We start from the raw sequence: 114,373 nt of genomic DNA, 5'->3' as shown, positions 1-114,373 counted from the left end.
ACTGCCCTGATGGCAAACTCAGCATCTGCTGCGGATAGCACCCTAGACAAAGTGTTGTCACAAGGTTTTCTGACTTGTGGCGTGAGTACTGGTCTACCGGGCTTCTCGAACCCGAACGCAAAAGGCGAATGGGAAGGGATTGATGTGGAATATTGCCAAGCGCTCGCGGCTGCAGTTCTTGGTGACAAAACTAAAGTGAAATACGTACCTCTCACCGCGAAAGAACGCTTTACTGCCCTGCAGTCAGGCGAAATTGATGTGTTGTCTCGTAACACCACTTGGACACTGCACCGCGACAGCGCGCTGGGTCTGAACTTCGTTGGTGTGAACTACTACGACGGCCAGGGCTTCATGGTTAAGAAAGATCTTGGTATTTCAAGTGCGAAAGAACTGGATGGCGCATCCGTGTGTGTTCAATCGGGCACCACCACTGAGCTCAACCTTGCAGACTACTTCCGTAACAACGGCATGAGCTACAAGCCGGTCGTATTCGATACAGCGGCGCAAACATCAAAAGGTTTCGATGCAGGTCGTTGTGACGTGCTGACCACGGACCAATCGGGTCTTTACGCACTGCGTCTGAACTTGGAAAAACCAGATTCAGCAGTCGTACTACCAGAAATCATCTCAAAAGAACCGCTTGGCCCGGTTGTTCGTCAGGACGACGACAAGTGGTTTAACGTCGCGAAATGGACCCTATTTGCGATGGTCAACGCAGAAGAGTATGGCATCACGTCGAAGAATGCTGACGAAATGCTGAAATCGGACAACCCAGAAGTGAAGCGTATCCTTGGTGTTGACGGTCCAAAGGGCAAAGGCCTTGGCATTCGTGACGATTGGGGCTACCAAATCGTGAAACAAGTGGGTAACTACGGTGAAAGCTTTGAGCGTACCGTTGGTAAAGGCTCGCCTCTGCAAATTTCTCGTGGCGTGAACGCGCTGTGGAATGCGGGCGGCTTTATGTACGCTCCACCTATCCGTTAATAAAGACTGATAAAAATGGGCGGTTTCGGCCGCCCTTTGTCAAAAATGGATAAGAGGTTATCGCTGTATGAAACCTACGAATACTGCTGTGCAAAAGACCGCGAGCGCTGCTCCGTCGAAAGGCACAAGTTTATTTTACAATCCCACCTTTCGTTCAGTTGTGTTTCAGCTGATCGCTATTGCCGCTCTGGTTTTTTTCTTCTACACCATCATTAATAATGCCCTGACAAATCTGGAATCGCGAGGTATCGCGACCGGTTTTGATTTCCTCGATCAACCTGCCGGTTTTGGGATTGGCCTGACCTTGATCGACTACAACGAAACGTACTCTTACGGGCGAACGTTCGTTGTCGGCTTACTGAACACTGCTTTGGTGTCAGTCTTGGGCATTATTTTGGCGACGATGATTGGCTTCGTGCTGGGCATTGCACGCCTATCATCTAACTGGCTAGTTAGCCGTCTCGCGGCGGTGTATATCGAAACTTTCCGCAATATCCCACTTCTGCTTCAGATCTTCTTCTGGTACTTCGCCGTGCTACAAGCGCTGCCGTCACCACGTGAGAGTATGAGCTTAGGCGAAGCGGTCTTCTTGAACGTTCGTGGTTTGTTCTTCCCGGCGCCGGTCTTCGAACCTGGATCCAGTGTGGTTCTGATTGCCTTCGTGGCAGGCGTTATCGCCTCGATTGTGATCAATATCTGGGCCAATAACAAGCAACGCCTCACCGGTCAACAAACACCGATGGGACGTATTGTTCTGGTGCTGTGTGTGGGTCTACCGCTGATTGTCTATTTCATCATGGGGATGCCGATTTCGGCGCAATACCCCGAGTTGAAAGGTTTCAACTTCCGCGGTGGTATCAGCATCATTCCTGAACTGGCGGCGCTGCTGCTCGCGTTGAGTGTCTACACGGCCGCGTTTATTGCAGAGATTGTTCGTTCCGGGATCAATGCTGTAAGCCATGGTCAGACAGAAGCGGCGATGTCGCTTGGCCTGCCGCGCTCGAAAACATTGAAGCTGGTGGTCATTCCTCAAGCGCTGCGCATCATCATTCCGCCATTGACCAGTCAATACCTGAACCTGACCAAAAACTCGTCGCTTGCGATGGCAATTGGTTATCCGGATCTGGTGTCGGTCTTTGCAGGAACCACGCTAAACCAAACAGGTCAGGCAATCGAGATCATTGCTATGACCATGGGTGTTTATCTGGCTCTGAGTTTGATTACCTCAGCATTGATGAACCTGTATAACCGTAAAGTTGCATTGGTGGAGAGATAAGATGAAAACGCATCAGTTTCAACCCAGTCTGCCGCCACCAGCAAACACAACCGGCGTGGTCGGCTGGCTCCGTAAAAATCTGTTTAACAGCCCTTTAAACTCTGTCGTAACATTGATCTTGGCCTACATTGCCTTTTCAGCCATCTGGCATGTGCTGGACTGGGCCATCATCAAAGCAGACTGGGTGGGTGCCACTCGTGATGCCTGTACCCGTGATGGTGCTTGTTGGGTCTTTATCAGCGTGCGTTGGGAACAGTTCATGTACGGCTTCTACCCACAAGCTGAGTTATGGCGCCCTCGCATCTTCTTTGCCACATTGGCGATTTTCATTGCGCTCTTGGCGTATGAACGCACGCCAAAACGCACGTGGATCTGGCTGTTCTTTGTCAACATCTATCCGTTCCTGATGGCAGGCCTGCTGTATGGCGGCGTGTTTGGACTGGAGGTGGTGTCTACCCATAAATGGGGTGGCTTGTTGGTGACATTGATCATCGCGCTGGTCGGTATTGTGGTCTCGCTACCGATTGGGGTCGCACTGGCATTGGGTCGTCGTTCAGACATGCCTGTCATTCGCAGCCTCTGTACCGTGTACATTGAAGTGTGGCGTGGCGTGCCTTTGATTACCGTGCTGTTCATGGCGTCGGTGATGTTGCCGCTGTTTCTCTCCGAAGGTTCAGAAACCGATAAGCTACTGCGCGCCCTGATTGGTGTGGTGATGTTCAGTGCCGCTTATATGGCGGAGGTGATTCGTGGTGGTTTGCAAGCCATTCCGAAAGGTCAGTACGAAGCCGCCGATGCGCTTGGCCTGAGCTATTGGAAGAAAATGGGGCTGATTATTCTGCCTCAAGCGCTAAAAATCACGATTCCGTCTATCGTGAACACCTTCATTGGTCTGTTTAAAGACACCAGCTTGGTGCTCATCATCGGTATGTTTGATGTGTTGGGTATCGGCCAGGCTGCAAACACCGACCCTGAATGGTTAGGGTTTGCAACCGAGAGTTATGTATTTGTCGCGTTAGTGTTCTGGGTGTTCTGTTTCGGCATGTCGAGATATTCGATCTGGCTTGAACGCAAACTCCACACCGGCCACAAACGATAAGCAATCTTTCAAGGAACGTATTATGACGCAACAAAATTCAAGCGAACTCATGATTCAGATTAAGGACATGAACAAGTGGTACGGTGAGTTTCACGTACTAAAAAACATCAATCTAGACGTCAAAAAAGGTGAGCGAATCGTTATCTGTGGCCCATCCGGTTCGGGTAAATCCACCATGATTCGCTGCATCAACCGTCTGGAAGAGCATCAAAAAGGCCAGATCGTCGTGTCAGGCAATGAACTGACGGAAGATCTGAAAAACATCGAAGCCGTTCGCCGTGAAGTGGGGATGTGTTTTCAGCACTTTAACCTCTTCCCTCACCTAACGGTTTTGGAAAACTGCACACTGGCACCGATTTGGGTGAAAAAGATGCCGAAAGAGGAAGCCGAAGCGATTGCCATGAAGTACCTGCAACGCGTGAAGATTCCTGATCAGGCAGACAAATACCCAGGTCAGTTGTCCGGTGGTCAGCAACAACGTGTGGCGATTGCGCGTTCATTGTGCATGAACCCGCAGGTCATGTTGTTTGATGAACCGACTTCAGCGCTCGACCCAGAAATGGTGCGTGAAGTGCTTGATGTAATGGTCGAGTTGGCGGAAGAAGGCATGACCATGTTGTGTGTGACGCACGAAATGGGCTTTGCCAAAGAGGTGGCTGACCGGGTGATCTTCATGGATGCCGGGGAAATTATCGAGGAGAACAATCCAAAAGATTTCTTCGAAAACCCGCAGTCTGACCGCACTCAGGCCTTTTTGGCGCAGATTCTGCACCACTAATGCAGGCCAATTCAGTCATCAAAGAGGCGATTTATCGCCTCTTTTCTTTTGCAGAACGCTTGAAAAGCGCCCAATCGCTTGTGCATTCATCACCTTTATGCACATGGATTTAAACAAATATTTCCGCTTAACTTCAAAAAGCTTAGAATATTCATACAATTAGTGTGTTAGCATTCACCAAAACGGAAATATTGTGTTACAACTTGCTCACACATGAGCGACCATTTTTTGATTATTATTTCCAGTAATTGGTACTGGAAGAGGCTTGAAATAAGGAACTTTTGGCCTCATAAATGTCCATATAACTATCAACACCTTTCTATGAGGAAGAGTATGAACAGTCCTATGTATTCACGCACCTCGTCTTATGACAGTGCTCTACAAACAAACAAAGTGCTGCGTAACACGTATGCACTGCTTTCAATGACACTGCTTTGGTCTGCGGTTGTGGCTGGTATCTCGATGGCGATGAACCTTCCTCGTCCGGGCCTGATCATCATGCTGGTGGGTTTCTACGGTCTGCTATTTTTGACTGAAAAGAACCGTAACAACAGCATGGGCCTTGTCTTTACGTTCCTGTTTACCGGTTTCTTGGGTTACACCATTGGTCCAATCCTCAACATGTACATCGGTGCAGGGATGGGCGATGTGGTACTAACCGCGCTTGGCGGTACGGCTCTGGCGTTCATGGGTGCATCCGCATACGCGCTGACCACAAAACGTGACCTGTCATTCCTGGGCGGTCTGCTGATGGCAGGCTTTGTGGTTCTGCTGATCGGTATGGTGGCGAACATCTTCCTGCAAATGCCAATGCTGTACTTGGCAATGAGCGGTATGTTCGTGCTGTTCTCAACTGGTGCAATCTTGCTGACTACTCAGCAAATTGTTCGCGGTGGTGAAACCAACTACATCTCGGCAACCATCACACTGTACGTGTCTATCTACAACCTGTTCATCAGCCTGCTGAGCATTCTCGGCGTGATGCGCGACGATTAATTCGCTCGCTTCAGGTGACGATTCTAAGCCCGAAAGCCTCGCTTTCGGGCTTTTTCGTTATTGCGACACACGCAATACTCCTTGAGCAAACGCCAGAGCTTCGCTACCCTTAGCGCAAACTGACGATTGGACAATAAAGATGTTTGAATACAACGGCAAATCGATTGAAACCGACGCACAAGGCTACTTGTTGGACTACACCTTGTGGGAAGAAGGAATGATTGACATACTTGCCAAGGAAGAAGGCCTGACTCTAACGGATGCTCACTTGGAAGTGGTGCTTTTCGTGCGTAACTTCTACGAAGAATTTAAAACGTCACCGGCGATTCGCATGCTTGTGAAAGCCATGGAAAAAGAGCACGGTCCAGAAAAAGGCAACAGCAAATACCTGTTTAAACTGTTCCCGAAAGGCCCAGCGAAACAAGCCACCAAGCTGGCAGGCCTGCCTAAACCGGCCAAGTGCCTATAACGCTTTGCTCGTCATCCTGTAAGCGCCCAGCTTACAGGATTTCAAACCCGCGATAATGCTTGTTGGTGATACATTCCAAACGTTCCACGTGATTGACCGATGCCGTTCTTGGCCCCTCTTTGAGCCATTCATGCAGCGCGTCGACTTGGTCGGGTTCCCCGCATGCAATTACTTCCACATCGCCGCTAGACAAGTTTTTTGCATACCCCGTTAAGCTCAGCGTTAATCCCTGATGCGCCGTGTGATAGCGAAACCCCACCCCTTGCACCACGCCCGACACAATAAACTTATCGCATTTGATCGACATCTCATTCCCTTCCTGTTCCGATGTTGAAGCCTCATGGTGATTCGACAACAACCATTTCCTGAGTTTCCTAAACATATGCGCACCACTTGCTCGCCTTGACCCTAAATCACCTTTACCAAGGATAGACAATTTTCACATCAAGCACTGTGAGCGCAAGACCAAGACTATTTTCCCGCGGCGTTTGCTTTTCTGGCTGAGTTCCATGAAAATACCCGCCCATTTCTATTAATCATTTGAGTAACGCAATGACTCCTGCAATCTATCTGGTCAAAGGTCGTGAGAAATCTTTACGCCGCAAACATCCTTGGGTGTTTTCTCGTGGTATCGGCAAAATCGAAGGCGAACCCAACTTAGGTGACACCGTTGATGTATATACCCACGATGGCCAATGGCTTGCGAAAGCGGCATACTCACCACACTCTCAAATTCGCGCGCGAGTATGGAGCTTTGAAAAAGAAGCCATCGACACCGCGTTCTTCGTGAAACGTATTCAACAAGCACAACTACTCCGTGACGATCTGATTGTACGTGACGGGCTAACGGGTTACCGCTTGATCGCCGCAGAATCTGACGGCCTGCCGGGCATTACGATCGACAAATACCAAGATTTTCTGGTGTGTCAATTGCTGAGCGCAGGTGCTGAATGCCAAAAAGACGTGCTGGTTGAAGCGCTGAAACAATGTTTCCCAACATGCAGCATCTACGAACGCTCTGATGTTGCCGTCCGTAAAAAAGAAGGGTTGGAAGAGCGCGTTGGCGTTCTGCATGGCGAAGCGCCACCAAAATCGGTCGTGATTGAAGAAAATGGCGTAAAAATCAGTGTCGATATCGTGGGCGGCCACAAAACCGGTTTCTACCTCGACCAACGCGACAGCCGTTTCCAGTCGATGAAATACGTGAAAGATAAAGACGTATTGAACTGCTTCTCATACACCGGCGGTTTTGGTCTGTACGCCCTCAAAGGCGGCGCAAAACGAGTCATCAACGCAGATGTCTCACAACCCGCGCTGGATACTGCGAAGTTCAACGCAGAACTGAACGAATTCGATATTTCGAAAAAACGCGCCGTGTTTCTCAATGCAGACGTATTCAAACTGCTGCGTGAATACCGCGACCAAGGCACCAAGTTTGATGTGGTGATCATGGATCCACCCAAGTTCGCAGAGTCGAAAGCGCAGCTTAATGGTGCATGCCGAGGCTACAAAGACATCAACATGCTGGCGATGCAAATCCTCAATCCCGGTGGCACGCTGCTGACCTATTCATGTTCAGGTTTGATGGATCAAGTGTTGTTCCAGAAAATCATTGCCGATGCAGCGCTGGACGCGGGACGCGATGTGAAATTCGTGGAACGTTTTGAACAAGCAGCCGATCACCCGACAGACACGGCATACCCAGAAGGGTTTTACCTCAAAGGTTTCGCTTGTAAAGTGCTGTAATCATTTTTCAAAAGGCTTCCCCAAGGGAAGCCTTTTTTCTTTCACGAATGCATGTAACCGCATGTGCAATCAAGCGCATTTTTAGTGCAGTAACTCCAAAATAGTGCATTGAAAACAAACATTTTTGTGCAGCCAGTCCCCGACTTTCGCTTTCCATGACACTTTAATGACAGCTCTGTTCACGTGCCAGACCAGATGTAACAAGGTGTGACCTTGAGAGCACACACAAAATTAGTATCTGCTGATAAATATGGCATAAAGCTTGCGATTTGAATGATGATTTCTTACAACGAAAAGGATCATTCAATGAGAAAAACAGTACTAGGCGCGTTATTTATCAGCGGCTTAATCTTCCTTCCAACCACAAACGCAGCCACACAATTTAAACCCGAACACGTTTCCGTCGAGAAAGAAATTAAACCGGGACCGAACGTTTTTGTGATCGATCAAAGCTGGGCGGGCTCCAGCACCATCACCGTGCTCGGCGCCGACAATTTTGGCGTCAAAGGGAACATCTCCACCGGTTTGATTGCCCAGTTTGGCCTGTCAAAGGACAAAAAATCGCTCTATACCGCGTCGGTCTATCCCAAACGAATCGTATGGGGCGATATCGACGCAGTGGTGCAAAAATTCACGGTCAACTCGCTGAGTTTGGAAAAAGAGCTCACCTCCTCTCCGAAAATGGCGCAATCCGCCGCATACGTGAACTCATTCCAAACCTCAGCCAGCGACAAATACGCCTTTGTCCAAAACGCAACGCCCGCGGCTTCAGTGTCTATCGTTGATATCGCCAGTGGGAAAGAACTCCTAGAAATTCCGACACCGGGTTGCTGGGGGATCTACGCCTCGCAAGAGGACAACAAGTTCAGCGCCGCTTGTGGCGACGGCACTTTTTCCACGTACGTCATTGCCAAAGATGGCAAGAACTACACCGCGCATAAAAGTGAAAAGATTTTCGATACCGATGACGATGCGCTATTCATCACCGCACAGCGCGACGGCGGCAAGCTGATGTTCACCTCGTTCAAAGGCAACATGTACGTGCTCAGCGACAGCGGCAACACAGTGAAACTTGAAGATAAGTTCAGCTTTACCAAAGACATCGACGGCGGCTGGCTACCTGGCGGCTACGAAGTGATGGGCTACAACCAACCCAACAAATTGATGTTCGTGGCCATGCATCCTAACGGTAAAGAAGGCAGCCACAAAGACGGCGCGCAAGAGATTTGGGGCGTCAACATGGACACACACCAAGTGGTGACGCGTATTGAAGCGGAAGAGCCGATTTCGTTGGCAGTCTCTCAAACCCAAGCGCCAGACGTATTTGCACTGACCGATTTCGGCACCGTGGTCAAATACACCTTCAACGGCAGCACGTTTGAAGGCAGCAAAGTCGATGAAGTCGAAGAGATGGGCAGTTTCACACAAATGCTGATGGTGGATTACTGAGATGAGCACATCCTGGATAACCCAATATCACCTGACCCTCATGACCTTCTTCGTGTTGGTGTTTATTCAGGCCGCACTGCACAAAGGATCGGATTTGCGTCGTTTCTCGGGGTACATCAGCCAGTATTCACGCCACTTTGAGCCACGCGCTTACCCGCTTGCCGTACTGCTGTTGGTGTGTGAAATCGCGGCCGTCGCCCTAAGCATAACGCCGGCAACCAATGCCCTAGGCGAAGGGTTGATGTTACTGCTGCTCGTCGGTTATACGCTCGCCATGAGCCTTCAGCTTAGAAGTGGTCAACGAGAAATCGACTGCGGCTGCGGCGGCACACCGATTGTGGTGTCGCGCCGGACATTGATGCGCAACACCACCCTCATTGTGCTGGCCGGTTCGATGTTGTTGACGGCCAATCAACCGATCACCAGCTTGAGTCTGGCCTTGGCGATTGGCGGCGGCATGTTGCTCTGGTTTGGGTATTACCTGCTGGAACAACTGATGCACAACCATGATTTGATTCTGAAGATTGCTCAACACGATCAGGAAAAGGACGTCTAATGAATACTGTATTACTGTTTGCAGTCGGCTTTCTCGCTGTACTTGTCGCACTGCTGTTTATCGCGTTTATCGCGCTCTCTCGCCAAGTTGGGATTCTGTTTGAGCGAATTTCACCGGTCGGGGCCATGATCAACAACAACGGGCCGCAACTGGGTGAAACGCCCAAACCCATGACACTTATGTCGCTCAACCAAGGCGAAATCACCTTGGGCGGCGCACAGGCAAAAAGTACGCTGGTGCTGTTTGTCTCGCCCTCCTGCCCGATTTGTAAAGTGCTGCTACCCCTCATCAACAGCCTACAAAAAGCCGAAACGCGCTGGCTCAATGTGGTGCTGGCCAGTGATGGCGATGAAGCGGCGCAACGCGCACTGATTGCCCAACACAAATTGGATGCGATTCCATACGTGCTCTCCCAAGAGTTGGGTGTGGCGTATCGCGTCGCCAAACTGCCCTTCTCTGTTCTCATGGATGAACAAGGACAGATCGTGTCAAAAGGCCTGATCAACAGCCGAGAACAGTTGGAAAGCCTGTTCAACGCCAAAGAGAGCGGCTTTGAATCACTACAAGATTTTTCACAAAAACAGACCATGACGGTTAATCACTAAGCAGGAGACAGTGACAATGAAAAAATTCAGCGACATGTTATTGAATGCCATGGACAGGCTCTCAGAGAAAACCGTCCGTCATTCCGCACGCCAAATTGGCCGCCGTAACTTCCTCGCCAAAGCGGGTGTATTTATCGTCGGGACCGGCATGATGCCATTGCTGCCCTTCGACCGCTCAGCGGGCAAAGTGTTTGCAGCCGAAGGCCCCGGCGATGACGTGAACAGTTGTGACTACTGGCGCCATTGTGCGCTTGATGGCAACTTGTGTTCCTCATCCGGGGGGAGCGAAACCACCTGTCCTCCGGGTTCTGAAGCGTCCAAAGTGGCGTGGGTAGGCACCTGTCTCAACCCGAACGACAACAAAAACTATCTGGTCTCGTACAACGACTGCTGTGGTAAAGCCACGGTGAACAGTTCGGTGGCGTGTCTAAATAGCGAACGAGAGCGCCCGGGGTATCGCATGGGTCTGCACAATGACATCAACTGGTGCATGGCCAACACCAACAAAGGCTATCACTGCACCGTGGCCGCACTGGTGGGGTTGGCGAATGAATAAACGCGCCGCTTCTCTGTTATTTGCATGTATGGCGCTTGGCACTCACTATTCGGTGAGTGCCGAATCGGGTCAGGATAAGTTTGTCACCAACTGTTCTGGCTGCCATGGAATGGACGCCAAAGGCATCATCGGCCTCGCTCCGCCACTGGAAAATCCGGAACTCTGGAATCGTTTGGGCGACAAACGCGATCAATACATCGCGGGCGTCGTCACCGGTGGAATGAGCGGCAAGGTTGAGTCTTTAGGCAACAGCTATCAAGGATTTGCTATGCCTCCACAAAGTTTTCTCGATACTGCGGATCTCGTCGACATCACACACTACGTGCTGAATGACATCAACCACCTGACTGGCGGTCCGAATGCCACCCTGATCGACCAATACAAAGAGAATCCACTCTCGCATCAGGATCTGCATCAACTGCGTGACGGAGATTAAGGAATGAAGACTACGCTTGACCGTCGTTGGGTACGAAGCGTTTTCCTAACCTTCGCCCTGTTGAACGGAGCGGCGTATGCCGCGCCTAATACGCCTCAACAGAACTACATCCTCAAATGTTCCGGCTGCCATGACATGGATGGCTCTGGCTCCGAACCTGGAGGCATCCCGCCACTGCCCGGCTACCTCGGTGCATTTATGGATGATGAACAAGGCCGAGTCTATTTAATGAACGTCCCTGGCGTGATTGCTTCCGGACTCAACAATCACGACCTTGCGGTATTGATGAATTACCTCAATGACAAATGGGGCGATAAAGCCAATGCCAAACCGTACTCTGCTGAAGAGATTGCGCAGATTCGCGCTGCGCCGCTGGAAGATGTGGTGAAATATCGCCGAGAAATCGTCAAGCGCTTCAATGAGCAAGGCATCGCCACAGGGTCGTATCCTTGGCCATAAAACACAAAGCCCGCTTTATGCGGGCTTTGATTTTAAATGGATGGAGAAAAAACGCCGCCAAACGTGCCCTCACCTGATGACCACTCCTATCGCATCGGCTCAATAAAAAAATCCCCCGGGCTAGCCGAGGGATTGGGTCATATCATCCTATGGACTTAGATAAGGTCAAAACGGTCTGCGTTCATCACTTTGGTCCAAGCAGCCACGAAGTCTTTCACAAACTTCTCTTGGTTGTCGTCCTGTGCGTACACTTCCGCGTATGAGCGCAGGATGGAGTTCGAACCGAACACCAAGTCAACACGAGTGGCTGTCCACTTGGTCGCACCGCTGTGGCGGTCAACAATATCGTACTTGTTGCGACCCGTTGGCTTCCAGCTGTACGCCATGTCCGTCAGGTTAACGAAGAAATCATTAGTCAGCGCGCCAACGCGGTCGGTAAAGACGCCGTGTGCACTGTCGCCATAGTTGGTACCAAGGACACGCAAACCACCCACCAATACCGTCATTTCAGGTGCAGTCAGGCCCATCAGTTGAGCGCGATCCAGCATCATCTCTTCCGGCTTCACCACGTAGTCTTTTTTCTGCCAGTTGCGGAAGCCGTCAGCCAGAGGTTCCAGCACCTCGAACGACTCTACATCCGTCATCGCTGCCGTTGCATCACCGCGACCTGCGCTAAATGGAACTGCCACGTTGAAACCAGCCGCTTGAATGGCTTGTTCAACACCGACGTTACCAGCCAGTACAATAGTGTCGGCGACGCTGATGCCCGCGTCAGCGGCAATCTTCTCAAGCACAGCAAGCACTTTCGCAAGTTTCGCAGGCTCGTTCCCTTCCCAATCTTTTTGCGGCGCCAAACGAATACGAGCACCGTTTGCACCACCACGATTGTCAGAACCACGGAATGTCCGCGCGCTGTCCCATGCCGTTGACACCATCTCACTGATGCTCAGGCCGCTGGCTGCGATTGCCGCTTTCACTGCATCCACATCGTAATCACTGCGACCCGCAGGAATTGGATCTTGCCAAATCAAATCTTCAGCTGGCACATCTGGGCCCACGTAACGTGCTTTCGGACCTAAGTCACGGTGAGTCAGTTTGAACCATGCACGGGCGAAGACTTCTTCGAAGTAAGCTTGGTCTTTGTAGAAACGCTCGGAGATCTTGCGGTATTCAGGATCCACTTTCAGCGCCATATCCGCATCAGTCATCATTGGGTTGTAACGGGTTTTACCGTCTTCAACGTCAACCGGTTTGTCTTCTTCTGCGATATCGACCGGTTCCCACTGCCATGCGCCTGCTGGGCTCTTGGTCAGTGCCCATTCGTGCTCAAGCAGCATCTTGAAGAAACCGTTATCCCACTGTGTTGGATGCGTGGTCCACGCACCTTCCAAGCCACTGGTCACGGTATTACGACCAATGCCACGTGATTTGTGGTTAATCCAACCTAGGCCTTGCTCTTCAACGTCTGCGCCTTCTGGATCAGGACCAAGCTCTGCCGCGTTGCCGTTACCGTGCGTTTTACCCACCGTGTGGCCACCAGCAGTCAGTGCAACCGTTTCTTCATCATTCATCGCCATACGAGCGAACGTCACGCGCATATCGTGTGCCGTTTTCAGTGGATCTGGGTTGCCATCCACACCTTCTGGGTTCACGTAAATCAAGCCCATCATCACGGCTGCAAGCGGGTTTTCCAAGTCACGTTCACCGGAGTAACGTGTGCCTGCGCTGCCACTTGGTGCCAACCACTCTTTTTCAGAACCCCAGTACGTGTCTTTCTCTGGGTGCCAAATATCTTCGCGGCCAAAGCCGAAACCGAAGGTTTTCAGGCCCATGGATTCATACGCCATGTTACCGGCCAGCAGGATCAAATCCGCCCAGCTAATTTTGTTACCGTATTTTTTCTTAAGTGGCCAAAGCAGACGACGCGCTTTGTCGAGGTTGGCGTTATCTGGCCAAGAGTTGAGTGGTGCGAAACGCTGGTTACCCGTTGCGCCGCCCCCGCGACCGTCAGTGGTACGGTAGCTACCTGCAGAGTGCCACGCCATACGAATCATCAGACCGCCGTAGTGACCCCAGTCTGCTGGCCACCATTCTTGGCTGTCGGTCATCAGTGCTTTCAGGTCTTTTTTCAGTGCGTCAACGTCGAGCGTCTTCAGCGCTTCACGGTAATTGAAGTCGGCACCGTAGGGATTGGTCTTGGTGTCATGTTGGTGCAGGATGTCGAGGTTCAGTGCGTTCGGCCACCAATCCATGTTGGAGGTACCCGCGGAAGTCATGCCGCCATGCATCACTGGGCATTTGCCTGAAGCGCTACTATCATGATTTGCCATAAAATGTCCCTTTACCTATTTTTGGTTCGAGTTGAATGAATTCGTTGATCCAAATTTGCTAATACGATGAGTTGCTTAGCAAAATATAGTGTGAATTAATGTCTACGAAAGTGAGTCTAGTCGCGAAGTAACAAATGTTCACATTATTTGTAACGATTATTTCAATAGAAAAAACCTATTAAACAAACTTTCGATGTTTCAGTCTGACCCATTGAATGATTAAATAAGTATTTAGCTTTATTAATAGTCCGTTTTACTGAACCACCTTAAAATAAAACCTCAACGCAATGCATCCCTTTCAAAACATACCAAGACAAATTGGATCAATTACTTACATTAAATAAGCTTGAAGGATGGCAATCCTGTTTGTGTCATAAAGTTGTCACCATTTAATTATACTTTCAACAAAATCATTTTTTAAATATATCCAAAATAACAATTATTAGAATGATATTTGCAACATATTTAAAACCAAAGAGCAACCCAGAAATAATACCTAAATACAACCCAACGGCGTGCCCCATCGCGAAAAATAATAACCTGCTCATGCGCACAGGATTGAAATACATGCCTTGCGTGCAGCAAGAACACGCCATGTCCAGCATCAATGAATGTCACAAGCAGTTAAGCTTCTGAACACATCAACTGAGAGCCTGATTTAAGGCACAAAAAAGCCAGCATATCGCTGGCTTTAGATGGATAGTTTCTCGCGCTATCAGGCGGCGTGAGGTGTTTCGCCTTGTCCCTTAGGAAGGGTAACACTGACCGTTAATTCCAGCGGCTGAGGCTGGTGAAACGCCAACGTGTAACCGTGTTGCTTACAGATGTTGCTGATGATCGAAAGACCGAGCCCAAACCGCTCATCGCTGGTCCGCGAGGCATCAATCTGAAACAGAGGTAACGTGAGTTTCGCCAGCTGCTCTTGCGTGATCGGGTGCAACAACGCATTGCTGATGGTGAGTTGAAACGCCGACGGCGACTCAGTCCACCCAACCGCCACAACGCTCTCTTGCGGGCTGTAAAACATCGCGTTATCGAGCAAGTTCTTCAAAATGGTTTCGATGCTAAACCGGTCGGCGACGAAACACTCCTCGCCGTCACAATGCACCGATAGACGTGCATCAATTTGCGGGTATTTGAACGTCAAGTCATGCTTCACTTGACCAAACACCCCTCGAATCGACAACGCCTGTTGCTCGGTATTGATCGATAATGACGACGTTTTTTGCAGCAGCAGCAAATTTTCCACAATCGCTTTCATGCGTTTGGCAATCGCCAGCATGTCATGTTGATAGGTTTTGCTAATGCGCTCATCTTGCGGATAACGAATATAGACTTCGCTGAGGGTAATCATCTCCGCCAGCGGCGTTTTTAATTCATGCGCAATGTCGGCGGTAATGCGCTTCTCATTGTTGATCAAGGTACGATTGCTGCGGATGTAGCGGTTCAGCTCTTTGCGAATCGGCTCAATCTCTTCCACAGTGCGCTCAGGAATGGCCAACTCTTCCGCCAAATGTTCACTGCTGTGCAACGTTTTCAAATCTTGGTTGAGCTTTTCCAGCGGCTCCAAGCCTCGGCGAATAATGGTTTTGGTGACATAACGAATGATCATCATCGCCAAAATAAAACTGCCCACCAGCAGGCCATCAACCACCCACACCAAGCGTTCCAAGCCGCCAGACGACTCATAAATGGTGAGCGTGACCGGCAAAATTTCATGATCGTCACTCTCGGGCACAAAGTGAGATAACGTCGCTCGGCCAAACTTACCGTTGGGCATCACGGTATCAATAATGCGGTCACGGCCCAGTTTGACATCCGGCTTAATCAAATCCACGCCCGGATAGGCTTCGAGCGATTTCGAGCGTTTAAGCACCGTATCACCACGCCACACCTGAAAGAAATGCGCATCTTCATGGATGTCGTACTCTGGCATAAACCCTTCATCTGCCAGAAATTCCACGTGGTGATCCGTCGCTCGAATCTGCGACTTCAGGTAGTTTGCTTTGTTGAGCATCGCTTGATCAAACTGCTCTTCAACCCACCCATCCAGCCCAAGGTCGACCGACAAAAACACCACAAACAAGAATGCCCCGAACACAAAGGTCACGGAGTTAATCAGGTTGCGTTCCATGGACGCAAACTGGTTGTCTTTACACAATGAACGCACCCAAGATTTCATCGTCTTCCTCCTACTGTGGCCGCTATTTTTGCGCCACATAACCAAATCCGCGCTTATTCTTCACCGGCAGTGTGCCGCCCGCGTCACGCACTTTTTTACGAATCGCAGACAGGTGCGCTTCGATGGTATTTTTCGCCACATAATCAAAGTGCCCCACCACGGCTTCGCTGATCTGCTCGACGCTCATCACACGATTGGGCGCGGCAAATAAACACTGCAATATTTTGAATTCATTGGGGGTCAAGTCGACCGTCTGCTGCTCAAAATGAAAGGTCTTGTCGACCAGATTCAAGCTGTATTCGTCCACCGTCAAAGTTTGATCGACCTGTTCCAAACTCCCGCGGCGCATAATGGTTAAGATACGCGCGTGCAGCTCTTCAAACGAAAACGGTTTGGTGAGGTAATCATCCGCCCCTTGCAACAAGCCTTCGACCCGGTCTTGCGTCTCGGTTTTGGCCGACAGAATCAGCACACGTGTCTGCTTTTTATGTTTTCGCAGCGCCTTCAGAATTTCCAACCCACTCAGGCCAGGCAGCATCAAATCAAGAATGATCACATCATATGTATTGTTGAGCGCCATGCTGAGAGCTTCCTGCCCATCGCCGGTATCGTCCGTCGCAAATCCAAGGTGATTCAAGCCAACAATTAAGCTGCGGCGCAGGGTTTCGGAGTCTTCGATAATGAGTAATTTCACGGCAGGTTCTGATTTTCAGGAAAGTATGGTGACAAGCATACGTGAAATCCGCGCCAATGTGCACCCAAACGGCGCGAGCGATGCTGCGGTGGCGTGTTTCGCGCGCATAAAAAACGCCCACCGAAGTGAGCGTTTTTTCGCGATTTCGTGTGCACCGATTCGGTGGTATTAACCAATCATACGTTCGCTGTTTTCAGCCAACTCATTGAACACCACTGTCTGCGCACGTTTGAAGAAGTTGAAGTCGGTCGCTGTTGCGCTGGTATACGCGCCCATCATGCGGCCAACAATCAAATCACCGTTGTCCAGTTTTGGCAGCAGAATGTCTTCTGCAATCACGTCAATGCTGTCACACGTCGGGCCCGCCAGAACACTCGGGACGCGTTCGCCTTCTTGTTTCAACGTCACCAATGGGTATTGCGCGTCATCAAAGATCAAACCGCTGAATGAACCGTACACGCCATCATCCAAGTAGTACCACATTTGGCCGTCACGCTCAGCTTGGCCCATCACCGACGCCACACTCATCATGCACTGCGCCACAATAAAGCGGCCCGGTTCAGCAATCACTTGTACGGTTTCTGGCAATTCCGCCAACGCTTCGTTGATAGGCAGGCAGAACTGATCAATTGGCATCACTTGTTTAGTGTAGTTCACTGGGAAACCGCCACCGATGTCGAGTGTGCTCAACGCAGGCAAGCCACGCGCCACCACCTCTTCCATCACGCCTTTGCAGGTGCGAATCGCTTCCACGTATTTCTGTGGATTGGTGGTTTGAGAGCCCACGTGGAATGACAACCCTTTGATACGGATATTCCACTCTTTTGCCATTTCGATGATGTTCACCGCTTGCTCAGGTGAGCAGCCGAATTTTTTCGACAGATCAGCAAACGCTTCAGAGTTACGGAAACTCAAGCGAACCAACAATTCAACCTCATCGCGGTAGGCTTTGAACTTCGCCAATTCATTCAGGTTGTCCACCACAAACACGTTGCAACCGTACGCCAGCGCGTCACGAATATCGGCATCGCGTTTGATTGGGTGAGTATGAATCGTGCGCTCTGCTGGAACACCTTCTTGTGCCACCAATTCCACTTCGCCAGTGGTTGCCAAGTCAAAGCTTGCGCCTTCTTGCAGCAACGTTCTGACCACCACTGGGTGTGGCAGCGGTTTCAAAGCAAAGTGCAGTGTCACGTTTGGCAGCGCTGCGCTCAACGCACGGTATTGCTGGCGAACGATGTCGCAATCGAGCAGCAACAAAGGCGCGCCAAACTGTTCAACGGATGATTCGATCAAATGAACGTCATCAGCAGACAGTGCTTGAGAAGTGAAAGATTGAAAATTCAGAACTGAACGAGCAGCAGCCATGGCAAACCTCCAAATATAGTGTGCACTTTTCATTGGCGTGATTTCATTCGCTGGAGATGAAAAGTGGAGCGTCAATAAAAGCGCAAACGCGCTGTCAAAGTCACTCTTGGATAGTTGCTCTATCGCCTTGCCACAAGACCTGCTGTGATGTACTCGGATTGGCTATCATCAAGAAGCGAGGCGATAGTAAGGTCATCGTTTCACGAGCGCAATAAAAAATGTGGCACTTAAAAGCAAAAGATTTTTGTGGTGAAGATTGCATTTGATGATGGATTTTTGAGGCGTTGCGACACAAGCGATCTCACTGTCGGCAAAGGAAAAACAGGCGATTTTCGACCCGCTTTTCCATCTGATTCAGACGTCGTTCTAGCGCCCTTCCGACCACACGGCGAACTCATTGCCGCTGGGCTCTTTAAAGTGAAAACGGCAGCCGCCCGGAAACTCAAAAATGGGTCGCACAATCTCACCGCCGTGTTGCGTCACTTTCGCCTGCGTCGCTTCAATCTCGCTGCTGTAAAACACTAACAACGCGCCGCCGGTTTCGGTTTGGCTGCACATTGGCGCGGCAAAAAAGCCACCATCCAATCCTTGCCCGGAAAATGCGGTGTACCCTTCCCCGTAATCGACAAATGTCCAGCCAAATGCGCCGCTGAAAAATGCCTTGGTGGCCGCTAAATCGCGCGCCGCAAATTCAACGTAATTGAGTTTTTCATGTTGATTCATTGTCTGCTCCTACTTGGCATATTTTCCTGATGGCCGATCAATGGAGAACCGATCGGCGCAACGTCATCCGCGCGACTGAAACGAGGCGGCGTTGACGAGAGGATTGTAGCGACGCGTGATGCATATTGCCGTGATAAGGCGCTAATCATCCAATCCCATACGGTGATTCAGCTTCCAAAGCGCGACTTTTCCATACAACCATGGGCGACATGAAGGCGATTTGAGTTACATGGCCGCGTCAATGACCACAACTGACTGGTTGCGACTTACTGACTACGACGTGGCATATTGCCCGCCATCGGAGTACAGTCAATGTATTCGTGACTTAGCTCGCTAACCCACACGGCATGCGAGCCTGCATTACAAGAGAGAATTCGTATGTTAGTGACCTTTCGCTGTAAAGCGTCCGCCAACGTCACCATGTTTGGCGACATTGCTGTACGCCTATTGAACATGATGGGACACAGCGGCACGGTGCCCGGTGCCGTTGTTGCCAAAGATGTGCCGCATGCACTGGCGTTATTAACCACCGCGATTGAGGCGGAAAAGAAAAAAGCACAACCACAGGTTGAAGAAGACGATGATGAAACCGTGGCCGAGGTTCCGGTCAGCATTGCAAATCGCGCAATTCCGCTGATTGCATTGCTAACTGCGGCGGCCAAAGAGGCGTGTGACGTGATGTGGGAAGAAGGCTGCTAACCCAGCCGGGCTGATACCAGCTCATACCCCATTAGCTCGCTGCCCGCCAGCTCATCACCCACGATGAAACTGACACAAAAAAGCCCCGTCAATGCGGGGCTGATAAATAGTGTCGTTCGAAATCAAGCTGCGTGACGAAACCGCCAGCGCGCTTTATTTTTGGATAGCTTGAGACACCGAAATTTGCTCTTGCTGAGACATGGTGATGTGCAAATCGCGTTGCGGGAATGGAATTGACAGGCCCGCCTCTTCAATCTTGCCTTTCAACTGACGCTGAATGCTCCAGTACGTTTCCCAGTACTTGTCACTCGGACACCACGCACGCAGCTGCAGATTCACCGAGCTATCAGCCAGCATCTGCACCATCACTTGCGGCTGCGGATCGCGCATGATCGCCTCATGGCTGAGCGCCAATGCTTTCAACACTTCCAAACCGACGTCCACCGAATCGTTGTACGAAATGCCCACGGTCACTTCCATACGACGGCGATTATTGCGGCTGAAGTTCTTGATGGTCGCGCCCCACACCGTGCGGTTCGGGCTGGAGATGTACAAGCCATCGGACGTTTCGAAGACCGAGGTAAACAGGCCGATATCTCTCACGCTACCGGTGTACCCCGCAAACTCAACAAACTCGCCTTTTTTGATCGGTTTGAGGAACAAAATCATGATACCCGCGGCAATGTTGCTGAGCGTATCTTTCAATGCCAAACCAATCGCTAAGCCCGCCGCACCGACCAAAGCGACTAAGCTGGCCGTATTCACCCCAAACAAGTCAAGAATGATCACCAAGGCCAACAAATACACCGAGTACGCCGCCACTTTCGACAGCAAACGTGCGACGATTTCATCGCTGCTGCCGACTTTCATCACGCCTTTGAACACGGCTTTACGCACAATTTTCGAGGCAATCGACGCCACCACGACGATAAAAATCGTCAGCAAGGTGTTTTTGGCAATGTCTACAAGCAACGTCTGATGCGTATTGTAGAAATCGACTAATGAATCCATGAAGGTCTCCGTAATTATTTTTATAGTGAATCGTTGAGCATTTGAGCCTGTGGGAATTAACCCAAGCTGCCCATGATTAAATACAGGTTATAAGCCAGATAGAACAATACAAAAACCGCCCCTTCTTTGCGTGTGATGGTTCTTGCTTTGCCAAACTTCAGCGCCATGATCAACAACATCGCGGTGATCACCAACATCGCTGTCCAATCACGCCAGAAGATTTCAGCGCCGATATTGTTGATCGGCTCAATCACGCCAGCAATACCAATCACCGCCAACGAGTTAAACATGTTCGACCCGACCACGTTACCCACGGCGATGTCATGCTCACCTTTACGTGCCGCAGAAATCGAGGCCGCCAACTCAGGCAACGATGTTCCCAGCGCCACAATGGTCAAGCCAATTAACAGATCACTCACGCCCAGTTGCTGCGCAATCTCGACTGCGCCCCACACCAAAATGCGCGAACTCGCCACCAGTAGCAGCAAACCGACGATCAACCAGAACGCCGCTTTGCCTTTAGTCAAGGCTGGCATTTGCACGGCTTGCTCACACTCGGATTGCAGCGCATCGCGTTTGGCTTTTAACGCACTCCAAATCGACCAGCCAATCAACCCCATGAAACCCACTAACAAAATGCTCGCTTCGACGAAGCTGACATCGTGGTTCCATAGCATGCCGCCAAGCACCAAGGTGATGATCAGAAGAATGGGTAATTCTTTACGAATGATATTGGAATGCACCGCAATCGGCGCAATCAACGCCGTAACACCCAAGATCAAGCTGATATTGACGATGTTGGAGCCCAGAGCGTTCCCTAGCGCCAACGCCGGATTGCCATCCAGCGCCGCCATGGCAGACACCACCATTTCAGGTGCGGAGGTACCAAAACCGACCACCAACATCCCAATCAGTAATGGCGGCATCCCTGCATAATTTGCACTGGCTGCAGCCCCATCAACAAACCTATCTGCACTCCAGACTAACAGACCAAAACCGACAATAATTGCCACAATCGCTAACAACATAGCTCGTTTCCTACTTTCAAACACGCTTAAAAAAGGAGTCGCAACCAAGCGGCGCTATAAAAAGCCTTTGTGTTTGTTGGAAAGTGTTGCCTGTTGTGTGGTGAGGCTTGTGGATTCAGTATAACGCTCAATCACGCACACCATGCGCTCGTGACCTATTTCTTCATAAACGAATTGCTTCACAAACGAAGCACAATGAGATTGAATGTTCTGAAAGGCAGACATTTAAGATTGGTTAGCAGCGCATAAAAACTCCTGTGGTCGACAGGCAAATACACGTAAGCAAAGATCGAGGCCTGTCGTACCCAAACTTTGCTTAAGTCTTGCCAGAACACAGGAACGTGAATACCACAAGCATGAGGCTTGGAGACTGTTGATATTCACTCTTCATCACGATGAAGAAGGCTACTCCCTTAAACGCGCGCATTTAACTACGTCACCGGGGATAATGCAAGTGCTTGTTGATGGCAGCCGATAAAGCTCGGGGGGCATCACACATTGCGCAGCCAAATCAACATAGGCTGATCGGGCAAAGTAAACAGGGAACACCGACGACGATGTTCCCTGCCAAATGTTCGCAATGCTTACTTACAGTTTTTGGTTAAACTGACTGATCGCATCGACCACTTTTTGTGCACCGCGCTGAATATCGCCCATCACCTGACCCGCTTCCGTCGACAGTTCCAACGCATCCCCCGCTTGGCTCTGACACGCGGCAATCAAATCCACCGCATCTTTGGTGCGTTTCAGGTTTTCACTCACCACCGCCACAATCTCTTCCGTGGTTTTGTTGGTGCGTGATGCCAGTTGGCGCACTTCATCGGCGACCACCGCAAAGCCGCGCCCTTGCTCACCGGCTCGCGCCGCTTCAATGGCCGCATTCAATGCCAACAAGTTGGTTTGATCCGCAATGCCGCTGATGCTGTTCACCAACTCACTGATTTTCTTCGAATGCTCACTCAATGCTTCAATACCCACACTGGCCTGCTGCATTTGTTTAGCCAACCGTTCCATGGTCTCAATCGTGGTGCTCACCACTTGCTGACCTTGCGAGGTTTGTTGCCCCGTCACTTCCGACACATCAAACGCAATCTTGGCGGCATCGGCCACGGCCAATTCCTGATTCACTTGATCGGTAATCACTGTCGCGAACTTAACCACTTTATACAGCTCTCCCAAATCGTTATGAATCGGGTTGTAAGAAGCTTCCAGCCACACAATTTGGCCATAACTGTCAACACGCTTAAATCGTTCAGAAACGAACTGACCGCTGGCCAGTTTTCGCCAAAATGCTTTGTAATCCGGTGAATTCACCTCTTCCGCTTCACAAAAAATTCGGTGATGCTTGCCCGCAATTTGTTCGTTATTCGAATATCCCATGGTGCTCAGAAAGTTTTTGTTCGCACGTAAAATCGTGCCATCGAGGCTAAACTCGATCACCGCCGTCGAACGGTTCAGCGCTTTGAGCATGTCTTCATGCTCACGTGATGTGGTGATGGTGCGTGTCAACTCTGTCGCGTAAACGCTGATGCGCAGCAGCTCATTTTTGCTGTTTTTGACCGGTTGAATAATGGTGCGCAACCACGCTTCTTTATTGCCACCTTTCTTGATTTGCAGCGCGCCATTCCAGTGTTCTGCACGCGCCAGCGCTTCTTTCATGCGATGAAAATGCTCGGTATCGCGCGCTTTCTCCGGCACCAGCTCCGTGAGGTGCTTCCCCTCAACCGACTCTTTGACCAAGCCCAGTTCCTTGTGGAAACGCGCATTGACTGACTGCACCACGCCTTTCGCATTAAGCGTGATTCTCAACATGTCTTGTTCAAGACTTTCCCGAACCTGAACCAGAGAATAAAGCTCTTCTTTAAGCTGCTGATTTTCTTTTTGAAGTGACTGATTAAAAAACATAGCTGCCCTGTGTTTATTATTGTGTGTTTAGCAAACGGAGGTGTAACGTGCCCTCACCGCTTTCGCCACGCCCTTTACCCATTATCGACCAATGAGCCTATTGTTTGAATTTTTATTGACGCATGCGTTCGGTATATGCACGCATGACCTTATTATTGCTGAGATCCGCTCCCTTGGCTGACACAAGTTTGTGAGCGTCGATCAAAATCCGGCAGTCAGATACATGGATTCATCGCATGATGAACCGAGCTGGATGACAAACACATGTCAACCGGCATTGTGCGTCTATCGAACAATGCGTTAGAGTTAATCATCACGCGGCGTGCGACAATCGCCTCCCTATCAATTTTCTAGGTCAATTTCCTAGATCAATTGCCTAGATCAATTGTTCGAACGGCCCTTGGCGTGAGTTTCTGAAGGAAAAACAAATGCAATTTGAAGTGACTGAAACAATTTTTACCTATCCCAATGCTCTACTCGAAGCGTGGAAAAATGGTGATAAGCATTGGATTCCCCAATCTTTGTTAGTCCCGCAAGATGTGTATAACCAACCCAATTATCATTTCGGGGAATATTTCGCACTGAAACAGTATCTCGAACAGGGCTGGCAAGGCACGGCATTTTACGCACTGGGGGATTGGGAACCGAACAACGAAAAATATGACCACGGCCGAGCAATGGTTGCAAAGTACATCGACCCAATACGGCTAGCGATGTTTAAAGCGCTGAGACACGGTTTAACCGCGGGAGAACCCGACCTATTCCTCTACAAAGACGACGGTTCAGTTCTATTTGTTGAAGTGAAAAAACAATCCGATCGTCTATCTCCATCACAACTGGTCTGTTTGGCACAAATTAAGTCTATCTTGAATTGTGACGTCGGCGTGGCTTACCTAGCGGAAGAGAAGCAAGTCTATCAACCCAAGACCTACGAACTGAATGTCATCGACGTTCCGCAAGCATGGATCGACCGCAACTAATACAATGCCTTCGCGAATACAGTTTTTAGCAAATATAGTTTTTAGCGAATACGGTGTTTTAGCGAATAGAACGCCTTAGCAAAATTGGATGTTGCGAAGTCTGTTTGAATGAGCGCTGGAATTGGTGTTCACAGTCTATGGACACCGCTTTTATCCCCAAGGCAGGTTGTCGTCTAGTTGGGCATCGTCGGACACGTGAAACGAAATAAACACTGATCGGATCGAAATCTGATATCGCAGGTTGGGAGACAACGCAATTCACTGCCGTAGTAGTGACAACAGCTACCGGTGTTCAGTTCATTAGAATGACGTCGAACCCAAGGCTGGATGAATTCTGTACTCTTCTTTGGCACGTTCGTGACGCTGAGCCTGAGTTTACTGATTAGTCACCTGTTCCAATTGCCAAAAGAACTGGGCGAATACAAACTCTATGTGACTGAAACCTACGCGCTGAAGGATGATACCAAAGAACTCGGAGATTAGATTGAACACAGCACGGTGAACGAGTTCGATAGACCTCATTATCTATTACAAGGACGAGAGTTCGAATAATAAATTTTAGTGCAGTTATAATTGTGGACTTTGGTGGTATTGAGTAACCATTAATATAAAAAACACCGCCAAAGTTATTTTATGAAATTTCAAAAATTAATTATTATTCAATTCACCCATTGGTATAATTACACTAAATATGATCTTGTCATGTAAAAACTCAACATTAATTCTGCCTTTTAACGCATGAACTGCTTCGTGAGTAATAGCCAACCCCAGGCCATAATGATTTCTATCATTCCGACTTTTATCACTTTTCCAAAACGGTAAAAAAATACTTTCTAGTTCACTTTCATCAAAATTATCAACATAATTACTTACAAACAAGTAAATACCATCATTAACAGAAACATGAATGTCAATTACACTATTAGGAGAACTATATTCAACAGCATTACTAACGATATTACTCAAAATTGTTTCAAATAATGTAAAATCAGAAACTACACTCCCAGGATAGTAATTGCTAAAAACACTGATCCCTCGCAAAGAAATTTTACTTTTAAGTGCCGATAGAATATTATCTAGCACTTTATTTATCTTAAACTCACTGTAATTAGGCTCTAATTGACCTGACTCTAATCTAACCAAAGAAAGCATAGTGTTGACCAAATTAGACATAGAGATGGAAATATCATGCGCTTGTTTTGTAGCAAACAATAACCTCTCTGGTTTTAGTATATTTTTTTCATCTGAACTGAGACTACTTCTTAGAGCAACATCAGTCGCCAACCTAATTTCAGAAATTGGAGTCCTGAGCTCATGCGCAATATTTGAGTTGTAACGCTGCTCTCTTTTGACAATCGAGTCCAAGCGTTCAATTAATAAATTAATTACATTAGCAATAGCATTTAACTCTTCAGGCCGTTTCTCTATTTTTAATTTATGACAACTTAGTTCTATTTCCCCAACGTCAACAACAAGAGCATCAAGTGGCTTTAGACCTCTATTTATTGAGTACACTATAGCTATGGACACTGCAGTAAGACTAAAAAAAAGAAGGATTAATGAATAAATAGTAATTCGTGTTAGAGTAACTTCTAATGGTTCCAAATCTCTTGCCACAAGTAATTTGATTTCTAAATTTTCATTATTTAATTCATTGCTTTTAGGTGCTTCTTGTACCAATTGTGCATCAATAGTTTTAATAAGTCCTCTTAGATGCTTGCCATTTTTTAATGTAAAGTCATAGAAATAGTTGGATTTATCACCAATTCCCAAAGGATAACTGATATACTCACCGGAAGATTCTATAACAGGGGCTTGGTCTAATATTTCAACATTTCTCTTATCCCATACTTGAAATAACCTAGACCCACCGAGACTATATTGAGTAGCCATATCAAAATCAAGATCTACAAAGAACTCACCATTAGGAAAAACTCGAGCAACGCTCGCAAGGCTATTGAACTCATTTTTCAAGTCATTGTTAAACTGCATTTCTAATTCATTCTTAAACGTAAAGTAACCGAATAAAGAGAAGGCAATCATTACTAGTGATACACTAATTGCAGAAATGTAAATAGTCACTGCTTTTATTGAACGCATTAAGAACCCATATTAAAACAATTTCTAAATTTATAACCAATCCCACGCTTCGTTATAATAAATGATTCACTCTCGCCTAGATCAATGTATTTTCTTAAGCTAGATATAGCTGAATCAACGACATTACTTGTTGGTGAAACATATTCATCATATATTTTTTGCTCAATTTCAAAACGACTAACAACACGATTTGAGTTGAGCATAAGATATTCAAGCAAAGCGTACTCTCGAGGTGGTAGATATAATCTTTCTCCACTTTTATAGACTTCTTTAACATGAAACAAAAGGGTTAATTCACCAACCTCAATTGAATTAGTTGATATTCCTCCTCGCCTTCTCAAAAGCACTTCTATTCTCGCGAGCAACTCATCAAAGTCGAAAGGCTTTGCCAAATAATCATCAGCTCCATCACGTAGTCCCTTAATTTTATAATCAACTTCAAATTTTGCGGAGAGTATAATAATTAAGGTATTATTTCCTTTTTTTCGAAGATTTCTTAGAACAGATAACCCATCCATATCAGGTAACATAATATCCAGTATAATTAAATCATATGGTACATCATCATTTGAATTGTCAGCCAACCATAGAGCTTCTTTCCCATTATCAGTAGAATCTACTACATAATGATGATCGGAGAGTCCCATAACTAGAGACTCTCGTAAAACAGGTGAATCTTCAACAACCAATAGTCGCATCTAAAATAATTTCCTCTATTGACACGATTTGACCCTCATACCATCCAATTGATAACCTTCTTTCCAAAGTGATGAAATGCCAACGCTTTTATAATATGCGCATGCAGAATACATAAATGTCGTTTCATCGATTTCTCCAGCTTGACCATCAGTATAGTACTCTTGGTTGAAAACAGCCTTATCTTGGGCGAGAAAAGTGCTTTCGTAATCAGCACATTCTATTCCGTAAGCATAACATTGTTCGCTAACTGCAAAATCGTAATCACTGACTAACTGTGCCAATTGTTGGAAATCATTTTTTAAACCGATAGAAAGCCCTCGTTGATGAGCGGCCATACTCAGCCAGCGATTATATTGGAGTTGAACTTCTGGACTAATAAGACCATGCGTTTCTTCTATATTATTGAAGGCATCTACATTGTCTGGTTCAACACCATCGCAACCGCTATCCACTGCTAATTCAAGTCTTCGGATCATAATAGGTTTAATATTCTGTTCAAGCTCATCCGTATTAGATATATCCAGCCATACCTCGCCAGGCCAATCTTTCATTCCACCATCATATATAACTGACTTTTCACTAAAATCGCCCGCATCGTCTCTCCAGCTCTCTCTTGTGCCAGCGCTGAAATAGCAGATGACTTTTTTATTTTTGGCTTTAAGTTTCCTAATTACACTTTGTTGACCACCTATACTTGCCTCAAACAAATCAACATCATAGACATCAACGTCTGGGCGGATTTCCAAGTTGTCGTAATTCTGAAGTTGCCACATCCAATTAAGACCAACTGGAACATTCCAACTAGCATCATTTGTTTCCGCAGTCGTTGTAGATTCAGTATCTGCGTTACAAGCAGTGATTCCAAAAATTAACGAAGCTGATAAGATCAATAACTCTACATTTTTAGGGATTACTTTTTTCACATTCTATTCTCAATGTTGTCAGTAGCGGAAATCTTAGCCAATCTAACATTATGAAAACATTATGGTATGTATACTCCTTACTTCTACGAGTACAAACATCGCTCACGGTAGCTCAACCATTCTGATCTTAGTTGAACTAAAGACCGAGGAATTGGATTAGCCAACATCATACAACTTACAATACGGTCAACTCGAAAGCTTCTGAACTGATTTCGTAACTCACACCATGCAACAACCAAACAATGCCTATCATCGTAACCCACAAAAATCGGCCATATCACACGTTCGGAATGCGTTTCAATATGATCTAAATATGTGATGTGTAACTTCCGTTTTGCCCGTATGGCTTCCCGATACACTCGAGTATTAAATTTTAGATTTTCTGTCAACTTAGGTTTAATACGAACATTTTCACTTTCAATTGCATCAACAAGCTCTTTCGTAACTACCAGTTTAACCTTAGACAAAACATCTTCGGCAGCTGTAGAAATTGCAGTATCAGGTAACATTTTAGCAAAAGACATTCCTAAAATTAGAGCTTCTAATTCTTCATGATTAAACATTAAAGGCGGCATATCATAATCATTGTGTAAGATATACCCCATCCCTGCTTCACCCTCAATAGGGACACGTTGTCCTATTAAATCAGCAATATCTCTGTATACCGTCCGTTTTGAAACTTCTAATTCTTCAGCAATTCTGCTCGCTGTTTGGGGATATTTAGATCGCCTTAATATCTGGATAATTTGAAACAATCGATCAGCTTTACGCATTTTTTACTCCTGTTGCCACTACGTTGTCAGCATACCTAGTTGATACTAATCGATACCAACAAACATGACAGTAAACAAAGGAAAAATCATGCAGTTTATTTCAAGTAGGCTCATCGTATCTGATATCAAACAAATGACAGCGTTTTATGAGTATGTCACTGCTATTAAAGCCAAGTGGTTAGCGCCTGTTTATGCAGAAATACAGACTCCTACAGGAAATCTTGCACTTGGAGATGTCAGTACAGTGGTGCTATTCCGCAATGGTTGCGCCATACCTAAAAGCAATAGAAGTACTATATTTGAGTTTATGGTCAAAGATATTGACTCTGAATTCGAACGCCTCAAGCACTATGTTGACATCGTTCATGAGGTAAAAGATATGCCTTGGGGTAACAGAACATTCGGTTTTCGAGATCCTGAGGGTAACCTAGTTTCATTCTTTACCCCAGAAACCCTACAAGCGAAACAGCGTTTTGGCGAGCAAGTCTATTTACGGTAACGTATTGATCTATAATCATCGACATTTATTATCTCCTCATTTCTGTTAATAAATGAGGGGATACTCTCGCGACAGATGCTCATCAATTCGATCCGTACTCGATGCAGCGCCAGCACGTCGTTCATGGTTTGGTTCTTCACATCTTGGAACGAATTGCTTCTACTTGACCAATGGGTTTGAGTTCTAGCGCTTTGATATCTTTGCCCTTGGCATTCAAAACCAGAACACCACACTGGGAATTGTGGCCAATGAAACCCGCAACCAAGCAGACCAATACCTATATTGACTATCAGAGCTGCGGCCTGTCGGTTCACAAACTTAACAATCCATATTCATCAATCAAGAGGGAACATGTGGACACCAATAAAAACAAATCTGTAGTTTTTAATTAGCGCAGAAACGACAAAACCCGCTAAAAAGCGGGTTTTGTGTGAATTTATGGTGCGTCCGAGTGGACTCGAACCACCGACCCCCGCCATGTCAAGGCGATACTCTAACCAGCTGAGCTACGGACGCACACTGCAACTTTAGACACTTGCTAAGTGTTTTCTCATGGTGCGTCCGAGTGGACTCGAACCACCGACCCCCGCCATGTCAAGGCGATACTCTAACCAGCTGAGCTACGGACGCTTTCCTTGAGAACGGGGAGGATATTAACGACAGAATTTCACGCGTGCAAGTCAAATTTCTTTGTTTTTGAATCAATTGGCTTTTCTATCGACAGTTTGCTGCTTTTTTATGCCATGTCACGTCAATTAACTGAGTTACATCACAATTAATCATCCGCCACTAATTAGAACTATCTCTCCTTTTGTGACTCGTATTCAAAAATAGTATTGATTGCTCAAACTAAAGGGGTAGTATAGCGCTTCATTGGCTAGGAAATATGCAATCGAGACGTGAGAACATGGATGCAAAGTTGTTTGACAATTCGCATACTCTGAGAGCGTCAGTTTTGGCGGGGCTCAGTTTGTTCCTGACCGCGATTGCCCTGTTCTTCACCATCTTCAACATCTCGTACAATGAAGCTTATTTACTGGCTGGGCTGGAGTTCCTCTTCGCCTTCTACTCCGGTTACATCTATCGACTCGCCACCGCGCACAAGCACACGCATCGACACGTTCAATATTACGTCTACTTTCTGATTAGCATCATCGGCGTGGGTAGCTTTATGCAACCTCTGGGAAATGGGTTGTTCCTGTGGACGATCTTCTGCCCGATTTTGCTGTATGTCTTACTTGGACAATCGCATGGCCGCCTGATGACCGGCGTGGTGCTGATCATTCAAATTTTCAACGTCTACCACAATTCCAGCCAAGTTGCCGCGTTTGATACCGTCGCAACATTGGTTAATTTGATTCTGTGTTATGTGGGCGTTTGGACGGTCTCTCATATCTATGAAACCAACCGTCACAACATCGAAAACTCGCTCAGTTACCTCGCCTCGCGCGACTCACTGACGGGCGCTCACAATCGTTTGTCCCTCTCTTCCGCCTTCAATCATTTTGAACAACATAAAGACGACAATTCGTCGTTGTGTTTGTTGATTATCGATTTGGATTACTTCAAACAGGTCAACGATGAGTTTGGCCACGATACCGGCGATAAAGTGTTGATTGAAACCACGCAACTGTTGGCGCAAGTGGTTGGGGATGAAAATCTGTTTCGCATTGGCGGTGAAGAGTTTTGTGTCACGTTGTTTGATCAGGGATTGACGCAAGCAGAGCGCGTTGGCGAACGTCTGCGTGGCATCGTCGGGCAGCACCTGTACAACTATCGCAACCAACGCATCGCATTAACGCTCAGCGTCGGCATTTGTGAGTATCGCGACGGCGACAACCTCAGTGACTTACTGAAATTGGCCGATGTGGAGTTATACCGCGCGAAAAAAAACGGACGCAATCAGGTCCGTTTATGTCAGGTGGCCGACAAACGCGAACACACCATGCAAACCGAATCAGCTTAACGAGTCGTTGTCGTTGGCCTCGTTCTCTTCATCCAGTTCATAGACCACATTGTAATTTTCGGTATACGTGCAGTGCGGTTGACGACTGCATGTAAAGAAGCGACGACCTTTGAAATCGCCCTGGCTGGCGACTTTAATCACCATCGGGCTGCCACAGCGCTTACAAAAGCGCACTTCCCTATCCGTTTCAATCAAATCGATGTGCGCCGCCAGCAAGCGACGCAGCTTACCCACTTGATAACTGTATTTGATGTTGGCGCCAATCAAAGGAATGTTGGCGGTTTTGCACACATGCATCAGCAACTTTTCGCGATCCACTTTCGCTTTATTCAGCTCTTTGCCGTCATCCAGCTCCACCACCACACGCGGCTCGAGCGTACGTGCATCGCACACCACAAAGTTAAAGTAGCTGCGAGCAATGCGATTACTGGCAATAAACCACTGCTTTTTGTTCTGCAATTTTGCGGGCGCCACCACTTGCGCCATGCTGACTTTGGTGAGCACAACGCCATGTTCGCCCACCGCGGTTTTGAGCGCATTGTAAAAGGCACTTTCGGCCATGTTGAGTACGGGCCCTTTACGTTTATAGGCGTAATCTTTGCTGTCATCATGACGAATCACAAACTTCTGAATCACCACGAAAAAAATAACCAGCAATGCAACGATGATAAAAATGTTAGTCATGGGACTCCATCGGTTTTACTTACAGCGCTCAACCCTGCATGACTGCCCGTCGTCAAGCGCTAACAATTTGAGACGTAACGCTTTCATTGATAACTGAAGTTTTGCGGAAAGGCCAGTTTATTCCTTCCATTTTGAGGATTGCACAGCGCGCTGGCTTCGCATCGCCCTAGTTTACGCCAACGCGCCCCACACTCAAGGCGGGCAATAATCCCGTGCAAAGATTTCTCAAGCGCAACACCCTTCATCCCAACGCCATCGCTTTATAAACAACACAGCAAACAACACACCGATGTACAACAAACGTCACCATCGTTCGGCGCGCTTTCAAGGTGCGAATTCGTGCGACGATTTGGCCCCCCCTTTTGGCGAGAAACCATCAATTTCTGCAACGATTTGAAGATTCGCATTCGCACCGCTACTGAATCATGATGTAGATCAGCGAGTCGTGTCAGCATTCATATATTATTTTAAAAATTAAAATTTTTTAGTAACCGAACATGAGCATTGATTATGAACGAAGATTCGATTCGCTTGACTGAATACAGTCATGGCGCGGGCTGCGGCTGCAAAATATCCCCTGAAGTGCTTGCCACCATTCTCGCCTCTCAACAACCCAGTTTCGTAGACCCAAATCTGTTAGTTGGCAACCAAAGCTGCGATGACGCCGCCGTTTACAAACTCAATGACGAAGTCGGCATCATCAGCACCACCGATTTCTTTATGCCCATCGTGGACGACCCATTTACCTTTGGCCGTATTGCCGCAACCAACGCCATCAGCGACATTTACGCCATGGGCGGCAAGCCGATCATGGCGATTGCAATTCTGGGCTGGCCCATCAATAAACTGTCGGCCGATGTGGCGCAGCAAGTGGTTGATGGCGGCCGTCAAGCGTGTGCCGATGCGGGTATCTGTTTGGCAGGCGGCCACAGCATCGATTCACCTGAGCCCATTTTTGGATTGGCGGTGACCGGGCAAGTGGCATTGGACCGCATTAAACGCAACGATACTGCGCGTGAAGGTGACCTCATTTACCTCACCAAACCACTGGGGATTGGCATTCTGACCACCGCGCAGAAACAGAAAAAAATTGGCGAGGGCGACACCGACATCGCAGTCAACGCCATGTGCCAACTGAACAAAATTGGTGAACCGATCGCAACCCTTGACGGGGTGCACGCCATGACGGACGTGACTGGATTTGGCCTCGCCGGACACCTGCTTGAAATGTGCCGCGGTGCCAACCTCAACGCCACCATTCATACCGAACAATTGCCATTGCTGCCGAAAGTGGATGTGTATCTGGAGCAAGGTTGTGTCCCGGGCGGCACCCACCGCAACTTCGCCAGCTACGGCGACAGCTTGCCAAAAATGACCGCCGAGCAAAAAACCATTGTGTGTGATCCACAAACCAGTGGCGGCCTGATGATTGCAGTTGATCCGCAACACGCGGAACACTTAGAAGCACTGCTGGCCGAGCATCACCAACCGCTGTTTAAAGTGGGTCAATTCTCAGCGCACAACGATGAGGCATGCCGCATTCAATTCCTCTAATTCCTGCGCCCAAATAAACCAAGAGGCGGCGAGATGAAATCAACTTCCATCTCGCCGCCTCTTTATTTGCTTTTATCTCTGTCACTGATGGCGCAACCGCGACAGTGAGGGCTTATTTCCCAGCCCATTGATACCAACCGCCATCGTAGACGCTGATATTTTCCCAGCCCATCACGTACGCATCAAAAAAGACTTCCGAAGCGCGCCAGCCGGTTCCGCAGAAAAACGACACTTGTTGCTCTGGCTCGATGTTGGCTGCATGCCAGAACTGCGTGATTTCCTCGGCGCTGCGCATGGTTTGGTCTGGGTTACGGAAATCTTCCAGATGGTACGCATCGCTGCCTGCATGGCCCCATTTCGCACCCGGAATGTGACCTTTGGATTGAATGTAATCGTAGCCGCTGGTTTCGCCGTTAAATTCGGCCAATGTACGAATACTCACCAGCGATTGCTGATCTTGTGGCAACGTCAACAAGGCTTTCGCTTCTGGCAGATCAATGATGCAGTTTGGATTGGCAGGAATGGTTTTACCAAAAGCCGTGGTCGCCGACACCTCAGGTGAGGTCATGGCTGTTTTGTAACCGCCATCTTCCCATGATTGCCAGCCGCCATTAAGCAAACGGACATCTTGCACACCGGCATACATCAAAATGTTCGCGAGGCGCGCTGCCGCCATGTTTTCACGGCCGTATAAAATCACCGTGGTGTCATATTTGATGCCAAGGTTGTGAACCAACACTTCCAGCTGCTCGTCAGAGACACGGTTCCACCACGGTTTCGATTCGATGTCGTTGGTGTTCACGTACTGAGCGCCCGGAATGTGCGCCCACAAGTATTTGGTTGCCGGGCCCCAAGCCACTTCCAGCACTTTGTAATCGGCGCTTGGTGCATGTTGCACGGTCTCACCTTTGATCACGTCATTCACCCACCACGCTGGCACCAAGTTTTGATAACGCGGCAATGCCACCAAATCGCCTTGGTATTGTTCCAGCGGCTGCTCAATCACGTCCACAGATTGAAAACCCTGCTTCACCAATGTTTTTTTCAATTGCGTCGCGCTGTCCATGGCGCAGTAAAGAAACGTCGGATGATCTTTAACCAGCGACTTATTCTCGATCATGTGTTTCAGTTCATCGGCTGACATCATTTCGACCCAGCGCGCATCAAAGTTCACCGCCCCCGGAATATGACCGCCAGTCGCTTGGCCCATTTCTGGCCAGCCGTTGTAGAAGTTACTGTCGCGACAATCGACAATTTGCACCTCGTAGGGTTGCGCTTGTTGGCTCTCCAAGACATCGGAGAAGGTAGCCGCGGCAGCGATGGAGCTCAGGCCGCAGCCGCAGAGAAGAAGAGATGCTTGACTTAAACGCATAATCGAACCTTTTAACGAACGTTGATTTGAATGCACAGGATGGGCGGAGTCGCCCATCATTTAGAACTACATGGCGATGACTTTGTCGGCCCACAGGACCCATTGGCTGAGATCCGCCATGGTGCCAATGGCCACATCATCAATCACTTGCGACATGGCGACGCCGCGTGCAGAAATGCAGGTTTTACACAGCAGCACACTGACCTTTTGCGCCAACAAGACCTCCAACATTTGGCCAATGTTGTAACTGAAATCAGGCGTGACCTGCCCTTTCAGCGCGCCAAAGACGCTGTCCGACATCAGGAACAGCTTTAGGTTCACGGTATGGTCGTCTTGCTCTTTGAGCGCAATGGCCAAACGCAGCGCATTAAATAGCGCTTCTGAACCATATGGGCTGCCCGACAATGTCATCACGATATTTTGAGATTGCATGAGTTTCACCTTTCTAAACAATGAACATCGAACACACGACTTAACAAGTCACTGCTGCGCGCTGCTCGGTCAGCCAATTGAGCCAAGCGTCGAACCCTTCGCCAGTGGTCGCCGATAACTGAATCACTTGAATCGCTGGGTTTACTTTTTTAGCGTTGTGAATGCAGTTCACCACGTCGAAATTCACGTAAGGCAGCAAATCCGTTTTGTTGATGATCATCAGTTCAGATTCAGCAAACATGTTGGGATATTTCAGTGGTTTGTCTTCCCCTTCGGTGACCGACAAAATCGCGACTTTGCAACGCTCGCCGAGATCAAAGCTGGCAGGACACACCAAGTTGCCCACGTTTTCGATAAACAGCACACCGGCCTCATCAAACGCCAATTGATGGTACGCGTGGTGAATCATGTCGGCATCCAAATGGCAGCCTTTACCAGTGTTGACTTGCAGGGCTGGCACTTGTGTCGCGCGAATGCGGTCGGCATCGTTGCTGGTCTGTTGGTCCCCTTCAATCACCGCACATGGCAAGCGATCTTTCAGACGATTTAAAGTTTCAACCAACAAGGTGGTTTTGCCTGAACCCGGGCTAGAAACGAGGTTGAGCACCAACTGACCGGCGGCAATGAAATGCGCGCGGTTGTGCTCTGCCACTTCGTTGTTTTTGCCCAGAATGTCTTGTTCCAGTGTCAGCAATTGACGTTGCGACACGCCCGCCACATGCACCTGCGCTTCGCCGCGACCAAAATGCATATCGCCATTGTCATGGGTCTGCGCGTGATGTTCGGCGTGGTCGTGATCGCCTGCATGGCTGTGTTCATGGTGCGCATGTTCAGAGTGGCTATGTTCATGATGACTATGTTCATGATGGCTATGTTCATGATGTGCATGGTCAGGCTGGACGTGCTGCGGCGCTGATGCCGGCGTAAAGCCATGATAATGAACGTGATGATGAACATCGCCTTGGTGGTAGTAATGGTGATGAATCACCAGCGGCTGTTCGCTGGCGTGAGCGTGATGCTCACCGTGGTCGTGTGCATGGTCATGGTCATGAGAATGCGCGTGCTCATGTGAATGTCCATGAGAATGGGGATGATCATGCTGATGATCGTGCTCAATTTGGCTATCACCGCAGCCACAAACAGTACACATATTATTCAACCTCGATGTGTTTGACTTGAAGTTCCTCGCCTTGCTGCACAGTCAATTGATAACTGTGGCACTGCGGGCAACTGTCTTGATAATTCTCAATGGCAAACTGGTGACGACACCCTTGGCACACAGCAATCGCTGGCAGAGTTTCTATCACCACTTCGGCGTCTTGGGCGATCGTTTCGCGGCTGGCCATTTCTAACCCAGTTCGCAACGCTTCTGGCTCAATGCACGACAACACCCCAACGCTGAGGGTAATTTTGGTGACCTTACGGTAGTGGTGCTTTTGAGCTTGCTCGACAACCAAATCAATGGTTTTCAGGCTAATGGAAAGTTCATGCATGGCGCTTCTCAACAAATTCGTGGCAACAACTCGCCCGCTGGAAAATCGAGGTAACGACGACTTCCCCAAGGATTGCATAAAATAGGGCGCGCTGGCGTTCCGGCTTGCACGGTGCCAATACACGCCGCGTTAGGGTGATGTTGACGCAGCGCGGCCAGCGCGGTGTCGCTGTCTTTGGCAGGCACGGCCAGCACAAAAGTGCCTTCATTGGCCAAATCGTAAGGTTCGAAGCCAAACAGTTCACACAACCCGCGCACAGCATCGGTCACCGGCACACTTTGCTCATCAATCACCAACTGCACTTGGCTGGTTTGACACCATTCGTTGAGCACCGCAGACAAACCGCCGCGCGTGGCATCACGCATGGCGTGAATCTCGATGTCGGCGTGCAAAAGCGCATCTACCGCAGGCCACAACAGATCACAGTCGCTCTCAATTTGCGTTTCTAGTGCCATCGACTCTCGCTGCGCCAGCACACACGCGCCGTGACAACCAATATCGCGCGACACCAAAATGCAATCGCCCGCTTGCAGGTGATGCGCCGACACGCCCTCACGCAGGATGGCGCCAATGCCAGTGGTGTTGATAAACACTTTATCGACACTGCCTTTGGGCACCACTTTGGTGTCGCCACACACAATCTGCGCGCCAATACGGCTCAGCTCTTTGGCCATGGTATCGACAATCTCGGTCAGCTCACTCAGCGCCAGCCCCTCTTCAATCATGAAACCGCAGCTCAAGTACGTCGGTTTCGCCGCAGCCATCGCCAAGTCATTGCAGGTGCCCGCAATCGCCAGTGAGCCGATGTTGCCGCCAGGGAAAAACAGTGGTGAAACAGTGAAGCTGTCGGTGGTCATCGCAATTGGGCCGCTGATCGACAAGCTCGCAGCGTCTTCGTCGCGGCTCAGAATTTCATTGCCGAAGCGCGAGAAAAATAGCTGGCGAATAAACTGGCCCATCTCCTGACCGCCACCGCCATGACTGATTTGTACGTGAGTCATCTCACTCATTTTCGTTTCCCCCGGTCAACGACACCGATTCAATGGCGCCGTAGCGATAATACGCATTGCAAGCCCCTTCAGAACTCACCATGCAACTGCCCATTGGGCGCGTTGGCTTGCACGCGCGGCCAAACACTTTGCAGTCTGGTGGCGTGGCTAAACCGCGTAGAATATCGCCGCAGCGACACGCTTTATGATCGTCTTGATGATCGTGTGGCAGATGTGCCGCAAAACGTAATTCCGCATCACGATGCGCGTAAGCATCGCGCAGTTGCAATGCCGAGTGTGGAATGTTACCTAATCCGCGCCACGCAAAGGTGTCACGCACCGCAAACACGTTGTCGACAAACGCTTGCGCCGCCGTATTCCCCGCCGACGTCACGACGCGAGAATATTGCGTTTCCAGTGTCGCCTGATGCGACAGCGCTTGCTCAACCAGCATCAAAACCGACTCCAGAACATCGACCGGCTCAAAGCCCGCCACCACCACCGGCACCTGGTGTTGTTCAACAATCGGTTGATAAATATGTGACCCGGTCACCGCACTCACGTGTGATGGACCAATGAAAGCGTTCACTGGGGTACGTTCGTCGGCCATCACCGCATTCATCGCGGGCGGCACCAACACATGGTTGATGTGAAAGTAGAGATTGTTGATCTGCTGGCGCTCGGCCAAATCGACCAACACCGCAGTCATCGGCGTGGTGGTTTCAAAACCAATCGCAAAATAGACCACCTGCTTGGTCGGGTTCTCTTTGGCGATCTTCAACACGTCCATCGGATCGTAAATCGGCACCACATGCCCGCCTTCGGCTCGGCATTGCGCCAGAGACAATCGCGACCCCGGCACACGAATCATGTCACCCAAACAGACCAGCATCACATCCGGCAATTGCGCCAATGCAATCGCATGGTCGATGCGTTCTTTGGGCATCACGCACACCGGGCAACCCGGGCCATGCACAAAGCTGAGTGACTCTGGCAGCAACTGTTTTAAGCCATATTTCATGATGGTGTGGGTATGTCCACCGCACACTTCCATGATGTATAACGGCTCGCTCAGCTGCGCGGCGCGCTGGCGAATTTTGTCTGCCAAGGCTTTCACCACGTCTGGACGCCGATAGGTTTGATAGAGGTTGGCTGCGACACTCATGAGAGCAACACCGCGACGTCTTCACGTTCCATCTCAGCCAACAACGCTTCATACGTCGCGAGGTTGGTTTCCGCTTCCTGCTGATTAATTTTGCTGATGGCGAAACCCACGTGAACCAGCAGATGGTCGCCGACGGCGATGGAATCACTGATGAGGTGGGTGCTGATCTCTTTGCACACGCCCAAGGTGTCCACTTTGGCTGTCATCGCGTCTTCATCGACAGACAGTACGCGGGAAGGAATACATAAACACATGGTGTTCTCACTTCTTGATCATGAAGCCATGACGACATGCGTCGCCATGGCGTTATTCGTTAAGTTCGACTAAAGGTCATACGCCAGTTGATGCCAGAGCTGACCTGCGGCGATGCCGGAGTCATTGACCGGAATGTGGCTGCCCGTGATAAATGGACAGGCTGAATCGGGATACATCGCATCAATGGCATCGAGCAAGCAGCGGTTTTGGAACACGCCGCCACTCAGCACCAACGGTAAGTTGGCATGTTGCTGCGCAATATCGATCACCGCTTTGGCCAGCGCACCGATAAAGGCATCGCTGCACACACATGCCCAGCGTTTTGCCGAGACATCATCAGACGCCAAGCCGCGCGCCAGCGATTGTTGCAGCGCTGGCGCCCAGTCGAGTTGCTGGTCGCGCCAAGGCAGCGACAACGCAACTTGGTGCTCGCCCGCTTGACGCGCGGCGTTTTCCATTTGCAGCCCGCTCTCGCCTTCGTAATCCGGTGTTGTCACCAATCCCAACAGACACGCCCACGCATCAAATAAACGGCCGACTGAGCTACACAGCGGCGAACGTTCTGCGTTCCGCCACAGGTGAAACAGGTTTTGGAAACGCGAAGTCGACCACGCGGCAAATGCAGGCAGATGGAGCTTCTGGATCTCTGCTGGCGTCATGAGTTCAAGCAACAAGGCATAGAGCACTCGTTCTGGCTCACGAATCGCTTGCTCACCGCCAATCAGGCGAAATGGTCGAAGGTGCGCGATGCGCTGATAACCAAGTCGATCGGCGATCATCACCTCGCCACCCCATACCGTGCCGTCATCGCCCGCGCCGGTGCCATCAAAACTCACGCCCAAAACGGGACCATTGAGCTGCGATTCAGCCATCACCGACAAAATATGCGCGTAGTGGTGCTGCACGTGCAGCGCAGACGACGTTTGTTCGTTCACCCACTGGGTTGAGAAATAGCCCGGATGGGCATCCGCGACCCAACGCTCGGTCGATGCTTGGTAAAGATCAGGAAAATAGTGTGTCGCATCGACAAACCGCTGCTGTGTATCGAGATCGGTCAAGTCGCCCAAATAGGGGGATAAAAACCATTGATTGCGCACCGCAAATGCAACCGTGGATTTTTGCTGCGCACCCACAGCGAGCGTGGCTGGCGCACGATTAGCCAGCGGAAAACTGAGCGGCGCATAACCGCGCGCCATCCGCAACACACGCATACTGCCCGCAGCAAGCTGCACTAAGCTGTCGTCACAGGCATGGACGATCGGGCGATTGTGATCGAGCACGCAGTCGAGGGATGACCCAAACATCGCAAACACCTGCTGCGCCTCGGTCGCCAATGGCAAGCCTGACACATTGGCACTGGTCATCACCAAGGGCGCAAAACAGCCACGTTGTTGCAGTGCGTCAATCAATAGCAGGTGCAGCGGCGTATAAGCCAGCATCACTCCCAAACAATCGACATCGGGTGCGACGTTGTCTGCGACAGGCGCGCGACCCGCATCGGTGTGTTCGGCTTTGTGCATCAAAACAATGGGGCTGGCTTGCGATTTCAGCGTTTGCCATTCCAGCGCTTCTCCCTGCACATAATGTTTAGCTTGCGCGACATCACTCACCATCACGGCCAACGGCTTTCTGGCGCGATGTTTTAATTCACGCAAACGCGCCACCGCTTGAAGCGAAGTGGCATCACACACCAAATGAAATCCGCCGAGGCCTTTGAGCGCAATCACGCCGCCCGCAATCAGTTGCTCGGCTGCGCGTTCAATCGCTGCATGTGCTTTCGCAATGCACGTTTGTTGCGGGCTGAGCAACGTCACTGACGGGCCGCAATGCGCGCAACTCACCGGCTGTGCGTGGTAACGACGATCCATCGGATTTTGATACGCACGCGCACATGCTGGGCACAGCTTGAAATCAGCCATCGAGGTTTGATGGCGGTCATACGGCAAAGCTTTGATGATGGTGAAACGCGGGCCACAATTGGTGCAATTGATGAACGGGTAATGATAGAAGCGCGAATTCGGATCAAACAGCTCGCGGCGGCAATCCATGCAGATGGCCTGATCGGGCGGCACACTGACACTGATCTCCGCGTCATCGCTGCTGGATAAAATCTGAAACGCCGCAAAATCGGTCGGATCCAGCGGACGCAACGCCACGTTGTCCACTCGGGCCAACGGTGGCGTTTGAATGAGGAGTTCACGATAAAACGCGTCAAATTGGCGCTGCTCACCTTGGACGTCAATCCGTACGCCCCGGGCATCATTGATCACCCAGCCTTTCAACTGGTGTTCAATGGCCAGACGGTACACAAAGGGCCGAAAACCGACCCCTTGTACCTGTCCTTTAATTTCAATCAGACAACGCATCATCGCTTCGGTCCATTATGAAAACAGGAATGAACCACCCAGCAGCGCGATTGCCGCACCTGCCAGTTTGGTCAGACGTTTGCTGGCTGCAAAACGCATTACCATTTCGCCCAGAGCGATACCAGCAATGTGCAGACCCGCTGTCGCAACGATAAAGCCAGAGAAGTAGCTGATCGCTTGACCGTTGATTGGCATTTCTGCGCCATGCGCCATACCGTGGAATACCGCAAATGCCATGATCAATGTGGTCGCCATTTTTTGTGGCATGTTCGCACCGCGAAGCAGCATCACACCCATCATCACGACGCTGAGCGCGATGAAGGTTTCAACCCCGGGAACCACAAGGCTAGAAATCCCCATCACACCGCCAATCACCATGAAAGCGATAAAGCTCAGTGGCATCGTCCAGCGATTTTTACCACCAAACAGCGATGCGAGCAGACCCACACCAATCATCACGCTCATGTGATCCAAACCCGTCAGCGGGTGCATAAAACCGCTTTCCAATCCATGACTACCAATGTGGCCCGGGTGAGCAAACACCATCGGTGAGAAAAGAAGGCATAGACTGACGATTGCTGTATTTTTTTTACTCATAACGAAAAGCTCTTAAAAAATGAACGAGAAAATAAAAACTAAAAAAAGAAGACTCATGACTCCCGATATGCTGGAAACCCAGCAGCCATGAGCCTTACGACTAATCAACGCGATTAACTGACATCCCGTTGAACAGTATCCTGATAACGCACGCGCTCAGGGTGCGCGTAAATATTGAGGCGACCTTCACGGCAATAGCCGCATAACGTCACATTAAGACGTTCCGCCAATTCGACCGCCATGGAGGTGGGGCCGGAGAGCGCGAGCAAAATTTCAAAGCCGCACGCAGCCACTTTTTGTACCATTTCAAAGCTGGCACGACTGGTGACCAGCACTGCCCCGCCTTTAACTTGCTGGCGGCTCGCCCAGCCAAGCAATTTATCCAGCGCAATGTGGCGGCCGACATCTTCAAACAGCGCTTGCACCTCGCCCTGCTCGTCCAAATAAGCGGCGGCGTGCGTGGTACCGGTGAGTTGATTCAAACGTTGGTGCTGCTCCAGCGACGCGAGCGAATGATCGAGAAAGTCAAAGCAAAACTGCGCGGTGGTGGGCAGTGGCATCAGGCAACGCGCCACCTGACTGAGTTGTTCCGTGCCGCAGATCCCGCATCCGGTCACACCGGCCATTGAGCGGCGACGCGCTTTCAAGCGGGCAACGCAGCGATTAGCTAATTCAATCGATACCGTGCAGCCTTGCGCGTTGTGGGTTACGTCAATGTCGTGCACATCGCGGGGATGGTCGATGATGCCTTCGCTGAGCGAGAACCCCAGCGCGAAAGCTTCTAAATCTCGTGGCGTGCCCATCATGACGGTGTAAGCGATGCCGTTATATTCCAAGGCAATCGGCGTCTCTTCGATCAAAATGTCATCTTGACTCCACTGTCCGCGAGTGCGCTGACATTTGATGATGCTGCGTGTTGTCACTTCGGGATGACAGACCGTCTGTTGTTCTTCGTACACCGTTGATACCTTTGTTTATTGTCTGTCGACCGAACCATCCGCAATCCAAGCGGCTTAGCGTTCGACAAGATAATCCTTACTGCTAATCTCCATTTTTTGCATGCGTGACAACAGCGTTGTCCGTTTCAATCCCAGTTTCACGGCCGCGCCTCTTGGCCCAGCCACAATGCCATTGCTCTCTTTCAACGCCTGAATGATCGCCTCGCGAGAAATCGTGTCCTCGCTGGTGTTGGCAGCCAGCGCAGGTGCAGGGCTCGACACGGGTTGTCCCATACCGACCAGCTCATGCACAGGCACATTCAGCACTTCGCCACGCGTTAAAATCACCGCGCGCTCGATGAAGTTTTTCAACTGACGCACGTTGCCCGGCCAAGCATATTCCGTCATGCAGCGCATGGACTCTTGGCTGATGGCACGAATGTTTTTGCCCATCTTTTTCGAAATTAGACGCGCAAAATGTTTCACCAGCAGCGGAATGTCTTCAGCCCGTTCGCGCAGCGGCGGCAATCGAATCGGGAAGATATTCATGCGGTAATACAGATCGCTACGAAACTGCTTCTCTTCCACTCGCGCGAGCAAATCGACGTTGGTGGCCACCACCAAACGCACATCCACGTGAATCAACTGGTTGTGGCCCACGCGTTCGATCTCATGTTCTTGCAGCACCCGCAGCAGCTTGGGTTGCAGTTCCAGCGACAAATCGCCAATTTCATCCAAAAACAGCGTGCTTTGGTCGGCCAATTCAAAACGGCCCACGCGATTTTTGATTGCGCCCGTAAACGCGCCGCGTTCATGACCAAACAGCTCACTTTCAAACAGACCATCTGGGATCGCCGCACAGTTCATTTTGATCATTTGGCGATTACAACGGCGGCTCATTTTGTGAATCGCTTGGGCAATCAGCTCTTTACCGGTGCCGGTTTCCCCTTCGATCAACACGGTACTGTCACAGCTCGCGACCATCGCAACCTGATCCAACACCTGGCTCATCACTTCACTTTGGCTGATGATGTCGTCAAAGATTTGGTAATGCTCGTACGTTTCATCGATAAGGATGTCGGTGCTTTTGGGCAGCGACTGCGCACTGTGCTGGCTTTCACGCAAACTGTGCATGCTGAGCGCCACGCGCGCCGCGATCTGTTGCAGCAGCGCAACATCAATCTCTTGCAACTGCGCCGCATCGCGCAGCATATAAGCAATTTTGCCCACCAATTCCCGACGGAAAATCAACGGGACTAAAATTAAACATTCAATATCATTCTCAATATTGAAATCGCTATGTTCCGCGCGCAATTGATCGAAATCATTGCCCGTAACAATCATGGTCTCGGGATAATAAATATCCAGGACGCTTCCAGAAATATCATTAAAGAAAAAACACTGCGTTTGAATATCATTCCCAACAATTCGTCCATCTCGCTGAATACAGCGACCGTTGTCCATATCAATAATCGACAACTCTTTGATTTTAAAATAAGGATGTAAACAGTTGAGTAATGATGTTAATAGATTTTCTTTACTGCTTTGACTAATAACGGCATTGGTGACATCTACCAGAATATGGTAATTGTCTCTTTCATCACTAATGTGTCGTGTTAACGTATTTGCATGTTGATGATCCAACACATGCGTAATAAACGACACCAACATACTGTTAAATAAATTAAATTGATTTTCGCCCCCATCCAATTGGTCAAATTTGGGGTTAATCAGCTCAATCGCACCGAGGTGTTTGTCCAAGGTATCCAGCGGGATCTTGTAGTAACTACGCACGTTCTGGTAAGCCGGATGCTGCGCCAGCTTTGGATGTGAGTAGTAAAAATCGACGCCGTCAAGTTGATACACCTGTTCTTCGTAACGTTGATGATAATTATCAATATTATGATGAAATATCACATCGCTTTGGATTTGCTGATTTGCATCAAGAAAATAAACGATCGCTTCACCCAATCGCTCATCATTTAGAATGATATTGATTCTCTCGACGTGTAAAAATTCACACTCTTCGCTGTGAAGAAATGTGAGCAGATCAGACATCCCATGAATTAGCAGCATCGCTTTGGAAAATGCGGTTAATTCTTTCGCTGTTTTATTCATAATAATAACAATAAATTATAGCCCTTCGTATTTGTCATCATTATAAACGCATACGAAGAGCTATTGATTACCGAATTAAGCAAACTCAACTTGCGACTTTAATCGCGCTTTCATGTTGCTATATTCAGTTTGTACATAATTTTCAGCCCACGGTTGATCGTCAATTTTCTCAACTTTCACGGCGCAATATTTAAATTCCGGCGTGCTTGAGATTGGATCCACGTGTTCAATCGTCAGCTCGTTACAGGCACCGATCCACCATTGGTAGGTCATGTACACCACACCTTTGTTGGTTCGTTCACTACAACTTGCACGAGAAATGACTTTACCGCGGCGCGATGAAATCCAAACAAGTTGTTGATCTTTAATGCCAAGTTTCTCTGCATCGGCTGGGTTCATCTGAACGTATCCAGGTTCATCTGCCAAAGCAGACAAGGCTGAACAGTTACCGGTCATTGAACGGCACGAGTAGTGGCCCACTTCACGCACGGTTGATAGCACCAATGGGTACTCTTCATCCGGTTGTTCCAGTGGCGCACGCCAGTCGGCTGCAATGAACTTCGCTTTGCCTGATGGTGTCGAGAACTTATTGCCTTCAAACAAGAACGAGGTCCCTGGGTGATCTTCAGTTGGACAAGGCCATTGTACCGATTTCAGATCCGCCATTTTCTCGTAGGTTGCACCCGCGTAAAGCGGTGCCAATGAACGCAACTCATCCCAAATTTCTTGGGTGTTGTTGTAGTGCATTGGGTAACCCATGCGTGTTGCCAACAGGCTGAAGATTTCCCAGTCCGGTTTCACGCCTTCTGGCGGAGTGACGGCTTTGTAGAAACGTTGGAAACCACGGTCAGCACTGGAGTACACGCCTTCATGTTCGCCCCAACTGGTCGCTGGGAAGACCACGTCGGCCATTTCAACCGTTTTGGTCATGAAGATGTCTTGTGCAATCACCAGTTCCATCTTGCGCAGCGTATTACGCATCGCGTTCAAGTCCGCTTCTGTCTGCGCTGGGTCTTCACCAAAGATGTAGAAGGCTTTACATTCGCCGTCTGCCACTTTGTGACCAACTTCAGTCAGGCGGTAACCTGGTTTAGGTGACAATGACACGCCCCACGCTTTTTCAAATTTCGCGCGGATGGCATCATCAGTCACGTCTTGGTAACCCGGATATTGGTGAGGCAACATCCCTAAGTCACACGTACCTTGTACGTTGTTCTGACCACGAACCGGACCACAACCCACACCACGACGACCCCAGTTACCGGTTAAGGTAGCCAGACCTGCCAAGCCGCGAACCACGTCAACCGCTTGACCGTATTGCGTCACGCCCATGCCCCAAAGGATCATGGCTTCTGGCGCTGCTGCATAAGTACGAGCTGCTAAACGAATCGATGCTGCGTCAAGACCAGTAATCGTTTCCACGGTTTCTGGTGCGTAGTTCTTCACGATGTCGTAGAACGCGTCAAACCCTTCGGTGTACTGCTCAACAAAGGCTTTGTCGTACAGGTTTTCTTCGATGATGGTATAAGCCAGTGCGTTCACCAGCGCCATGTTCGAACCGTTGTTCAGTGGCAACCACTGATCCGCAATACGCGCAGATTCAATCTTACGCGGATCACACACGATGACTTTGGCACCATTCGCACGTGCTTTGATAATATGTCTTGCTACAACTGGGTGAGAATCCGCTGCGTTGTAACCGAAAATGAGCAAACATTTTGTTTCTTGAATTTCGGGAATGGCGTTGCTCATTGCACCATTACCTACTGTTGACTCCAGACCGGAGACTGATGGCGCGTGTCACACCCTAGCGCAGTGATCGACGTTGTTGGTCCCAATGACCGCACGTGCCAGTTTTTGCATCACAAAGTTCGCTTCGTTACCTGGGCCACGAGCCGAACCGGTTGTCATAATGGCGTCTGGGCCATATTTGCTTTTGATTTCCATCAGCTTTTCAGCGGCGAAATCTAACGCTTCATCCCAAGAGACGGCTTCCAATTTCGCGTCTTTTGTACGACGGATCATCGGTTTTTTAAGACGAGGAGTCAGCAAGTTAGTATCGTTTAGGAAATCCCAACCATAATAACCTTTCAGGCACAGTTGACCTTCGTTGGTCCGACCGTCGGCCGGTTCTGCACCCACTACTTTGTTGTTCTCAACAAGTAGCTTTAGTTTGCACCCCGTACCGCAGTACGGACAAACTACAATGGATTTTTTCATAGTTACCTTCTTCACTATTTCAAGAAATCAGACAGTGACAATCGCGATACGGCTGGCAGCCGCTTCACGTTTGCTCTGACTGGTTTGATGAATTTCCTCTGGTTCAATCAGAGAAATCGCACCTGTTGGGCAAACTTCCATACACGCAGGGCCGTTGGTACGGTGAGAACATAAATCACACTTAATCGCTTGTGATTTAGGCACTTTTCGTGCGAACAAAGCACTACGTGACGTGTCTTCAATCATGGTTGTCACGACATTCATTGCGCCGTAAGGGCAAGCAATGGCGCAGGTTTTACAGCCAATACACCGTGATTGAATCACTTTAATGTAACCGTCCTCGTGGACAATCGCGTTGTTAGGACACACTTGAGCACACGGTGCATCGTCGCATTGACGACACATCACCGGCGTGGTGACGTGAGCATTTTTAATGACCTCTAATCGAGGTAGAAAACTCTCACGATCTTGCAGTGTCCCGATACCTTCATCTTGATGTGAAATCGCGCAAGCCACTTCACACGTGCGACAGCCAATACATTTATTAGCGTCAGCAAAGACAAATCGATTCATGGGATATCCTTCTGTGTCGATAGAACCGAGTCAACCACTCGGCTCCTTATAAGCACAAGGTGTGCCAATATTGAAATATCAACAAAAATAATTTTAACTCATTGATTTTGAATCATTAAAAACCCAAAACTCGTGAGGAAACATCGAATCATTCCCGGAGTGAAGCTGAGCGCGCAATAACATCGACACAAGTGCCGATGATTTTCGGCACAAGTGTCGACACTCAGCAAAATCTCGGGTTAACAGCTCTCGTAACCGCCGTGGCCTTCCCATTCAGGAAGGCGGCGATGCAGCTCGGTCACAGCCTCGGTGACCATCTCGGTCATCGGGAACGAGAACGCCACAATCGCAGGCTGAATGCCGACAAATGTGACTTCCGGAACGAACGTTTTTAGCTCATCAATCAGGAAATTGAGCGGTAAGCTGTGCGTGGACACCATGAACATGTCTGCGATGGTATCGGACTCGATAATGCGCACTTCCCCCGCCTTTTCGCCAAAGTCAGCGGCATCCACAACCAACACGCGTCGCGGCTGAATTTTGCGGATCAGATGCAAGCTATCTTCCGGCATGGTGCCGCCTTCGATCACGCTCCATCCGACCGGATGATCACGACACAGTTGCGCCAGCAGCGGGCCTGCGCCGTCATCGCCCATCATGTTGTTGCCAACCGTTAACAGTAAATCTTGGCTCATGCCCCACCCCGAATCATCAAGTACATGGTCGGCTCGTTGTAGATCGCGTTCAAAATGGCGATCATGCCTTTCGTCAACTGTTGGCTTTTTTCTGATTGCGTGGTGCTATCGATGCGATCCAGCGCCAGCGCCAGCATGTGAATGTGCTCTGGGAACACCGTGATCTCACCAAACATCAGAAAACCTTTCAGCTTGCGATAGGCTTCGCTGTGTTCATCAAGGCCGGAAATCCAAGCCAGGTACTCGTGACCTGAACACTGCATTTCAGACTTCAGACAATCGACAATGCCGAGGTGGTGGCCGATGGTCAGGCTGTAATACATGATCTGCTTCGCTTCTTCGGGCACATCGTATTTGTTGTCGACAAATTTACGGCTCAAGCGGTAGAAGTAGACCTGTCCTTCCAAATGGCGTGATTCACTGACAGCCATGGCAAGCCCCTTTCGGTTGATCGCCACCGGTGATTTGACGCATCACCGAACGCATCACGCTGTTCACGATGTCGCTCAGGCGTGGGTCGTCGCGTTCACTCAAGTAGCGGCTGACGTTGCTGTCCACGGTATCGCTTGTACTGTTCGCCAGTACAACCAGCAGTTCGTTGGCGATGCGTTTACCTTGGCGGTAACCCGCCAGCAGACGGGTTTCACGTTCCACCATCACGCGGATATCCATCGGAATACCGGTATGGCGCAGTGTGGCCGGTGTGGATTCAACATCATGTTGTTTGGCATGCATTTTTTGTTCAAGCAGGCCGAGTGCGACGGCAAAGCCGTACAACGTCGCAGCGGGTGTTGGTGGGCAACCCGGAATGTAAACATCCACCGGAACGATTTTATCGGTGCCACCCCACACACAATACAAGTCGTGGAAAATACCGCCGTCGCAACCGCACGCGCCGTAAGAGACCACGATTTTTGGATCCGGCGCCGCTTCATACGCACGCAGCGCTGGCGCACGCATGGCACGGGTGACCGCACCCGTGAACAGCAGAATGTCGGCATGGCGTGGTGATGCGACCACTTTGATCCCAAATCGTTCTGTATCGTAAACCGGCGTTGTGGCGGCGAAGATTTCGATTTCGCACGCGTTGCAACCGCCGCAGTCGACGCGGTAAACGTAAGCAGAGCGTTTGATTTGCTTGATCAGCGCCTGTTTCAGTTTCTCATGCTGCGGAGAGACTTCGACCGGCACGGCGGTGGTGTGTTGTTCACCAGACAGTTGCTTGATACCTTTCACATCTCCTCCGACGTCATCAGGATTAAATCATTAGGACTGGTCATAAAACGGTGGGTCGCCAAGTTGGTGCCATCGAGCATGTTGTCTGCGCGGCGACAGGCCGGACAGGTTTCCAGCTGACGGCGACGTGTGGCGAGCGCTTCGCCGCTCAAACCCGCTTGTTCCAGTGAATCCACCACGTAGTTGAGCAGTTTTTTCGCCACAAATGGACGCTGGCAGCAGGTGCAGTTGGCCAATTCGAATTCTGCACTTTCGTACAAATCTTCTTTTTTGGTCACGGCCAATTCAAACGCTTTGGAGAGTTCAATCGCGTGGGTTGGGCACACCTCTTCGCAGCGGCCGCAGTAAATGCAGCGCGCCAGTGAGAGTTCCCAACGACGCGTGCCGTTCTGTTCATCCGTTTCCATGATCAAGGCATTGGCCGGACAAGCGCGTGTACACGCACCGCACGAAATGCATTGGCTCGCATTCAACTCCGGTTTACCGCGAAAATCCTCGGCAACCTCAAACGGCGCAAACGGATATTTCGCCGTCACGTCGCCAGTTTTGAGAATGGTTTTGAGTAGTTTAATCATGACAGCCTCACAGTCCTTTCAGCGGTGAGTTTTTACGGCTCACGCTGTATTGTTCGATGGCTTTGTAGGACACGGTTTGGCTACGTTTTTTCTTGGTGTCCACGATGGTCACGCGGTCAGTACAAGAGTAACAAGGGTCCAAACTACCGATGATGAGCGGCGCATCAGCCACGGTATTGCCACGCAGCATGTAACGCAGGGTTGGCCAGTTGGCGTAAGTGGCCGCGCGGCAACGCCAGCGGAACAGTTTTTGGTTGTCGCCCGTCATACTCCAGTGCACGTTTTCACCCCGTGGCGCTTCGGTAAAGCCCAGGGCAAATTTGTGCGGTGTGTATTCGAAATCTTCGGTCAGAATGGCGCCTGCTGGCAGGTTATCCAAACCGTATTCAATGATGTTAAGAGAATCCAACACTTCGCGGATACGTACGATGACGCGAGATTGCACATCGCCGTTGCCCATGTGTTGCAGTTCAATCGGCACGTTCGCATACGCTTCCAGCGATTGACCATGCACCACACGCACATCACGCTCAAAACCGCTACCGCGGACCAGCGGGCCAACCGGACTGAAGTCGCGCGCGATGTCTTTTGCCAACACACCCACGCCGACCAAACGGCTGTCGATGTTGGGTGTAGAAAGCAGCACTTCCACCAACTCTTGGAAGGAGTGACGTACTTCACGCACCATCGCGATGCCTTTCTCACGTTGCGCTTTCAAGAAGTCGCGACGCACACCCCCAATCAGGTTCATGCCGTAAGTTTTACGAGCACCGGTCAGCAGCTCAGCCAGTTCCATGGTTTTTTCACGCACGCGGAAAAATTGCATGAAGCCGGAGTCAAAGCCCACAAAGTGGCTCGACAAACCAATGTTCAGCAGGTGACTGTGCAGACGTTCCACTTCAAGCAAAATGGTACGAATCATTTTCGCACGCAGTGGCACTTGGACATTGAGTGAGTTCTCAACGGTGTTGGCGTAACCCACGCTGTGGGTGAAACCACAAATGCCGCACACGCGGTCGGCCAAAAAGCCCACTTCGTGATAGCCCATGCGTGTTTCTGCCAATTTTTCCATGCCGCGGTGTACATAGAACATGCGGTAATCGGCATCCACGATATCTTCACCATCCACGAACAGACGGAAGTGGCCCGGTTCATCGGAGGTGATGTGCATAGGACCGACAGGCACGATGCGGTTGGAATCGTCACCACGTTCGTTGATGAACGGGTACGTTTCTGTGTCCGTGGTCGGTTGTGGACGTTGGCGATAATCCATCGCATCTTTACGCAATGGGTGCAGATTTTCTGGCCAGTCATCCGGTAGGACCAAACGGCGTTCGTCAGGCAGGCCCACAGGGCGCAGACCAAACATGTCGCGAATTTCGCGCTCGCCCCAAACCGCTGCGGGAATGGTTGGCGTAATAGAGATGAACTCTTGGCTGTTGGCATCCACCAGCACTTTGACGGTGATCCAGCATTTCTCAACGCCTTCCATCGACAAGGCGTGGTACACCGCGAAGTGACCGTTGATGCTGCGTTCGTCGTTACCAAACGACACAGCCAGCCAGCCGCCTTGATCGTAGTAAAGCCATTGCATCACTTCGACCAGCGAGGTCATTTTCACGGTGATGGTGACTTGGGTGTTGGTCTGCCACTCTTCTTCAAGGATGGCACTCGGGAATTTTTGAACCAGCCCCGCCAGATAGTGTTTGCCTGTTTTCGCTAAGGCATCGTTTTGTGTATTCATTGTCATCATCTGTTACCAACCAAAAATAAAAAAGACCAACGCGAGCACAGTGCCGCCAATCATGGGGAACACCGTGCGATGCATGTTGAGAAAGCGAATACGCGCCATGCAGTTTTCAACGATGCCAGCCAACAAGAACACGACGAACAGTTTCACCAACAGGCACAACGCGGCGCTGCCCAGCTCTGCGCCGCTCAAATTCGCTGCGCGGCCCCAAGGAATGAAAATGGCCAAAAAGAGCTGTGCCACAACCAGTTGTTTCAAGCCCAAGCCGAGTTTCACCATCGCCAGACCCGCACCGGAATACTCTGTTGCTGGGCCTTCTTGCAGCTCTTGTTCTGCTTCGGCGCTGTCAAACGGCAGTTTGCCCATTTCAACGAACACAGCAAAAGCACACGCAATGCCTGCAAACAAGTAAGTCACCGGACGCACCCACTCGCCGCTTTGCACGGTGTGGCTGATCACGCCAAGGTCAGTTGACCCCGCGCCCAGCGCCATGATGAAAATCGCGAGGATAAAGATAGGTTCAATCAAGATACCCAGCGTCAGCTCGCGGCTACTGCCCATGCCGGCAAACATGCTGTTGGAGTCAATTCCCGACAAGGAGAAGAAGAAACGGCCAATCGCTAACAGGTAAATGTCGGTGATCAAATCGCCCGACACCGGAAATGGCGACATGTTGGTGAAAGTTGGCAGCGACATGCTGATCAGCAGCAAGCTGGTCAGCAGCACCCAAGGCATCATCCAAAACACAAAGCTGGCATTGGCTGGTGCCACCGATTGGCGGCGCAACAACTTACCGATATCGCGGTAATCCTGCAGAATGCCAGGACCACGGCGAGAGTGAATTCTGGCTCGAATAACACGAGAAAAACCGGTCGCCAGCGGTGCCAGACATAACATCAGCAACGCTTGGAATACCGCAAAGATCACCCAGTTTAAGCTGGGCATTTCTAGTGAATACATTTACATAACTCCAGAAATCAACGGGAAAAAGATCGTGCAAAGCACCACAAGGCCAATCCAGAACGCCATGGTTCTGCGGTAAGCCCAACGCGAGATTTCTTGCCCCGCAGCCGGTTGAGACAGTAAGAAGCGCTCTGTCCACGTGCGGTGAGGTCGAGATTGATAGATATAGCGGAACATGTGACGCATCGGCTGGGTGATCCCACCAGCAGACACTGTCATTTTTTGCTCATATTGGTAGCCGCACGCCCAAGGGTCGCCTTGGTGACGGTTCGCTAAACGTTGACGTTTGTGGAAGGCCAGAATCGCCATGGGTACCAACAGCAGCAGCGCCAGCGCGCACAAGATGAGTGGCGTCGATAGCAGCGCCTGCATGTTGCTGGCAGGGAACAACGACATACCTTGTGCCACAGTGACCGCGCCAGTTTGCAGCGTTGCGCTGGCAATATCGGCGATGTACGGTGCAATCCATGGTGATGCAATGCCCAGCACCACACACAGCACAGACAAACCGATCGTCGCATTGACCATCGCGTTGCCCACTTCAGTGGCGTTTTCCGCGGCATCAGATTTCGCCGCGCCACCAAAACAGATGCCGTACACTTTGACAAAACACATGCACGCCAGCGCGCCGGTCAAAGCCAGCATCACCGCGCCAAATGGGCCAAAGACAAGGTGTGCAACACTGCCGGTTTGGCTGATAGAAAACAGCGATTGGTAAATAAACCATTCACTGACAAAGCCGTTCAGCGGTGGCAGCGCAGAAATCGCCATGCTACCGATCAAGAAGGTCAGCGCAGTTTTTGGCATACGTTTCGCCAAACCGCCCATTTTTTCCATGTCTTTGGTGTGCAGGCGGTAAACCAGCGAGCCGGAACCCAAACACAACAACCCTTTAAACACAGCGTGGTTGAGCAAGTGATACAACGCGCCCAGCAAACCCAGTACTGCAATCACCATGTGATCGGTCGCGATGCCCATCATGCTCACGCCCACACCCATCAAGATGATCCCGATGTTTTCCACTGAGTGGTAAGCCAGCAGTTGCTTGATGTTGTGCTCTGCCAGCGCAAACATGACGCCCAGCACGGACGACAGCGCACCGAAAATCAGCACCACCAAACCCCACCACCATTGGGTCGCACCAAGAAACACAATGGCGACTTTCAGCAAACCGTACACACCCAGTTTCACCATCACGCACGACATCAGGGTCGCACAATGTGACGGCGCCAATGGGTACGCTTTCGGCAGCCATTCGTGGAAGAAAATACCGGCAGACTTAATGCCAAAACCAATCAGCGCCAATACAAAGGTCAGCGACGCCAATTCACCTTGCGGCGGGGTCGCAATCCAATCACTGAACATCAGGCTGTTGGCGTGGTAGGCCAAAATCGCAAAGGTCGCGACGATAAACACGTTCGCCACATGGTCCATCACCAAGTAATGTAAACCTGCTTTACGGTGTGCAGCGGTGTTTCCTTGAATCACCAAAGCAAACGAGCTGAGTGAGATGATTTCCACGATGATTAAGAACGCGATCGCCTGATTGGCTGCCACTAACGCAGTCATCGCACCAGCGAACAGGTTAAATAAAACCGTAATGGAACGGGCGCCCTTGCCCAGGTACTCATCAAGATAATTCATCGCGTATCCCGCAGCGGCAATCGAAACAATCGCAATCACCAACAGCAACAACGCGGATAATTTATCCAGCACAAACACATCGTAAAACAAGCTAAATTGCAGCGTGTATCCAATCGGATGAACGATCACAGCCACAGCAGAAATCAGGCTCAAAATGCCCGCAAACATACTGATCACGCTGGATAAACGCAGGTTTTCCCACTCATGATGACGAGAGAACATGGCCACAAACGCCGCAGCGAGATAACCACACAGGGATAACGCGGTAAGCACAAGAGGATTCATGGTTACGACTCCATATTGACAACAGCGGAGACGCTCGACGCCGCTTCACGTTTTGCATCACGCGCTTGCAAAGCACTTGCTTCGTCCACCAGCACAATCGCACCCGTTGGACACACTTCCATACAGGCCGGACCTTGGTCGCGGAATCCGCACAGGTCGCATTTCACGGCAATGCTTTTTACGCCCGGTTCCCACGCCAACAGATCGTGGCCAAAACTTTTCGGATTCGACGTACAAGGATTACTAGAACGCGGCGTTGAAGGGATAAAGGTGTCGTAGCTATGAGACATCGCAACAGGACGGCTGCCATCCAGCGCGATCGCACCAAAAGGACACGCCACAGCACATAAGGTACAACCTATGCACAATGTTTCTTGTAAGAGAATGCGATCCTCTTCTTTTTTGATCGCGTGAACCGGACAAACCGTCGCACAAGGTGCGTCTTCACAATGTCGACACATAATCGGCGCGGTCGCGTCGTTATGCTTGACTACGGTTAAGCGAGGATGACTTTGCAACCCTTGTTTCTTATGCACATCGGAACATGCTGCCATGCATGTTTGACAGCCAATGCATTTTGTTGGGTCGGCAACCACAAAGCTTTTCATAGTATACCCTGGTTGTTAATAGTGCCCTTTAAGAGCATAAACCGTGCCAGAACGTAAACTTTAATTTAAATCATTATAAAACAATAAGTTAAATTAAAACCCACTCCAAAATTGTTCCATATTTAGACACGTCATTGTGTGTCGACATTCCCCTCGACACACCCCGTCGACACTTGTGACGACACTCACATTTTTCCGTTTAAAAAACAAAACGGCAGAGGGAGTTCCCTCTGCCGTTTTACTGTCCATGATGCTGTGATTTTGCGGTGAAATTTGGCCTATTCGCTGGCCGATTTGAGGATGATTCGAACCTCATCATCGCGGCGTAACCAGCCATCTTTTTCCATTCGATTGACAAACGGAATGAGGTATTTTCGGCTCAAATCCACCCGCTGTTTTATCTCTTGCAAAGTGACCCGATCATGAGGTTGGTTCGCGCCAATCGCTTGATGAACCAGTGCCTGATACACCCCCATATCGAAGTAAATTTGCTCATCAATCGCGGTGATGTATTTCTGATGCGCGAGCTGACGAAGCCATTTTTTATCTTGGCCAAGAGACACTTTATTGAGCTCTAAACCCGCTGCGCCCGCTTCACGCGCAAGGCGTAAAATGGTCTGCGCCACCTCAGGCAATTCATCTTCGCTTTGTCCGCTGCCCAACTGCCATTTCGCGTAGCTATAAAAAATACGATCTTGCTGTTTGAGTTGTTGTGTCAGCACTTGCACGATGTCTGACTCCATTTGCAGCGAACTCGACAGTTCACCCGGCCCCATCGCGCGACCTTCAGACAACTGTTGAATGATGCACGCTTGCGCCTCAGCCAACCATTGCGGATCAAAGACATATTGGCCTTCAACCACGCCTTGCGTCGCCGGTTCGCCACACAGTAACGCCACCGAATAGTAGCCTTGCAGTTGCAGCAGCATGTCCAACTGCGCATTCGCCGTCAGTCCTTGTGGCAAATCAGACAACGCTTGATAGATGGCACGTTTCCGCGCTTTGGCGATGAACGATGTCCACACCACATCCGCTTGGGCCAGCAATCCATGACCGCTACTTTGAATGATCGCCAATCGCTGACCAAAAAACATCGGACGTGGTTGACGAAACAGCAAGCGTGCCAAGCGAGTATTGGGCAATGGAATACACTGCGCCAAACCGTGCCAAGTGCCCACGGCCACTTCCACTTCCGTCGAACGGGTTAAACTTGCATCGCTGTAGCGATCATCAAGGCGCACAATGCAACTGTCCGTCATCGTCACCGGTGCCGACGGCGCGCACAGCAAATCGCCACGTTGCACCTGTTTTCGGCTTAACCCTTTAATGTTGAGCGCCACGCGGCAGGTGGCTGTCACGTCATGCACTTGTTGGTGATAACACTGAATGGAACGAACCGCACCCGTTGTGCCACCGTTCGGGCTGAACAGTTTATCGCCGACACTCACGGTGCCTTGGGCCAGCGTTCCGGTCACAATGGTGCCCACACCATTGGCCACAAACACGCGATCCACGTACAACAATGGCGTACTCGCATCGCCCGGCATCACATCGCTCGGTTCAACTCGCGCGACCATGTCCAGCAAGGTTTGACGCAACGTCTCAATATTGTGTCCCGTAAGCGCGCTGACGCACACCACTTCGGGCACAATGCCGGTGACGTCCATGATGCTTTCCAAGGCCGATTCTTCAACGTCGGCCAGCACTTGCTCGCTGACGAGGTCGCTTTTGTTGATGCACACCACGATGTCTTTGACGCCCATCGCACGCGCCAAGCGCATGTGGGCAAAGGTCATGGGCATGCACCCTTCGGTGGCGGAAATGACTAACAACAGAATATTGATGTGCCACACGCCGGCCACCATGTTACGCACGTAACGCTCATGCCCCGGTACATCAATGATGCCGATGGTGCGACCCTGTTCGTCTTCGAAATGGGCAAAGCCTAAATCTTGCGTCATGCCCAGCGCTTGTTCATGCGGACGGGCGGTCATCATGCCTGTCAGCGCTTTCACTAGCGTGGTTTTACCGTGGTCAACGTGACCTGCGAGGCCAATGACCGTCTGAGGTGAGGTATCGATGCCGCTCATGCGTGTTCACCGCTGTCGAGCTGTTGAAAAAAAGCATCCAAGCGTTCGACAAAAGCGGCCTGATCCGCCTCAAGCACCGTGGTGAGATTCAACACCACTTGATTGTTGTGCAGATAACCAAAGATGGCTGGCGTGCCAAGACGCAAGTGATCCAGCAGCGCTTGAGGTTTCAGCGGCGTGTTCAGCACTAAGCCGCAGCCGGGATACGTTTGCGCGGGCATAGTGCCACCACCCACTTGGGTTGACAGTGCCACAAACGCCACCCAATGAGGCCAACGCTGCGCCAGGGATTCACACCATTGACGTGCCTGTGGCAGGTGCGCCAATGTCCGTTCAGCAATGCCCTGCCCGGCCGCGTCTTGGTTGAGTTTGCGAACCAGCAGCTCTTCCATCAGTGACAGAATGATGCGTCCGCAACGAAAAGCACGCATCATGGGGTTGCGACCCAAACGTTGAATGAGGTCATCACGACCAGCGATCAAACCCGCTTGTGGGCCACCCAGAATTTTGTCGCCCGAGAAACAGACCAAATCCGCGCCCATGTCTAAATAGGTCGCCAGTTGTGTTTCGTCTGGCGCAAAGCTTTCGGTCGACATACCTGAGCCCTGATCAATCACCAGATTGACATGGCTTGGCAAACGACGCTTCACGTCGCGAATATCGGGGGATTCAGTAAATCCGCCGATGAAGAAATTGGATTGATGCACCATCAACACCAGCGCGGTGTCGTCGGTAATCGCGTTGATATAATCGTCCGCAGTGGTGACGTTGGTGGTGCCCACTTCAACCAGTTTGCAGCCTGACAATGCCAAAATATCGGGAATGCGAAAGCCGCCACCGATTTGAATTTGTTCGCCGCGAGACACAATTACTTCTTTGCCTTTGGCAAGTTCCAGCAACACCAGATACACCGAGGCGGCGTTGTTGTTCACCAACAGGACGTTCTCTGCGCCCAGCCAGCTTCTCACCAAGGTCGGTAGCAGCCCATTGCGGCCACCCCGTTTGCCGTTTTCCAGCGTAATTTCCAAATTGGTGTAGCCAGTGTTCACCTCTGAGATGGCATCCCACACCTCTTGGTGCAGCGGAGAGCGCCCCAAATTGGTGTGTAGCGCGATACCAGTCGCATTGATGACGCGATGTTGGCGTTGCAGCATCAAGCGCTCACAGCGCTGTACAATGCGTTGATTGACATCGATGTGTTGCGTGCCTTCGGTTTTAAAGGTCTCCGACTGACGAATGCTCGCGAGTTCAGCGCGAATCAGGTCGGTAACCACAGGACGGCTCAGTTGACTGATAAAAGGGGCAAGTAGAGTGAGTTGCAGTAACTGTTCGACCTGAGGAAGACGGTAATTGATGCGAGCGGTACTCGCCTCTGAAAGCTGAGGGGATTTTGAGTTCAAAATGATTCCTTGTTATCTGGTCAATACAACAAGGTCACTACGGAGGCGATTGATATAGTGACAGAATTGGCGGAAGAGGCAGGAATCGAACCTACCAAAGCCTGTGCGGCTCACTTTGGTTTTGAAGACCAAGAGGGCCACCAGACCCCATCTCATTCCACAACGTGTTCAACGGTAAGTAAATTCTTACATCAGTTTCTTGATATAAATCACTGTTCCATCGAATGAACTCAAATTATTTTGAATTCTTCAATTATTTTTACATCAAATGCAACAAATTGAACATTCGGAAAACAATCTAAAAACCTCAGTGATGAATAGCCCCCCTTCCATAGAAGGGTCAATCATGGCCATTGCGGCGTTGTCGTCGCCGGTGTTCAGGGGGTGGGACGCTGTTCTATGTATCAAAAGCACAGGTCAGAAAGCACGCATCAAAAAGCGGAGCTCGTAGGCTCCGCTTGCTTCATTCAACATCATGCTCAGTCACCTCGCGCGACTCAGCTAAAAATGTAGTTGTCCATCATACTGACCAGTTTGCCGATTTCCGGCTTAGTGATGGTGTCATTGGCACCCAGCGACATCGCTTTGTGACGGTTATCTTCACTCATCAACGACGAGAACATCACGATTGGTGTTTTGGCGTACGCTTCACAATCACGCAGACGTTTGACCAAGTGCATGCCATCCATTCGTGGCATTTCTACGTCAGTCACGATGGCATCAATCAGCTCGCTCACCGGCAGGTTCTCTTCTTTGGCAATGCGCTGAATGTCCATCATTTTCTCGTACGCTTCGCCGCCGTCTTTACACGCAATCACGTTGTAACCAGACGTGCTGAGTGTGTCTTGAATCAGGCTGCGAATGAACGCTGAGTCATCAACCACCATGACGGTTTTCGCGTTGCGCTTGCCTATCATTTTGTGGTTGAGATCCACGGAACGGTCGACTTTTACATCGTATTTTTCCATGCTCAATTCTGGGTTGATGTCGGCAATGATCTTTTCGAAATCGAGGATCATGATCAGTTTGCCTTCTTTGCGTACCACCGCGACCACGCAATCTTGTTCGCCCGACTCCAGAAACTGACTGGGCGATTCCACATCATTCCACGAAATGCGGTGAATGCGGCTGATGCTGTCGATCAAAAAGCCATTTGTCATGCGGTTGAAATCGGTCACGATCACAAACTTATTGTCGATTTCTTTGCGCGTCGGCACGCCCAACCAGCCCGCCAAATCAACCAGCGGCGTCAGAATTTCTCGTGATGAAAACACACCAATCATGTGTGGCTGTGCATTCGGGTAATCCGTGGTGTCCGGCACGCGAATCACCTCGCGGACTTTCGCCACGTTGATGCCGTAATAACACGTTTTGGTTTCACCGCTAGGCAGCAGCTTCTCCAAATGGAACTCGATTATCTCTAACTCGTTCGTGCCGCTTTCTAATAAGATAGTACTGCTTGGATTGCTCATATTGGTCACATCTTTAAGGCCAGTCATCGATACTTGTTTAAGATGGCTTGATACCGATTCACACCATCTTCGTCGGTGGTATTCTTAATTGTATCAATACCTTTTTGTAAGTCGTTCAACAAGCTTTGATTCACGTTTTTGTTAAACGCATAATACAACAAACCTTCTTTCAACACATAAACCGTTTCAAACTCATTTACATTATAACCCGCCTGTTTGATCCACCACTGCGCGGCACGTTCGTCATACGCGATCAGATCGATGCGTTTTTTTAGCAATTGCTCGGCCAGCACGCTGACATACCCCGCTTCCTGCATCGATTCACGCGGCACGCCAAACTGCAACAGCATCTGTTCGCCCACATCGTCACGAATCACGCCAATGCGATACGATGCCATCTCCAGCGGCTCCGCAATTTTGATCTGGCTGTCTTTGCGCGCAATGATGGTGACTTTGATGTCGTCAATCGGCCCGACCCAATGAAACAGGTCTTCGCGATGCTGAGTGCGTGTGGTGGAAAACAGCACCGAATCCGGGCGCAAAATGGTGGAACGATAAGAACGGGCCCAAGGCTGCAACACAATGTGATCGCTGGGCAGTTGAACCCCGGCCACTTGCGCAGCCTGCTTGAGCAGGTCGACCGAAATCCCAGTGACCTGTCCGTTTTGATTGAAATTAAAAGGCGGATACTCTTCGGTGTAATACGTCAGAGAATCCAAGGTTGCTCCCATGGCAAAGGAACACGAGCATACCCAAACAAAAGCCGCTTTACCGAATGTGTTACCTATCGTCATAACACCCTACCTATGTTCAGACTACGTCTGCATTTAACTGTAGATAGGGATAGAAAGTTCGTCTAGCGCGGGGGCGCGGGCTTCGATGGCAGTAATTTAATGACGTAGCACTTTTTTGTAGCTGCGCTCTGGGCGGCCAACGCAGCCGTAGCGCACGTCGGCTTCAAGTTCTCCCGAACCAATCAAATACTCCAAATAGCGACGTGCGGTGGTTCGGCTGGCTCCAATGCGTTCCCCCGCTTCATCCGCCGTTAAGCACACGGGTTGACGAAACAAATGACGAATTTTATCCAGCGTCACAGCATCAATGCCTTTCGGCAGGCGTTGTAAATTTGCTTCGGATTGTGCGTGCGCGGTGAGCATTTTGTCCACCAAGCCTTGGTCGAGATCCGCCACTTGGCCAAGCTCCACCTGACGCGCCTGATATTTCTTCAGCGCCGCTTCCAGACGCGGAAACATCACCGGTTTGAGCAAGTAATCGACCACACCGCCACGCATGGCTTGCTGCAATGTCTCGACATCACGCGCAGCGGTGATCAAAATAACATCGCAACAGGCGTTGCGCCCGCGTACCCATTGAAGAATGTCGAGCCCCGTGCCATCAGGCAGGTACACGTCCAGCAGCACCAAATCCGGTTTCAGCACCTCAAGTTGCATCTCGGCTTCCGCTTGCGAAGTCGCAATGCCCACCACATCAAACCCACCCATTTGGTTGAGGTACTTGTGATGTAACTGAGCAATCGCTACGTCATCTTCAATGATTAAAACCCGAGTACTCATTGCAATTCTTCCTTCGGTAAATAAACCGTCATACGTGTTCCAAATTCTTGGTTGCTGGCCATGTCCAAATGGCCTTGATAGCGATCCGAAAGCTGTTTCACCAAATAAAGCCCCACACCGCGGTTCTGTTTGGCTTTACTGGAGATACCTTTATGCAGCAAGGTGTTCGGATCCACATCATGCGGCAGCCCGCAGCCTTGGTCTTCGACTTCCAAAATAATGTCATGCCCATAATCGCTCACCGACACATCAATGATACGTCGATCCTGCGGAATCAGTTGTTCACTGCGAATCACGCTCAGCGCGGCATCAAAGGCGTTATCAATCAGATTGCCCAAAATCGTCACCACATCTTCAGCCTTGATTCGCGGTGGCAAGACATCTAGATGTGACCCTTCATCCACTCGCAGTTCCAAGCCGATCTCGCGCGCGCGTTCGGTTTTGCCCAGCAACATGCCTGCGATGAGCGGATCTTTCACGGTTTCGCGCAAAAACTCGATCAAGCTTTGATAATGTTCAGTTTCTTGGCCAATCAACTGTTGCACCGCCTCAAGTTCACCCATCTGCACTAAGCCGCTGATGGTGTTGAGTTTATTGCGATGTTCATGGGTTTGTGAGCGCAGCATCTCCGCGTACTCTTTGGTTTGCGACAGTTGCTCGGTCAGCTCATTGAGTTCATCACGCAAGCGGAAACTCGACACCGCACCGACCACTTTACCTTCAACAATCAGCGGGCTGCGGTTGGCAATCAAACGCTGCTTGTTGAGGTAGAGTTCAATGTCGTGGTCAATGTCGCCCGATTCCAACACGGTATACAAGTCGCTGTCCGGCAACGAATCGGTCAGCAGCCGATTGAGCGCTTTATCGCGGTCAATGCCGAGAATTTCGCACGCGCTCTTGTTGATCGACCGCAACACACCTTGGTCATCGATGCTCAGAATGCCCTCTTTGATGGTGCTCATGGTGACATCGAGTTCCACATACAGTCGCCCAATCTCTTCCGGTTCAAAGCCCAAAATCGCTTTTTGAAAACGGCGGGAGACATAGCTGGAAACCACGCCGTTGGCCGCCACCACCAGAAACGTAATGCCAATCAAATAGATTAAATAGGGTTCGATACGATCTTGCAGGCGTTCCAACAAATAGCCGACGGACACCACGCCGATGATGTTGCCCTGCGCATCCAGCACCGCCGATTTGCCGCGCACAGACTTACCCAGCGAGCCTTGGGCAAACGACACATACGCTTCACCGTTGATCAAGGCGCGCTCGTTGTCGCCCCCCACCATCGGCTTGCCAATTCGACGTTCAAGCGGATGCACAATGCGAATGCCCTTCTCATCGCCAATCACAATAAACGCCGCGCCAATCAGCTGGGTCAGATCGCGAAACCGCGCCTGCTGCGCGTCGGACGCATCGCCGGCTTGAATTAAATCGATGACCGCAGGAGAACTGGCCAGAAACGACGCCACACCGAGCGCTTTCAGCCCCATTTCTTCTTCCTGTGCGTGCTTGATGTATACGAACCCGGCCGCCACCAGCACCAGCAGTTCTATCAACCCGGATAAAGTCATTATGATCAGCATTCGTTTGCGAAAGCTGATGCTGTTCCATGTCATCGAAGTCTCCTTATTGCCAACAAAACTAACATTGAATTAACAACAGCGCGAAACGCGGAGCTGAGAACTGTGAGCCCTGTGATAGTCCCCAACTGATTCATTTCGATAACAAAAATCACTGGTTAAAAAACCAACTCAAAGCGTCCAATAAATCATCAAAAAAAACAAAACCATTTACACCCTTAAAACATGGCATAGATCACATCATATTTAGGTTATTTTTAGTTCGTTTGGGTGAATAGCCGATATACTCAATGGGCAGTGAGCACTGAAGGAAGCGTTGTAATGACAATCACGACTTTTAAATAACTATTCAAACGTGATTGCGGCTTAACGAATACAACTACATTGTCAGAAGGAAACTCACCATGGAAAGAGATGCATTTGGAATATGTTTGTCGCATGACATGCTATTCGAGAATTTGCACGGCACATTTACGCATGTTCGGGCTTATGAGCTGGAAGCGGAAGATGATGACCACCTACGCGTGCTGCTCGCATTCCCACAAATGTCCGGTAAGGATGTCTTGGTGACCATGCAAGGCACTAAAAAACTTATCTGGCGCGCTGATTTCTTGTGCCCCTCTCATTCTCAGATCTAATCGCTCGCTGACTTCGTAAACCGGGTCAGCGTGCTCTCGCATGCGTTGCACTTTCTTGTATACTGCTGATGGCTTTTAAAATTCTGTCACGTCAGGCAGAAAATCGATAACATAGAGCATTAACTCTAAAAACCAAATTCTGAGCTTAAGCATGAAAGTGAAAACCATCAGTATGCTGATGTGTTCACTGTTAGGAATCTCGTCAGTGTCTGCTGCGCCCATCTCTTTCCAGCAAGCCTGGGAAATATTGCAGCAAAACAATAATTCTTTAGCCGCTGAACGAGCCAACGTTGAACACTACGAACACCTGCAAGACGCGACGTGGAACCTGAACCTGCCGTCGGTCACGGTTGGCGCCAACTACACCCGTCTTGATCAAGATGTCACCTTATCTCTGAAGCAGATCGCCGATAGCGCGGGAGGCGTGAGTATTCCGGCCTCTTTGGCTGCTTATGCCCCACTCTTTGCGTCACTCGGCTCCCTCACCTCTACCATCACCGAGCGCGATGTGTTCACATCCTCCATTCGCGCCATGTGGCCTATTTTTACGGGTGGACGCATCACCGCTGCGCAAGATGCCGCGGAAGGTAAAAAAGAAGAAGCACAAAGCAAACTGGCGATGGAAACCCAAGCCCGTTATGAAGATCTCGCCAAATACTACTTCAGCGTGGTGCTGGCAAAGGAGGTCGTGCAAACGCGCATCGCGGTTGAGCAAGGGTTAACCAAACACCGAGATAACGCGATCAAGCTGGAAAAACAGGGGCAAATCGCCCACGTTGAACGCTTGCAAGCCGACGCTTCATTGGATAAGGCGACGGTGGAGCGCAAAAAAGCGCAGAAAGATCTCGATATTGCGCAAAGCGCACTGACGCAGATTCTCAGCCAAGAGTCGATTGTCGAACCGAGCGGCGGCCTGTTCATCAATCAGAGCTTGCCTCCCATGAGTGCCTTCATCGATCAAACCTTGGCGACGTATCCGGGGCTAGCCATACTGGCTGCGAAAGAGAAGCAGGCATCGAGCCTCATCAAAGCGGAGAAAGGCAAATATTACCCAGAAGTCTACCTGTACGGCAGCTACAACCTGTATGAAGACGACTCGCTTGCCAGCCAATTGGCCCCCGACTGGATGGTTGGCGTTGGCGTCAACGTCCCGCTGATTGAAAACACGGGCCGTTCGTCTCAAGTCAAAGCCGCCAGCAGCACCGTCAATCAGGTGAAATTTTTAACCGCGCAAGCGAAACAAGATCTCAGCGTGTTGGTGCAAAAAACCTACAAAGAAGCCGAACAAGCGCTAGAAGAAGTACAAGGCTTGAATTCGAGCTTAAAACTGGCGCAAGAGAACCTGATGCTGCGCCAGAAAGCGTTCAGCCAAGGGCTGTCGACCTCTTTGGATGTGGTGGATGCCGAATTGTATCTCGCCAGCATTCGCACGCAGCAAGCCGCGGCAGGGTTTAATTATCTGATTTCACTGACCAAACTATTGGCAATTTCCAGTGAAATGACCACCTTCCCGCAATACACTCAGAGCGCTATTCCTCTGGTGACACACCCTTCCGACAACCAATTCAACACGCAAAAGGATCCTTCATGAAAGCGGCAAAATCGTCTCTTCTTGCTGTCACTGTCTTAGCAGCCGCGGGCTGGATTGGTTACAGCTTTTATCAGGCCTATCAACCCGCGCCCGTGCGCCTGCAAGGCCAAATTGAATCGCAGCAATACAGCATCTCTTCCAAAGTGCCGGGTCGAATTGATCAGGTCTATGTGCGCAAAGGGGATGACGTCAAAAAAGGCCAGCTGATTTTCACCCTGCACAGCCCAGAAATTGAAGCCAAATTGGAACAGGCCATCGCCGGTCAGAAAGCTGCAGGCGCGCTGGCGCAAGAAGCTGAAAACGGCGCGCGTGAACAGCAAATTCGCGCTGCCAAAGACCAATGGATGAAAGCCAAAGCTGCGGCGGAACTGGCAGAAAAGACTTACCTACGCGTTAACAACCTGTATAACGACGGCGTGGTCGCCGAACAAAAACGCGACGAAGCCAATACCCAATGGCAAGCTGCGAAATACACCGAAAGCGCCGCATTCCAAATGTATGAAATGGCCCGTGAAGGTGCGCGTGCCGAAACCAAACAAGCGGCTCAGGAAAAAGCACGCATGGCTGCAGGTGCCGTGGCAGAAGTGGAAGCGTACGCCGCCGATACCAAGATCGAAAGCTGGTTTGATGGCGAAGTGTCGCAGGTGCTGATGCAAAGCGGTGAGCTGGCTCCGCAAGGTTTCCCAGTGGTGACGGTGATTGATCGCGAAGACTCATGGGCGGTGCTCAATGTGCGTGAAGATCTGCTCAGCCATTTTGAAAAAGGCGCAACATTTACCGCTTATTTGCCCGCACTCAATCAATCGCTGGAATTTAAAGTAACGCACGTTGCGGTGATGGGTGATTTCGCCACTTGGCGCTCAACTGACTCTGCGCAAGGCTTTGACTTGCGTACCTTTGAAATCGAAGCTCGCCCAACCGCGCCAGAAGCAAAACTGCGCATGGGCATGAGCGTGGTCGTTGAGTTGTAAGTGATGCGCCGCGCTCTTCCTTCTCAATGGCAACTGCTGCGCCACGACCATTGGTTACTGGCCTGTCTGACGTGGGTTCCCCTGCTGCTGGCCGGTTCCATCTGGTGGATTTTCTCGGCGGGTATCGCGCAGAACCTACCGATTGGCGTGGTGGATTTGTCGCACAGTCAGCTGTCTCGCCAGTTGGTGCGTGATCTTGACGCGACATCGACGCTGGCGGTCACCCGCCACTATCAAAACGTGGCCCAAGCCAAAGATGATTTAGTGACCAGTGACATCTACGCTTACGTGGTCATTCCGTATCAGTTTGATAAAGCGATTTATCGCGGCGAGCAACCACGCGTCACAACCTTTTACAACAGCCAGTACATTCTGGTGGGCCGCCTGATCAACTCCGCCGTGGTGCAAGTTCAAGGCACACTCAACGCAAAAATTGATGTGGTGAAAACTCTCGCTTCTGGCGACCAAACCACACTCAGCGCGATGGGGCGTTCAGTACCCGTACGCACGCAAATTACAGCACTGTTTAACAAAAACACCAACTACGCCCAGTTTTTGGTGTCGGCCATTGTGCCGGCGTTGTGGCAGATCGTCGTGGTGGTGAGCACCATTTTGATCCTGACGGCCAACTATCGCGAATACGGACTCAACGCATGGTTGGGTAATCGCCCCTTGCGCAATTTAACGCGCACGCTAGCGCCCTACTATCCCATTTTCGTGCTGCAAGGCGGCGCTTTTCTGGTGTGGTTTTATACGGTGCTGGAGTGGCCAATGCATGGCAGCATGATGGTGATGCTGGTCGCACAGCTGCTGACGGCGATCGCCTGCATGATCATGGGCGCCGCGTTCTACTTCCTCACCTTGGATCCCGCGCGAGCCATGAGCTTCGCAGGCGCCTTTACCGCACCGAGCTTTGCGTTTATGGGCATCACCTTTCCAACATCGGATATGGGATCACTGGCGCAAGCGTGGCGTAGCCTGCTGCCTATCAGCCACTACATTGAAGTGCAAGTGAGCCAAGTCAGTTATGGGTTAAGCGCGGTGAAATCACTCGCCCACTTGTGGCCGATGGCGGGATACATTCTCCCGCTGCTGCTAACTGTGGCGCTAATTCGCAAACACCAATGCAAAGAACAGGCTGTAAGGAGTGCCCATGACCCTGCTTGAACTGTGTAAAGCCGAACTGAAAGCACTTTTCACCAATCCGGTCGTCATGTTGACCATGATTGGCGGCGTGGTGTTCTATTCGTTCCTTTATCCACTGCCCTACAGTCACCAGACGCCACGTGAGCAAACCATCAGCGTGGTGAACCTTGATAAAAGTCAGGCCAGCTACCAACTGGAACGCATGGTGGATGCGACACCGCAAGTGCACGTCGTTCAGCGAGATCATTCGATTGAAGACGCCAAACAGGCGTTTCTGGATGGCAAAGTGAGTGGCATCTTGGTGATCCCAGAGCATTTTTACAAAGACTTGCTGCTGGGAAAAAGTCCAACCTTAGCGTACGCCGGTGACGCGTCTTACTTTCTGGTTTACGGCACCATTGTGGAAGGTTTGGCGCAGGTGGGCGGCACGGTTTCAGCCAAAGCCAAAGTCTCTCGCTTGGTGATGGAAGGCGAACCGATGGCGCTGGCCACGCATCACTATGCCGCAACGCAATCAAACCTTAAACCGACGTTTAACGCACGCATGGGCTACGTTGACTACGTGGTGCCTGCGGTGTTTGTGCTGATCCTGCAACAAACGCTGGCGATGTCGTCGGGTTTGATGGTCGGCACACAAAAGCAAGGACGCGGTTATTGGAGCCGAGTGTCGCCGCTGCGGTTGGTTTTGGTGCGAACATGCATCATTGTCGCCTGCTACTACCTGCTCAGCATGTATTACTTCGGCGCCAGTTTCACCTCTCACGGCGTGAACACACTGGCCAGCGCAGGACAACTGCTCACACTGCTGCTGCCCTTTTTGCTCAGCGCTTGCTTTATCGGTATTTGGCTTGGCGCCATCACGCCACGTCGTGAACTGGTGACCTTGGTGGTGCTGATCAGCTCGATGCCGCTGGTCTTTTCTGCGGGCTTTATCTGGCCGATTGAAGCGATCCCCACGCCGTTGGTTTGGATATCGAAGCTATTTCCGAGTACACCGGGGATTCAGGGCTTTTTGGCATTGAACCAGATGGGCGCAGAATGGCGGCAGATCGCGCCACAATGGACGCTGTTATGGCTTCAAACCATCGGTTGGGGTGTTTTGGCATGGTGGCAGTTTCAACGCACAGGTCAAGGTGAGTTAGCGCATCGCGATTAAGCGCTTTATGCCTGCCATTGCTGACGCATGCGTTCAATGGTGGCGGGGTCAACACCATGAATATTCTGGAAATTCCCCCGACAGACTTGAATGACCAATTTGGCGCGATATGTTCGCGCCAGTTTTTTATAGGCACTCATTTCCCAATGACGAACGAACGTGTTCGCCACCACCACGCTATTTCCTTGCGCCAACTCGCGTTCACATGCCTGCTGACACCATTCATGCGCTTTGCCGATCCACTCAGGGCGATAATGGTATTCCCCTTGTGCATTGACAAAAAACATATCTGCTTCCAAATGCACGCCCGGCAAGGTTTTCGCCAGTGTGGATTTACCGGAACCGGGCAAACCGCGAATCAAGGTTAAGGTGAGCGTCATGGTCTGTTTTGAGTAGGAAAATCGTAGCTTTTATACTAACTTAATTTGGCGTTCGCTGCATTTTGCTATCGACAACTTCTAGGAGTTAGGTTATAAGTCTAGAAGTATAGACGTCCAAATGTAACGCTTAGGGAGAAAGCTGTGCCGATTAAGATCCCCGATCAATTGCCTGCAACTGATGTTCTACGCAAAGAAAACATCTTCGTAATGCCTGAATCTCGGGCATCCACGCAAGAAATTCGTCCGCTGAAAGTGCTGATCTTAAATCTGATGCCCAAGAAGATTGAGACAGAAACACAGTTCTTGCGTCTGTTGTCCAATTCACCGCTTCAGGTGGACATTGAATTGCTGCGCATCGACGATCGCCCAAGCAAAAACACCCCAGAAGAGCATCTAAACGAGTTCTATCGCCAATTTGAAATCATTAGTCATCGTAACTTCGATGGCCTGATCATTACTGGCGCGCCTTTAGGTTTAGTGCAATTTGAGGATGTGGTGTATTGGGATCATTTGCAACGCATCATGGAATGGGCCAAAGAGCATGTCACCTCCACACTGTATGTGTGTTGGGCAGCGCAAGCTGGCCTAAAACTGTTGTATAACCTGCCAAAACGCACTCGAGAAGAGAAGTTGTCTGGCGTGTATCACCACGAAACGCTTCAGCCGTTCCATCCGCTGACACGTGGGTTTGATGATACATTCCTTGCACCTCACTCACGTTACGCCGATTTTGAGCCCGGATTTCTGGATACACATACCGATCTGGATATTCTGGCGACATCAGACGAAGCCGGTGTGTATTTGGCATCCACCAAAGACAAACGCAACGTGTTCGTGACCGGGCATCCGGAATACGATTCCCTCACGCTGCACAATGAATACGTTCGTGATGTGGGTGAAGGGCTTGACCCGATGATTCCGGTCAATTACTACCGAAATGATGACCCCTCGCAAACACCACGCGCCAGTTGGCGCAGCCACGGGCATTTGCTGTTTGCAAACTGGCTCAACTACTGCGTTTACCAACAAACGCCGTACGATCTGGAACATTTCAGCGAAGATCGCTTCACCAAAGACGATTAATCAATATTGCCCCGCTCAGGCCGCTCACGCGGCCTTTTTTATGCGCGGTTGGGCGGTTTTATCTCGCTCGCAATCTGCACTCCTTGAGCCGTATGTTTGCCAACTGACTCGCAATGTTTCCCCGCGCAACTGGGCGAAGCGCCTGTCGTGCTTATCATTGTGCCGCAAGCGAAGGAGAGTGCGAATGAAATACCAATGGATGTTGCTAGGCGCAATCAGCCTCACGGGGTGCGTGACGGTTACCGAATCAGACAACCACGATGTAAAAAGCGATCCGGTCGAAATGGCGGAATCACGCATTGCGCTGGGGCTGGGGTATCTAGATAACGGCCGAATGATCAAAGCGCGGGAAAACCTCGAAAAAGCGCTGCAACACGCCCCTCATTATTACCGCGCGCAACTCTCGATGGCCCACTACTTTGAAATCGTCGACGAAACGGATGCCGCTCGCCAAACATACCGCACGGCGCTGCGCGATCATCCGAAGAACGGGAATGTGCTCAATAATTACGGGACATTTCTGTGCAAGCATGGCGAATATCAACAAGCCGACACCTACTTCAACCGCGCTGTCGAACAGCCCTACTACTATCTGATTTCTGCCAGCTATGAGAATGCCGCGTTTTGCGCGCTCAAATCCGGCGACAAAACGAAAGCCGCTTATTATTTCAAACGCGCCATCGACCACGATCCGAATCGCGTTCGCTCCGTATTGCAGCTGTCAAAACTGGAGATCGAACAAGGTGACTTCACCCAAGCTCGAATTAAATTGATGGCATTTCATCAGCGCTATGGCTATCAAAAAGCCTCATTAGAATTGTTGGTGGAACTGGAAAAACAGGCGGGCAATACCGCATTGGAGAAAAAGTATCAGCACATTCTCCTGACACTTTCTCCCTCATGATCAGCGCCGCTTGCCGATGTTGGTTGGGCGGCCATCTTTACCGCCTTTGCGGTCGCGGTAATGGGTTCGACGTAAACGTCGAACCTTTTTAGAACGCTGAATCTTAAGATATTCGCGATATAAGATACGAATAAACAGCACAAGACCGATCAGTAGGATAATCGAGAATACAGAAAGAAACGGTACACATAGCCAATCAGGCTGACATGGTGAATAGATTTCAAAGTCCATGGCCAACCTCCTCTGCTGTTATCTTGTGAATTAGTTTAGCATTTTTCGCTCAGCCACCGCTTGCGTTGTTCGGCATTTTGAAACGTCCATGCCACAAAGCGACTGACTTTCTGTCCTTGTTGCATCTCTACTACTTTTATCGACTGAACGCCAACTTTCTCCAGTTGTTTTTTCAACCAGCGCACATTATCGCTTTTCGAAATCAGGGTCGTGAACCACAAAACCTGTTGCGCAAACAGCTTGCTTTCTACCGCCATGGTTTTCACAAACGCCGCTTCGCCGCCAGGACACCACAACTCAGCTTTCTGACCGCCAAAGTTCAATGTTGGCGCATGCGCACTTGCTTTCGCCGAGACCTCTTGCGCTACCCCTTTCTTACGTTGATTGTCCCGCAAGTTGCGAATTTTTCGTTCTGTGCCTTGCTGCGCTTCCGCCAAAGAAGCATGAAACGGCGGATTACAGGTGGTCACGTCATAGCGTTCATCTTTGCCAATCACGCCACTGAAGATCGCTTTGCTGTTTTTCTGCAGACGACATTCAATGCGCCCTTTCAGCACCGCGTTCCCCTGTGCAATCAGATTGGCCTGCTTGACCGAGATAGGATCCACATCGCTGCCAGTATAGTGCCAGCCGTATTCTGTCACGCCAACAATGGGGTAAATGCAGTTCGCCCCGACACCAATATCAAGCGCTTTGACGCGATGGTGTACAAGCGCTGGACACTCCTCAGCCAATAAATCAGCCACGCGATGAATATAGTCAGCGCGGCCCGGAATCGGCGGACAAAGATAGCCGGCCGGAAGGTCCCAAAACGTGACGCCGTAATGATGCGCCAGTAACGCTTTGTTCAACAGCTTCACGGCCACCGGATCAGAAAATGGAATGCTCCATTCCCCTTTCGGGTTCTTAATGAGGTGGCGTTCTAGCTCTGGCAAAGCTTTACACAATGCTGGGAAATCGTAATTGCCTTTGTGTTGATTTCGCGGATGCAACCCCGCTTTGCCTTTGAGCGACGTGGACGCTTTTTTCTTCGCGCTCGGCGCATTCACCGACTGGCCGCCAGATTGAGGTTTCACGGTTGGTTTTGCGCGGCGCTCAGATGGGCGCACAAACGGACGTGTTGATTTCGACATCGAGTTATTTTCCCGCCTTCAGTTCAAGCACCATCATGTATAAACGAGCATCAAGCTCCAACTGATGATAGTTCGGCTCCATATGACAGCACAGCTGATAAAAGGCTTTGTTGTGTTCTTTTTCGCGTAAATGCGCCAGTTCGTGAACCACCAGCATGCGCAGTAACGGCTCTGGGGCATTTTTGAATGCACTGGCGATACGAATTTCGTTTTTGGCTTTGATTTTGTTGCCGTGTACGCGAGAAACGTAAGTGTGCAGCCCCAACGCATTATTGATGAGATGGATTTTACCGTCGTACACCACTTTGCTCAGCGGCGCGGTCTTTTTCATGTACTGATTCTTGATATCCATCGTGTAGTTGAACAGCGCTTTTTCACTTTGAATGTCATGACGCTGCGGGTAACGCTGCTCAAACCAAGCCACCAGCTTGCCAGACTCGACCAAGCGTTGAACCGGTTCTAGAATGTGAGCAGGATAACCGTGAATGTATTTCAGTACCGAATGCATAACAGGACCACTTTGACAGGCCAAAAATCTAAGGTCGCAAAGTGTAACCGAAACCCGGCTGTGAATCATCCTGCCAATTTGCATCCACTGCCGTTCGCCGTTACACTCTGCGCCTTTCCACACTTCGCGAGCGCCCCATGAAACGAGTTGTTTTGTACGTTAAAGATAAATGCCCACACTGCAAAGATGCCCAGCGCTATCTGGATGCTAAAGGGGTGAAATACCGCCTGTGCAACGCCAAAATGGAACGTGGCCGCAAAGAACTCGATGCGATGGGTGCGCGTAGTGTGCCCGTATTGAAGATTGGCGATCGCATGATGATCGGCTGGAACCCAACCAATTTCGACCGCATTTACAACAGTAAATAATCCTAAACGTACTGTTTGACGAACTCGATGAAGGTGCGATCGGCATTCGATAAATAGCCATCCTTGCGCCAAGCCAGCGCCAAATCGAGCCACACTGGCGGTTCAAACGGAATCGCGGTGACCTCGGGTTCGTTATCGGTCACCAATTCCAACAATGCCGTGATCGCGTATTCATGTTTCACAATGCTGAGGATCATCGGCAGCAAGTTGGTTTCAAACGAGAAATTGGCATTGAATTTGTGCTCTTTGCACACTTTATCGATGAACTCTCGGTGAAAATACCCCGGCTTGAACATCACCAGTTCATGTTCAAAAAACTCATCAAAACGAATCTGCGTGCGCTGCGCCAATTCATGTTCGTTCCCCACCACCGCCACCATTTGCGATGACAACAACGGGTCAATTTCCAGATCCGGTGGGAGGTCGTGGTTGAGAATCACGCCAATATCCAACTCGCCCGACAGCAACATGTGACGAATCGACTGCGACCCCGCTTCGATAATCGTCATCTTGAGGTTCGGGAAATGACTTTTAAATGCCATCACGATTTGTGGAAAGAAGTAAGACCCCATCATGCTCGGCGCACCCAGCCGCACTTCACCTTTGACCAAGCCTTTGAGTTCATCCATCGCCAATTGTGCATCTTCAATTTGCTGCAAGATGCGCGTGGCGTGCTCAAGCAACACCATCCCTTCATGAGTGAGCGTGACTTTGCGCTCATCGCGCTTAAACAGCACCACGCCCAGTTGCTGCTCAAACTTCTTGATTGAAATACTCAGCGCCGGCTGTGCAATGTGCAACGCTTTCGCAGCCTGAGTAAAACTCTCGTTGCGCGCAACCGAAACAAAATGTTTGAGATGACGTGTGTCCATAAGGCTCCAACCCCGTTGTTTAGCCCACTGCTCGGCGTGAACTTCCCCATATATAATTTATATGAGGTCAATATTTTTAATATATTTTATTAATTCACTCGCTGCTGATACTTTGGTCACATCGTTGTATGAGCCGAGTTGAGTTGTCGCCATGATTGAATTAAGCAGCCCCCAATATCGCAAAGTGACCTTTGCCCTCGCCTTCGGGTCATTTTTGGTTTTCTGCAACCTCTATTTGTTCCAGCCGATGCTGCCTTACATGGCGAAACACTTTGCGGTGTCGGAAACACAGATCAACTGGCTGTTCGCAGCATCCACATTGGCCTTGTCTGTCAGTTTGGTGCCTTGGGCGATCAGCTCTGAAGCCATTGGGCGTCGCCGCGTGATGCTGCTCGGCCTGTTTGCCATGCCGATGATCGGCGTGATGATGCTGATCAGCGGCGAATTTTGGGTATTGGTGTTGGCGCGCGCATTCATGGGCGTGGCGCTCGCCGCGTTTGCATCCGTGGCAGTAGCCTATATGGTGGAAGAACTGTCACCACAAGCTTTTAGTAAAGCGATTGGCGGCTATATCGCAGCCAACTCACTGGGCGGGATCAGCGGCCGTATTTTTGGTGGGTTACTAACCGATGCATTGGGGTGGCAGCAAGCTGTGATCGCCATGGCTGGATTCACCTTCATTGGTGCGCTTGTGGTGCTGGCGTGTTTACCCGCTCAAATCAACTTTAAACCGCAACGCGGCATGTTCTTTCATCACAATCGCGCGCTGGTGAAACACCTGTCCAACCGCACCATATGGCTTGCGATGTTGATCGGCGGCGCCAACTTTGCGCTGTTTGTGAACCTGTACTCGGTCATGGGCTTTCGTTTGGTCGCAGAACCTTATTCAATGCCGATTGGCCTCGCATCACTGATTTTCCTGTGCTACTTGGCGGGCACATTGAGCTCAAAATTAACCGCCAACTGGACCAAACGCTACCCACCGATCACTGGCATGGTCGTCGGCGGTGTGCTGAGTATGGCGGGCATGTTGATAGCGTTGGTCGAATCAATCCCATTCATGATGCTAGGCCTGATGCTGATTAGCTTTGGCGCCTTTTTTACTCACACATTGGCCTATGCCTGGGTCAGCCAAAAAGCCACCGAAGCCAAAGCAACGGCCACTGCGCTCTATTTAGTGCACTATTATGTGGGCGGCAGCTTGGGCGGTTTTTATCTGCTCTACTGCTGGCAACATGGCGGTTGGCACATGGTCACCGCGGGCGGCCTCGTCGTGTATGCCGTGCTCTTTACCTTATGCTGGCGATTAAGCCTGCGCCACAAAAGCACCGCCGCCAACAGCACGACCACGGTTTTAAAATCTTCTCATTAAGTTGTGGTATTCTTGCCGCAAAATAGACAACAACGACGACAAGAATATGAGCTCAACGACCAACAATCAGGCCATCGCCGCCAGCGTCAATCAATGGTTAGACGACGTGGTGATCGGCCTGAACCTGTGCCCTTTTGCGGCCAAACCTCAGCGCAATCAGCAGATTAAAATTTACGTCAGCAACGCCACTCGCGAAGAAGAACTGCTGCAAGACATTCTGGATCAGTTGCTGGTACTCGATACCAAAGCACCGCAAGAACTGGAAACCACACTCGTTGTTGTGCCAGATATGCTGCACGATTTCACCGACTACAACTTCTTCATTGATTGGGTGGAAGCGCTCATTCGCCAGCAAGATTGGGAGGGCGTATTCCAAGTTGCGACATTCCACCCCAATTATTATTTTGCCGGAACAGAGCCGGACGATGCTGAAAACCTCACCAATCGCGCGCCGTATCCGATCTTCCATTTGATCCGCGAAGAGAGCATGGAAAAAGTGCTCAAACATTACCCGAATCCGGAAGCGATTCCTGACACAAATATCCAGCGTGTCTCGAGCCTCAGCGACGCAGAACGTCAGGCGCTGTTCCCGTACCTGTTTCGCAAATAAATGACAGCAGCACACGGGGAGAAAAGTAGCGGATGGCCTAAATCTTAATGGGATTTAACCGTTGAAAATGCTACCCTTACGCCATCATTCTTAGTGAGAGAATAAAATGAGCAAATTAACGACAGATATTCAAGCTAACCTTGAATTGTTCATCAAAGAGTCCCAAGAAAACAACCTTGTTTGGGGCCTGCGTAATGAAGAAGGCTGGTTGTCTTGTGAATCGACGGAATTTGAAGAGAGCGAAGTGATGCCATTTTGGTCATCGAAAGAAGACGCGCAATTTCATAACGTCGAAGAGTGGGCCGATTTCGAAGTACTGGAAATCCCGCTGGATATCTTCGTTGAAGATTGGCTGATCACGCTGGACGAAGACGGCGTGCTGGTTGGCATCAACTGGAACGCGAATCTCGATGGGAAAGAACTTGAACCATCAGAACTCGCCAAGCTGTATCTGTAATCGTACCCAATAAGGCGCTCGCAACAGCGCCTTCTTTATTTTCTAACGAATCATCTCCTATTTTTAGCCATCGGACTGAAAGCATGCATTTATCTAAGCTGACGCAAGACATTTACGATCACCTTTACCGCGACATCACTGAATTTCGTAGTACGTTTGACCTACCAGTAGCCGCGCCTGCGAGCTTGGATGGTAAAGCCGATACACTGCACACGTCGCTGGCCATTGAAGAGTTGACCGAACTTGCTGAAGCAGACAACAAAACTGAACAAGCCGATGCGATCGTCGATAGCGTTTACGTGTTAATGGGCCGTTTGGTACACCTCGGTGACACAAACGTCAGCGACAACCTCGCGATCAGCTACCTGATTGATCTGCTGCTGAACGTGGCTGTCAACCGCGGCATTGATTTCCTTCCTTGCTGGGATGAAGTGCACAGCTCAAACATGAGTAAAGTGTGCCGCAACGAGCAAGAATACGCAGAAACCGAAGCGTTCTACGCCAAGCAAGGCATTCATCTGATGGCGGTACAAAAAGGCGATTACATCATCGCAAAATGTGCGCAGGATTTTGTCTCTGAAGGCAAAACCATCCGTCAGGGCAAAGTGCTGAAATCAGTTTACTACCGCCCGGCAGACCTGGCGAAACTGACACAATAAGCGCCGCACCATATCAAGCCCACAAAAAAGCCAGAGCAGACTCTGGCTTTTTTGTGGGCGATGGTTCGGGTGTGTCACGTCAAGATGGTTTGGATGTATCACGTCAAGAGTCAACGACCTGCGTTTCGAAACGACGGTCTTTGTAATAGAACTCTCGGTCGCGCTCGTTAATCTCTCTCACCACGCGGCATGGGTTTCCGACCGCCACGACATTGCTTGGAATGTCTTTGGTCACCACACTACCCGCGCCAATGACCGAGTTCTCCCCAATCGTCACGCCAGGCAAAACCACCGAGTTTGCACCAATCCAAACATTGCTGTTGTTCCTGCGCCAACCCTTCATCGTTGCAGTCGTAAACCTGTTGGCTGTGCATTTTGTGTTTGATATTCATAGCACTCCTCATGACCGTCATGGGTCGTAATGCCGTCCGATGTGTTTAGCGTGGAGAACATGCCACCACCAGACGATGAGACTATCTTTTATCTGATTTTTGTTTGAGTCTTTGTTATGTGACTGTGGCGGACGATTTTTATCGTGCAACCCTTTACAATCCATATGCACTCCGTGCGATAAAATAAAAAGGGAAAAACATGAAAACGCTTATCTACGAAGCTTTGATTAGCCTTGCTAGCCAAGAACCGGAACAACACGCCCAGATTCGCCAAGATCTTTACGAGCAATTGGATTTGCCGTTTGATAAGCAACTGGCGCTGTATTCATGTGCTCTTGGTCCTGCTAGCTCAGGAAAACTTGAGAGTCCTGAAGGCATCAATAACGCTGTGGATCGCGCGGTTAAACTCCTGGAAACACCAGAGCACTAATCGAGTCCACCTCTCATTCACGGCCCAATCCCCCAGGGCCGTTTTTGTATCTGACGTTTCACAATGCCATAGCCCCAATGATTCGAAACCGAATATCCCCCACTTCCAGCGACAACCCTCTTCCCGTTAAAACTTCCAGCGCAAACTCAAGTTATACACCGCTTTTGAAAACCGCTCATGATATTCATGTCGGCGGTGCGGATCTTTGGGTGGAGAGCATCCAATCTTCCTCGTCCGGGTTGATTCTATAACGGCCAGCCTTATCTCGATGCGTTTGCAAACACAATGAGCGAATGATAAGTATTTTCAACTGTGGTACATTAGCGGCACGTGCATGGAAACGAGCAGAAAGAATCAATGAATAGCAAGAAAGCACTGAATAAATTAAAAAAAGCCGTCATCAACGGTCAGCTGACCGGCTCCAAAAAACAACTCCGCGCATTGGAGAAGCAGCCTGGCGCTCATCGCCCGTCGACGCAACATGCCACATCAGGCAACCAACCGAGGCTCACGGAAGAAGTCAAAACGGTTGCAAACCAAGCACTGATGCAAGCGGCGAATGAACTCATCGCGCCGCTCAACCCATTGCTTTCTTGGTTTGGCGGCATCAGCGTGAGTAGCGGCGTGACATCGACATCGCCTCGCAGCAACGTGTCTGCTATCAAACAATCGGCAAATGATGCCTCCCCCATCTTTGCAATCAAATCAGTCGGCCATTTGCCGCTTAAATCCCCACCATGCAAGCGCTGCCCGGCACTCTCAAACGGCATCTGTAAGTGCGCCGCGAAAAAATTTAGTCTCAGTGCGTAAAACGATTCAAATTTGCTCCGCTCGATCAAAAAAGGCCCAACCGATATCGGTTGGGCCTTTTTGTGTCCGCTTGGCACACGTCACGCTAAATTCATCACGGTTCGACTAATCGTCGGCCCCACTAAGCGCGTCAACGCGATGCCCGTTAATCCTTTCACTAAACTCTTTGTGCCCGTCACCATCGCTTTTTCAATAAACGAGGGCGTCTCACTACTTTGTGTCCAATGATGGCTTTCTAATATTTCTAATAGGCTTTCACAATCAAGCTCTGCATGATCAAAACAGATCGCAACAGAACCCGCATATTTTTGATGTTTAATTGAGCGAATTGCGTCAATATCTTTCAACTGATCAATCAACTCGCCCACTTCGTTTGGATTATTTTTAATGTAGTCAGAACGAACCCTAAGCCTCTGATTTGTTTTATGAATATAAGTGTTCATATTAACGCCAACCCAAATGATAACAATTATTATTTTCAACGTTAGCATCAAAATTGATTTAGCGCAAAGCATTTGTAGTTAATTGCCCCTCGCTGCGAATTGTTCGCTGAGATAACAAGAAGTTACCTTATAATTTTTTTATGAAATCGTACGTTGATCAGGCCTTAAAACTAAGAAAATGGGTATCGATTGGCCACCATATCCCAGGAAGAGTAAGACTCAAATACAAGCTTGGTATTGTGGCGCATCTGGCGAAGTTCCGTGCTGGCGACATCGAACAAGCCATCGCTTCGATTCCAGCGTTTAAGCACTATCAGTTGAACAATGTGACGGGCAGTATCCTCATTGAATACGATGCTGCAACCATCAACCCTCAGTCCATTGAGGCATTGTTTTCGGAGTCTGACCAAGTCGCAGAACAGGCGTGTTACGCCATCGCTGAGCAATTAGACCTAAATGGAGAACGGTCATGAGTGACTCATTGAACAATGCAAATCCATACGAAGCCTATGTGAGGGCAATGATGGCGATGCAGCAGGAGATGATGAATGCGTATATGACAAGCATTCAAAACGGCGAGCAGCCCCCGATGATGCCGCCTCAAATGAACATGATGCCCGCGTTCCCCCATCCTGCATTTTGTCATCCTTATCAAATGCCACCGATGGGCACGCCATTTCCCCCGCACATGATGCCGCCACCGCCAAGTTGGCCACATCCGGGCATGACGCAATCCCCTTCTCAACCTCAACACCCACCACAACCGCCTGAAACATCAGAAAGCGATCCATTATTCGAGCAGGCACAAGCGATGCTCGACGGCGCTCTCGGTGAAGAAGCGGGTATGTTTAAAGAGATATTAGGAACTTTCGGTATGAACGATAAAGAGTTTTGGAAAGGCGCTATGGTCGGCGCAGCGGCTGCACTTCTATTAAGCAATGAGAACGTGCGTGGCAAACTCATGGGTTTAGTCTCCGGCGCGGGAGACCTACTTAAATCTGGCGGTTCGAGCGTCAAAGAAGGCGCGGTACATACAGCAAGCGCAGTGAAAGACAATGTGTCGACAGGCAGCGAGATTTTCAAAGACACCTATGCGGCGGGTAAACAAGGCTTCCAAGAGTCCGTGAAGCGACATCAAACCGAGACGCGCGCCGAGGATGCACCGGGGGAAGATACCCAAGGTGACGACAGCCAACGCACGCTCAAAGAACATGAGTAACTCAGCCAATAAACTCAGTTCTGCCAATCGCGCCATGATCGTTGGTGCGATTGCAGGGGGTAGCGCCACCATCGCCAGCCAGTGGAAGGAGCACAAAGCGGGCCATATCGAGACTCAGGATATGGCCGCGAATGCAGCGAAATCAGCGCTAAAAACGGCGGCCATTGCGGGCGTCACCACCTATGTCGCAGAACAAATGGCCGGACGCCCTGCGCTTTCTCTGCTGACCATTCTCAGCGTCGGCGCAGCGGGTCTTTACCTGATGGATCAAGTTTCGGAATCTAAAGATGAACAATAACAACCCCTATTACGGTTACCCTTATTACGGCTATCCTCAACAACCCAACCCAGCGGCCGATCCACAGCAACCGCAACAGACGGCAGAACAACCTTACCAAAAGCAAAACACCAAAACCCATTTTATGATGGGCTTGGCAGCCGGTGCCGCCGTCGCTTACTTGTTGACCAATAAGAAATTTCAACAAGGTGTCGCGACCACAGGTGAAAAAGCGTGGTCAGCTGTTCGAGGTGAAGTTGAAGAGCTAAAAGAGCGCTTGGAAGATACACAAGCCGAGCTGGAATACTACCGTAACTTATGTAAAGGCGAAGAATGATCGCGATTCTGGTCAAGCACCATTTCCCTGGCCGGATCCGTTTCAAAGCACCTGCGCTGAGACATCATCAAGATGTGGGGACTTGGATTGAATCCAGCCTCATGGCTATTCAAGGCATCAGCGCGGTGCGCGTCAACGAATCGGCTCAGTCGGTTGTGGTGGAATATGACACCCAATTGCTGCAAGCAAACATCGTGGAAGCGCGTTTAAACCAACTTGACTTGAACGAAGCGACACAAGAAAAGACCGAACACAAATTTACGCGTGGCGATGTCGCATTAAACGTCATCGGCACCATCGCGGCAGCATTATTGCCCAATAAATGGGGCGCGCTGTCCACGGCAACCTTGATTGCACCGACCCTGTTTGAAGGCATCAACGATCTCCGAGACAAAACGGTTTCGGTGGAAGTGTTGGATGCAATTGCCGTGGGCCTATCAGCCTGGCGCGGGGATTATCGTACGGCGATGATGACGCAAAGTCTCATCAGCTTAGGCGAATATATGGAGCAAAAAACTTGCCGAAATAGCGATCAACTGTTGGCTGATTTAATGCGGCCTCAAGAATCGATCGTATGGCGAGTGGATGGCACAGAGCGCACGCAAGTCAATTCATCAACCTTAACCGTTGGCGATATAATTGAGCTCGCTCCCGGCGTCTCGATTCCGGTCGACGGCACCATCGTCAAAGGTGCGGCGCTGATCAATCAATCTTCGTTGACTGGGGAAAATGTCCCAGTGCGTCGTGAACAAAGCGCTGTCGTGTACTCTGGGACCAGTGTGCATGAAGGCACCATTCAGGTTCGTGTTGACAAAGTGGGTAGCGAAGCCACCACGGCAAAAATTGCCAAGCTGATTTATGATTCGCTCAGTGAAAAGAGTGAAATTCAACAAGTCACGCAAGACATGGCGAACCGCCGCGTGAAAATCACCTTGGGTATTGGGGCGGCCGTATTTGCCTTAACACAAGACTTAAACCGCGTTGCCTCGGTGTTCTTGGTTGACTACTCATGTGCGTTGAAACTCAGCACACCGGTCACATTCAAATCCATCATGTACCGTGCAGCCCAGCAAGGAATCTTGTTCAAGGGCGGCAGTGCGATAGAGAAACTCGTCAACGTCGATACCTGCGTCTTTGACAAAACGGGGACCCTGACGCACGGAGATATGCAAGTCACTGATGTGATTCCATTGTGCGACACCAACTCTGCACGCGACTTACTCGCCATTGCCGCGTCTGTCGAAGAGCACAGCAACCACCCCTTGTCTCAAGCGGTGGTTAACGCAGCGAAACACAACCAACTGCCACATATCGAACACGGCGAAGTTGAGTACGTGATTGCCCATGGTCTCAAAAGCACCATGAATGACCACGAACTGGTGATGGGCAGCCGACACTTCTTAGAAGTGCACGAGCAGGTTGATTTCACGCCCTTTGAGGCGGTGATCGAAAGCTACGAGGCACAAGGCCGCCATTTGGTGTTCATCTCGCATCAAAACCGACTGATTGGCATGATTGGCTTGCGCGATCACCTGCGGGAAGATGCGCGGGACACCTTAAACGCCCTGCGCCAATTTGGGGTCAAAGAGCTGATCATGATCACCGGAGACAGCCAATATAAGGCCAATATTCTCGCAGACGAGTTGAAGTTAGACCGCGTCTTTGCCGAAGCCGTGCCTGCCGAGAAATCCACCATCGTCGAAGCACTTCAATCCGAGGGGCGTACCGTGATGTTTGTGGGGGATGGTGTGAATGATGCGCCCGCACTGACCATTGCAGACGTTGGCATTGCGATGGGACGCGGCACCGAGTTGGCTCGCCAAGTCGCCGATGTCGTGCTCTTGCGCGATCAACTCTACGGGCTTGCTGAAGCGCGAGAGCTGGCCAATATTGCGATGAGCGTGATTAACTCCAACATCAAAATTGCGGAATACGTCAATAGCGGCATCATGTTGGCAGCTGCGCTGGGGTGGCTCAATCCGACGATGAGCGCCCTTCTCCATAACGGGACGACGCTCTCCATTCTCAGCCGTTCTGCGCGCCTCAAGTACAAGTAAGCGCCGCTCGCTCAGTTGACGACGCAGCTGATTCGACAACACGTTCGATGGCGATTTAGAAAAAAAAGGCCACCTTGGGAGCAAGGTGGCTAAGGAGACTATAAAAAGCCTAACAAGAACGAGAATGTATCGATCTTATTAATGCCATTTGCGTGCCAACTTTTGAAATTAATTTAAGTCATTGATTTTAAATAGAAACAATTTTTCAACGCAAAATAGAATGATGACTCCAAAGGGGTAGCCGACCCAAAATTGTGCTCTATGCACCAAAATTAGTCGAAAATTAGGTAAGGTTTACCTTCAACTTCGACGCGCTTCACAGAAGTTTCAAACACTTGAGCCAGATGTTGCTCCGTGAGCACGTTTTGTGGCGTGTCGACGCAGTGCACGATGCCTTGACTCAGCAACAACACTTGATCGGCATGACGCAGAGAACGGTTGAGATCGTGATTGGCCATGATCACCGTGATGCCCTGCTTGGACACCTGCTGAATCAACGCATACAACAGCCCTTCTTGCGCGATATCTAACGGCGCAGCCGGTTCATCGAGAATCAGTAGTTTGGCGTAAGGGTTGAGCGATGGCCAAATTTGCAAACAACTGCCCGCAAGACGCACGCGTTGCCATTCGCCGCCCGATAAATGATGGATGGAACGATGCAGCTTGTCTTTAATGTTGAGCAGCGTGGTGATTTGGCGGATGGCCAAATTGACCTCATCCCCCTTTTCTGCCGCGCAGGCAGGCAACGACAACGCGAGATATTGAAACACATCCAGATTGAATGCGGGCTTTTCGCTCTGCGACAAATAAGCACGATGCAGCGCCAACTCACTCAACGTGGCAGTACGCACATCCACGTCGCCGATCTGAATGTCGCCCTCACTGTCTAAAACGCCCGAAAGCGCGGCCAGTAAGGTGCTTTTGCCACTGCCATTTGGACCAACCACATGCAAGATTTCGCCCGGCTTGCAGGTGAACGACAATGGCAATAGGCGTGATTCGACACGCAAGCTGTTAATGCGAATCATGGCTCTTTACCAACATCCAGATGAAAATAGGCGCGCCGAGCGTGGTGGTCACCACCCCCAGTGGCAGCTCTGCTGAATCCAACGCGAGCCGCGCAATGGTGTCTGCAAAAACCAAGAGCAGTGCGCCACAAATGGCAGACAGTGGCAGCAACATGCGGTTTTCCGTCCCCAGAGCCAAGCGCAGCAAATGCGGTACCACTAAGCCGACAAAACCAATCACGCCACCCAGTGCCACAGCCGCACCTACCAGCACCGACACCGCGAGGATCAGCTTCCAGCGCAGGGCGATCACATCCACCCCCAGCTGTTTGGCGTGGGTTTCACCGAGCATTAATTTATCCAGTGTTCTGCCTTGCATCACCAGCCACACCATCACGGGAATGGCGACAAACGACAACGTGTGTTGATACCAACTTGCCCCACCGATACTGCCCATCAGCCAATACATCAGTTGGCGCAAGCTCAAATCATCACTGAAATAGAATGCCCACGTCACGACCGACCCAGACAAGATCCCCAGCGCCACTCCCACCAACAACAAGCGCGTGGTCGTCAGGTGCATCGCTTTGGCAATTGAAACCAGCAGCAACGTAAATACCAGCGATCCAGCAATCGCCGAGAGCATAAACCCAACTGGGGTCGCGGCGGCTGGAAAGAAAAACAGCAAAATCACCATCGCCACGCTAGCCCCGCCGGAAATGCCGATGATTCCGGGCTCTGCAAGCACGTTCCCAAGCAAGACTTGCAGCGTTGCGCCAGACACCGCCAGCGCGGCACCAATCACAATCGCGGCCAACAAACGAGGCAAACGTAGTTCGACCACCAATTGCTGTTCGAGCGGAGAAAGGGGTGAAAAAGGCGAGATAAAGATTTCACCGACCATCACATAGGCGGCACTAGCCACCCCAAGTAAAACCAACATGATGAGCGCAGCGCGCTGCCAACGGCGCTGTTTTTGTAATAGAAGCTGACTAAAATCCATGCAGTACTCAGGTTAATGATCGGCGCCAGAAAGAAGATTGGCCTAACCATAACGTTAAGCCAATCAAATAGAAAGTGTTAGTTGCCCCGCATCACTGGGGTTGCGCAGACCTTAATCGTAGACCAGTTGATCGTCTTCGTAGCGAGTATCCACGGTGCAGACCATCAACGCTGCGCGCTGACCAATGGCGACATGTCGATTCGGAAACACAATCGCCTCGCCTTCATTTTTCGCCATCAACGGCTTGTCGCCATCGTGACCAAACACTTCGCCATGCATAAACGAAGTGAAGTTTTCGACGTCGTCGTCAAAGCGGAAATCAAAATCGTCATGCAAACGCACAATGGTGCGACTGACACGATACATAATGGTTTTTTTCGACAGGTGTTCACAGGCACTGCGCGCCACCAGATTGTGCAGCGCCAAATCAAAGGCCACCAGACGTTTGAGGTTGTTTTCACCCAGACGAGCCACCTGCCCCAGTTCCATCGTTAACGCTTGGGCACCAAAGTGCTCGGCGCTATACCAACTAAATGTGCTCGAAGGCGCGTTGGACAGCATCACCGCTTCCACGTGTGCCGCTTCAACAAAATCCATCAGCGCGTGGCTGCGCACAGCGTGACGCGCTTTGGGGCTGACGGCGAATGAATAATGTTTGGATTGGCGAATCGCGCAATGCAGATCCAGATGCCAACGCGACAACATCGGCGTTTCTGCATAGAAGTCTTGCACATGAATTTTAAGCCGGTCGGCAATCGCCAGCTCTTCACTCGAATCGTGAGGCTTGTCATCAAACAGGCGATTCAGGTTCACATCGATAAAGCGAGTATGTTGATTGGTCGCTTTCGGATGCGCAATGATCAGCAGCAAGCGTTCTTGAACCAGTTGGAAGCCAGAAATGATGTCATCCACCAGCTTATCCACCAACTCCATCGGCGCCGTTTCGTCACCATGAATACCACAGGAAATGACAATATGACGGGTTGATTCGTCCTGCGCCGCTGGCAGCACTTCTAACACACCGCGATCGTGCAATTTCAGTGTGATACCCGCTGCGGTTTGTATTTCTCCGCGCGTCACAGATTGCTCGAGATCTAAACTGTCAAAAAGAAAAGATTGGCGAAAGAGGGACTTCGTCATGCGCTACTCCTTTATTGCACAGCGGCTATGTTAAAGAATTGTACTGCCAAATTATGTTGGAACGATCCCACTTATCAAGACCGGTCCAACCCAACTCACAAGGGAAATATTTGCCGTACGACACCCTTTAACTCACGCGCCCACCATCATGTTTAAGTACTGATGTTTCAAGTACTGATGGATGAATCGATAACTAACGGCGGATTCTACCACTAACCACTTCAGATACTCTATATTCAATTAGTTCAGTGGCTTATCTTTGAGTTCAATTCCGATGTTCCTCACACTCACAAACGGCGTCGGCGCGGGGAAAATGTCCAATTGCGTCAACGTTTGATTGCCAATGGCCAACGACGAATACCAACGCGGATTGCGCCAATCGGTGTGCAGCACATGCGCCAGTAACAAACGAATCGTGCCACCATGCGTGATGATCAAGGTGTTATCCGGGCATGACGGCAACCTGCGCTGCCACGCTTGCGTGACGCGCTGATAGCAATCCGCCAACCGTTCTGCGCCGGGCAATGGCTGTTCTGCCGGAGACTGCCAAAATGCTTCAAGCATCGCCCAATGAGGCGCCAACGCGTCAAAGGGTTGTCCGTCGAACTCGCCAAAATGCATTTCACGAAAATCGGATTCAATTGCCACCGTCAGCGATGGGTTGAGCGCTTGCAGTTTGTGCGCTAAATCGGCGCAGCGACGCAGCGGAGAGGTGATGATGTACGTAAAGCCGTGCGAGTTGAGTAACTGCGCCAGTTCATCTTGCACTTCATCAGCCACTGCAATATCGGTTGAACCGTTGAGCGCGGCTGGCCCCAGTGTTTTGGCGTGTCGCAACAAAAAGACGCGCTTCATCGTTATCTCTTGATTCATCGCTGGCTCTTGATTCATGGGCTCCTCTTGAGTCATCGGCTTCCCTTGATTCATAGATTCCCCTTGAGCGCCAGCGGCAAGCCCGCCGCAATGAGCGTCACGCTGTCGGCGTGTCGTGCAATCGCTTGATTCATCCACCCCGCGTGATCAACAAACAAACGCGACACTTCCCCCATCGGCACCACCCCAAGGCCAACTTCGTTTGAGACGAGCAGCACCGTGGCTTGCGTTTCAACCAACGCGTCTGTCAGCGCGGTAACACGTGCTTCAATCGCCTGCGCATCAAGCGTTTCACCATGGTTATAAATCACGTTGTTGAGCCACAACGTGAGGCAATCGACCAACACCACATCGCGACGTGTGAATTGAGCCAAGGTTTCCGCCAGCGCGATGGGCGCTTCGTGTTCACACCACGCATCGCCGCGCTGCGCCTGATGATGCAAAATGCGTTGCTGCATTTCGTCATCAAACGCAATCGCCGTTGCAACATAATGGCGTTGACTCGCGCCAAACGCAGCAAACTGCTTCGCTTTTTGTTCCGCAAAACTCGATTTACCGCTGCGCGCGCCCCCCAAGATCAAATGAATGCTCATCCCACCAGCCCTCCGCTAACCGCAATGCCAGTATGCAGGTAAGCCAGCAGCAACAAGTAGAGACTCAGTTCGACAATTTGTTGCGTGCCGCCCAAACAGTCGCCAGTAAAACCGCCCAAGCGTTTCATCAGCCACTGTTTGAGCGCAACGCGAATGACCACGCACAGCGCAATGGCGCCCACCCAAACGTAGGCGCTGAACCAAAGACAAGGAATTAGCCCCGTCACCAATAAGATCAGTAATTCATGGCGGCTTTGACGACTCGCCAGCGGCTTGGACTTGCTGCTATCGGGGTCAGAAACATAAGGCATGTCATAAATCAGTGAAGCTGCGACCGCGCGGCTTAGGGTATAACCCAGCAACCAAACGCTCACAAGCGACATCTGCTCCGCCAATGCACTCAAAAACAGAAATTTACCCAGCAGCGCCATCACCAGTGCCGACGCACCATACGTACCAATGCGGCTGTCTTTCATGATGATCAAGCGACGCTCGACGGTCATGCCACCGCCGATGCCATCTGCCATGTCCGTTAAGCCATCTTCATGAAACGCTCCAGTCAGCAGCAAGCTCACAACCATGGTCAAAAAAACGCTGATCGCCGGCGAAAACAGATGACCCAACAGCACGTACACCAGCGCGCAAATGCCGCCCAATAACACGCCCACCAGCGCAAAATAACGGCCCGCTTGATTCATGCGCTCACTGCTATAGGGCAACGACGCTGGTACCGGCAAGCGTGAGAAAAAGCTCACCGCCAGTAAAAAGAGTTGCCATTGATACAAAAGCGCCGCAGGCATTACACCGTCACTCCCGCTTCGGCAAAGCTTGCCATGGTGTTATAAAACTCCGCCGCAGCGCGCAGCAGCGGGACGGCCAAGACCGCGCCGGTTCCTTCGCCAAGGCGCAATCCCAAATCCAGCAGCGGCTCGGCATCTAACAAATCCAGAACCGCGCGATGACCCGATTCGTGTGAGCGATGCGCAAAAATCATAACATCACGCGCCTTCGGCTCCAGCAATGTGGCCATATACGCTGCGACCGTCACGATAAAACCATCGACCAGCACAGGCGTATTACGGCGTGATGCGCCCAAGAACGCGCCCACCATTTGGACGATTTCAAAGCCGCCCACTTCCGCCAATATAGCTTCCACATCAAGGCCGTCGCAGCGCGCAACCGCCTGCGCCACCAACTGACGTTTTTTCTCAAACTGCTGCTCAGAAATCCCGGTTCCCATCCCCACACATTGCTCAGCAGACAACCCACTCAGCGCAGCCAGCAACGCCGCCGCACTGCTGGTATTGGCAATCCCCATCTCACCAAACATCACCAGATTGGACCCGCCATCAATGACGCGTTCGGTCAGAGCCTGCCCCAGCGCCAGCCCTTGCGTGACCTGCTCAGCGCTCATTGCCGCCTGATGGGCAAAGTTTTCGGTGCGCTCCCCTAAACGCTGCACCACGAAGTCCGGATGTTGCGCGTCGATGGGCAGCAGAATACCGGTATCCACTACTTTCATTGCCACTTGGTTGGCACGACAAAAACAGTTGATGGCGGCACCACCAGCGAGGAAGTTGAGCACCATTTGCTGCGTCACCGCACTCGGCGCAATGCTGACGCCTTCATCGGCGATGCCATGGTCGCCCGCAAACACCAACACCGTTGGCTGCTCTATCGCAATGTGCGTGACGGCGCTGCTTTGGCCTTGGCTTTGAATCAAAGCCAATTGATAAGCCACCTGCTCCAGTTGTCCTAAAGCACCAAGCGGCTTGGTTTTTTGGTCGATACGCTGCGTGATGGCATCGTGGAATGAACGGTCTAACATGAAAATGTCCTGATTAGTGTGGGCGTTGAATGGTAAAAGTTTTTTCGAGCGTGGCGTATTCGCCGCCGCCAAGACGAGACAGCGGATCCAGCGTCAACGCATCTACTGTCAGGCGATCGTCCTGCACGTTGAGGATGCGGTCATCGAGATACACCTGTTCGACCTTAGCAAACAGCAGCGTTTGTGGGGTCGCGCCTATCTCCTGCATTTCATAAAGTGTGCAGCCAAATGCCACCGGACATGCGGTGACGCGCGGAAGCGGAAAACCGTCGAAATCACTCAGTTCAATCCCGTTCGCCGCCACTTCCGATTCACCGTGGTCAAGTGTCGCAGCCGTTTGAGTGACGGCTTCCGCGAGGCCGACATCCGCAATGTGAATCACCAATTGGCCTCTTGCTTTGACGTTGCGTGCGGTGTCTTTCACCTCGCCAGACGGCTTTTTGCCAATCGAAATCATCAGCAGCGGCGGATGACTCGACACCGCGGTAAAGTAAGAAAAAGGGGCAAGATTGAAGTTTTGGTCGGCCGATTCGGTCAACACCCAAGCGATGGGACGAGGAACGACTGTTTGTGTCATCAGATGGTAGATCGCCGAAGGATCCCACTGGCTGAAATCAATATACATGAGCTAGTCCGTAAGCTGACAATGAGAGGAACGTGAATTCGTTTTGCAGTCTACCCGCAAACGATCTTGGATACCAAACTTTGCCGCTGCGTTGCGTGCATTTGCCGAAACGACGCTCAATAGATTGGGCAAGTGCAGGTAAGCCATTGATCAATTTATACACTATACTTTTGGTACAGATGATGCAGGGCTGCACTGTCATCCGCGATAACTCACAGCAAAGGAGACGTTATGTTTGCTAATCAACGATCGCCAAAACAGAAACCGGCAAAATCGTCGGGAAACAAAAAGCACAATCAAATCCCATTGTCGCTCACCTGATGTATCATTCACCGAACAAGACCTCGCTTCGCGGGGTCTTTTTACGACAATATTGAATAAGACGATAGCGAATAAGATGATAGCGAAAGAATAGCATGACAACTTCCTCCTCCACCCACGTGATCATCGCCGGTGCCAGCGGCCTTGTCGGTTCATGTGCACTCCACCAGTTATTGGCAACGCCTGCGATTGATGGCGTGTACGCGCTCACGCGAAAACCCTTAGCGAGCCATGAAAAACTCACCGCAATATGCGATAGCGAACTTGGCATCAAGCAGTGGGATGAGCAGCACATTGCGCCCAATTATGGCGTGATTGCGCTGGGCACAACACGCAAACAAGCAGGTTCTCAAGCCGGATTAGAAGCGGTCGATTACCACTTGGTTTGCCAGGTTGCTCAAACCATGAAAACCATCGGTGTAAAACGTTTGGCGGTGGTGTCGAGCTATGGCGCGCACCCACGCTCGCGATCTCATTACCTACGCTGCAAGGGCAAGATGGAAGAAGCCATTCGCCAAATGGGCTTTGAACACGTCACGTTTGTTCGCCCCGGCCCGTTGGTGGGTGAACGTCAGGTCGTCAGACCCGATGAAATTTGGTTGCAACGCGTGATGAAAATCGGCCAATACCTACTGTGGGGCACACTGAAAAACCTGATCCCGATTCGCGCCGAAGCGGTCGCCCAAGCGCTGCTCTACAATGTGTTTGATCGCCGCGCTCCGGCCGTATCCGTTTTGCACACCACCGACATGCAGCGTCTGCTGAAGAATTATCACTGAAACGAATATTTCACCATCGATTCGACAATAATTTGTACAACACCCTGCATTCATAACGTTTCGTTCTAAATAATGCTGTTTTTATATTTTCTATTCAGCATATGAAACGTTATGGTGCTCCCTAGATATATTCCTACTTTTTCGATATCGCGGACGGTTTCCCGCCCAGTCGATATCCACCCGTTTTAAGGATTCTCAATTATGTCAGTTGCAGCTATCGCATCGATTGCGGTATTTGTCGGCATTCTGTTCTTCTTATTTGGACAACAGAAAAAAGCCTACACCCTTTCTCGTCTTGTGTTGCTCGGTTTAGTGCTGGGCAGTGCGTTCGGTTTAGCACTTCAGCTTATCTTTGGTGAAGGCAGCTATGTCATCGGTGAAACCCTATCTTGGGTCGCGATTGTCGGCAATGGTTACGTTGGCCTGCTGAAAATGGTCATCATGCCGTTGGTCTTGGTGTCGATGATTTCTGCCGTGGTGAAACTGGATAAAAACGGGTCACTGGGTAAAATTTCCGGCCTAACGATTGCCATTTTGCTGTTGACCACCGCCATTGCAGCGCTGATCGGTATTCTGGTCACCCAAGCGTTTGGCCTAACGTCTGCGGGCCTGACGGAAGGTGCGCGTGAAACCGCTCGCATTGCCGTGCTGCAAAGCCGCGCGTCCACCGTCGCTGACCTGACCATTCCGCAAATGCTGCTGAGCTTTATTCCTACCAACCCATTTGCAGATTTGACCGGCTCACGTTCAACATCAATCATCGCCGTAGTGATCTTCGGCGTGCTCGTTGGCATTGCCGCTCGCAAAGTGATGATTGAAAAAGAGCAGCTAGAAGCACCTATTCGTACGTTTGTCGACGCGATTCAATCCATCGTCATGCGTTTGGTGAAAATGATCATGGCGCTGACGCCTTACGGCATCGCCGCGCTGATGGCAAAAGTGGTCGCAACCTCAAGCGCTGCTGACATCCTGAACCTGCTGGGCTTTATTGTGGCGTCGTACATCGCCATCGCCCTGATGTTTGTCGTTCACGGCGTGCTGGTGTCGTTTGTGGGCGTGAATCCAAAAACTTACTTCCAGAAAGTTTGGCCTGTACTGACGTTCGCGTTTACCTCGCGCAGCTCAGCGGCAACCATTCCACTGAACGTGGAAGCACAAATCACCAAACTGAACGTGTCACCAGCGATCGCAAACCTGTCAGCATCCTTTGGTGCAACGATTGGTCAGAACGGTTGTGCAGGCATCTACCCTGCGATGCTGGCTGTGATGGTTGCACCCACCATGGGCATCAACCCGCTGGACATTCAGTTCATTCTGTCACTGATTGCCATCATCGCGATCAGCTCATTTGGTATCGCGGGTGTCGGCGGTGGCGCTACTTTCGCAGCCCTGATTGTGCTGCCCGCCATGGGCCTACCTGTCACGATTGCTGCGCTGCTCATCTCGATCGAGCCATTGATTGATATGGCACGTACCGCGCTCAACGTGTCCGGTTCAATGACCGCAGGCACCATTACCAGCCGTATTTTGAACCAAACTGCCGAGAATTCAGCAGACGCAGAAGCCGCGCAAGAAGCGACGGCATAAAGCGCCATCATGAATCACCCAAAGCCGACGCTCAAACGTCGGCTTTTTTGTTGCATCACTGACCGAACATAGCCTGCCGCCGGGTTTCGAAGATGCTTAAAGACAAAAAGCACTCCGTAGAGTGCTTTAACTAAATTCAAAAACTGAATGCTCATTTGACCCCAAACTGAACTCTAAAACCAGATTCGATGTTAAATAATCAGCTGTTGGGCCTACAGGTAAGACACCGCCATTTGTGTAACTAAGATAAAGCTGATTGTTAACAACATGACACACAGCCTTTCTGCTTGGGTACAGCGCTACGGTCCCTCCGCCTCCTAACACCGAGCTCAATCTAGTGAAAATGCAGCAGTAGATATTGCCGCTACAACACTGACAGTTAAATTGCTCACTCGCTCACCTCCAAGGCATAAAAATCGCAACGAAAGGCGTTTAAAAATAGGATTCTAGAATTGTGCAATGTCCAGCAATGTAAAAGCCCCACCGATTAGGTGGGGCTTAATATCGTGGCAACGCCGTGATATTTAAGGGTGAACGTTAACACTCACTCGCTAGATATTGATTAAATCTTTTTCTTAGTTGATTTTCCAGCTACGTCCTTAGCTACTTTTTTCGCTAAAACTTTTTGGGCAGGCTGATGATATAAACCGACAACAAAGTGCTTAACATGAAACTCAGGACCATTCCCATCATTCAGTTGATGAGAAGTAGAAAAACGAAGCTTATCTACTCTCTCATCGATAATCGTTATATTTTCAGCTTCTAGGCCTTGTTTCCACTGCCCCATTACAAATTCTGGTCCTGATGATGACAAGTCATAAAAAATCATTCCACCATGATTTGCATTTACACCACCAGACGCGTAACTTCCTAACAATTGTCCAAATAATCCACCACGGCCATACGCATAGCCTCCCCATAGCTTAGCTTCACCAACCCATGTGTAGATAACATCATCTTGTGAACGAACTTCAATATGTAAATCACAATGCCCACCTTTCTGAACGTCATGCTTTGCTGAAGGATAGATATGCACCAATTGAGATAGCAGGTGATCCGTAAGCTCGTCTTCACCTTTGGCTTGGTGATGTTGTTTTCCTGATTCTGTAGTAGAAATTACGTTCTCAAGATCTGTGTAGATTCGATTAACAAATTGCTCGTAAGATGACGGGGAATGTCGTTCAAGGAGCGCTCTAATATTTTGATTTTCAGACAATATAACTTGCATACTATTGTCTAGTACCGTTTCTATAATTCGATCATTTCCGCTCATAACCCCGAAGTTACCTCTATATTGGTAACATCTTGATTCGAATCTACTTTCTGATTTAAAAATACAGGGAATACTCGTGATTGGAAATGCTCTGAGTCTATCAACTCACCTTCATAATAAAATTCACCAGCACTTAAAGCTTGTGCATAATCATTTTTACTAATGATTTCGATAACTTCAGAAAGCGATTCATCATATAGACGATATTGGACATCTAAGACTTCAAAAGGATGAATCGTGAGCATAAAAGCGGCTTCAGCTAACACTCGATCCTCATCTCGTGGAGTGGATAAAGCAGCCCTTAACCCGCCTATCGTCAATCTGTCTTGCTGACGTTGATCTTCTAGATACTCAACAATTTTTCTAGACATAGCAAAAACTGGAGAACCTGTAAGGTTCCCCAGTTCAATTAGTCGCTTTTTAGCTTGTCGCAAACTAGCTGTAGCCATATCTTATAAGTCAATTACCTAAACAAAAACGAACACTTAACTTGCATAAGGGCGAACCTTTTTAATAGCAAAATTCAAGTCTTTCATACGTGAGCATTTTGCCACTTCGAAATCTGATAAAGGCTGCGCAGTATCTAACATCGCCGCTTTACCTGCAAGATCGACTTCGACAACTGAACGTTGATCAGCGACTCCAAACGACCAACTCTTACCAACCGAGAACTTCGCATGCACATGGCCGCTAGTTTCCCCTGCACCATGATACTTATCTTGTTTCAAGCAGACTTGACCACGAGTTAGCTTTAACCTAACAGGATTGCTATCCGATGTAACATGACCCAAACGAATAATCCGACCATCAACCTCATTGTATAACGGTTCAATGGCATCAAATACATTAAGAGGATGCCCCAACGCCCCTGTAGTACTCTGTTCTACATACATTCTAGTTAAGAATAGTTGATCTCGACTTTTGTGCACAGACAGCAAGTTTTTATCAATTGATAATATCGCGCTATCCTCCTGTTCATCCCAGTAAAGCACATGGAATAATTGACGATACTCACTTGTTACGTAGTAAAAATGTGCTTGGTTATTTTTAACCAGATCCTGTCCATTTTTGTTTAAGTATTTTGTTCCATCTTCTTCTACTTCATTCTCAATAACTGTAGAAAATACAACAAATTTATAGTCGCTCCTATCTACAGTTATCACACCACTATCCATAACATGTATTTCATTTTTCTTTATACTTGCAAGTGCAATTTGATTTGTTATCGGAAATGGATAAGAGTTTGATAACACTTTGTTTGTTGTTGGCTGTAAATTTGAAAAAAAGTTGTTGAGTTCTTTTTTCCTTATCGGGTCTTTGACATCAAATAGCTCTAGATGACGGGTACCTAAGTGAATACAACTTTCACCACAACTATCAATGAAATCTGCGTGTCTTTTATCAGATGTAGCTAATAATTCAATATCAGCAAACATCTCTTTTTTTCCTTTAGGAAAGCTACGCCCAAACTGACCATTCATCGCTCTACGAGCTGGATGGTATCCTAATCGTTCGAATACAAATTTTAGCTGAGACTCAAATTTACTAGACATGAAAACCCTTTATGACTTATACAACTCAACGTACGGATAACCTTAAGTTACTATAACTAGGCAATAAATATAGTCATATGAGTATTTAGTTTCTCGACGTGTTTACCTTTTTATACGTTCATCACACTTTGCTAAAATAAGGCTGCGCTCTACAACAAACTCAGACCACTATGTGACACCACTTCCCTCTCAATCATTTCCATCAACGCCCACATCGTTGCGTTCATCTGATAGACAACGGGCGACCTCTTCCAAAATTGGGTGATAGCTTTTAAACATGGAATAAAGTGCAGGCGAAACGGGTTTCTTGGTTCCACGGCACACGGCCATTAATACTCCTGCTGCTGCGCCTCGCTCTCTGGCAAACATTTCTATGCGAGGAACATCGCATGTCCTAGCATTTTTCAACCACGTGCGGTGACGAGCGACAACGGCCTAAGCCGCCATCATGAATCACCCAAAGCCGACGCTTAAACGTCGGCTTTTTTGTTGCATCACTGACCGAACATAGCCTGCCGCCGGGTTTCGAGATTGCCATGTCCAGTGCGGAATGTTCTAATAACCGTTCAATAATTTTTAAATCAGCGACTTGGTAAACAAACATGCAGCAACAGCAGCCCACTTATTTTTTCTTTGACTATGAGACGTGGGGCACCAGCCCGGCCAAAGACCGTCCGAGTCAGTTTGCTGGTGTGCGCACAGACATGGAGTTTAATATCATCGGTGAGCCGTTGGTGATTTACTGCCAATTGCCATCAGATTACCTACCGGCGCCAGAAGCCGCGCTGATTACTGGTATCATTCCGCAAAAAGCGATGGCGCAAGGGCTGCCTGAGCCCGAATTCATCGCCAAAATTCACGCCGAGTTATCGACACCAAACACCACAAGCCTTGGGTACAACAGCATTCGTTTCGACGATGAAGTCACCCGCTATACCTGTTATCGCAACTTCCTTGACCCGTATGCTTGGAGCTGGCAAAACGGCAACTCCCGCTGGGATTTACTGGATGTGATGCGTGCATGTCACGCATTGCGCCCGGAAGGTGTGGTGTGGCCAGAAAACGACGAAGGGTTTACCAGCTTCAAACTGGAGCATTTGTCAAAAGCCAACGGCATTGAGCACGAAAATGCGCACGATGCGATGGCGGATGTGATTGCGACGATTGAACTGGCGAAAAAAGTCAAAGCCGCGCAACCCAAGCTGTTTGAGTATTTCTTCTCGATGCGTCATAAACGCAAGCTCAATGAACTGATTGATATTGTCAACATGACGCCGCTGATGCATGTCTCTGGCATGTTGGGCCGTGAATGCCAATACACCAGTTGGATTGTGCCGATTGCTTGGCACCCGACCAACCAAAACGCGGTCATTGTGGTGGATTTAGCCAAAGACCCGCAGCCGCTGCTCGATTTGGATGTGGAATCACTGCACGCGCGTTTATACACTCGTCATGACGATTTAGCGCCGGATGAATTGCCTGTGCCCGTCAAGCTGGTTCATCTCAACAAGTGTCCGATTCTAGCCCCGGCGAAAACGCTCACCGCCGAAAATGCCGCCACCATCGGCATCGACCGCGAACTGTGCTTGGCCAACTTGGCACGCATTCGTCAGTCTCCCGATATTCGCGAAAAACTGGCGGCGCTGTTTAGTATTGAGCGCGAATTTGAAGCCTCGAACGATGTAGATACGCAGCTCTATGACGGGTTCTTCTCCCCTGCAGATAAAGCTGCGATGGAAATTATTCGTTCCACGAATCCTGAACTGCTCGGCGAGTTGGATATCACGTTCAGCGACAAACGCATTGAACCTCTGCTGTTTCGTTACCGCGCGCGCAACTTCCCGTGGACGCTCGACGACGAAGAGCAACGCCGCTGGGCGAACCATTGTCGCGATTACTACGAAACACATCTGCCTGATTACATGCTGAACCTGGAAAATCTGGTGCATGAACATGAAAGTGATGAAAAGAAAATCGCGATTCTCAAATCCGTTTACCAATACGTAGAGAAGCTAGCCTCTTAGTTTCTGAGTTTATTTGATTGCAATTACGGCTGACATTCTCATGGTAAAAACCATCGCACAATATGTGGTCTCAATCGGGTTGATCTTCCTGTGCCTGCTGGCCGGTGTGAACCTGCAAAGCTGGCTCGGCGTGTCCGTTCCCGGCAGCATCATCGGCATGCTGATTCTGTTCTCCTTGTTGGCTAGTGGCCTCGTTCCCGTGGAATGGGTCAAACCCGGAGCCAATCTGTTCATTCGCTACATGGTGCTGCTGTTTGTGCCGGTCAGTGTGGGCTTGATGGCACATTTTGATATGTTGGTCGCCAACGCATGGACCATCATTGCCAGCGCCATTGGCGGCACCACTTTGGTGATCGTCACGCTTGGTGTCTGCTTGGATCGTTTTCTCAAGCGAGGTAAGAAATCATGTGGTTGATTGTCACCCTCATCGTCTTCTTCTTCGCTCGTTGGGTGGCGAAGAAAGGCAATTCACCGTTCTTGAATCCTTTGCTGATTTGTATCGCGATCATCATTCCGGTGCTGATGTACCTGAAGGTGCCGTTTGAAACCTACTATGCCGACAACAAATGGTTGAGCGACTTGCTACAACCCGCCGTGGTGGCACTCGCCTATCCACTGTATGAGCAACTGCCTCAGATCCGTGCCAACTGGCGTTTGGTGATGCTGGCCTGTGGCGTGGGCAGTGTGATGTCGATGTTGACCGCCAGCTTGATCGCGGTGAGCATGAAAGCTGAAATCAGCTTGATCGCCGCCTTGATGGGCAAATCCGTCACCACGCCGATTGCCATGGAAGTCGCCAGTAACCTTGGCGGTGAGCCGGCGGTGGCCGCCATTCTGGTGCTCATGGTTGGTCTGTTTGGCGCGATTCTCGCCTACCCCATTTACAAAGTGCTCAACGTGACACACCCGATTGCTCGCGGCCTGACGATGGGCACTGTGTCCCACGCATTGGGCACCGCCAGCTGCGCAGAAAGAGACCCGCGCGATGCGGCCTTCAGTTCTCTGGCGTTGGTGCTGTGCGGCGTCATCACCTCGATTCTCGCACCAAGCCTATTTGGATTCGCGATCTGGCTCTCCGTCCTCTAAACTCATGGAAACTTTGTGGCCTCTGTCGATGTTCGTGACGCGATCATCGACGGACTTCACTCTTTCGCCTTGTGCAATCGATGACATGTGTGACATCACTCTAATTATGAAAACTGAAATGTCGTTACATTCATTTATGTGACAAAAATCTCAGTAAAGCTGCATCGGTTGCCTAAAATGAAGTTCAATACATTATTAAGGATTCTTTATGAAAAGCCGTATTGAACAGGCGCTAGCGGGCATGCCGAAGCCAATCGCAGAGTTTCTGACTCCGATCACCTTGGCTGATGATTTTGACGCTACCCTTTCTCCCGACCAGTTCAACCAACTGCTTTCCATTTCGGAAATGAGTGATGCTGATCTGCGTGTGACTTTGCTTCCTTTGGCAGCGGCCTACGCCTATGTGCCTATCTCCAAGTTTTATGTCGGTGCCATCGTGCGTGGCCTGTCGGGTCGCCTCTACTTCGGCGGCAACATGGAGTTTTCTGGAGTGCAACTGGGTCAAACCATTCACGCTGAACAAGCGGCCATCAGCCATGCTTGGATGAAAGGCGAAGAAGGTTTGGCGGACATTACCGTCAACTACAGCCCATGTGGTCACTGCCGTCAGTTCATGAATGAATTGAACACATCGAAAACGCTGTCAATTCAACTGCCACAACGTGAAGAAAAGTCGTTGCAATACTACTTGCCAGAATCGTTTGGCCCAGCAGATTTAGGCATTGAATCGGCGCTGATGGCCAACGTCAATCATGGCAAAACCAGCGACGATGAAGAACCATTGGTGCAGAAAGCACTAGTTGCCCTGAACCGCAGCCACGCGCCATACACCGCCAATCTGAGCGGCGTAGCGCTGCAAACCACCAGCGGTCAGCAGTATCTGGGTGCGTACGCGGAAAATGCGGCGTTCAACCCAAGCTTGCCTCCATTGCAAGTGGCTTTGATTCAATTGCGCATGGCGGGTGAAACATTCGACACTATCGAAAGTGCCGCGCTGGCTGAAATGGCCGAAGGCAGCATCAGCCACTTGGCAGATACCCAATCCACACTGGAAGCCATAAATCCGGACATTCCACTGTCGTATCTGTCACTGTAACGCTCGGTGCCCCAAAGAATGATATCCACGAAAAAGCCAGACACCGTCTGGCTTTTTCTTTTCGCTCTTACCTTTATGCCGACGTTTCTTCACCATTTCCCGTCAGCGTTCCCTCTTTCAATGACGAAACGTTTCCAATGCCAGCGCTGCATCCATCGGTTTGTAGAAGTAATAGCCTTGAATTTCATCCACGTTCCACACGTTGAGCTTTCTCAGCTGTGACGCGTTCTCAACCCCTTCGGCCACCGTGGTTAGCCCGAGTTCTTGTGACATGTTGATGATATTGCGAATCAGCGATTTGGCTTTCTCATTGGTGTCTAAACCATCGATGTACGACTTGTCCAGTTTGACAATATCCAGTGGAAAATTACACAACGAACTGAACGATGAGTAACCCGTACCAAAATCATCCAGCGCCAATTGAACGCCAAGCGCTTTAATGGCATCCATGCGCTGCTGCGTCTCTTCTTCAACCCCCATCAGAATGCTTTCCGTCAGCTCTAGCACCAATTGACCGGCTTCAAGTTGATACTGCGCGATCACGTTGCGCAGCGTATCAACCAAACTGCTGTGATAAAAATGCGGGCTGGAGATGTTGACGTGAATGCTCACCATCTGCTTGTTGTGGCCTTGCGCTTGTTGAAACGTTTGCAAAAATGCACACGCTTGGTCAAGAATTTGCTCACCGAGTTCCACAATCAGTTTTCGCTGTTCGGCCAGTGGCACAAACACGGCAGGCGACACCATTCCAAATTGCGAATGTTTCCAGCGCGCCAAGGCTTCAAAGCCAACTAACTGGCCGGATGCGGCTTTCACAATCGGTTGATAATGAGCAATGATTTCGCGATTTTTCAGTGCAGCCACGATGTCGCGATTGAGGATCTGCACTTCTTGGCTTTGCTCAAACTGTTCTGGCGTCACGACGTTCAGCGAATGTGCCACCGACGACGACCGATTCATGACGGTGTAGTAACCACAATGGACGATATTTTCAAAGTTCTCAAAATCGATGGAAGACGGCAGCAACGCCCCTTTGAGCCCAAGGTCGAGCTCCATCTCCGCCAAACTGATCTTCGCGCGATACGCTGACAGAATGTGGCTGCCCATCGACTCCACGCGATTCAGCGGGCCGGAGCAGCAGACGATAAACTCATGTTCACTGATCCGCCCTACATCTTCGCGGCTAAAATAACGCTTCAAACTGTCGGCGATGTGGCGCACGCACGCATCGTAGAGTTCATGACCATACACTTCATCAATCTCTTTGAGCCGGGTCGCGTTAAAGTAGATGACGGAAAATTCAAGCCCTTCGGACTGATGACGAAACAGGCGGCGAACACAATGAATGAGTGTGGGACGATTGAGTAAGCCGGAAATTGGATCGTATTGCGTCAGCGTTTGAATCAATTCCGCCTGCTGCTTTTGCTCACTGATATCTTGCACCGCCAACATCACCGAAGACGTATCGCCATCTTGCAGAATCGTGGCTTCTATCGAGCAGGCAATTTCTGTCATGTCAGATCGCAGCATCATGGCTTCGAATGTGTTTTGCCCCTTGTCGAGCATCGCGAAAAACTGCTCCACCGCGCAGTCAGCATTGCTGGTGCCGCAAATCGCCTCCAGCGTTTTGCCAATCAAGGTGTCACGTGAGTAGCCGAGTAACTCCAATGTAGCCGGATTAACATCCACAATGACTTTTTCATTCAGCAAAATCATGCCCACCGACTGGCCGTGATAAAGCGCTTCAAACTTTTGCAGCGTCGCTTTCAACTGATCTTGCGCTTGATTGGACGAGCGCGCCAGCGACTCCACCAACTGAGTTATGCGTTCAAACTCATCTTGGCGAGTATCCGATTGCAATGGCACGCTGCCGAGCAGCGCCTCGATATTCTGTTCAAAATGGGTGAAGCGTTTGCCCACTTTGTCTTTAAACAACCAGTACACGACCGCCGAAATCAACGATGTCACCACCAATAGGCTGAGGATCATATAGAAAAAAACATATTCACCTTTCTGGTAGTACAAGCGCGGCTCCCACGTTTTGAGGATCGCCACTTCGCTGCCACTCAAATCTCGAATCGACGCGTAGTGAACCAATTCGTCATCGGTTCTGAGTATCGAATGGGGGTTGTCGTCAACCCCAAAGGCTTCGTGCACGCCAGAGATGGCGTTGGGATCGGTCAGCAGTTGGCTCTGTGCCATCAATAATTCTTGATACAAAGCGGGGAAAGAACGCGTGAGTAGTTGTCCCCAGAGCATCCAGCCCACGGTCTCAGATTCGCCATTACTGTCACGAACGGGGGTGATGGTGATGATCCAGACTTGTTGGTTCACTTTGACCAGCCCCGCTTCGCTGCGTTTTTGGCTGTCTAAGCGTGTCGACATTTGCTGCAGAAACGCATGCAAACTTGATGTGGCAAGCAGAGCGGGTACATCGACGTGCTCATCGTCGCTGCGACGCAATGTGGCAACGGATGTGTAGTCGGGCCGCATAAAGACCATCAGATCGATGGTCAACGCATCGAGCGATTCCTGCGATAAATTTCGATCAATATACTCGGGATTGTCATCAATCAGCAGACGGTAGGTTTCGTCCCAGTAAGCCCAATCATACGAGTTCTTTTCTTGACGACTCACCAACGACTGAATCACCGCCTGCGCTTGGTCGCTGGCGCGGTGAATCTCCATATCTTCAAGTTCATTGAGACTAAACAGGAAAAAGTAACGGGTGACAAATAGGCAGCTCAATAGTACGGCCATGATACCCAATGAGAACAGCAGCACCGTTTTCGTGTGCAGTTTGACTAAGCGAAAGCGAGACATCTCAGTCCTCTGAATGTTAGCAATGGCTAAGTGTTAGTAATAGCTAAAATTCTAATCGTTAATATATCGAATTGAAATGATTCACGCCGCGTTTCTATTGTTCGAGCATCAAAACGCGATGAGATGCGCTGCTTATCCGATTCAAATGCTGTCTTGGCGTGCTTTCGCGACATATGGCAGCACAGCCCACCACACATCGTGGGCTACGCAGATTAAAAACCGTATAAAAAGTTGAGGTTGATTGAACGAAGCTCCATGTCGATGCCATCAAACGTGTCGTCGTAGAGCATGCGGTACTCCACATCCAAAATGAACGGCGTGCGGTTTTTGATACGCATGCCCACGCCGTAGGTAAAGTCTGTGCCGTGTTCGTCAAATCCATCTTTGGCAAGCAAACTCAACCCTGCCACCGCGTAAAAGTTGAAGTATTCATGAATGGGTAAGATACCGCGCGCCAACAACGACGCTTGTGTATCGTAGAGATCATCGTGTCGAGAGACGCGAAACAGTTCACGCCCTTCAATGGCAAAATATTTGATCGGTTGATAACCGAACACTAACCCGAGTGAGGTCACGTCCGCTTTGTCTTCCGAGACAATGTCGTAACTCTCACTTTCCAATTCGGTAAAACTCGCGCCAAGCCCGATGTAAAACCGATCAAAGTTATCGGTGCTGGCCACACTGCCACTGCTGACGACAACAAGCCCTAATCCGATTGCTACGAAGGATGATTTCATACGCTGATTCCTTATTGTTGTAGTAATCAAAAGCTTAGTTGAGCGACACCGTTAATCGACTTCTTATCCCTGACTTTGATTGCACTTTTTGGCGATAGCCCATGGTTGCCAACGACACGCCTCGGCGCCACACGCTGCACGAATCCCCCATCGAATCCGTGACGCTGGTGAAAAACCCTGCTAATTTGAACACCTTATGTGGCGTAACTTAGGTAAGGACACCGATGTTTGAACAGGTCGTGAGTATTCTTTTTCCCGTGATGGCTCTGGTGTGCGTGGGTTATGCGATTGGGCGTTGGCTCAAACCCGATTTTCGCCCTATCAACCGCATCAACATGGATACGTTTCTGCCCGCCTTGGTGTTTTCTTCACTGGCGACCATGCCATTAGACACCGCGCAACTGCCGCTGATTTACGCTTCACTCATTGCGGTGTTGGTGCCCGGATTACTGATGATCCCATTGTGTAAAATCGGCGGCTGGAACTTTAAAGCATGGGCGCCGCTGCATATGTTTCGCAACAGCGGTAACCTCGCCATTCCGCTGTTTACTTATACGTTTGGGGAAACCGCGCTCGCTTCGGCGGTGTTGCTGTTTGTGGTTTCCGCGTGCTTGCACATCAGCTTGGGGCTTGCGCTGCTCAGTAAAGGCGGGTCATTTCGTCAGATTTTCACTGCACCTGTATTCATCGCGACCGTGATTGCCATGCTGTTTAACTTATCGGGCACGCCCGTATGGACGCCACTTTACGAAGCAACCACCCTGCTGGGCCAAGCGGCGGTGCCCGTGATGCTGCTGTCGTTGGGCGCTCAGATGACCAACATGCGCCTGTCGGGTTTACGGGTTGGGTTGATCTCAACTGCGCAATCACTCGCCACCGGCGCCGTCGCATTTACCCTCATCTACATCTTGATTCCTTTGCCCACCATGCAGTTGCAAATGATGGTACTGTTTACCATGTTGCCTCCTGCGGTCATGAACTATCTGTTCGCCGAACGGTTTCATATTGAGCCAACCAATGTGGCGTCCATGGTGCTATTTGGCAACTTCTTGTGCGTTGTGACCCTCCCCCTGCTGCTGATCTTTGCGCTGTCGCTGGAAAGCGGTGTTATGTAAAGATAAGTCAACCCAAGTAAAACAAGATAAAGTCGATTCCGTCTTTTCATTGACCGATCTAATCTATACCCACAACAAATGAAAGGACTTAGATCATGAAAACAATTGCGTTCATTATCAGTTTGTTATGGTTACCCAATGTCTTGTTCACCTGGGAGCCAGAGGCAAGCTTTTTCTATTGGCGTCACCAACTAATCCTGCTGACTGGTGCGATCGGGTTTGCCTACATGGCCGTCGCGATGGTGTTGGCGATGCGGTTGCCCAAAGTGGAAGAGTTTGTCAACGGACTCGACAAAGGCTACGCCATTCACAAACAGATGGGGATCGGCGCGCTCGTAGCCCTAGTAGCGCACTGGATCATGATTGAATCTCCTAAGTGGCTCATCAGCCTAGGCCTGTTAGCCGCACCGCAACGTCGTGCACGGTTAGGGCAAGCCATCGAGGGCATCAACTGGATGCATTGGGGGAAAGTCGTCGGCGAATACAGCTTTTATGTGTTTGTTATCTTCGTCGCGATTAGCCTATTTCAAGCCATCAGTTACCGCCGTTTTCGTTTCACTCACAAACTAGCAGGCGCGATTTTCCTCGCCGGTGCGTTCCACTCGGTGGCCGTGCTGGATTATCAATGGAGTGCCGCGACCTTAAACACGCTGGTTTGGGTTTGCGCGGCAGTCGGTTCACTGTGCGCCGTGCTGTCACTCAGCGGCCAAATTGGTCGCCGTCGCAAAGTGAATGGTCAAGTGTCATTGGTGCAACACGTGGTGGATGACAGCAATGATTATCGTGTGCTGCATATCGGCATCACGTTGGATAAGCCGTTGGATTACCGTGCAGGTCAATTCGCTTACCTCGATTTTCACGATGGCGAAGCGCCTCACCCCTTCTCTATCTTGAAGTACGATGCGTTCACCCAACACGTTGAATTTGCGATGAAAGATCTGGGCGATTACACCCATCACCTGTTCACCACCCTGCAACAAGGGCATGCGGTCACTGTCGAAGGTGGTTACGGACGTTTCCAAGTCCCTGCCGACGTGCAACAAGTGTGGGTGGGCGCCGGGATCGGGATTGTGCCGTTTGTCGCGTGGTTGCAACACCTGACACAACAACCGCATTCATCAGGACGTCATATTGAATTGTTCTACTGCCGTGATAACAACAAACAGCAGTATTTCGTCAAACTCTTGGAGCGCTTCGTCAGCAACTTGCCGAACGTGAACCTGCACGTCTACACCTCGGCCAACAACGAACGATTGTGTGCCGAACGCGTGGCAGAGCACCTCAACCTCACACAGGCGAGTGTCAGTTTCTGTGGCCCAGCAGGCTTTGCTTCCAGCTTGAAAAATCAGTTGATTGGCATGGGGTTACCGCAACAAAACTTTCATTCCGAACGGTTTGCGATGCGTTAATTTTGCTCACGACACACCTAACGCAAACGTTTGCTTTTTTAGCAAATTCCAGTATGATTGCCGCTGTTTTTACTCAGGGTATTCCCAGTATCGCTGTGATACTGGGAATCGATGCATCACTATAAGGATTTTCGCTCTATGTTGGGGACTGCGACTCGAAACAGTGCTAAACGCGTGCTGTTGCTTGGCTCTGGTGAACTTGGTAAAGAAGTGGCGATTGAGTGCCAGCGTTTAGGCTTGGAAGTGATTGCCTGCGATCGTTATGAACATGCGCCAGCGATGCAAGTCGCGCACCGCAGCCATGTATTCGATATGCTCGATGCAAACGCATTGCAACAGGTGATTGATTTAGAAAAACCGCATTACGTGGTACCCGAAATTGAAGCGATCGCCACCAGCAAACTGGTGGAATTGGAAGCGCAAGGGCTGAACGTGGTTCCCACGGCAAATGCGACGCGTCTCACCATGAACCGTGAAGGCATTCGTCGCCTCGCGTCTGAAGAACTTTCTCTGCCGACGTCCCCATATCAGTTTGCTGACAACTATGACGATTTCGTCGCGGCGGTTGAATTCGTCGGTATTCCTTGTGTATGTAAGCCGGTCATGAGCTCATCGGGCAAAGGCCAGAGCGTGATTAAGACCGCGGAAGATGTAGAAAAAGCGTGGCAATACGCGCAAGAAGGTGGCCGCACAGGCGCTGGCCGTGTGATTGTTGAAGGCTTTATCGATTTTGATTACGAAATTACGCTGCTGACCGTGCGCGCGGTCGATGGCGTTCATTTCTGCGCGCCAATCGGACACCGTCAAGAAGACGGGGATTACCGTGAATCTTGGCAGCCACAAGCGATGTCAGAAAATGCACTCAAAGCAGCGGAATACGTGGCAGAACAAATCGTCAACGCACTGGGCGGCTATGGTTTGTTTGGTGTTGAGCTGTTTGTTAAAGGCGACCAAGTGATCTTCAACGAAGTCTCCCCTCGCCCTCACGACACCGGCATGGTGACGTTGGTCTCTCAAGATGTATCAGAGTTCGCACTGCATGTGCGTGCATTTAGCGGCTTACCGATTGGCGAGATCACGCAATACGGCCCTGCTGCATCCGCGGCGATTCTTGGTCAAGGCACCTCAAGCGATATTCAATTCTCCGGTTTAGACGATGCGTTGTGTGTCCCGAACTCGCAAATCCGCCTGTTCGGCAAACCCGAAATCAACGGTCGCCGCCGCCTAGGTGTGGCGCTGTCTCGAGGGAAAACCACCACTGAAGCTACAACTCGCGCGATTGAATGCGCCAAAGCAGTCAAGATCCACTACTGAGTATCCGTAGTATCAGAAAACACAAAGCGCGCCATTGAGCGCGCTTTTTTGTCACGTGATGAAGCGATCAGTCGTTGACAAGTTGACTCACCGTATCCGCAACATTCTGCGCACCGTGTCGAATCTCGTCGATGAGCGCTTGGGTCGCTTGCAATTGTTGATTGCATTCAATGACCTTGCGCTGAATTTCCGTCATGGTTTGCTCTGACACTTGGGTCAATTCGCTGTTCCGTTTCACGATGTTGCCAATTTCATCCGTCGCGTGCGATGTGTTCGCCGCCAGTTTACGCACTTCATCGGCCACCACCGCAAACCCACGGCCATATTCACCGGCTCTTGCCGCTTCAATCGCAGCGTTTAACGCCAACAAATTGGTTTGGTCGGCAATGGTCGAAATGGTGGTGACGATTTGCGATATTTGCTGTGACTGTTCGGTCAGTTTCTCCATCAACGACGACGCTTGCTCTACCGAGCCGTCAATCTGGTTCGCCACATCCGCGGCGACATCTAAGGTTTTCGCGCCATCATTGGCAATGTCCAACGTTTCAAGCGACGTGCGCTGCGCCACCTTCGACGCCTGTTGAATCGCCTGTAAATGATGAATACGTGCTGTGATTTCACTAGCGAATTTCACCACCCGCACCACATTGCCCTGCTGATCTTTGATCGGGTTGTAGGTGGCTTCCAACCAAATCACATCACCATTTCGATTGCGACGTTCAAACAGTCCGGATTTGAATTCACCACGAGCCAATGATGGCCAAAAATCGGGATTGTTCTGCATGAACGCCTCACTGCAAAATAGGCGATGGTGCTGGCCTTGAATCTCACGCAGTGAGTACCCCACGCAGCGACAGAAATTATCATTGGCATTGAGGATCTGCCCCTGCGGGGTGAATTCGATGTACGCCAACGACGTTTTTAGTGCTTCAAAAATGGCGGCTTGGCTATCGAGCTGCAATTTTTCTTCGGTGACATCGCTGGCCACTTTGACCACTTTCACCACGCGGCCCTGTTCATCGACCACCGGCACGTACGTGGCTTCAATCCAGATGTCTTGACCATCTTTACGCACGCGGCGAAACGTCCCGTGTTGCGGGTTGCCCTGCGCCAATTCACGCCAAAAATTTTGATACGATGCCGATGAAGTCAGTTGCTTATCACAAAAAAGACGATGGTGTTGGCCTTGCACTTCGTCAAGCGAGTATCCCATCGCGCTGAGAAACAGTTCGTTGGCCGTAAGAATACGGCCATCACTGGAAAATTCGATATACGGTACGCGATGTTTAATCGCAGTGAGCACCATACTGGCAGAGCGCATGGCGTCGAGTTGAGCTTGGTGATTCTGTTCTTGTTTACGGCTGCTAAAAAGAAACATACTAGGACCTCATGGTATTGCGGGAGAGCCCGCCACAATCGGAAAATTTGAGATGATTTGCAGCATTCTTCATGCGCTGCTTATTTTTCAACCTAGCGAAAAGGTGCCATATCGTACAGCATCTTGGCACCTTTACAATCTTTGATTAGACCTTTTACTCCATTTGTGAGCGACAGGTTCAGCTTTCAATCAACCAAACTTCTTCGGCAAAACGACTGAGGCCTTTTTTGGCGCGTTTCGGATGCTGTGCGTTGGCTTCATCACGCAGTAAACGACGCACCGAAAACCCACTAAACAAGCGCTTCACTTCCTCTTCATTCACACTAAACGGTGGGCCACTCAGCTCTTGCTGATCGTAATCGAGGGTGACCAAAAGAATCCGTGCGCCCGGATTGAGCAGAGATTTCAGACGAGCCACGTAATCCGCGCGCATCCCTTCCGGCAAGGCAATCAGTGCCGCGCGATCATAAACAATGTCGACCGGTTGCAGCGGCGCCGTGAAGTAATCCCCGGTGTAAATCGACAGCTCATCAAACTGATACAGCTCATGCAGGCCGTTAATCTGCGTCACAGTTGGAGTATAGAAGTGTTCCGCAAAAAAGGCGCGCACTGCAATCGGGCTGAGTTCCACCCCTTGCACATCGTCATGTTTTTCTGCCAACCAAATGAGGTCTTCGCTTTTACCACATAACGGCACCAAAACGCGTTCATCACGCTTTGGCTGTGTTTCGTGCCAGTGATCACTGAGCAATGTGTTCACATCGGTCAAGTGAAAGCCAATTTGGTTTGAGGCCCATTTCGCGTGCCAAAATTCTGGATCGTTCATTCGTCATCTCTGAAGTCATGGAAGCGCGATAGGGTAACGAATTCTGGTTAAATTCGGTAGCCAGTTTTTAACACTTGGTCAGCGTTTTGTGAAAGACACACTTCCTTACACTCTCAAAAGGAACTGTTTATTCGGCTAATAGTCTGAATAACCGAGCATTGTCATGTGACAGACCACACACTCTGCACATTTGTCTTTGGGATTCGATTGAGTTTAGCGTTTTCAACCCAACATCTTTATTGAAGAGAATGCTTCGTTTGCACACTGTTATGGCCCTTCTGATTGCCAATTTTGACCTAACAGCGCAAGCTAAGGAGAGTGAATGAGCCTATTCTTACGAACGACGGCACTGATGCTTCTGGTTCTGAGCCGAGCGCCTGCTTTTGCGGCCGCTCTGCCTTTTGATACCACGTCGGAAGACAACCGAGGTGAATCGCAAAATCAAGTCAGTTCAAAGCTTTTCAAACATAGCCTCAGCGGCCTTTACGGCATTCAAACCACGCAAAACAGCGTTCTGCAGCCTTATCAGGATTTCGATATCCTCTACAGCAAGGCGCATCAAGCCCAGTGTGAACTGGAAACTTTGTGCAAAAGTACCGCACTACTCACATCCACCCACGCCTACTTTTCTGGCGTAAAATCACACCACCGCGCCTTGGAAAAAATCGAATTGGAATTGAATGGTCAACCGGAACGCATTACCGATTTAGCGCGCGCCACGATCATCGCCGACGATGTGCCGAGCTTGGTTGACGCCTATGAAGCCCTGAGCCGCGAAGCGACGGTGATGAAGGTGAAAAACCGCTTTAAATCACCAGCGGAATCAGGTTACCGTGACTTAAACGTGCTGGTTCAGTTGCCAAAAACCGGCATCATTGCCGAAGTACAATTTCACTTGAAAGCGATTGCCGATGTGAAAAGTGGCCCAGAGCATGACCTTTATAAACAGATTCAGAACATTGAGCGCACCGCAGGTCGTGACCAACGCGCACTCAACGATTGGGAGATGGCTAAAATTCAGAAGATTCGCCGCGAGTCACAAGATCTCTACCAGCAGGCATGGCAGCCTTACATCACCACACATATTCAAGCCGCATAAGCCAGATATGAAAAGACCACGCGAAAGCGTGGTCTAATGCTCGGTCTTTTTACGACTTTTTAATGTTCTCGACTCGGGCTTTTAGTTTTTGCCCTGGGCGGAACGTTACGACACGTCGAGCGGTGATCGGAATATCTTCACCCGTTTTTGGATTTCGACCCGGACGTTCGTTTTTGTCACGCAGATCAAAATTACCAAAACCGGAGAGTTTTACCTGTTCGCCACCTTCGAGTGCTTTGCGAATTTCTTCAAAAAACACTTCAACCGTTTCCTTGGCATCCCGTTTACTAAACCCTAGTTTTTCAAACAGGTTCTCAGCCAAATCGGCCTTTGTGAGCGCCATAAAACTTCCCTCAAAGCTATGTTAAACCTTGCTGTGCAACGACAGCACCAAAGCAATTTTTGCTTAGCCAATCAAAGACATAATTGGCATCACCTGAAAAGTGTATGCCAAGCTTATGATTTTCGCCAACTTTTTTATTGAGACCAACCAAAATCTCACCACAAAAAGAGACGTTCATCGCGCGCTTAGCCGCAAAACTTGTCTTCACATTTAAAGAAAAACTACTGATATTTTAGTTACTTATACTAATTCACCCAAAATATTTAGAGCTTCTCTCTAATTACAGCGTAGGAAAAAATTTTCGTTACGCCAAAAAAAATTTTTAAATTTATCTGTAAATCAGGTGGTTGCTCCAAATGATGCGCCAACCGATGGGGCAAATGCAAGTCATTCGGAATAAAAAAAGCAGGCTCTCGAGCCTGCTTTTTCACACAATTTGCGACCATTAGTCGCGCAGTGTGGCACCAAATTTCGCGGAGACATGAGCCACGATGGCTTCAACCGCACCGGCGATATCAGCATCTTCCAGCGTACGTTCAGCGGATTGTAGCGTCAGAGCAATTGCCAAGCTCTTCTTGCCATCCTCAACGCCTTTGCCCACGTAAACGTCAAACAGTTTGGCGTCTTTTAGGAATTCGCCGCCCTGCGCCAGACACGCTTTCACGATGTCACCAGATGCCACCGCGTCGTCAACCACAACCGCGATATCGCGACGGTTTGATGGGAACTTAGACAGTGCAACCGCTTCTGGGATCACTTTGGTGTTGATCGCCGACCATTCGATTTCAAACACGATGGTACGACCGTTCAGACCAAATTTACGCTCAAGCTCTGGGTGAACCGTACCGATCACACCGATCGTTTTGCCATCCAGAACAATCGCAGCGGATTGGCCTGGGTGCAGCGCTGGGTGTTTTGCCGCAGCGAAGCTGTATGCTTTGCCGTTCGCAGTCAGTTCCAGAATCGCTTCCACGTCGCCTTTCAAGTCAAAGAAATCAACGGTTGCGGTTTCTAGGTTCCAGTGCTCTTCACCACGAGTTCCTGAAATCACGCCCGCTAACATCGGCTCTTGGCGCATGCCGTTTTCAGCCGCTTGATCCGGAATGAAACGCAGACCTTGTTCAAACAGACGAACGCGTGGTTGCTGACGTTTTTGGTTGTGAACCACTGTGTTCAGCAAACCTTGAATCAGGCTCAAACGCATCGCAGACATGTCTGCTGAAATTGGGTTTGGCAGAATCAAAGGCTCTACATCTGGCACGATCAGTTTTTGCTGTTCTGGCTCTACGAAGCTGTATGTGATGGCTTCGTGGTAACCACGGTCAACCAGCAGATCACGAACGCGTTTCAGAGGCAGGTTTGCTTCTTTGTGCAGGTTCATGTTCAGTGCAGCCGCCGGCGCTTGGTTTGGAATGTTGTCGTAACCGTAGATACGGCCAACTTCTTCCACCAAATCTTGCTCGATGGCGATGTCAAAACGCCAAGTTGGCGCTGTCGCTGTCCAGCCTTCCGCTGTGGTTTCAACGCTCATGCCTAGACGTTGCAGGATTTCAACCACGTCCGCATCCGCGATGTGGTGACCCAGCAGGTTGTCTAGTTTCGTGCGGCGCAGAGCCACGGTGTTTGGTTTTGGCAGATCCGTATCAGATTCAGCCGCCACAACCGGTGCAACGTCGCCACCACAGATGTCGATCAGCAGTTGTGTTGCACGTTCCATCGCAGCGTGTTGCAGTGCGTAATCCACACCACGTTCGTAACGCATAGAAGAATCGGTGTGCAGACCGTAGCTGCGTGCGCGACCACGAATATGATCCGGAGCGAAGAATGCACATTCCAACAGCACGTCTTTGGTTTCAGTGCTCACACCTGAGTGCTCGCCACCAAAGATGCCCGCAATCGCCAGCGCTTTGTTGTGGTCAGCAATGATCAGTGTGTCGGCATTGAGTTCCGCTTCGTTGCCGTCTAGCAGCGTCAGTTTCTCGCCTTGCTCTGCCAGACGCACCACGATGCCGCCTTCGATCTTCGCCAGATCAAATGCGTGCATTGGCTGGCCTTGCTCAAGCATCACGTAGTTGGTGATGTCAACGATTGGGTCGATGGAACGAATGCCACAACGACGCAGTTTTTCTTGCATCCACAATGGCGTTTGCGCTTGAACATTGACGTTCTTCACAATGCGACCCAAGTAGCGAGGACACGCCGCTGGTGCTTTCACTTCAATCGAAATGTTCGCATCAATCGTGGGTGCAACAGGTGAAACGGCAGGCTCAGCTACATCCGCGCGGTTGAGTACGCCCACTTCACGCGCCATACCACGCAGGCTGAAACAGTCGGCGCGGTTTGAGGTTAGGTCAACATCGATGGTGACGTCATTTAGCGCCAGGAATTCACGGAAATCTGTACCGATTACGGCATCTTCCGCGAGTTCCATGATGCCGTTGGATTCAACATCAATCCCCAGTTCAGAGAAAGAACACAGCATGCCGTGAGAAGGCTGACCACGTAGTTTCGCTTTTTTGATTTTGAAATCGCCTGGTAGTACAGCGCCAACCGTCGCAACCGCGACTTTGAGGCCCT

Annotated in this window: 113 protein-coding genes, 3 tRNA genes and 2 pseudogenes (2 of these 118 only partly in view); 48 read left to right on the top strand and 70 right to left on the bottom strand. The window is 50.1% G+C overall.

The genetic code is table 11. The features are described 5' to 3' along the window. From ACF8PK_RS09165 to ACF8PK_RS09140, 6 genes are all read left to right on the top strand, one after another. Positions 1–984, top strand: the 3' portion of a protein-coding gene (locus tag ACF8PK_RS09165; protein ID WP_004726079.1) for an amino acid ABC transporter substrate-binding protein. It extends 45 nt beyond the left edge of the window; 984 of the gene's 1,029 nt are visible here — the last part of the coding sequence; its start codon lies off the left edge, out of view; the stop codon is at positions 982–984. 67 nt (positions 985–1,051) lie between these two features. Beyond that, a complete protein-coding gene (locus tag ACF8PK_RS09160; protein ID WP_004726080.1) occupies positions 1,052–2,260 on the top strand; it encodes an amino acid ABC transporter permease in 1,209 nt (402 codons plus the stop codon). Between the two features lies 1 nt (position 2,261). Then, a complete protein-coding gene (locus ACF8PK_RS09155; RefSeq protein ID WP_004726081.1) occupies positions 2,262–3,359 on the top strand; it encodes an amino acid ABC transporter permease in 1,098 nt (365 codons plus the stop codon). Between the two features lie 22 nt (positions 3,360–3,381). Continuing rightward, positions 3,382–4,137, top strand: coding sequence for an amino acid ABC transporter ATP-binding protein (locus tag ACF8PK_RS09150; RefSeq protein ID WP_004726082.1), 756 nt, complete (start codon positions 3,382–3,384; stop codon positions 4,135–4,137). 333 nt (positions 4,138–4,470) lie between these two features. Then, entirely contained in the window at positions 4,471–5,133 is a 663-nt protein-coding gene (locus tag ACF8PK_RS09145) for a Bax inhibitor-1/YccA family protein (RefSeq protein ID WP_004726083.1), read from the top strand. Between the two features lie 139 nt (positions 5,134–5,272). Then, on the top strand, positions 5,273–5,602 hold the full coding sequence (locus ACF8PK_RS09140; protein WP_206982089.1) for a TusE/DsrC/DsvC family sulfur relay protein: 330 nt from the start codon (positions 5,273–5,275) through the stop codon (positions 5,600–5,602). A 31-nt stretch (positions 5,603–5,633) separates the two neighbouring features. Here the strand turns inward: ACF8PK_RS09140 and yccX are convergent, their stop codons facing one another. Next, a complete protein-coding gene (gene yccX, locus ACF8PK_RS09135) occupies positions 5,634–5,909 on the bottom strand; it encodes an acylphosphatase (RefSeq protein WP_014205155.1) in 276 nt (91 codons plus the stop codon). Between the two features lie 245 nt (positions 5,910–6,154). Between yccX and ACF8PK_RS09130 the strand changes: the two genes are divergently transcribed. The 7 genes from ACF8PK_RS09130 (at position 6,155) to ACF8PK_RS09100 (ending at position 11,409) form a co-directional block, all read left to right on the top strand. Continuing rightward, positions 6,155–7,348, top strand: coding sequence for a class I SAM-dependent methyltransferase (locus ACF8PK_RS09130; RefSeq protein WP_004726086.1), 1,194 nt, complete (start codon positions 6,155–6,157; stop codon positions 7,346–7,348). A 306-nt stretch (positions 7,349–7,654) separates the two neighbouring features. Next, positions 7,655–8,797, top strand: coding sequence for an amine dehydrogenase large subunit (locus ACF8PK_RS09125; protein WP_154181116.1), 1,143 nt, complete (start codon positions 7,655–7,657; stop codon positions 8,795–8,797). A gap of 1 nt (position 8,798) precedes the next feature. Then, positions 8,799–9,353: a MauE/DoxX family redox-associated membrane protein gene (locus tag ACF8PK_RS09120; protein WP_392440882.1), complete on the top strand. Its 555-nt coding sequence runs from the start codon at positions 8,799–8,801 to the stop codon at positions 9,351–9,353. After that, positions 9,353–9,958, top strand: a complete 606-nt coding sequence (locus ACF8PK_RS09115; protein WP_014205159.1) for a redoxin domain-containing protein — start codon at positions 9,353–9,355, stop codon at positions 9,956–9,958. Before ACF8PK_RS09120 ends, ACF8PK_RS09115 begins: the two co-directional genes overlap by 1 nt. Positions 9,959–9,974: 16 nt before the next feature. Then, positions 9,975–10,514: a methylamine dehydrogenase light chain gene (locus tag ACF8PK_RS09110; RefSeq protein ID WP_004726090.1), complete on the top strand. Its 540-nt coding sequence runs from the start codon at positions 9,975–9,977 to the stop codon at positions 10,512–10,514. Further along, the gene (locus ACF8PK_RS09105; RefSeq protein ID WP_392440878.1) at positions 10,507–10,950 is read left to right on the top strand and encodes a c-type cytochrome; all 444 of its coding nucleotides are present in this window, start codon (positions 10,507–10,509) and stop codon (positions 10,948–10,950) included. Before ACF8PK_RS09110 ends, ACF8PK_RS09105 begins: the two co-directional genes overlap by 8 nt. A gap of 3 nt (positions 10,951–10,953) precedes the next feature. Beyond that, the gene (locus ACF8PK_RS09100; protein WP_238529573.1) at positions 10,954–11,409 is read left to right on the top strand and encodes a hypothetical protein; all 456 of its coding nucleotides are present in this window, start codon (positions 10,954–10,956) and stop codon (positions 11,407–11,409) included. 155 nt (positions 11,410–11,564) lie between these two features. Here the strand turns inward: ACF8PK_RS09100 and katG are convergent, their stop codons facing one another. The 5 genes from katG to ACF8PK_RS09075 all read right to left on the bottom strand — a co-directional run bounded on the left by katG (position 11,565) and on the right by ACF8PK_RS09075 (position 18,706). Beyond that, positions 11,565–13,739 (bottom strand): catalase/peroxidase HPI, encoded by a 2,175-nt coding sequence (katG, locus tag ACF8PK_RS09095; protein WP_143679046.1) that lies wholly within the window; start codon positions 13,737–13,739, stop codon positions 11,565–11,567. A 715-nt stretch (positions 13,740–14,454) separates the two neighbouring features. Further along, positions 14,455–15,921 (bottom strand): sensor histidine kinase, encoded by a 1,467-nt coding sequence (locus tag ACF8PK_RS09090; RefSeq protein WP_392440874.1) that lies wholly within the window; start codon positions 15,919–15,921, stop codon positions 14,455–14,457. Positions 15,922–15,943: 22 nt separating this feature from the next. After that, positions 15,944–16,615, bottom strand: a complete 672-nt coding sequence (locus tag ACF8PK_RS09085; RefSeq protein ID WP_004726096.1) for a response regulator transcription factor — start codon at positions 16,613–16,615, stop codon at positions 15,944–15,946. 168 nt (positions 16,616–16,783) lie between these two features. Next, on the bottom strand, positions 16,784–17,983 hold the full coding sequence (locus ACF8PK_RS09080; protein ID WP_004726097.1) for a type III PLP-dependent enzyme: 1,200 nt from the start codon (positions 17,981–17,983) through the stop codon (positions 16,784–16,786). A 366-nt stretch (positions 17,984–18,349) separates the two neighbouring features. Continuing rightward, complete coding sequence (locus ACF8PK_RS09075) at positions 18,350–18,706, bottom strand: VOC family protein (RefSeq protein ID WP_143679049.1); 357 nt, start codon at positions 18,704–18,706, stop codon at positions 18,350–18,352. 378 nt (positions 18,707–19,084) lie between these two features. Here ACF8PK_RS09075 and ACF8PK_RS09070 point away from each other — a divergent pair, with 378 nt between their 5' ends. After that, positions 19,085–19,405, top strand: a complete 321-nt coding sequence (locus ACF8PK_RS09070) for a DUF1840 domain-containing protein (protein WP_014205164.1) — start codon at positions 19,085–19,087, stop codon at positions 19,403–19,405. Positions 19,406–19,558: 153 nt separating this feature from the next. Here the strand turns inward: ACF8PK_RS09070 and ACF8PK_RS09065 are convergent, their stop codons facing one another. From ACF8PK_RS09065 to ACF8PK_RS09055, 3 genes are all read right to left on the bottom strand, one after another. Next, the gene (locus ACF8PK_RS09065; protein ID WP_143679050.1) at positions 19,559–20,416 is read right to left on the bottom strand and encodes a mechanosensitive ion channel family protein; all 858 of its coding nucleotides are present in this window, start codon (positions 20,414–20,416) and stop codon (positions 19,559–19,561) included. Positions 20,417–20,472: 56 nt separating this feature from the next. After that, complete coding sequence (locus ACF8PK_RS09060) at positions 20,473–21,444, bottom strand: calcium/sodium antiporter (protein WP_143679051.1); 972 nt, start codon at positions 21,442–21,444, stop codon at positions 20,473–20,475. 588 nt (positions 21,445–22,032) lie between these two features. Then, positions 22,033–23,349 (bottom strand): methyl-accepting chemotaxis protein, encoded by a 1,317-nt coding sequence (locus tag ACF8PK_RS09055; RefSeq protein ID WP_392440867.1) that lies wholly within the window; start codon positions 23,347–23,349, stop codon positions 22,033–22,035. 428 nt (positions 23,350–23,777) lie between these two features. Here ACF8PK_RS09055 and ACF8PK_RS09050 point away from each other — a divergent pair, with 428 nt between their 5' ends. Beyond that, complete coding sequence (locus tag ACF8PK_RS09050) at positions 23,778–24,329, top strand: VRR-NUC domain-containing protein (protein ID WP_392440864.1); 552 nt, start codon at positions 23,778–23,780, stop codon at positions 24,327–24,329. Positions 24,330–24,656: 327 nt separating this feature from the next. After that, entirely contained in the window at positions 24,657–24,812 is a 156-nt protein-coding gene (locus tag ACF8PK_RS09045) for a hypothetical protein (RefSeq protein ID WP_392440861.1), read from the top strand. Between the two features lie 165 nt (positions 24,813–24,977). Here ACF8PK_RS09045 and ACF8PK_RS09040 read toward each other — a convergent pair whose 3' ends face one another. From ACF8PK_RS09040 to ACF8PK_RS09025, 4 genes are all read right to left on the bottom strand, one after another. Continuing rightward, positions 24,978–26,429: a sensor histidine kinase gene (locus tag ACF8PK_RS09040; protein ID WP_392440858.1), complete on the bottom strand. Its 1,452-nt coding sequence runs from the start codon at positions 26,427–26,429 to the stop codon at positions 24,978–24,980. Then, a complete protein-coding gene (locus ACF8PK_RS09035; RefSeq protein WP_392440857.1) occupies positions 26,429–27,127 on the bottom strand; it encodes a response regulator transcription factor in 699 nt (232 codons plus the stop codon). The genes ACF8PK_RS09040 and ACF8PK_RS09035 overlap by 1 nt, the downstream gene beginning before the upstream one ends. 15 nt (positions 27,128–27,142) lie before the next feature. Then, positions 27,143–28,051 (bottom strand): endo alpha-1,4 polygalactosaminidase, encoded by a 909-nt coding sequence (locus ACF8PK_RS09030; protein WP_392440854.1) that lies wholly within the window; start codon positions 28,049–28,051, stop codon positions 27,143–27,145. A gap of 83 nt (positions 28,052–28,134) precedes the next feature. Then, complete coding sequence (locus ACF8PK_RS09025) at positions 28,135–28,824, bottom strand: helix-turn-helix transcriptional regulator (protein WP_392440852.1); 690 nt, start codon at positions 28,822–28,824, stop codon at positions 28,135–28,137. A gap of 88 nt (positions 28,825–28,912) precedes the next feature. Here ACF8PK_RS09025 and ACF8PK_RS09020 point away from each other — a divergent pair, with 88 nt between their 5' ends. Further along, complete coding sequence (locus ACF8PK_RS09020; protein WP_392440849.1) at positions 28,913–29,323, top strand: VOC family protein; 411 nt, start codon at positions 28,913–28,915, stop codon at positions 29,321–29,323. A gap of 53 nt (positions 29,324–29,376) precedes the next feature. On the opposite strand, the pseudogene ACF8PK_RS09015 reads toward ACF8PK_RS09020, so the two are convergent. The 3 genes and pseudogenes from ACF8PK_RS09015 to ACF8PK_RS09005 form a co-directional block, all read right to left on the bottom strand. Next, positions 29,377–29,546 (bottom strand): annotated as a pseudogene (locus ACF8PK_RS09015) (phage portal protein); the annotation flags it as partial. A 216-nt stretch (positions 29,547–29,762) separates the two neighbouring features. Further along, positions 29,763–29,839, bottom strand: a tRNA-Val gene (locus ACF8PK_RS09010). A gap of 37 nt (positions 29,840–29,876) precedes the next feature. Continuing rightward, positions 29,877–29,953, bottom strand: a tRNA-Val gene (locus ACF8PK_RS09005). 277 nt (positions 29,954–30,230) lie between these two features. On the opposite strand from ACF8PK_RS09005, the gene ACF8PK_RS09000 reads away from it, so the two are divergent. Then, the gene (locus tag ACF8PK_RS09000) at positions 30,231–31,289 is read left to right on the top strand and encodes a GGDEF domain-containing protein (protein WP_038151207.1); all 1,059 of its coding nucleotides are present in this window, start codon (positions 30,231–30,233) and stop codon (positions 31,287–31,289) included. On the opposite strand, the gene ACF8PK_RS08995 is transcribed toward ACF8PK_RS09000, so the two are convergent. After that, positions 31,281–31,973: a DUF2726 domain-containing protein gene (locus ACF8PK_RS08995; protein ID WP_004726108.1), complete on the bottom strand. Its 693-nt coding sequence runs from the start codon at positions 31,971–31,973 to the stop codon at positions 31,281–31,283. The genes ACF8PK_RS09000 and ACF8PK_RS08995 overlap by 9 nt on opposite strands. 510 nt (positions 31,974–32,483) lie before the next feature. Between ACF8PK_RS08995 and selD the strand changes: the two genes are divergently transcribed. Further along, positions 32,484–33,527, top strand: coding sequence for a selenide, water dikinase SelD (gene selD, locus ACF8PK_RS08990; RefSeq protein WP_392440845.1), 1,044 nt, complete (start codon positions 32,484–32,486; stop codon positions 33,525–33,527). 112 nt (positions 33,528–33,639) lie between these two features. Here selD and ACF8PK_RS08985 read toward each other — a convergent pair whose 3' ends face one another. The 28 genes from ACF8PK_RS08985 to ACF8PK_RS08850 form a co-directional block, all read right to left on the bottom strand. Further along, positions 33,640–34,899, bottom strand: coding sequence for a rhodanese-like domain-containing protein (locus ACF8PK_RS08985; protein ID WP_392440842.1), 1,260 nt, complete (start codon positions 34,897–34,899; stop codon positions 33,640–33,642). A gap of 66 nt (positions 34,900–34,965) precedes the next feature. Next, positions 34,966–35,331 carry a DsrE/DsrF/TusD sulfur relay family protein gene (locus ACF8PK_RS08980; RefSeq protein WP_004726112.1) on the bottom strand — a complete coding sequence of 122 codons (366 nt, stop codon included), beginning with the start codon at positions 35,329–35,331 and terminating at the stop codon, positions 34,966–34,968. Between the two features lie 40 nt (positions 35,332–35,371). Continuing rightward, entirely contained in the window at positions 35,372–36,481 is a 1,110-nt protein-coding gene (gene hypB / locus ACF8PK_RS08975) for a hydrogenase nickel incorporation protein HypB (protein ID WP_392440839.1), read from the bottom strand. Between the two features lies 1 nt (position 36,482). Further along, positions 36,483–36,824, bottom strand: a complete 342-nt coding sequence (hypA, locus tag ACF8PK_RS08970; RefSeq protein ID WP_004726115.1) for a hydrogenase maturation nickel metallochaperone HypA — start codon at positions 36,822–36,824, stop codon at positions 36,483–36,485. A gap of 8 nt (positions 36,825–36,832) precedes the next feature. Next, positions 36,833–37,825, bottom strand: coding sequence for a hydrogenase expression/formation protein HypE (hypE, locus tag ACF8PK_RS08965; protein WP_055466715.1), 993 nt, complete (start codon positions 37,823–37,825; stop codon positions 36,833–36,835). A gap of 1 nt (position 37,826) precedes the next feature. Then, positions 37,827–38,978 carry a hydrogenase formation protein HypD gene (hypD, locus tag ACF8PK_RS08960; protein WP_154181106.1) on the bottom strand — a complete coding sequence of 384 codons (1,152 nt, stop codon included), beginning with the start codon at positions 38,976–38,978 and terminating at the stop codon, positions 37,827–37,829. After that, a complete protein-coding gene (locus ACF8PK_RS08955) occupies positions 38,975–39,232 on the bottom strand; it encodes a HypC/HybG/HupF family hydrogenase formation chaperone (protein WP_004726118.1) in 258 nt (85 codons plus the stop codon). The genes hypD and ACF8PK_RS08955 overlap by 4 nt, the downstream gene beginning before the upstream one ends. A 69-nt stretch (positions 39,233–39,301) precedes the next feature. Next, complete coding sequence (gene hypF / locus ACF8PK_RS08950; protein ID WP_392440834.1) at positions 39,302–41,602, bottom strand: carbamoyltransferase HypF; 2,301 nt, start codon at positions 41,600–41,602, stop codon at positions 39,302–39,304. 12 nt (positions 41,603–41,614) lie between these two features. Beyond that, positions 41,615–42,196: a HupE/UreJ family protein gene (locus ACF8PK_RS08945; RefSeq protein ID WP_081454196.1), complete on the bottom strand. Its 582-nt coding sequence runs from the start codon at positions 42,194–42,196 to the stop codon at positions 41,615–41,617. 113 nt (positions 42,197–42,309) lie between these two features. Then, positions 42,310–43,155: a formate dehydrogenase accessory sulfurtransferase FdhD gene (fdhD, locus tag ACF8PK_RS08940; protein ID WP_004726121.1), complete on the bottom strand. Its 846-nt coding sequence runs from the start codon at positions 43,153–43,155 to the stop codon at positions 42,310–42,312. Between the two features lie 54 nt (positions 43,156–43,209). Then, positions 43,210–45,252 (bottom strand): sigma 54-interacting transcriptional regulator, encoded by a 2,043-nt coding sequence (locus ACF8PK_RS08935; RefSeq protein WP_392440829.1) that lies wholly within the window; start codon positions 45,250–45,252, stop codon positions 43,210–43,212. Positions 45,253–45,327: 75 nt separating this feature from the next. Next, positions 45,328–47,472 carry a formate dehydrogenase subunit alpha gene (fdhF, locus tag ACF8PK_RS08930; RefSeq protein ID WP_081454197.1) on the bottom strand — a complete coding sequence of 715 codons (2,145 nt, stop codon included), beginning with the start codon at positions 47,470–47,472 and terminating at the stop codon, positions 45,328–45,330. 27 nt (positions 47,473–47,499) lie between these two features. After that, complete coding sequence (locus ACF8PK_RS08925) at positions 47,500–48,045, bottom strand: 4Fe-4S dicluster domain-containing protein (RefSeq protein ID WP_004726123.1); 546 nt, start codon at positions 48,043–48,045, stop codon at positions 47,500–47,502. A 239-nt stretch (positions 48,046–48,284) separates the two neighbouring features. After that, a complete protein-coding gene (gene hycI, locus ACF8PK_RS08920; RefSeq protein WP_004726124.1) occupies positions 48,285–48,740 on the bottom strand; it encodes a hydrogenase maturation peptidase HycI in 456 nt (151 codons plus the stop codon). Next, positions 48,737–49,171 (bottom strand): formate hydrogenlyase maturation HycH family protein, encoded by a 435-nt coding sequence (locus tag ACF8PK_RS08915; protein ID WP_004726125.1) that lies wholly within the window; start codon positions 49,169–49,171, stop codon positions 48,737–48,739. The genes hycI and ACF8PK_RS08915 overlap by 4 nt, the downstream gene beginning before the upstream one ends. After that, positions 49,158–49,931, bottom strand: a complete 774-nt coding sequence (locus ACF8PK_RS08910; RefSeq protein WP_392440971.1) for an NADH-quinone oxidoreductase subunit B family protein — start codon at positions 49,929–49,931, stop codon at positions 49,158–49,160. The genes ACF8PK_RS08915 and ACF8PK_RS08910 overlap by 14 nt, the downstream gene beginning before the upstream one ends. A gap of 41 nt (positions 49,932–49,972) precedes the next feature. Next, positions 49,973–50,551, bottom strand: coding sequence for a formate hydrogenlyase complex iron-sulfur subunit (locus ACF8PK_RS08905; RefSeq protein ID WP_004726127.1), 579 nt, complete (start codon positions 50,549–50,551; stop codon positions 49,973–49,975). A gap of 7 nt (positions 50,552–50,558) precedes the next feature. Further along, positions 50,559–52,304: a hydrogenase large subunit gene (locus ACF8PK_RS08900; protein WP_238770801.1), complete on the bottom strand. Its 1,746-nt coding sequence runs from the start codon at positions 52,302–52,304 to the stop codon at positions 50,559–50,561. Between the two features lie 3 nt (positions 52,305–52,307). Further along, complete coding sequence (locus tag ACF8PK_RS08895; protein WP_004726129.1) at positions 52,308–53,261, bottom strand: respiratory chain complex I subunit 1 family protein; 954 nt, start codon at positions 53,259–53,261, stop codon at positions 52,308–52,310. After that, on the bottom strand, positions 53,262–55,193 hold the full coding sequence (locus ACF8PK_RS08890) for a proton-conducting transporter membrane subunit (protein ID WP_275724313.1): 1,932 nt from the start codon (positions 55,191–55,193) through the stop codon (positions 53,262–53,264). Between the two features lie 2 nt (positions 55,194–55,195). Continuing rightward, a complete protein-coding gene (locus ACF8PK_RS08885; RefSeq protein WP_014205182.1) occupies positions 55,196–55,801 on the bottom strand; it encodes a 4Fe-4S dicluster domain-containing protein in 606 nt (201 codons plus the stop codon). Between the two features lie 278 nt (positions 55,802–56,079). Beyond that, positions 56,080–57,891, bottom strand: a complete 1,812-nt coding sequence (gene selB, locus ACF8PK_RS08880) for a selenocysteine-specific translation elongation factor (RefSeq protein ID WP_392440821.1) — start codon at positions 57,889–57,891, stop codon at positions 56,080–56,082. Then, positions 57,888–59,291 carry an L-seryl-tRNA(Sec) selenium transferase gene (selA, locus tag ACF8PK_RS08875; protein ID WP_238770798.1) on the bottom strand — a complete coding sequence of 468 codons (1,404 nt, stop codon included), beginning with the start codon at positions 59,289–59,291 and terminating at the stop codon, positions 57,888–57,890. The genes selB and selA overlap by 4 nt, the downstream gene beginning before the upstream one ends. Before the next feature lie 67 nt (positions 59,292–59,358). Beyond that, positions 59,359–59,450: transfer RNA gene (locus tag ACF8PK_RS08870), tRNA-Sec, on the bottom strand. 338 nt (positions 59,451–59,788) lie between these two features. Continuing rightward, positions 59,789–60,763 (bottom strand): chemotaxis protein, encoded by a 975-nt coding sequence (locus tag ACF8PK_RS08865; protein WP_172562165.1) that lies wholly within the window; start codon positions 60,761–60,763, stop codon positions 59,789–59,791. A gap of 23 nt (positions 60,764–60,786) precedes the next feature. After that, positions 60,787–61,494 carry an ABC transporter substrate-binding protein gene (locus ACF8PK_RS08860; protein WP_231623464.1) on the bottom strand — a complete coding sequence of 236 codons (708 nt, stop codon included), beginning with the start codon at positions 61,492–61,494 and terminating at the stop codon, positions 60,787–60,789. A gap of 159 nt (positions 61,495–61,653) precedes the next feature. Beyond that, a complete protein-coding gene (locus ACF8PK_RS08855; RefSeq protein ID WP_392440818.1) occupies positions 61,654–62,337 on the bottom strand; it encodes a response regulator in 684 nt (227 codons plus the stop codon). Continuing rightward, positions 62,334–63,956 carry a sensor histidine kinase gene (locus ACF8PK_RS08850; RefSeq protein WP_004726137.1) on the bottom strand — a complete coding sequence of 541 codons (1,623 nt, stop codon included), beginning with the start codon at positions 63,954–63,956 and terminating at the stop codon, positions 62,334–62,336. The genes ACF8PK_RS08855 and ACF8PK_RS08850 overlap by 4 nt, the downstream gene beginning before the upstream one ends. A 368-nt stretch (positions 63,957–64,324) precedes the next feature. Between ACF8PK_RS08850 and ACF8PK_RS08845 the strand changes: the two genes are divergently transcribed. The 5 genes from ACF8PK_RS08845 (at position 64,325) to ACF8PK_RS08825 (ending at position 69,422) form a co-directional block, all read left to right on the top strand. After that, positions 64,325–64,558 (top strand): hypothetical protein, encoded by a 234-nt coding sequence (locus ACF8PK_RS08845; protein WP_014205186.1) that lies wholly within the window; start codon positions 64,325–64,327, stop codon positions 64,556–64,558. A 151-nt stretch (positions 64,559–64,709) separates the two neighbouring features. Next, the gene (locus ACF8PK_RS08840) at positions 64,710–66,149 is read left to right on the top strand and encodes a TolC family protein (RefSeq protein WP_392440814.1); all 1,440 of its coding nucleotides are present in this window, start codon (positions 64,710–64,712) and stop codon (positions 66,147–66,149) included. Continuing rightward, a complete protein-coding gene (locus tag ACF8PK_RS08835) occupies positions 66,146–67,120 on the top strand; it encodes an HlyD family secretion protein (RefSeq protein WP_055466729.1) in 975 nt (324 codons plus the stop codon). Before ACF8PK_RS08840 ends, ACF8PK_RS08835 begins: the two co-directional genes overlap by 4 nt. 3 nt (positions 67,121–67,123) lie before the next feature. Next, positions 67,124–68,287 (top strand): ABC transporter permease, encoded by a 1,164-nt coding sequence (locus ACF8PK_RS08830; RefSeq protein ID WP_392440811.1) that lies wholly within the window; start codon positions 67,124–67,126, stop codon positions 68,285–68,287. Next, on the top strand, positions 68,274–69,422 hold the full coding sequence (locus ACF8PK_RS08825; RefSeq protein ID WP_392440808.1) for an ABC transporter permease: 1,149 nt from the start codon (positions 68,274–68,276) through the stop codon (positions 69,420–69,422). The genes ACF8PK_RS08830 and ACF8PK_RS08825 overlap by 14 nt, the downstream gene beginning before the upstream one ends. A 5-nt stretch (positions 69,423–69,427) precedes the next feature. Here ACF8PK_RS08825 and ACF8PK_RS08820 read toward each other — a convergent pair whose 3' ends face one another. Beyond that, entirely contained in the window at positions 69,428–69,802 is a 375-nt protein-coding gene (locus ACF8PK_RS08820; protein ID WP_004726142.1) for an ATP-binding protein, read from the bottom strand. A 141-nt stretch (positions 69,803–69,943) separates the two neighbouring features. On the opposite strand from ACF8PK_RS08820, the gene metA reads away from it, so the two are divergent. Both metA and pilW read left to right on the top strand, forming a co-directional pair. Further along, positions 69,944–70,885 (top strand): homoserine O-succinyltransferase, encoded by a 942-nt coding sequence (metA, locus tag ACF8PK_RS08815; RefSeq protein WP_004726143.1) that lies wholly within the window; start codon positions 69,944–69,946, stop codon positions 70,883–70,885. A gap of 184 nt (positions 70,886–71,069) precedes the next feature. Further along, positions 71,070–71,789: a type IV pilus biogenesis/stability protein PilW gene (gene pilW / locus ACF8PK_RS08810; RefSeq protein ID WP_392440805.1), complete on the top strand. Its 720-nt coding sequence runs from the start codon at positions 71,070–71,072 to the stop codon at positions 71,787–71,789. On the opposite strand, the gene ACF8PK_RS08805 is transcribed toward pilW, so the two are convergent. Genes ACF8PK_RS08805 through ACF8PK_RS08795 form a run of 3 tightly spaced genes read right to left on the bottom strand, consistent with a single transcriptional unit; the run spans position 71,790 to position 73,661 of the window. After that, complete coding sequence (locus ACF8PK_RS08805) at positions 71,790–72,020, bottom strand: hypothetical protein (RefSeq protein ID WP_004726145.1); 231 nt, start codon at positions 72,018–72,020, stop codon at positions 71,790–71,792. Between the two features lie 35 nt (positions 72,021–72,055). Further along, positions 72,056–73,153 carry a 23S rRNA (adenine(1618)-N(6))-methyltransferase RlmF gene (rlmF, locus tag ACF8PK_RS08800; RefSeq protein WP_392440802.1) on the bottom strand — a complete coding sequence of 366 codons (1,098 nt, stop codon included), beginning with the start codon at positions 73,151–73,153 and terminating at the stop codon, positions 72,056–72,058. A 4-nt stretch (positions 73,154–73,157) separates the two neighbouring features. Next, the gene (locus ACF8PK_RS08795; protein ID WP_004726148.1) at positions 73,158–73,661 is read right to left on the bottom strand and encodes a M48 family metallopeptidase; all 504 of its coding nucleotides are present in this window, start codon (positions 73,659–73,661) and stop codon (positions 73,158–73,160) included. A 137-nt stretch (positions 73,662–73,798) separates the two neighbouring features. Between ACF8PK_RS08795 and ACF8PK_RS08790 the strand changes: the two genes are divergently transcribed. After that, on the top strand, positions 73,799–74,029 hold the full coding sequence (locus tag ACF8PK_RS08790) for a glutaredoxin family protein (RefSeq protein ID WP_038151225.1): 231 nt from the start codon (positions 73,799–73,801) through the stop codon (positions 74,027–74,029). Positions 74,030–74,031: 2 nt separating this feature from the next. Here the strand turns inward: ACF8PK_RS08790 and ACF8PK_RS08785 are convergent, their stop codons facing one another. Next, the gene (locus tag ACF8PK_RS08785) at positions 74,032–74,901 is read right to left on the bottom strand and encodes a LysR family transcriptional regulator (protein WP_004726150.1); all 870 of its coding nucleotides are present in this window, start codon (positions 74,899–74,901) and stop codon (positions 74,032–74,034) included. 151 nt (positions 74,902–75,052) lie between these two features. On the opposite strand from ACF8PK_RS08785, the gene ACF8PK_RS08780 reads away from it, so the two are divergent. The 4 genes from ACF8PK_RS08780 (at position 75,053) to ACF8PK_RS08765 (ending at position 77,999) form a co-directional block, all read left to right on the top strand. Further along, on the top strand, positions 75,053–76,273 hold the full coding sequence (locus ACF8PK_RS08780; RefSeq protein WP_004726151.1) for an MFS transporter: 1,221 nt from the start codon (positions 75,053–75,055) through the stop codon (positions 76,271–76,273). Between the two features lie 46 nt (positions 76,274–76,319). Then, positions 76,320–76,883 carry a DUF1415 domain-containing protein gene (locus tag ACF8PK_RS08775; protein ID WP_392440798.1) on the top strand — a complete coding sequence of 188 codons (564 nt, stop codon included), beginning with the start codon at positions 76,320–76,322 and terminating at the stop codon, positions 76,881–76,883. A gap of 106 nt (positions 76,884–76,989) precedes the next feature. After that, positions 76,990–77,340, top strand: coding sequence for a DUF2750 domain-containing protein (locus ACF8PK_RS08770; protein WP_004726153.1), 351 nt, complete (start codon positions 76,990–76,992; stop codon positions 77,338–77,340). A gap of 83 nt (positions 77,341–77,423) precedes the next feature. Beyond that, positions 77,424–77,999 carry a nucleoside triphosphate pyrophosphohydrolase family protein gene (locus tag ACF8PK_RS08765; RefSeq protein ID WP_392440796.1) on the top strand — a complete coding sequence of 192 codons (576 nt, stop codon included), beginning with the start codon at positions 77,424–77,426 and terminating at the stop codon, positions 77,997–77,999. Between the two features lie 103 nt (positions 78,000–78,102). Here the strand turns inward: ACF8PK_RS08765 and ACF8PK_RS08760 are convergent. Together ACF8PK_RS08760 and ACF8PK_RS08755 are read right to left on the bottom strand one after the other, a co-directional pair. Further along, positions 78,103–78,315: pseudogene (locus ACF8PK_RS08760) on the bottom strand (DapH/DapD/GlmU-related protein); the annotation flags it as partial. Next, the gene (locus ACF8PK_RS08755) at positions 78,239–78,403 is read right to left on the bottom strand and encodes a maltose acetyltransferase domain-containing protein (RefSeq protein ID WP_392440794.1); all 165 of its coding nucleotides are present in this window, start codon (positions 78,401–78,403) and stop codon (positions 78,239–78,241) included. The pseudogene ACF8PK_RS08760 and the gene ACF8PK_RS08755, both read right to left, overlap by 77 nt. A gap of 187 nt (positions 78,404–78,590) precedes the next feature. On the opposite strand from ACF8PK_RS08755, the gene ACF8PK_RS08750 reads away from it, so the two are divergent. Continuing rightward, on the top strand, positions 78,591–78,821 hold the full coding sequence (locus tag ACF8PK_RS08750; RefSeq protein ID WP_004726165.1) for a PAS factor family protein: 231 nt from the start codon (positions 78,591–78,593) through the stop codon (positions 78,819–78,821). A gap of 357 nt (positions 78,822–79,178) precedes the next feature. Further along, a complete protein-coding gene (locus ACF8PK_RS08745) occupies positions 79,179–79,631 on the top strand; it encodes a hypothetical protein (protein ID WP_392440792.1) in 453 nt (150 codons plus the stop codon). An 80-nt stretch (positions 79,632–79,711) separates the two neighbouring features. On the opposite strand, the gene ACF8PK_RS08740 is transcribed toward ACF8PK_RS08745, so the two are convergent. Next, a complete protein-coding gene (locus tag ACF8PK_RS08740; RefSeq protein ID WP_014205206.1) occupies positions 79,712–80,074 on the bottom strand; it encodes an HMA2 domain-containing protein in 363 nt (120 codons plus the stop codon). Between the two features lie 140 nt (positions 80,075–80,214). On the opposite strand from ACF8PK_RS08740, the gene ACF8PK_RS08735 reads away from it, so the two are divergent. Genes ACF8PK_RS08735 through ACF8PK_RS08715 form a run of 5 tightly spaced genes read left to right on the top strand, consistent with a single transcriptional unit; the run spans position 80,215 to position 83,964 of the window. Next, positions 80,215–80,547, top strand: coding sequence for an HMA2 domain-containing protein (locus ACF8PK_RS08735; protein ID WP_172475405.1), 333 nt, complete (start codon positions 80,215–80,217; stop codon positions 80,545–80,547). Continuing rightward, the gene (locus ACF8PK_RS08730; RefSeq protein WP_143679090.1) at positions 80,544–81,293 is read left to right on the top strand and encodes a YtxH domain-containing protein; all 750 of its coding nucleotides are present in this window, start codon (positions 80,544–80,546) and stop codon (positions 81,291–81,293) included. Before ACF8PK_RS08735 ends, ACF8PK_RS08730 begins: the two co-directional genes overlap by 4 nt. Continuing rightward, positions 81,286–81,591, top strand: coding sequence for a magnetosome protein MamC (locus ACF8PK_RS08725; RefSeq protein ID WP_004726182.1), 306 nt, complete (start codon positions 81,286–81,288; stop codon positions 81,589–81,591). The genes ACF8PK_RS08730 and ACF8PK_RS08725 overlap by 8 nt, the downstream gene beginning before the upstream one ends. Then, complete coding sequence (locus ACF8PK_RS08720) at positions 81,581–81,907, top strand: YtxH domain-containing protein (protein ID WP_055466748.1); 327 nt, start codon at positions 81,581–81,583, stop codon at positions 81,905–81,907. The genes ACF8PK_RS08725 and ACF8PK_RS08720 overlap by 11 nt, the downstream gene beginning before the upstream one ends. Then, positions 81,904–83,964: a heavy metal translocating P-type ATPase gene (locus ACF8PK_RS08715; protein ID WP_143679091.1), complete on the top strand. Its 2,061-nt coding sequence runs from the start codon at positions 81,904–81,906 to the stop codon at positions 83,962–83,964. Before ACF8PK_RS08720 ends, ACF8PK_RS08715 begins: the two co-directional genes overlap by 4 nt. 272 nt (positions 83,965–84,236) lie before the next feature. On the opposite strand, the gene btuD is transcribed toward ACF8PK_RS08715, so the two are convergent. The 8 genes from btuD to ACF8PK_RS08675 all read right to left on the bottom strand — a co-directional run bounded on the left by btuD (position 84,237) and on the right by ACF8PK_RS08675 (position 91,033). Next, positions 84,237–84,992, bottom strand: coding sequence for a vitamin B12 ABC transporter ATP-binding protein BtuD (gene btuD, locus ACF8PK_RS08710; protein WP_055466750.1), 756 nt, complete (start codon positions 84,990–84,992; stop codon positions 84,237–84,239). Continuing rightward, positions 84,979–85,974, bottom strand: a complete 996-nt coding sequence (gene btuC, locus ACF8PK_RS08705) for a vitamin B12 ABC transporter permease BtuC (protein ID WP_154181081.1) — start codon at positions 85,972–85,974, stop codon at positions 84,979–84,981. Before btuC ends, btuD begins: the two co-directional genes overlap by 14 nt. A gap of 111 nt (positions 85,975–86,085) precedes the next feature. Continuing rightward, a complete protein-coding gene (locus ACF8PK_RS08700) occupies positions 86,086–87,114 on the bottom strand; it encodes a succinylglutamate desuccinylase (protein ID WP_392440787.1) in 1,029 nt (342 codons plus the stop codon). Positions 87,115–87,354: 240 nt separating this feature from the next. Continuing rightward, positions 87,355–87,969 carry a histidine phosphatase family protein gene (locus ACF8PK_RS08695; RefSeq protein WP_392440967.1) on the bottom strand — a complete coding sequence of 205 codons (615 nt, stop codon included), beginning with the start codon at positions 87,967–87,969 and terminating at the stop codon, positions 87,355–87,357. A gap of 68 nt (positions 87,970–88,037) precedes the next feature. Continuing rightward, on the bottom strand, positions 88,038–88,580 hold the full coding sequence (gene cobU, locus ACF8PK_RS08690) for a bifunctional adenosylcobinamide kinase/adenosylcobinamide-phosphate guanylyltransferase (RefSeq protein WP_014205214.1): 543 nt from the start codon (positions 88,578–88,580) through the stop codon (positions 88,038–88,040). Beyond that, positions 88,577–89,380: an adenosylcobinamide-GDP ribazoletransferase gene (locus ACF8PK_RS08685; RefSeq protein ID WP_392440785.1), complete on the bottom strand. Its 804-nt coding sequence runs from the start codon at positions 89,378–89,380 to the stop codon at positions 88,577–88,579. Before ACF8PK_RS08685 ends, cobU begins: the two co-directional genes overlap by 4 nt. Continuing rightward, positions 89,380–90,408 carry a nicotinate-nucleotide--dimethylbenzimidazole phosphoribosyltransferase gene (cobT, locus tag ACF8PK_RS08680; protein ID WP_392440783.1) on the bottom strand — a complete coding sequence of 343 codons (1,029 nt, stop codon included), beginning with the start codon at positions 90,406–90,408 and terminating at the stop codon, positions 89,380–89,382. The genes ACF8PK_RS08685 and cobT overlap by 1 nt, the downstream gene beginning before the upstream one ends. A gap of 13 nt (positions 90,409–90,421) precedes the next feature. Continuing rightward, the gene (locus ACF8PK_RS08675; RefSeq protein ID WP_392440781.1) at positions 90,422–91,033 is read right to left on the bottom strand and encodes a flavin reductase family protein; all 612 of its coding nucleotides are present in this window, start codon (positions 91,031–91,033) and stop codon (positions 90,422–90,424) included. 416 nt (positions 91,034–91,449) lie between these two features. On the opposite strand from ACF8PK_RS08675, the gene ACF8PK_RS08670 reads away from it, so the two are divergent. Both ACF8PK_RS08670 and ACF8PK_RS08665 read left to right on the top strand, forming a co-directional pair. Beyond that, complete coding sequence (locus tag ACF8PK_RS08670; protein WP_004726193.1) at positions 91,450–92,133, top strand: NAD(P)H-binding protein; 684 nt, start codon at positions 91,450–91,452, stop codon at positions 92,131–92,133. 201 nt (positions 92,134–92,334) lie between these two features. Then, entirely contained in the window at positions 92,335–93,720 is a 1,386-nt protein-coding gene (locus ACF8PK_RS08665) for an L-cystine transporter (RefSeq protein ID WP_143679099.1), read from the top strand. Between the two features lie 562 nt (positions 93,721–94,282). Here ACF8PK_RS08665 and ACF8PK_RS08660 read toward each other — a convergent pair. From ACF8PK_RS08660 to ACF8PK_RS08650, 3 genes are read right to left on the bottom strand one after another with little or no spacing between them, the layout of a single operon-like run. Further along, positions 94,283–94,993 (bottom strand): hypothetical protein, encoded by a 711-nt coding sequence (locus tag ACF8PK_RS08660; protein WP_392440779.1) that lies wholly within the window; start codon positions 94,991–94,993, stop codon positions 94,283–94,285. Then, complete coding sequence (locus ACF8PK_RS08655) at positions 94,990–95,442, bottom strand: hypothetical protein (RefSeq protein WP_392440777.1); 453 nt, start codon at positions 95,440–95,442, stop codon at positions 94,990–94,992. Before ACF8PK_RS08655 ends, ACF8PK_RS08660 begins: the two co-directional genes overlap by 4 nt. A 36-nt stretch (positions 95,443–95,478) precedes the next feature. Next, a complete protein-coding gene (locus ACF8PK_RS08650; RefSeq protein ID WP_392440776.1) occupies positions 95,479–96,546 on the bottom strand; it encodes a hypothetical protein in 1,068 nt (355 codons plus the stop codon). A 602-nt stretch (positions 96,547–97,148) separates the two neighbouring features. On the opposite strand from ACF8PK_RS08650, the gene sbcB reads away from it, so the two are divergent. The 4 genes from sbcB (at position 97,149) to cdd (ending at position 100,752) form a co-directional block, all read left to right on the top strand. Then, the gene (sbcB, locus tag ACF8PK_RS08645; protein WP_232658670.1) at positions 97,149–98,570 is read left to right on the top strand and encodes an exodeoxyribonuclease I; all 1,422 of its coding nucleotides are present in this window, start codon (positions 97,149–97,151) and stop codon (positions 98,568–98,570) included. A 40-nt stretch (positions 98,571–98,610) separates the two neighbouring features. Beyond that, positions 98,611–98,985: a CidA/LrgA family protein gene (locus ACF8PK_RS08640; RefSeq protein WP_004726196.1), complete on the top strand. Its 375-nt coding sequence runs from the start codon at positions 98,611–98,613 to the stop codon at positions 98,983–98,985. Next, the gene (locus ACF8PK_RS08635) at positions 98,976–99,656 is read left to right on the top strand and encodes an LrgB family protein (protein WP_392440774.1); all 681 of its coding nucleotides are present in this window, start codon (positions 98,976–98,978) and stop codon (positions 99,654–99,656) included. Before ACF8PK_RS08640 ends, ACF8PK_RS08635 begins: the two co-directional genes overlap by 10 nt. Before the next feature lie 208 nt (positions 99,657–99,864). Continuing rightward, complete coding sequence (gene cdd, locus ACF8PK_RS08630) at positions 99,865–100,752, top strand: cytidine deaminase (protein WP_014205226.1); 888 nt, start codon at positions 99,865–99,867, stop codon at positions 100,750–100,752. A 117-nt stretch (positions 100,753–100,869) separates the two neighbouring features. Here cdd and ACF8PK_RS08625 read toward each other — a convergent pair whose 3' ends face one another. Together ACF8PK_RS08625 and ACF8PK_RS08620 are read right to left on the bottom strand one after the other, a co-directional pair. Next, a complete protein-coding gene (locus ACF8PK_RS08625) occupies positions 100,870–103,575 on the bottom strand; it encodes an EAL domain-containing protein (protein ID WP_392440773.1) in 2,706 nt (901 codons plus the stop codon). A gap of 212 nt (positions 103,576–103,787) precedes the next feature. Beyond that, a complete protein-coding gene (locus ACF8PK_RS08620; protein ID WP_014205228.1) occupies positions 103,788–104,312 on the bottom strand; it encodes an outer membrane beta-barrel protein in 525 nt (174 codons plus the stop codon). 224 nt (positions 104,313–104,536) lie between these two features. Here ACF8PK_RS08620 and ACF8PK_RS08615 point away from each other — a divergent pair, with 224 nt between their 5' ends. The 3 genes from ACF8PK_RS08615 to purT all read left to right on the top strand — a co-directional run bounded on the left by ACF8PK_RS08615 (position 104,537) and on the right by purT (position 108,150). Continuing rightward, positions 104,537–105,427: an AEC family transporter gene (locus ACF8PK_RS08615; protein WP_004726202.1), complete on the top strand. Its 891-nt coding sequence runs from the start codon at positions 104,537–104,539 to the stop codon at positions 105,425–105,427. A gap of 95 nt (positions 105,428–105,522) precedes the next feature. Continuing rightward, entirely contained in the window at positions 105,523–106,836 is a 1,314-nt protein-coding gene (locus ACF8PK_RS08610) for a ferric reductase-like transmembrane domain-containing protein (protein ID WP_392440771.1), read from the top strand. A 138-nt stretch (positions 106,837–106,974) separates the two neighbouring features. Continuing rightward, positions 106,975–108,150 (top strand): formate-dependent phosphoribosylglycinamide formyltransferase, encoded by a 1,176-nt coding sequence (gene purT / locus ACF8PK_RS08605; RefSeq protein WP_004726204.1) that lies wholly within the window; start codon positions 106,975–106,977, stop codon positions 108,148–108,150. A gap of 67 nt (positions 108,151–108,217) precedes the next feature. On the opposite strand, the gene ACF8PK_RS08600 is transcribed toward purT, so the two are convergent. Together ACF8PK_RS08600 and ACF8PK_RS08595 are read right to left on the bottom strand one after the other, a co-directional pair. After that, positions 108,218–109,528: a PAS domain-containing methyl-accepting chemotaxis protein gene (locus ACF8PK_RS08600; RefSeq protein WP_055466765.1), complete on the bottom strand. Its 1,311-nt coding sequence runs from the start codon at positions 109,526–109,528 to the stop codon at positions 108,218–108,220. Between the two features lie 178 nt (positions 109,529–109,706). Further along, positions 109,707–110,354, bottom strand: a complete 648-nt coding sequence (locus tag ACF8PK_RS08595; protein WP_055466766.1) for a thiopurine S-methyltransferase — start codon at positions 110,352–110,354, stop codon at positions 109,707–109,709. A 322-nt stretch (positions 110,355–110,676) separates the two neighbouring features. Between ACF8PK_RS08595 and ACF8PK_RS08590 the strand changes: the two genes are divergently transcribed. Next, positions 110,677–111,453 carry a hypothetical protein gene (locus ACF8PK_RS08590; protein WP_004726207.1) on the top strand — a complete coding sequence of 259 codons (777 nt, stop codon included), beginning with the start codon at positions 110,677–110,679 and terminating at the stop codon, positions 111,451–111,453. Between the two features lie 49 nt (positions 111,454–111,502). Here the strand turns inward: ACF8PK_RS08590 and ihfA are convergent, their stop codons facing one another. Together ihfA and pheT are read right to left on the bottom strand one after the other, a co-directional pair. Then, on the bottom strand, positions 111,503–111,796 hold the full coding sequence (gene ihfA / locus ACF8PK_RS08585; protein WP_004726208.1) for an integration host factor subunit alpha: 294 nt from the start codon (positions 111,794–111,796) through the stop codon (positions 111,503–111,505). A 445-nt stretch (positions 111,797–112,241) separates the two neighbouring features. Then, positions 112,242–114,373 carry the 3' portion of a phenylalanine--tRNA ligase subunit beta gene (gene pheT / locus ACF8PK_RS08580; RefSeq protein ID WP_392440768.1) on the bottom strand. Its footprint extends 256 nt past the window's final position, so the window shows 2,132 of its 2,388 coding nt (coding positions 257–2,388); the start codon falls outside the window, past its right edge; its stop codon occupies positions 112,242–112,244.

This window comes from Vibrio sp. CJQ_6, assembly GCF_043106745.1.
GTDB lineage: Bacteria > Pseudomonadota > Gammaproteobacteria > Enterobacterales > Vibrionaceae > Vibrio > Vibrio furnissii.
Note: the sequence above shows the minus strand (reverse complement) of the source record. Positions and strands in the feature narration are given on the sequence as shown.

What these genes read in the sequence shown, in the direction of transcription:
- ACF8PK_RS09160 (WP_004726080.1), top strand. Translation starts at nt 1,052, where the DNA reads ATGAAACCTACGAATACTGCTGTGCAAAAGACCGCGAGCGCTGCTCCG.
- ACF8PK_RS09155 (WP_004726081.1), top strand. Translation starts at nt 2,262, where the DNA reads ATGAAAACGCATCAGTTTCAACCCAGTCTGCCGCCACCAGCAAACACA.
- ACF8PK_RS09150 (WP_004726082.1), top strand. Translation starts at nt 3,382, where the DNA reads ATGACGCAACAAAATTCAAGCGAACTCATGATTCAGATTAAGGACATG.
- ACF8PK_RS09145 (WP_004726083.1), top strand. Translation starts at nt 4,471, where the DNA reads ATGAACAGTCCTATGTATTCACGCACCTCGTCTTATGACAGTGCTCTA.
- ACF8PK_RS09140 (WP_206982089.1), top strand. Translation starts at nt 5,273, where the DNA reads ATGTTTGAATACAACGGCAAATCGATTGAAACCGACGCACAAGGCTAC.
- yccX (WP_014205155.1), bottom strand. Translation starts at nt 5,909, where the DNA reads ATGTCGATCAAATGCGATAAGTTTATTGTGTCGGGCGTGGTGCAAGGG.
- ACF8PK_RS09130 (WP_004726086.1), top strand. Translation starts at nt 6,155, where the DNA reads ATGACTCCTGCAATCTATCTGGTCAAAGGTCGTGAGAAATCTTTACGC.
- ACF8PK_RS09125 (WP_154181116.1), top strand. Translation starts at nt 7,655, where the DNA reads ATGAGAAAAACAGTACTAGGCGCGTTATTTATCAGCGGCTTAATCTTC.
- ACF8PK_RS09120 (WP_392440882.1), top strand. Translation starts at nt 8,799, where the DNA reads ATGAGCACATCCTGGATAACCCAATATCACCTGACCCTCATGACCTTC.
- ACF8PK_RS09115 (WP_014205159.1), top strand. Translation starts at nt 9,353, where the DNA reads ATGAATACTGTATTACTGTTTGCAGTCGGCTTTCTCGCTGTACTTGTC.
- ACF8PK_RS09110 (WP_004726090.1), top strand. Translation starts at nt 9,975, where the DNA reads ATGAAAAAATTCAGCGACATGTTATTGAATGCCATGGACAGGCTCTCA.
- ACF8PK_RS09105 (WP_392440878.1), top strand. Translation starts at nt 10,507, where the DNA reads ATGAATAAACGCGCCGCTTCTCTGTTATTTGCATGTATGGCGCTTGGC.
- ACF8PK_RS09100 (WP_238529573.1), top strand. Translation starts at nt 10,954, where the DNA reads ATGAAGACTACGCTTGACCGTCGTTGGGTACGAAGCGTTTTCCTAACC.
- katG (WP_143679046.1), bottom strand. Translation starts at nt 13,739, where the DNA reads ATGGCAAATCATGATAGTAGCGCTTCAGGCAAATGCCCAGTGATGCAT.
- ACF8PK_RS09090 (WP_392440874.1), bottom strand. Translation starts at nt 15,921, where the DNA reads ATGAAATCTTGGGTGCGTTCATTGTGTAAAGACAACCAGTTTGCGTCC.
- ACF8PK_RS09080 (WP_004726097.1), bottom strand. Translation starts at nt 17,983, where the DNA reads ATGGCTGCTGCTCGTTCAGTTCTGAATTTTCAATCTTTCACTTCTCAA.
- ACF8PK_RS09075 (WP_143679049.1), bottom strand. Translation starts at nt 18,706, where the DNA reads ATGAATCAACATGAAAAACTCAATTACGTTGAATTTGCGGCGCGCGAT.
- ACF8PK_RS09070 (WP_014205164.1), top strand. Translation starts at nt 19,085, where the DNA reads ATGTTAGTGACCTTTCGCTGTAAAGCGTCCGCCAACGTCACCATGTTT.
- ACF8PK_RS09065 (WP_143679050.1), bottom strand. Translation starts at nt 20,416, where the DNA reads ATGGATTCATTAGTCGATTTCTACAATACGCATCAGACGTTGCTTGTA.
- ACF8PK_RS09060 (WP_143679051.1), bottom strand. Translation starts at nt 21,444, where the DNA reads ATGTTGTTAGCGATTGTGGCAATTATTGTCGGTTTTGGTCTGTTAGTC.
- ACF8PK_RS09055 (WP_392440867.1), bottom strand. Translation starts at nt 23,349, where the DNA reads ATGTTTTTTAATCAGTCACTTCAAAAAGAAAATCAGCAGCTTAAAGAA.
- ACF8PK_RS09050 (WP_392440864.1), top strand. Translation starts at nt 23,778, where the DNA reads ATGCAATTTGAAGTGACTGAAACAATTTTTACCTATCCCAATGCTCTA.
- ACF8PK_RS09045 (WP_392440861.1), top strand. Translation starts at nt 24,657, where the DNA reads ATGAATTCTGTACTCTTCTTTGGCACGTTCGTGACGCTGAGCCTGAGT.
- ACF8PK_RS09040 (WP_392440858.1), bottom strand. Translation starts at nt 26,429, where the DNA reads ATGCGTTCAATAAAAGCAGTGACTATTTACATTTCTGCAATTAGTGTA.
- ACF8PK_RS09035 (WP_392440857.1), bottom strand. Translation starts at nt 27,127, where the DNA reads ATGCGACTATTGGTTGTTGAAGATTCACCTGTTTTACGAGAGTCTCTA.
- ACF8PK_RS09025 (WP_392440852.1), bottom strand. Translation starts at nt 28,824, where the DNA reads ATGCGTAAAGCTGATCGATTGTTTCAAATTATCCAGATATTAAGGCGA.
- ACF8PK_RS09020 (WP_392440849.1), top strand. Translation starts at nt 28,913, where the DNA reads ATGCAGTTTATTTCAAGTAGGCTCATCGTATCTGATATCAAACAAATG.
- ACF8PK_RS09000 (WP_038151207.1), top strand. Translation starts at nt 30,231, where the DNA reads ATGGATGCAAAGTTGTTTGACAATTCGCATACTCTGAGAGCGTCAGTT.
- ACF8PK_RS08995 (WP_004726108.1), bottom strand. Translation starts at nt 31,973, where the DNA reads ATGACTAACATTTTTATCATCGTTGCATTGCTGGTTATTTTTTTCGTG.
- selD (WP_392440845.1), top strand. Translation starts at nt 32,484, where the DNA reads ATGAACGAAGATTCGATTCGCTTGACTGAATACAGTCATGGCGCGGGC.
- ACF8PK_RS08985 (WP_392440842.1), bottom strand. Translation starts at nt 34,899, where the DNA reads ATGCGTTTAAGTCAAGCATCTCTTCTTCTCTGCGGCTGCGGCCTGAGC.
- ACF8PK_RS08980 (WP_004726112.1), bottom strand. Translation starts at nt 35,331, where the DNA reads ATGCAATCTCAAAATATCGTGATGACATTGTCGGGCAGCCCATATGGT.
- hypB (WP_392440839.1), bottom strand. Translation starts at nt 36,481, where the DNA reads ATGTGTACTGTTTGTGGCTGCGGTGATAGCCAAATTGAGCACGATCAT.
- hypA (WP_004726115.1), bottom strand. Translation starts at nt 36,824, where the DNA reads ATGCATGAACTTTCCATTAGCCTGAAAACCATTGATTTGGTTGTCGAG.
- hypE (WP_055466715.1), bottom strand. Translation starts at nt 37,825, where the DNA reads ATGACTCACGTACAAATCAGTCATGGCGGTGGCGGTCAGGAGATGGGC.
- hypD (WP_154181106.1), bottom strand. Translation starts at nt 38,978, where the DNA reads ATGAGTGTCGCAGCCAACCTCTATCAAACCTATCGGCGTCCAGACGTG.
- ACF8PK_RS08955 (WP_004726118.1), bottom strand. Translation starts at nt 39,232, where the DNA reads ATGTGTTTATGTATTCCTTCCCGCGTACTGTCTGTCGATGAAGACGCG.
- hypF (WP_392440834.1), bottom strand. Translation starts at nt 41,602, where the DNA reads ATGATGCGTTGTCTGATTGAAATTAAAGGACAGGTACAAGGGGTCGGT.
- ACF8PK_RS08945 (WP_081454196.1), bottom strand. Translation starts at nt 42,196, where the DNA reads ATGAGTAAAAAAAATACAGCAATCGTCAGTCTATGCCTTCTTTTCTCA.
- ACF8PK_RS08935 (WP_392440829.1), bottom strand. Translation starts at nt 45,252, where the DNA reads ATGAATAAAACAGCGAAAGAATTAACCGCATTTTCCAAAGCGATGCTG.
- ACF8PK_RS08925 (WP_004726123.1), bottom strand. Translation starts at nt 48,045, where the DNA reads ATGAATCGATTTGTCTTTGCTGACGCTAATAAATGTATTGGCTGTCGC.
- hycI (WP_004726124.1), bottom strand. Translation starts at nt 48,740, where the DNA reads ATGAGCCAAGATTTACTGTTAACGGTTGGCAACAACATGATGGGCGAT.
- ACF8PK_RS08915 (WP_004726125.1), bottom strand. Translation starts at nt 49,171, where the DNA reads ATGGCTGTCAGTGAATCACGCCATTTGGAAGGACAGGTCTACTTCTAC.
- ACF8PK_RS08905 (WP_004726127.1), bottom strand. Translation starts at nt 50,551, where the DNA reads ATGATTAAACTACTCAAAACCATTCTCAAAACTGGCGACGTGACGGCG.
- ACF8PK_RS08900 (WP_238770801.1), bottom strand. Translation starts at nt 52,304, where the DNA reads ATGATGACAATGAATACACAAAACGATGCCTTAGCGAAAACAGGCAAA.
- ACF8PK_RS08895 (WP_004726129.1), bottom strand. Translation starts at nt 53,261, where the DNA reads ATGTATTCACTAGAAATGCCCAGCTTAAACTGGGTGATCTTTGCGGTA.
- ACF8PK_RS08890 (WP_275724313.1), bottom strand. Translation starts at nt 55,193, where the DNA reads ATGAATCCTCTTGTGCTTACCGCGTTATCCCTGTGTGGTTATCTCGCT.
- ACF8PK_RS08885 (WP_014205182.1), bottom strand. Translation starts at nt 55,801, where the DNA reads ATGAAAAGCTTTGTGGTTGCCGACCCAACAAAATGCATTGGCTGTCAA.
- selB (WP_392440821.1), bottom strand. Translation starts at nt 57,891, where the DNA reads ATGAGCGGCATCGATACCTCACCTCAGACGGTCATTGGCCTCGCAGGT.
- ACF8PK_RS08865 (WP_172562165.1), bottom strand. Translation starts at nt 60,763, where the DNA reads ATGAGCAATCCAAGCAGTACTATCTTATTAGAAAGCGGCACGAACGAG.
- ACF8PK_RS08860 (WP_231623464.1), bottom strand. Translation starts at nt 61,494, where the DNA reads ATGGGAGCAACCTTGGATTCTCTGACGTATTACACCGAAGAGTATCCG.
- ACF8PK_RS08855 (WP_392440818.1), bottom strand. Translation starts at nt 62,337, where the DNA reads ATGAGTACTCGGGTTTTAATCATTGAAGATGACGTAGCGATTGCTCAG.
- ACF8PK_RS08850 (WP_004726137.1), bottom strand. Translation starts at nt 63,956, where the DNA reads ATGACATGGAACAGCATCAGCTTTCGCAAACGAATGCTGATCATAATG.
- ACF8PK_RS08845 (WP_014205186.1), top strand. Translation starts at nt 64,325, where the DNA reads ATGGAAAGAGATGCATTTGGAATATGTTTGTCGCATGACATGCTATTC.
- ACF8PK_RS08840 (WP_392440814.1), top strand. Translation starts at nt 64,710, where the DNA reads ATGAAAGTGAAAACCATCAGTATGCTGATGTGTTCACTGTTAGGAATC.
- ACF8PK_RS08835 (WP_055466729.1), top strand. Translation starts at nt 66,146, where the DNA reads ATGAAAGCGGCAAAATCGTCTCTTCTTGCTGTCACTGTCTTAGCAGCC.
- ACF8PK_RS08830 (WP_392440811.1), top strand. Translation starts at nt 67,124, where the DNA reads ATGCGCCGCGCTCTTCCTTCTCAATGGCAACTGCTGCGCCACGACCAT.
- ACF8PK_RS08825 (WP_392440808.1), top strand. Translation starts at nt 68,274, where the DNA reads ATGACCCTGCTTGAACTGTGTAAAGCCGAACTGAAAGCACTTTTCACC.
- ACF8PK_RS08820 (WP_004726142.1), bottom strand. Translation starts at nt 69,802, where the DNA reads ATGACGCTCACCTTAACCTTGATTCGCGGTTTGCCCGGTTCCGGTAAA.
- pilW (WP_392440805.1), top strand. Translation starts at nt 71,070, where the DNA reads ATGAAATACCAATGGATGTTGCTAGGCGCAATCAGCCTCACGGGGTGC.
- ACF8PK_RS08805 (WP_004726145.1), bottom strand. Translation starts at nt 72,020, where the DNA reads ATGGACTTTGAAATCTATTCACCATGTCAGCCTGATTGGCTATGTGTA.
- rlmF (WP_392440802.1), bottom strand. Translation starts at nt 73,153, where the DNA reads ATGTCGAAATCAACACGTCCGTTTGTGCGCCCATCTGAGCGCCGCGCA.
- ACF8PK_RS08795 (WP_004726148.1), bottom strand. Translation starts at nt 73,661, where the DNA reads ATGCATTCGGTACTGAAATACATTCACGGTTATCCTGCTCACATTCTA.
- ACF8PK_RS08790 (WP_038151225.1), top strand. Translation starts at nt 73,799, where the DNA reads ATGAAACGAGTTGTTTTGTACGTTAAAGATAAATGCCCACACTGCAAA.
- ACF8PK_RS08785 (WP_004726150.1), bottom strand. Translation starts at nt 74,901, where the DNA reads ATGGACACACGTCATCTCAAACATTTTGTTTCGGTTGCGCGCAACGAG.
- ACF8PK_RS08780 (WP_004726151.1), top strand. Translation starts at nt 75,053, where the DNA reads ATGATTGAATTAAGCAGCCCCCAATATCGCAAAGTGACCTTTGCCCTC.
- ACF8PK_RS08775 (WP_392440798.1), top strand. Translation starts at nt 76,320, where the DNA reads ATGAGCTCAACGACCAACAATCAGGCCATCGCCGCCAGCGTCAATCAA.
- ACF8PK_RS08770 (WP_004726153.1), top strand. Translation starts at nt 76,990, where the DNA reads ATGAGCAAATTAACGACAGATATTCAAGCTAACCTTGAATTGTTCATC.
- ACF8PK_RS08765 (WP_392440796.1), top strand. Translation starts at nt 77,424, where the DNA reads ATGCATTTATCTAAGCTGACGCAAGACATTTACGATCACCTTTACCGC.
- ACF8PK_RS08755 (WP_392440794.1), bottom strand. Translation starts at nt 78,403, where the DNA reads ATGAGGAGTGCTATGAATATCAAACACAAAATGCACAGCCAACAGGTT.
- ACF8PK_RS08750 (WP_004726165.1), top strand. Translation starts at nt 78,591, where the DNA reads ATGAAAACGCTTATCTACGAAGCTTTGATTAGCCTTGCTAGCCAAGAA.
- ACF8PK_RS08745 (WP_392440792.1), top strand. Translation starts at nt 79,179, where the DNA reads ATGAATAGCAAGAAAGCACTGAATAAATTAAAAAAAGCCGTCATCAAC.
- ACF8PK_RS08740 (WP_014205206.1), bottom strand. Translation starts at nt 80,074, where the DNA reads ATGAACACTTATATTCATAAAACAAATCAGAGGCTTAGGGTTCGTTCT.
- ACF8PK_RS08735 (WP_172475405.1), top strand. Translation starts at nt 80,215, where the DNA reads ATGAAATCGTACGTTGATCAGGCCTTAAAACTAAGAAAATGGGTATCG.
- ACF8PK_RS08730 (WP_143679090.1), top strand. Translation starts at nt 80,544, where the DNA reads ATGAGTGACTCATTGAACAATGCAAATCCATACGAAGCCTATGTGAGG.
- ACF8PK_RS08725 (WP_004726182.1), top strand. Translation starts at nt 81,286, where the DNA reads ATGAGTAACTCAGCCAATAAACTCAGTTCTGCCAATCGCGCCATGATC.
- ACF8PK_RS08720 (WP_055466748.1), top strand. Translation starts at nt 81,581, where the DNA reads ATGAACAATAACAACCCCTATTACGGTTACCCTTATTACGGCTATCCT.
- ACF8PK_RS08715 (WP_143679091.1), top strand. Translation starts at nt 81,904, where the DNA reads ATGATCGCGATTCTGGTCAAGCACCATTTCCCTGGCCGGATCCGTTTC.
- btuD (WP_055466750.1), bottom strand. Translation starts at nt 84,992, where the DNA reads ATGATTCGCATTAACAGCTTGCGTGTCGAATCACGCCTATTGCCATTG.
- btuC (WP_154181081.1), bottom strand. Translation starts at nt 85,974, where the DNA reads ATGGATTTTAGTCAGCTTCTATTACAAAAACAGCGCCGTTGGCAGCGC.
- ACF8PK_RS08700 (WP_392440787.1), bottom strand. Translation starts at nt 87,114, where the DNA reads ATGACGAAGTCCCTCTTTCGCCAATCTTTTCTTTTTGACAGTTTAGAT.
- ACF8PK_RS08695 (WP_392440967.1), bottom strand. Translation starts at nt 87,969, where the DNA reads ATGAAGCGCGTCTTTTTGTTGCGACACGCCAAAACACTGGGGCCAGCC.
- cobU (WP_014205214.1), bottom strand. Translation starts at nt 88,580, where the DNA reads ATGAGCATTCATTTGATCTTGGGGGGCGCGCGCAGCGGTAAATCGAGT.
- ACF8PK_RS08685 (WP_392440785.1), bottom strand. Translation starts at nt 89,380, where the DNA reads ATGCCTGCGGCGCTTTTGTATCAATGGCAACTCTTTTTACTGGCGGTG.
- cobT (WP_392440783.1), bottom strand. Translation starts at nt 90,408, where the DNA reads ATGTTAGACCGTTCATTCCACGATGCCATCACGCAGCGTATCGACCAA.
- ACF8PK_RS08675 (WP_392440781.1), bottom strand. Translation starts at nt 91,033, where the DNA reads ATGTATATTGATTTCAGCCAGTGGGATCCTTCGGCGATCTACCATCTG.
- ACF8PK_RS08670 (WP_004726193.1), top strand. Translation starts at nt 91,450, where the DNA reads ATGACAACTTCCTCCTCCACCCACGTGATCATCGCCGGTGCCAGCGGC.
- ACF8PK_RS08665 (WP_143679099.1), top strand. Translation starts at nt 92,335, where the DNA reads ATGTCAGTTGCAGCTATCGCATCGATTGCGGTATTTGTCGGCATTCTG.
- ACF8PK_RS08660 (WP_392440779.1), bottom strand. Translation starts at nt 94,993, where the DNA reads ATGAGCGGAAATGATCGAATTATAGAAACGGTACTAGACAATAGTATG.
- ACF8PK_RS08655 (WP_392440777.1), bottom strand. Translation starts at nt 95,442, where the DNA reads ATGGCTACAGCTAGTTTGCGACAAGCTAAAAAGCGACTAATTGAACTG.
- ACF8PK_RS08650 (WP_392440776.1), bottom strand. Translation starts at nt 96,546, where the DNA reads ATGTCTAGTAAATTTGAGTCTCAGCTAAAATTTGTATTCGAACGATTA.
- sbcB (WP_232658670.1), top strand. Translation starts at nt 97,149, where the DNA reads ATGCAGCAACAGCAGCCCACTTATTTTTTCTTTGACTATGAGACGTGG.
- ACF8PK_RS08640 (WP_004726196.1), top strand. Translation starts at nt 98,611, where the DNA reads ATGGTAAAAACCATCGCACAATATGTGGTCTCAATCGGGTTGATCTTC.
- ACF8PK_RS08635 (WP_392440774.1), top strand. Translation starts at nt 98,976, where the DNA reads ATGTGGTTGATTGTCACCCTCATCGTCTTCTTCTTCGCTCGTTGGGTG.
- cdd (WP_014205226.1), top strand. Translation starts at nt 99,865, where the DNA reads ATGAAAAGCCGTATTGAACAGGCGCTAGCGGGCATGCCGAAGCCAATC.
- ACF8PK_RS08625 (WP_392440773.1), bottom strand. Translation starts at nt 103,575, where the DNA reads ATGTCTCGCTTTCGCTTAGTCAAACTGCACACGAAAACGGTGCTGCTG.
- ACF8PK_RS08620 (WP_014205228.1), bottom strand. Translation starts at nt 104,312, where the DNA reads ATGAAATCATCCTTCGTAGCAATCGGATTAGGGCTTGTTGTCGTCAGC.
- ACF8PK_RS08615 (WP_004726202.1), top strand. Translation starts at nt 104,537, where the DNA reads ATGTTTGAACAGGTCGTGAGTATTCTTTTTCCCGTGATGGCTCTGGTG.
- ACF8PK_RS08610 (WP_392440771.1), top strand. Translation starts at nt 105,523, where the DNA reads ATGAAAACAATTGCGTTCATTATCAGTTTGTTATGGTTACCCAATGTC.
- purT (WP_004726204.1), top strand. Translation starts at nt 106,975, where the DNA reads ATGTTGGGGACTGCGACTCGAAACAGTGCTAAACGCGTGCTGTTGCTT.
- ACF8PK_RS08600 (WP_055466765.1), bottom strand. Translation starts at nt 109,528, where the DNA reads ATGTTTCTTTTTAGCAGCCGTAAACAAGAACAGAATCACCAAGCTCAA.
- ACF8PK_RS08595 (WP_055466766.1), bottom strand. Translation starts at nt 110,354, where the DNA reads ATGAACGATCCAGAATTTTGGCACGCGAAATGGGCCTCAAACCAAATT.
- ACF8PK_RS08590 (WP_004726207.1), top strand. Translation starts at nt 110,677, where the DNA reads ATGAGCCTATTCTTACGAACGACGGCACTGATGCTTCTGGTTCTGAGC.
- ihfA (WP_004726208.1), bottom strand. Translation starts at nt 111,796, where the DNA reads ATGGCGCTCACAAAGGCCGATTTGGCTGAGAACCTGTTTGAAAAACTA.